General features: G+C 72.7%; 108 protein-coding genes and 1 pseudogene (1 of these 109 only partly in view). 52 read left to right on the top strand and 57 right to left on the bottom strand.

What is annotated here, in order from left to right; all coding sequences use genetic code 11:
* Nucleotides 1–31: 31 nt before the first annotated feature.
* The gene (locus ACZ6TV_RS26865; RefSeq protein ID WP_465300031.1) at nt 32–823 is read left to right on the top strand and encodes a maleylpyruvate isomerase family mycothiol-dependent enzyme; all 792 of its coding nucleotides are present in this window, start codon (nt 32–34) and stop codon (nt 821–823) included.
* A gap of 139 nt (nt 824–962) precedes the next feature.
* Here the strand turns inward: ACZ6TV_RS26865 and ACZ6TV_RS26860 are convergent, their stop codons facing one another.
* Entirely contained in the window at nt 963–1,295 is a 333-nt protein-coding gene (locus ACZ6TV_RS26860) for an LppU/SCO3897 family protein (RefSeq protein WP_465300030.1), read from the bottom strand.
* A 143-nt stretch (nt 1,296–1,438) separates the two neighbouring features.
* Nucleotides 1,439–3,661: a M4 family metallopeptidase gene (locus ACZ6TV_RS26855; RefSeq protein ID WP_465300029.1), complete on the bottom strand. Its 2,223-nt coding sequence runs from the start codon at nt 3,659–3,661 to the stop codon at nt 1,439–1,441.
* A gap of 195 nt (nt 3,662–3,856) precedes the next feature.
* Between ACZ6TV_RS26855 and ACZ6TV_RS26850 the strand changes: the two genes are divergently transcribed.
* From ACZ6TV_RS26850 to ACZ6TV_RS26825, 6 genes are all read left to right on the top strand, one after another.
* The gene (locus ACZ6TV_RS26850; protein ID WP_465300028.1) at nt 3,857–4,258 is read left to right on the top strand and encodes a hypothetical protein; all 402 of its coding nucleotides are present in this window, start codon (nt 3,857–3,859) and stop codon (nt 4,256–4,258) included.
* A gap of 81 nt (nt 4,259–4,339) precedes the next feature.
* A complete protein-coding gene (locus tag ACZ6TV_RS26845; RefSeq protein WP_465300129.1) occupies nt 4,340–5,407 on the top strand; it encodes a magnesium and cobalt transport protein CorA in 1,068 nt (355 codons plus the stop codon).
* A gap of 2 nt (nt 5,408–5,409) precedes the next feature.
* Nucleotides 5,410–5,961, top strand: coding sequence for a hypothetical protein (locus ACZ6TV_RS26840; protein ID WP_465300027.1), 552 nt, complete (start codon nt 5,410–5,412; stop codon nt 5,959–5,961).
* Nucleotides 5,962–5,971: 10 nt separating this feature from the next.
* Complete coding sequence (locus tag ACZ6TV_RS26835; protein ID WP_465300026.1) at nt 5,972–6,517, top strand: TetR/AcrR family transcriptional regulator; 546 nt, start codon at nt 5,972–5,974, stop codon at nt 6,515–6,517.
* Between the two features lie 72 nt (nt 6,518–6,589).
* Nucleotides 6,590–7,597, top strand: a complete 1,008-nt coding sequence (locus tag ACZ6TV_RS26830; protein WP_465300025.1) for an SDR family oxidoreductase — start codon at nt 6,590–6,592, stop codon at nt 7,595–7,597.
* A 23-nt stretch (nt 7,598–7,620) separates the two neighbouring features.
* Nucleotides 7,621–8,091, top strand: a complete 471-nt coding sequence (locus ACZ6TV_RS26825) for a hypothetical protein (protein ID WP_465300024.1) — start codon at nt 7,621–7,623, stop codon at nt 8,089–8,091.
* A 1,911-nt stretch (nt 8,092–10,002) separates the two neighbouring features.
* Here the strand turns inward: ACZ6TV_RS26825 and ACZ6TV_RS26820 are convergent.
* Nucleotides 10,003–12,489: a DNA gyrase/topoisomerase IV subunit A gene (locus tag ACZ6TV_RS26820; protein ID WP_465300023.1), complete on the bottom strand. Its 2,487-nt coding sequence runs from the start codon at nt 12,487–12,489 to the stop codon at nt 10,003–10,005.
* A 23-nt stretch (nt 12,490–12,512) separates the two neighbouring features.
* Nucleotides 12,513–14,570: a DNA gyrase/topoisomerase IV subunit B gene (locus tag ACZ6TV_RS26815; RefSeq protein WP_465300022.1), complete on the bottom strand. Its 2,058-nt coding sequence runs from the start codon at nt 14,568–14,570 to the stop codon at nt 12,513–12,515.
* Between the two features lie 196 nt (nt 14,571–14,766).
* Between ACZ6TV_RS26815 and ACZ6TV_RS26810 the strand changes: the two genes are divergently transcribed.
* Nucleotides 14,767–14,913 carry a hypothetical protein gene (locus ACZ6TV_RS26810; protein ID WP_465300021.1) on the top strand — a complete coding sequence of 49 codons (147 nt, stop codon included), beginning with the start codon at nt 14,767–14,769 and terminating at the stop codon, nt 14,911–14,913.
* Here ACZ6TV_RS26810 and ACZ6TV_RS26805 read toward each other — a convergent pair.
* Nucleotides 14,910–15,458 carry a hypothetical protein gene (locus ACZ6TV_RS26805; RefSeq protein ID WP_465300020.1) on the bottom strand — a complete coding sequence of 183 codons (549 nt, stop codon included), beginning with the start codon at nt 15,456–15,458 and terminating at the stop codon, nt 14,910–14,912. The genes ACZ6TV_RS26810 and ACZ6TV_RS26805 overlap by 4 nt on opposite strands.
* A gap of 83 nt (nt 15,459–15,541) precedes the next feature.
* On the opposite strand from ACZ6TV_RS26805, the gene ACZ6TV_RS26800 reads away from it, so the two are divergent.
* From ACZ6TV_RS26800 to ACZ6TV_RS26785, 4 genes are read left to right on the top strand one after another with little or no spacing between them, the layout of a single operon-like run.
* Entirely contained in the window at nt 15,542–16,507 is a 966-nt protein-coding gene (locus ACZ6TV_RS26800; protein WP_465300019.1) for a sulfite exporter TauE/SafE family protein, read from the top strand.
* A 27-nt stretch (nt 16,508–16,534) separates the two neighbouring features.
* On the top strand, nt 16,535–18,175 hold the full coding sequence (gene pgi / locus ACZ6TV_RS26795; protein WP_465300018.1) for a glucose-6-phosphate isomerase: 1,641 nt from the start codon (nt 16,535–16,537) through the stop codon (nt 18,173–18,175).
* Nucleotides 18,176–18,205: 30 nt separating this feature from the next.
* Nucleotides 18,206–18,718: a hypothetical protein gene (locus ACZ6TV_RS26790; protein ID WP_465300017.1), complete on the top strand. Its 513-nt coding sequence runs from the start codon at nt 18,206–18,208 to the stop codon at nt 18,716–18,718.
* 10 nt (nt 18,719–18,728) lie between these two features.
* Nucleotides 18,729–19,091, top strand: coding sequence for a VOC family protein (locus ACZ6TV_RS26785; protein ID WP_465300016.1), 363 nt, complete (start codon nt 18,729–18,731; stop codon nt 19,089–19,091).
* On the opposite strand, the gene ACZ6TV_RS26780 is transcribed toward ACZ6TV_RS26785, so the two are convergent.
* From ACZ6TV_RS26780 to ACZ6TV_RS26755, 6 genes are all read right to left on the bottom strand, one after another.
* Complete coding sequence (locus tag ACZ6TV_RS26780) at nt 19,081–19,929, bottom strand: NAD-dependent epimerase/dehydratase family protein (protein WP_465300015.1); 849 nt, start codon at nt 19,927–19,929, stop codon at nt 19,081–19,083. The genes ACZ6TV_RS26785 and ACZ6TV_RS26780 overlap by 11 nt on opposite strands.
* 119 nt (nt 19,930–20,048) lie before the next feature.
* Entirely contained in the window at nt 20,049–21,326 is a 1,278-nt protein-coding gene (locus tag ACZ6TV_RS26775) for an RNA polymerase sigma factor (protein WP_465300014.1), read from the bottom strand.
* Nucleotides 21,326–21,745 (bottom strand): YciI family protein, encoded by a 420-nt coding sequence (locus ACZ6TV_RS26770; protein WP_465300013.1) that lies wholly within the window; start codon nt 21,743–21,745, stop codon nt 21,326–21,328. The genes ACZ6TV_RS26775 and ACZ6TV_RS26770 overlap by 1 nt, the downstream gene beginning before the upstream one ends.
* A 117-nt stretch (nt 21,746–21,862) precedes the next feature.
* Nucleotides 21,863–22,597: a hypothetical protein gene (locus tag ACZ6TV_RS26765; protein WP_465300012.1), complete on the bottom strand. Its 735-nt coding sequence runs from the start codon at nt 22,595–22,597 to the stop codon at nt 21,863–21,865.
* Entirely contained in the window at nt 22,594–23,709 is a 1,116-nt protein-coding gene (locus ACZ6TV_RS26760; protein ID WP_465300011.1) for a lytic polysaccharide monooxygenase, read from the bottom strand. The genes ACZ6TV_RS26765 and ACZ6TV_RS26760 overlap by 4 nt, the downstream gene beginning before the upstream one ends.
* Nucleotides 23,710–23,829: 120 nt before the next feature.
* A complete protein-coding gene (locus ACZ6TV_RS26755; protein WP_465300010.1) occupies nt 23,830–25,023 on the bottom strand; it encodes a GAF domain-containing sensor histidine kinase in 1,194 nt (397 codons plus the stop codon).
* Between the two features lie 148 nt (nt 25,024–25,171).
* Here ACZ6TV_RS26755 and ACZ6TV_RS26750 point away from each other — a divergent pair, with 148 nt between their 5' ends.
* The 8 genes from ACZ6TV_RS26750 (at nt 25,172) to crcB (ACZ6TV_RS26715) (ending at nt 33,529) form a co-directional block, all read left to right on the top strand.
* The gene (locus tag ACZ6TV_RS26750) at nt 25,172–25,801 is read left to right on the top strand and encodes a TetR/AcrR family transcriptional regulator (RefSeq protein ID WP_465300009.1); all 630 of its coding nucleotides are present in this window, start codon (nt 25,172–25,174) and stop codon (nt 25,799–25,801) included.
* 2 nt (nt 25,802–25,803) lie between these two features.
* Complete coding sequence (locus ACZ6TV_RS26745; protein WP_465300008.1) at nt 25,804–27,540, top strand: ABC transporter ATP-binding protein; 1,737 nt, start codon at nt 25,804–25,806, stop codon at nt 27,538–27,540.
* Between the two features lie 82 nt (nt 27,541–27,622).
* On the top strand, nt 27,623–29,602 hold the full coding sequence (locus ACZ6TV_RS26740; RefSeq protein WP_465300007.1) for an ABC transporter ATP-binding protein: 1,980 nt from the start codon (nt 27,623–27,625) through the stop codon (nt 29,600–29,602).
* A gap of 78 nt (nt 29,603–29,680) precedes the next feature.
* Nucleotides 29,681–30,427, top strand: coding sequence for a class I SAM-dependent DNA methyltransferase (locus ACZ6TV_RS26735; protein ID WP_465300006.1), 747 nt, complete (start codon nt 29,681–29,683; stop codon nt 30,425–30,427).
* Nucleotides 30,428–30,458: 31 nt separating this feature from the next.
* A complete protein-coding gene (locus tag ACZ6TV_RS26730) occupies nt 30,459–31,085 on the top strand; it encodes a hypothetical protein (protein WP_465300005.1) in 627 nt (208 codons plus the stop codon).
* A gap of 69 nt (nt 31,086–31,154) precedes the next feature.
* Nucleotides 31,155–32,795 carry a hypothetical protein gene (locus ACZ6TV_RS26725; protein WP_465300004.1) on the top strand — a complete coding sequence of 547 codons (1,641 nt, stop codon included), beginning with the start codon at nt 31,155–31,157 and terminating at the stop codon, nt 32,793–32,795.
* Nucleotides 32,796–32,804: 9 nt separating this feature from the next.
* Nucleotides 32,805–33,191 (top strand): fluoride efflux transporter CrcB, encoded by a 387-nt coding sequence (gene crcB / locus ACZ6TV_RS26720; protein WP_465300003.1) that lies wholly within the window; start codon nt 32,805–32,807, stop codon nt 33,189–33,191.
* Nucleotides 33,188–33,529 carry a fluoride efflux transporter CrcB gene (gene crcB, locus ACZ6TV_RS26715; RefSeq protein WP_465300002.1) on the top strand — a complete coding sequence of 114 codons (342 nt, stop codon included), beginning with the start codon at nt 33,188–33,190 and terminating at the stop codon, nt 33,527–33,529. The genes crcB (ACZ6TV_RS26720) and crcB (ACZ6TV_RS26715) overlap by 4 nt, the downstream gene beginning before the upstream one ends.
* On the opposite strand, the gene erm is transcribed toward crcB (ACZ6TV_RS26715), so the two are convergent.
* The 5 genes from erm to ACZ6TV_RS26690 all read right to left on the bottom strand — a co-directional run bounded on the left by erm (nt 33,521) and on the right by ACZ6TV_RS26690 (nt 38,610).
* A complete protein-coding gene (erm, locus tag ACZ6TV_RS26710) occupies nt 33,521–34,303 on the bottom strand; it encodes an ErmE/ErmH/ErmO/ErmR family 23S rRNA (adenine(2058)-N(6))-methyltransferase (protein ID WP_465300001.1) in 783 nt (260 codons plus the stop codon). The two genes, crcB (ACZ6TV_RS26715) and erm, sit on opposite strands and share 9 nt — an antisense overlap.
* Before the next feature lie 266 nt (nt 34,304–34,569).
* A complete protein-coding gene (locus tag ACZ6TV_RS26705) occupies nt 34,570–35,313 on the bottom strand; it encodes an amino acid ABC transporter ATP-binding protein (RefSeq protein WP_465300000.1) in 744 nt (247 codons plus the stop codon).
* A complete protein-coding gene (locus ACZ6TV_RS26700; protein WP_465299999.1) occupies nt 35,310–36,155 on the bottom strand; it encodes an amino acid ABC transporter permease in 846 nt (281 codons plus the stop codon). Before ACZ6TV_RS26700 ends, ACZ6TV_RS26705 begins: the two co-directional genes overlap by 4 nt.
* Entirely contained in the window at nt 36,155–37,042 is an 888-nt protein-coding gene (locus tag ACZ6TV_RS26695) for an ABC transporter substrate-binding protein (RefSeq protein WP_465299998.1), read from the bottom strand. The genes ACZ6TV_RS26700 and ACZ6TV_RS26695 overlap by 1 nt, the downstream gene beginning before the upstream one ends.
* A gap of 53 nt (nt 37,043–37,095) precedes the next feature.
* Nucleotides 37,096–38,610 (bottom strand): MDR family MFS transporter, encoded by a 1,515-nt coding sequence (locus tag ACZ6TV_RS26690; protein ID WP_465299997.1) that lies wholly within the window; start codon nt 38,608–38,610, stop codon nt 37,096–37,098.
* A 169-nt stretch (nt 38,611–38,779) separates the two neighbouring features.
* Here ACZ6TV_RS26690 and ACZ6TV_RS26685 point away from each other — a divergent pair, with 169 nt between their 5' ends.
* Genes ACZ6TV_RS26685 through ACZ6TV_RS26670 form a run of 4 tightly spaced genes read left to right on the top strand, consistent with a single transcriptional unit; the run spans nt 38,780 to nt 42,087 of the window.
* Nucleotides 38,780–39,694, top strand: a complete 915-nt coding sequence (locus ACZ6TV_RS26685) for an NAD(P)/FAD-dependent oxidoreductase (RefSeq protein ID WP_465299996.1) — start codon at nt 38,780–38,782, stop codon at nt 39,692–39,694.
* 58 nt (nt 39,695–39,752) lie between these two features.
* Nucleotides 39,753–40,481, top strand: a complete 729-nt coding sequence (locus ACZ6TV_RS26680; protein WP_465299995.1) for a nucleotidyltransferase domain-containing protein — start codon at nt 39,753–39,755, stop codon at nt 40,479–40,481.
* A gap of 41 nt (nt 40,482–40,522) precedes the next feature.
* A complete protein-coding gene (locus ACZ6TV_RS26675; RefSeq protein WP_465299994.1) occupies nt 40,523–41,524 on the top strand; it encodes a DNA polymerase domain-containing protein in 1,002 nt (333 codons plus the stop codon).
* Nucleotides 41,524–42,087: a GrpB family protein gene (locus ACZ6TV_RS26670; RefSeq protein WP_465299993.1), complete on the top strand. Its 564-nt coding sequence runs from the start codon at nt 41,524–41,526 to the stop codon at nt 42,085–42,087. Before ACZ6TV_RS26675 ends, ACZ6TV_RS26670 begins: the two co-directional genes overlap by 1 nt.
* Here ACZ6TV_RS26670 and ACZ6TV_RS26665 read toward each other — a convergent pair.
* Complete coding sequence (locus tag ACZ6TV_RS26665) at nt 42,071–42,421, bottom strand: helix-turn-helix domain-containing protein (protein ID WP_465299992.1); 351 nt, start codon at nt 42,419–42,421, stop codon at nt 42,071–42,073. The two genes, ACZ6TV_RS26670 and ACZ6TV_RS26665, sit on opposite strands and share 17 nt — an antisense overlap.
* 217 nt (nt 42,422–42,638) lie before the next feature.
* Here ACZ6TV_RS26665 and ACZ6TV_RS26660 point away from each other — a divergent pair, with 217 nt between their 5' ends.
* Nucleotides 42,639–43,484, top strand: a complete 846-nt coding sequence (locus ACZ6TV_RS26660) for a polysaccharide deacetylase family protein (RefSeq protein ID WP_465299991.1) — start codon at nt 42,639–42,641, stop codon at nt 43,482–43,484.
* A gap of 16 nt (nt 43,485–43,500) precedes the next feature.
* Here ACZ6TV_RS26660 and ACZ6TV_RS26655 read toward each other — a convergent pair whose 3' ends face one another.
* From ACZ6TV_RS26655 to ACZ6TV_RS26645, 3 genes are all read right to left on the bottom strand, one after another.
* On the bottom strand, nt 43,501–43,998 hold the full coding sequence (locus ACZ6TV_RS26655) for a metallophosphoesterase family protein (protein WP_465299990.1): 498 nt from the start codon (nt 43,996–43,998) through the stop codon (nt 43,501–43,503).
* Nucleotides 43,999–44,062: 64 nt separating this feature from the next.
* Nucleotides 44,063–44,458: an RDD family protein gene (locus ACZ6TV_RS26650; protein WP_465299989.1), complete on the bottom strand. Its 396-nt coding sequence runs from the start codon at nt 44,456–44,458 to the stop codon at nt 44,063–44,065.
* Between the two features lie 48 nt (nt 44,459–44,506).
* Nucleotides 44,507–44,908 carry a DUF2752 domain-containing protein gene (locus tag ACZ6TV_RS26645; RefSeq protein WP_465299988.1) on the bottom strand — a complete coding sequence of 134 codons (402 nt, stop codon included), beginning with the start codon at nt 44,906–44,908 and terminating at the stop codon, nt 44,507–44,509.
* Between the two features lie 374 nt (nt 44,909–45,282).
* On the opposite strand from ACZ6TV_RS26645, the gene ACZ6TV_RS26640 reads away from it, so the two are divergent.
* The 4 genes from ACZ6TV_RS26640 to ACZ6TV_RS26625 all read left to right on the top strand — a co-directional run bounded on the left by ACZ6TV_RS26640 (nt 45,283) and on the right by ACZ6TV_RS26625 (nt 49,869).
* A complete protein-coding gene (locus ACZ6TV_RS26640; protein WP_465299987.1) occupies nt 45,283–46,176 on the top strand; it encodes an ABC transporter ATP-binding protein in 894 nt (297 codons plus the stop codon).
* Entirely contained in the window at nt 46,173–46,895 is a 723-nt protein-coding gene (locus ACZ6TV_RS26635) for an ABC transporter permease (protein ID WP_465299986.1), read from the top strand. Before ACZ6TV_RS26640 ends, ACZ6TV_RS26635 begins: the two co-directional genes overlap by 4 nt.
* Nucleotides 46,896–46,916: 21 nt before the next feature.
* Complete coding sequence (locus tag ACZ6TV_RS26630; protein ID WP_465299985.1) at nt 46,917–48,302, top strand: sensor histidine kinase; 1,386 nt, start codon at nt 46,917–46,919, stop codon at nt 48,300–48,302.
* Between the two features lie 289 nt (nt 48,303–48,591).
* Complete coding sequence (locus ACZ6TV_RS26625) at nt 48,592–49,869, top strand: aminoglycoside phosphotransferase family protein (RefSeq protein WP_465299984.1); 1,278 nt, start codon at nt 48,592–48,594, stop codon at nt 49,867–49,869.
* A 149-nt stretch (nt 49,870–50,018) separates the two neighbouring features.
* Here the strand turns inward: ACZ6TV_RS26625 and ACZ6TV_RS26620 are convergent, their stop codons facing one another.
* Nucleotides 50,019–51,140, bottom strand: coding sequence for an FAD-dependent monooxygenase (locus tag ACZ6TV_RS26620; protein ID WP_465299983.1), 1,122 nt, complete (start codon nt 51,138–51,140; stop codon nt 50,019–50,021).
* A 75-nt stretch (nt 51,141–51,215) separates the two neighbouring features.
* Here ACZ6TV_RS26620 and ACZ6TV_RS26615 point away from each other — a divergent pair, with 75 nt between their 5' ends.
* A complete protein-coding gene (locus ACZ6TV_RS26615) occupies nt 51,216–51,854 on the top strand; it encodes a TetR/AcrR family transcriptional regulator (protein ID WP_465299982.1) in 639 nt (212 codons plus the stop codon).
* Between the two features lie 514 nt (nt 51,855–52,368).
* The gene (locus ACZ6TV_RS26610) at nt 52,369–52,554 is read left to right on the top strand and encodes an antitoxin (protein WP_465299981.1); all 186 of its coding nucleotides are present in this window, start codon (nt 52,369–52,371) and stop codon (nt 52,552–52,554) included.
* A gap of 2 nt (nt 52,555–52,556) precedes the next feature.
* On the opposite strand, the gene ACZ6TV_RS26605 is transcribed toward ACZ6TV_RS26610, so the two are convergent.
* Nucleotides 52,557–53,063, bottom strand: a complete 507-nt coding sequence (locus ACZ6TV_RS26605; protein WP_465299980.1) for a DUF1360 domain-containing protein — start codon at nt 53,061–53,063, stop codon at nt 52,557–52,559.
* A 140-nt stretch (nt 53,064–53,203) separates the two neighbouring features.
* Here ACZ6TV_RS26605 and ACZ6TV_RS26600 point away from each other — a divergent pair, with 140 nt between their 5' ends.
* Nucleotides 53,204–55,081 carry a DEAD/DEAH box helicase gene (locus tag ACZ6TV_RS26600; protein WP_465299979.1) on the top strand — a complete coding sequence of 626 codons (1,878 nt, stop codon included), beginning with the start codon at nt 53,204–53,206 and terminating at the stop codon, nt 55,079–55,081.
* 196 nt (nt 55,082–55,277) lie between these two features.
* Here the strand turns inward: ACZ6TV_RS26600 and ACZ6TV_RS26595 are convergent, their stop codons facing one another.
* Entirely contained in the window at nt 55,278–55,679 is a 402-nt protein-coding gene (locus ACZ6TV_RS26595; RefSeq protein WP_465299978.1) for a hypothetical protein, read from the bottom strand.
* Between the two features lie 6 nt (nt 55,680–55,685).
* Nucleotides 55,686–56,090, bottom strand: coding sequence for a hypothetical protein (locus tag ACZ6TV_RS26590; RefSeq protein WP_465299977.1), 405 nt, complete (start codon nt 56,088–56,090; stop codon nt 55,686–55,688).
* 155 nt (nt 56,091–56,245) lie between these two features.
* Between ACZ6TV_RS26590 and ACZ6TV_RS26585 the strand changes: the two genes are divergently transcribed.
* A complete protein-coding gene (locus ACZ6TV_RS26585) occupies nt 56,246–57,493 on the top strand; it encodes a sensor domain-containing phosphodiesterase (RefSeq protein ID WP_465299976.1) in 1,248 nt (415 codons plus the stop codon).
* Here the strand turns inward: ACZ6TV_RS26585 and ACZ6TV_RS26580 are convergent.
* Together ACZ6TV_RS26580 and ACZ6TV_RS26575 are read right to left on the bottom strand one after the other, a co-directional pair.
* The gene (locus ACZ6TV_RS26580) at nt 57,415–58,221 is read right to left on the bottom strand and encodes a hypothetical protein (protein WP_465300128.1); all 807 of its coding nucleotides are present in this window, start codon (nt 58,219–58,221) and stop codon (nt 57,415–57,417) included. The genes ACZ6TV_RS26585 and ACZ6TV_RS26580 overlap by 79 nt on opposite strands.
* Nucleotides 58,201–59,274, bottom strand: a pseudogene (locus ACZ6TV_RS26575) (lytic polysaccharide monooxygenase auxiliary activity family 9 protein); the annotation flags it as partial. The gene ACZ6TV_RS26580 and the pseudogene ACZ6TV_RS26575, both read right to left, overlap by 21 nt.
* 191 nt (nt 59,275–59,465) lie before the next feature.
* On the opposite strand from ACZ6TV_RS26575, the gene ACZ6TV_RS26570 reads away from it, so the two are divergent.
* Nucleotides 59,466–61,952, top strand: a complete 2,487-nt coding sequence (locus ACZ6TV_RS26570) for a hypothetical protein (RefSeq protein WP_465299975.1) — start codon at nt 59,466–59,468, stop codon at nt 61,950–61,952.
* Between the two features lie 58 nt (nt 61,953–62,010).
* Nucleotides 62,011–62,388 (top strand): hypothetical protein, encoded by a 378-nt coding sequence (locus ACZ6TV_RS26565; RefSeq protein ID WP_465299974.1) that lies wholly within the window; start codon nt 62,011–62,013, stop codon nt 62,386–62,388.
* Between the two features lie 144 nt (nt 62,389–62,532).
* Here the strand turns inward: ACZ6TV_RS26565 and ACZ6TV_RS26560 are convergent, their stop codons facing one another.
* Together ACZ6TV_RS26560 and ACZ6TV_RS26555 are read right to left on the bottom strand one after the other, a co-directional pair.
* A complete protein-coding gene (locus ACZ6TV_RS26560; RefSeq protein WP_465299973.1) occupies nt 62,533–65,463 on the bottom strand; it encodes a glycosyl hydrolase in 2,931 nt (976 codons plus the stop codon).
* Between the two features lie 125 nt (nt 65,464–65,588).
* Complete coding sequence (locus ACZ6TV_RS26555) at nt 65,589–66,158, bottom strand: TetR/AcrR family transcriptional regulator (protein WP_465299972.1); 570 nt, start codon at nt 66,156–66,158, stop codon at nt 65,589–65,591.
* A 55-nt stretch (nt 66,159–66,213) separates the two neighbouring features.
* On the opposite strand from ACZ6TV_RS26555, the gene ACZ6TV_RS26550 reads away from it, so the two are divergent.
* Nucleotides 66,214–66,720, top strand: coding sequence for an FBP domain-containing protein (locus ACZ6TV_RS26550; protein ID WP_465299971.1), 507 nt, complete (start codon nt 66,214–66,216; stop codon nt 66,718–66,720).
* A gap of 1 nt (nt 66,721) precedes the next feature.
* On the opposite strand, the gene ACZ6TV_RS26545 is transcribed toward ACZ6TV_RS26550, so the two are convergent.
* From ACZ6TV_RS26545 to ACZ6TV_RS26500, 10 genes are all read right to left on the bottom strand, one after another.
* The gene (locus ACZ6TV_RS26545; protein ID WP_465299970.1) at nt 66,722–67,696 is read right to left on the bottom strand and encodes a magnesium transporter CorA family protein; all 975 of its coding nucleotides are present in this window, start codon (nt 67,694–67,696) and stop codon (nt 66,722–66,724) included.
* Between the two features lie 25 nt (nt 67,697–67,721).
* Nucleotides 67,722–68,888, bottom strand: coding sequence for a hypothetical protein (locus ACZ6TV_RS26540; RefSeq protein WP_465299969.1), 1,167 nt, complete (start codon nt 68,886–68,888; stop codon nt 67,722–67,724).
* The gene (locus ACZ6TV_RS26535) at nt 68,888–69,421 is read right to left on the bottom strand and encodes a SigE family RNA polymerase sigma factor (RefSeq protein ID WP_465299968.1); all 534 of its coding nucleotides are present in this window, start codon (nt 69,419–69,421) and stop codon (nt 68,888–68,890) included. The genes ACZ6TV_RS26540 and ACZ6TV_RS26535 overlap by 1 nt, the downstream gene beginning before the upstream one ends.
* 32 nt (nt 69,422–69,453) lie before the next feature.
* Entirely contained in the window at nt 69,454–71,376 is a 1,923-nt protein-coding gene (locus ACZ6TV_RS26530) for a response regulator (protein WP_465299967.1), read from the bottom strand.
* Complete coding sequence (gene cheB, locus ACZ6TV_RS26525; RefSeq protein ID WP_465299966.1) at nt 71,358–72,404, bottom strand: chemotaxis-specific protein-glutamate methyltransferase CheB; 1,047 nt, start codon at nt 72,402–72,404, stop codon at nt 71,358–71,360. The genes ACZ6TV_RS26530 and cheB overlap by 19 nt, the downstream gene beginning before the upstream one ends.
* A complete protein-coding gene (locus tag ACZ6TV_RS26520; protein ID WP_465299965.1) occupies nt 72,401–74,476 on the bottom strand; it encodes a hybrid sensor histidine kinase/response regulator in 2,076 nt (691 codons plus the stop codon). Before ACZ6TV_RS26520 ends, cheB begins: the two co-directional genes overlap by 4 nt.
* Entirely contained in the window at nt 74,473–75,948 is a 1,476-nt protein-coding gene (locus ACZ6TV_RS26515; protein WP_465299964.1) for a HAMP domain-containing methyl-accepting chemotaxis protein, read from the bottom strand. The genes ACZ6TV_RS26520 and ACZ6TV_RS26515 overlap by 4 nt, the downstream gene beginning before the upstream one ends.
* Before the next feature lie 175 nt (nt 75,949–76,123).
* Nucleotides 76,124–76,813, bottom strand: a complete 690-nt coding sequence (locus ACZ6TV_RS26510) for a chemotaxis protein CheW (RefSeq protein WP_465299963.1) — start codon at nt 76,811–76,813, stop codon at nt 76,124–76,126.
* Nucleotides 76,810–78,198: a CheR family methyltransferase gene (locus ACZ6TV_RS26505; protein ID WP_465299962.1), complete on the bottom strand. Its 1,389-nt coding sequence runs from the start codon at nt 78,196–78,198 to the stop codon at nt 76,810–76,812. The genes ACZ6TV_RS26510 and ACZ6TV_RS26505 overlap by 4 nt, the downstream gene beginning before the upstream one ends.
* Nucleotides 78,188–78,655, bottom strand: a complete 468-nt coding sequence (locus ACZ6TV_RS26500; RefSeq protein ID WP_465299961.1) for a chemotaxis protein CheW — start codon at nt 78,653–78,655, stop codon at nt 78,188–78,190. The genes ACZ6TV_RS26505 and ACZ6TV_RS26500 overlap by 11 nt, the downstream gene beginning before the upstream one ends.
* Nucleotides 78,656–78,759: 104 nt before the next feature.
* Here ACZ6TV_RS26500 and ACZ6TV_RS26495 point away from each other — a divergent pair, with 104 nt between their 5' ends.
* Entirely contained in the window at nt 78,760–79,884 is a 1,125-nt protein-coding gene (locus tag ACZ6TV_RS26495) for a DNA polymerase III subunit beta (protein WP_465299960.1), read from the top strand.
* Between the two features lie 801 nt (nt 79,885–80,685).
* Here the strand turns inward: ACZ6TV_RS26495 and ACZ6TV_RS26490 are convergent.
* Nucleotides 80,686–81,045: a hypothetical protein gene (locus ACZ6TV_RS26490; protein ID WP_465299959.1), complete on the bottom strand. Its 360-nt coding sequence runs from the start codon at nt 81,043–81,045 to the stop codon at nt 80,686–80,688.
* Nucleotides 81,046–81,338: 293 nt separating this feature from the next.
* Between ACZ6TV_RS26490 and ACZ6TV_RS26485 the strand changes: the two genes are divergently transcribed.
* Nucleotides 81,339–82,433, top strand: a complete 1,095-nt coding sequence (locus ACZ6TV_RS26485) for a S66 peptidase family protein (protein ID WP_465299958.1) — start codon at nt 81,339–81,341, stop codon at nt 82,431–82,433.
* Here the strand turns inward: ACZ6TV_RS26485 and ACZ6TV_RS26480 are convergent.
* Together ACZ6TV_RS26480 and ACZ6TV_RS26475 are read right to left on the bottom strand one after the other, a co-directional pair.
* Nucleotides 82,408–82,827: a CBS domain-containing protein gene (locus tag ACZ6TV_RS26480; RefSeq protein ID WP_465299957.1), complete on the bottom strand. Its 420-nt coding sequence runs from the start codon at nt 82,825–82,827 to the stop codon at nt 82,408–82,410. The genes ACZ6TV_RS26485 and ACZ6TV_RS26480 overlap by 26 nt on opposite strands.
* A gap of 113 nt (nt 82,828–82,940) precedes the next feature.
* Nucleotides 82,941–83,702 carry a D-Ala-D-Ala carboxypeptidase family metallohydrolase gene (locus ACZ6TV_RS26475; RefSeq protein ID WP_465299956.1) on the bottom strand — a complete coding sequence of 254 codons (762 nt, stop codon included), beginning with the start codon at nt 83,700–83,702 and terminating at the stop codon, nt 82,941–82,943.
* A gap of 46 nt (nt 83,703–83,748) precedes the next feature.
* On the opposite strand from ACZ6TV_RS26475, the gene ACZ6TV_RS26470 reads away from it, so the two are divergent.
* Together ACZ6TV_RS26470 and ACZ6TV_RS26465 are read left to right on the top strand one after the other, a co-directional pair.
* Nucleotides 83,749–84,288 (top strand): AAA family ATPase, encoded by a 540-nt coding sequence (locus tag ACZ6TV_RS26470; RefSeq protein ID WP_465299955.1) that lies wholly within the window; start codon nt 83,749–83,751, stop codon nt 84,286–84,288.
* On the top strand, nt 84,275–85,132 hold the full coding sequence (locus ACZ6TV_RS26465; protein WP_465299954.1) for an aminoglycoside phosphotransferase family protein: 858 nt from the start codon (nt 84,275–84,277) through the stop codon (nt 85,130–85,132). The genes ACZ6TV_RS26470 and ACZ6TV_RS26465 overlap by 14 nt, the downstream gene beginning before the upstream one ends.
* Before the next feature lie 3 nt (nt 85,133–85,135).
* On the opposite strand, the gene ACZ6TV_RS26460 is transcribed toward ACZ6TV_RS26465, so the two are convergent.
* Nucleotides 85,136–85,702, bottom strand: coding sequence for a GNAT family N-acetyltransferase (locus ACZ6TV_RS26460; protein WP_465299953.1), 567 nt, complete (start codon nt 85,700–85,702; stop codon nt 85,136–85,138).
* A 15-nt stretch (nt 85,703–85,717) separates the two neighbouring features.
* Nucleotides 85,718–86,224 carry a MarR family winged helix-turn-helix transcriptional regulator gene (locus tag ACZ6TV_RS26455; protein WP_465299952.1) on the bottom strand — a complete coding sequence of 169 codons (507 nt, stop codon included), beginning with the start codon at nt 86,222–86,224 and terminating at the stop codon, nt 85,718–85,720.
* 91 nt (nt 86,225–86,315) lie between these two features.
* On the opposite strand from ACZ6TV_RS26455, the gene ACZ6TV_RS26450 reads away from it, so the two are divergent.
* Nucleotides 86,316–86,762, top strand: a complete 447-nt coding sequence (locus ACZ6TV_RS26450) for a response regulator (protein ID WP_465299951.1) — start codon at nt 86,316–86,318, stop codon at nt 86,760–86,762.
* Here the strand turns inward: ACZ6TV_RS26450 and ACZ6TV_RS26445 are convergent.
* The 3 genes from ACZ6TV_RS26445 to ACZ6TV_RS26435 are packed head-to-tail and all read right to left on the bottom strand — an operon-like array spanning nt 86,749 to nt 89,326.
* A complete protein-coding gene (locus tag ACZ6TV_RS26445; protein ID WP_465299950.1) occupies nt 86,749–87,303 on the bottom strand; it encodes a GerMN domain-containing protein in 555 nt (184 codons plus the stop codon). The two genes, ACZ6TV_RS26450 and ACZ6TV_RS26445, sit on opposite strands and share 14 nt — an antisense overlap.
* On the bottom strand, nt 87,300–88,655 hold the full coding sequence (locus tag ACZ6TV_RS26440) for an ATP-binding protein (RefSeq protein WP_465299949.1): 1,356 nt from the start codon (nt 88,653–88,655) through the stop codon (nt 87,300–87,302). The genes ACZ6TV_RS26445 and ACZ6TV_RS26440 overlap by 4 nt, the downstream gene beginning before the upstream one ends.
* The gene (locus ACZ6TV_RS26435) at nt 88,652–89,326 is read right to left on the bottom strand and encodes a response regulator transcription factor (RefSeq protein ID WP_465299948.1); all 675 of its coding nucleotides are present in this window, start codon (nt 89,324–89,326) and stop codon (nt 88,652–88,654) included. Before ACZ6TV_RS26435 ends, ACZ6TV_RS26440 begins: the two co-directional genes overlap by 4 nt.
* Nucleotides 89,327–89,414: 88 nt before the next feature.
* Between ACZ6TV_RS26435 and ACZ6TV_RS26430 the strand changes: the two genes are divergently transcribed.
* The 3 genes from ACZ6TV_RS26430 to ACZ6TV_RS26420 all read left to right on the top strand — a co-directional run bounded on the left by ACZ6TV_RS26430 (nt 89,415) and on the right by ACZ6TV_RS26420 (nt 91,522).
* The gene (locus tag ACZ6TV_RS26430; protein ID WP_465299947.1) at nt 89,415–89,768 is read left to right on the top strand and encodes an STAS domain-containing protein; all 354 of its coding nucleotides are present in this window, start codon (nt 89,415–89,417) and stop codon (nt 89,766–89,768) included.
* A 36-nt stretch (nt 89,769–89,804) separates the two neighbouring features.
* The gene (locus ACZ6TV_RS26425) at nt 89,805–90,509 is read left to right on the top strand and encodes an STAS domain-containing protein (protein WP_465299946.1); all 705 of its coding nucleotides are present in this window, start codon (nt 89,805–89,807) and stop codon (nt 90,507–90,509) included.
* Nucleotides 90,510–90,586: 77 nt separating this feature from the next.
* Nucleotides 90,587–91,522 carry a sugar phosphate isomerase/epimerase family protein gene (locus ACZ6TV_RS26420; RefSeq protein ID WP_465299945.1) on the top strand — a complete coding sequence of 312 codons (936 nt, stop codon included), beginning with the start codon at nt 90,587–90,589 and terminating at the stop codon, nt 91,520–91,522.
* 1 nt (nt 91,523) lies between these two features.
* On the opposite strand, the gene ACZ6TV_RS26415 is transcribed toward ACZ6TV_RS26420, so the two are convergent.
* The gene (locus tag ACZ6TV_RS26415) at nt 91,524–92,264 is read right to left on the bottom strand and encodes a hypothetical protein (RefSeq protein ID WP_465299944.1); all 741 of its coding nucleotides are present in this window, start codon (nt 92,262–92,264) and stop codon (nt 91,524–91,526) included.
* Nucleotides 92,265–92,360: 96 nt separating this feature from the next.
* On the opposite strand from ACZ6TV_RS26415, the gene ACZ6TV_RS26410 reads away from it, so the two are divergent.
* Both ACZ6TV_RS26410 and ACZ6TV_RS26405 read left to right on the top strand, forming a co-directional pair.
* On the top strand, nt 92,361–92,687 hold the full coding sequence (locus ACZ6TV_RS26410; RefSeq protein WP_465299943.1) for a PadR family transcriptional regulator: 327 nt from the start codon (nt 92,361–92,363) through the stop codon (nt 92,685–92,687).
* A complete protein-coding gene (locus ACZ6TV_RS26405; RefSeq protein ID WP_465299942.1) occupies nt 92,684–94,792 on the top strand; it encodes a hypothetical protein in 2,109 nt (702 codons plus the stop codon). The genes ACZ6TV_RS26410 and ACZ6TV_RS26405 overlap by 4 nt, the downstream gene beginning before the upstream one ends.
* A gap of 739 nt (nt 94,793–95,531) precedes the next feature.
* Here the strand turns inward: ACZ6TV_RS26405 and ACZ6TV_RS26400 are convergent.
* Both ACZ6TV_RS26400 and ACZ6TV_RS26395 read right to left on the bottom strand, forming a co-directional pair.
* Complete coding sequence (locus ACZ6TV_RS26400; RefSeq protein WP_465300127.1) at nt 95,532–96,368, bottom strand: DUF4872 domain-containing protein; 837 nt, start codon at nt 96,366–96,368, stop codon at nt 95,532–95,534.
* Complete coding sequence (locus tag ACZ6TV_RS26395) at nt 96,316–96,813, bottom strand: BtrH N-terminal domain-containing protein (protein WP_465299941.1); 498 nt, start codon at nt 96,811–96,813, stop codon at nt 96,316–96,318. The genes ACZ6TV_RS26400 and ACZ6TV_RS26395 overlap by 53 nt, the downstream gene beginning before the upstream one ends.
* A 229-nt stretch (nt 96,814–97,042) precedes the next feature.
* Between ACZ6TV_RS26395 and ligD the strand changes: the two genes are divergently transcribed.
* Both ligD and ACZ6TV_RS26385 read left to right on the top strand, forming a co-directional pair.
* The gene (ligD, locus tag ACZ6TV_RS26390) at nt 97,043–98,251 is read left to right on the top strand and encodes a non-homologous end-joining DNA ligase LigD (protein WP_465299940.1); all 1,209 of its coding nucleotides are present in this window, start codon (nt 97,043–97,045) and stop codon (nt 98,249–98,251) included.
* A gap of 86 nt (nt 98,252–98,337) precedes the next feature.
* Nucleotides 98,338–98,862, top strand: coding sequence for an RICIN domain-containing protein (locus tag ACZ6TV_RS26385; protein ID WP_465299939.1), 525 nt, complete (start codon nt 98,338–98,340; stop codon nt 98,860–98,862).
* A 24-nt stretch (nt 98,863–98,886) separates the two neighbouring features.
* On the opposite strand, the gene ACZ6TV_RS26380 is transcribed toward ACZ6TV_RS26385, so the two are convergent.
* Nucleotides 98,887–100,527: an FAD-binding dehydrogenase gene (locus ACZ6TV_RS26380; protein WP_465299938.1), complete on the bottom strand. Its 1,641-nt coding sequence runs from the start codon at nt 100,525–100,527 to the stop codon at nt 98,887–98,889.
* 49 nt (nt 100,528–100,576) lie between these two features.
* Here ACZ6TV_RS26380 and ACZ6TV_RS26375 point away from each other — a divergent pair, with 49 nt between their 5' ends.
* From ACZ6TV_RS26375 to ACZ6TV_RS26365, 3 genes are all read left to right on the top strand, one after another.
* Nucleotides 100,577–101,800 (top strand): PucR family transcriptional regulator, encoded by a 1,224-nt coding sequence (locus ACZ6TV_RS26375; RefSeq protein ID WP_465300126.1) that lies wholly within the window; start codon nt 100,577–100,579, stop codon nt 101,798–101,800.
* 233 nt (nt 101,801–102,033) lie between these two features.
* Nucleotides 102,034–102,783: a hypothetical protein gene (locus tag ACZ6TV_RS26370; protein ID WP_465299937.1), complete on the top strand. Its 750-nt coding sequence runs from the start codon at nt 102,034–102,036 to the stop codon at nt 102,781–102,783.
* Nucleotides 102,780–103,277 (top strand): SigE family RNA polymerase sigma factor, encoded by a 498-nt coding sequence (locus ACZ6TV_RS26365; protein ID WP_465299936.1) that lies wholly within the window; start codon nt 102,780–102,782, stop codon nt 103,275–103,277. Before ACZ6TV_RS26370 ends, ACZ6TV_RS26365 begins: the two co-directional genes overlap by 4 nt.
* An 18-nt stretch (nt 103,278–103,295) precedes the next feature.
* On the opposite strand, the gene ACZ6TV_RS26360 is transcribed toward ACZ6TV_RS26365, so the two are convergent.
* The 6 genes from ACZ6TV_RS26360 to ACZ6TV_RS26335 form a co-directional block, all read right to left on the bottom strand.
* Nucleotides 103,296–103,562, bottom strand: a complete 267-nt coding sequence (locus ACZ6TV_RS26360; protein ID WP_465299935.1) for an acylphosphatase — start codon at nt 103,560–103,562, stop codon at nt 103,296–103,298.
* A gap of 14 nt (nt 103,563–103,576) precedes the next feature.
* Nucleotides 103,577–105,211 (bottom strand): cation:proton antiporter, encoded by a 1,635-nt coding sequence (locus ACZ6TV_RS26355; protein ID WP_465299934.1) that lies wholly within the window; start codon nt 105,209–105,211, stop codon nt 103,577–103,579.
* 17 nt (nt 105,212–105,228) lie between these two features.
* A complete protein-coding gene (locus ACZ6TV_RS26350) occupies nt 105,229–106,437 on the bottom strand; it encodes an LCP family protein (protein WP_465299933.1) in 1,209 nt (402 codons plus the stop codon).
* 160 nt (nt 106,438–106,597) lie between these two features.
* Nucleotides 106,598–107,614, bottom strand: coding sequence for an Acg family FMN-binding oxidoreductase (locus ACZ6TV_RS26345; protein WP_465299931.1), 1,017 nt, complete (start codon nt 107,612–107,614; stop codon nt 106,598–106,600).
* 163 nt (nt 107,615–107,777) lie between these two features.
* The gene (locus ACZ6TV_RS26340) at nt 107,778–108,755 is read right to left on the bottom strand and encodes a hypothetical protein (RefSeq protein WP_465299930.1); all 978 of its coding nucleotides are present in this window, start codon (nt 108,753–108,755) and stop codon (nt 107,778–107,780) included.
* A gap of 198 nt (nt 108,756–108,953) precedes the next feature.
* Nucleotides 108,954–109,616: a hypothetical protein gene (locus ACZ6TV_RS26335; RefSeq protein ID WP_465299929.1), complete on the bottom strand. Its 663-nt coding sequence runs from the start codon at nt 109,614–109,616 to the stop codon at nt 108,954–108,956.
* Between the two features lie 26 nt (nt 109,617–109,642).
* Here ACZ6TV_RS26335 and ACZ6TV_RS26330 point away from each other — a divergent pair, with 26 nt between their 5' ends.
* Nucleotides 109,643–110,413: an SDR family NAD(P)-dependent oxidoreductase gene (locus ACZ6TV_RS26330; protein ID WP_465299928.1), complete on the top strand. Its 771-nt coding sequence runs from the start codon at nt 109,643–109,645 to the stop codon at nt 110,411–110,413.
* A 41-nt stretch (nt 110,414–110,454) separates the two neighbouring features.
* On the opposite strand, the gene ACZ6TV_RS26325 is transcribed toward ACZ6TV_RS26330, so the two are convergent.
* Nucleotides 110,455–111,403, bottom strand: the 3' portion of a protein-coding gene (locus tag ACZ6TV_RS26325; RefSeq protein ID WP_465299927.1) for a hypothetical protein. 161 nt of this gene lie beyond the right edge of the window; 949 of the gene's 1,110 nt are visible here — the last part of the coding sequence; its start codon lies beyond the right edge, outside the window; it ends in the stop codon at nt 110,455–110,457.

Genomic DNA, 111,403 nt, shown 5'->3' with positions numbered 1-111,403 from the left:
CAGTTCGACATCCAAGGGTTGAGGGAGCACGATGACCAGCCGAGCCGACCAGGCGATCGCCGCCCTGCGCAAGGGCCACGAGGACCTCACCGCTGTCGTCCGCGGGCTCACGCCCGAGCAGCTCACCGGCCCTTCAGCGGCCAGTGACTGGGACATCTCCCAGGTGATCAGCCACCTGGGCAGCGGGGCCGAGATCAACCTCGAGGCGGTGCGCGCGTCCCTGGAAGGGCGCCCCGCGCCGGAGTTCGAGTTCAACAAGGGCGTGTGGGCCCGGTGGGACGGCATGAGCCCCGCCGAGCGCGCTGTCGAGTTCCCGGTTGCGAACGCGCGGCTCGTCGAGGCCTATGAGGCCTTCGACGCCACGCAGCGCGCCGAGCACCGCATCGACCTGGGCTGGATGCCCGAGCCCGTCGACGTGGCGACGTCCGCCGTGCTGCGGCTGACCGAGTTCGGCTACCACGACTGGGACGTCCGGGTCGCCCTCGACCCGGCGGCCACCCTGGCCCCGGAGGCCGCGGTCCTCATCGACGAGCGGGTCGAGGGGCTGTTCGGCTGGATCGCCAAGCCGGCGTATCTGGACGGCCGCACCGCCGACCTGCTCGTCTCGATCACCGACCTGGGCGAGCAGCGCGGGCTGCGCCTCGCCGACCCGGTGACCCTCGGCGCCGCGCCGGCGTCGCCCGACGGCGAGCTGAGCCTGACCCTGGACGCGTTCCTGCGCCTCGCGGCCGGGCGGTTGGGCCCGCAGTACACCCCGGCCGACGTGAAGATCACGGGCCCGATCACCCTGGACGACCTCCGCGCCGTCTTCCCCGGCTACTGAGCCACCGCACGAAGCAACCCCGGCACCCGTGAAGGGTGCCGGGGTTGCGTGGTTTCCGGGGGTGGGCGGGGGTCTAGGTGGTGCCGGGCGCGGCGGCGCTGTCGTGCCGGACGTTGCCGCCGCCCCGATCAGCCGGGGATCAGGCCTTGAGGTCCTTCAGGCAGAGCACGTCGCCGGCCTTGCCGGACTCGCCCCACCAGTACAGGCTGGTGGTCTCCGGGAAGGCCTCGCAGACCTTGCCGTCGTCCGACATCGCGTCGGACTCCTTCTTGTCGGCGACCTTGCCGATGACGCTGAAGTCGGCGTCGGCGACGTCACACTTGACGATCTTCAGCTCGTTGGCCGAGACCTGGTGCATGCAGTCGCCGACGTTCGCGCGCTCGGCGGAGTCGCGGTTGAGGTACCAACCGATGCCGGCGAGGACGGCGAGGACGGCAAGAGAGCCGACGAACTTAATAACACGGGAGGACATGCGGAAGTTTTTACCGGTCACGCAGAGTTCCCGCTGCCCCCCGATCGTATCGTTTGCGTCACAGCTGACCTGCACGGAAGCGGGCGGGGAGGCCTGACGCCCCCCCGCCCGCACCGGTGGTGATGGTTACGCTACGTTGAGCGCTACAGCGTCAACGTCCAGGTGTCGATCCGGCCGGTGTCGAGGCTCGCGGCGTCGCGGACCCGCAGGGTCCAGGTGCCGTTCGCGGCCTCGGTCGACAGGTTGACGGAGAAGTTCTGGATGATGTTGTCGGCGCTGCCGCCGCTGCGGTTGGACAGGTTGTAGACCGAGCCGTCCGGGGCGACGAGGTCGACGACCAGGTCACCGCGGTAGGTGTGGTAGATCGCGATGTTCGCCGAGCTGGTGGCCGAGGCGTTGCGGTTGCAGCCGCTGATCGTGATCGTGCTGGTCACCGTCGTGTTGTCCGGGATCGCCACGTCGTTGCCGTTGGTCCCGGTGCAGCCCGGCGCGCCGTTGACGGTCAGGCTGAACGTGGTGGTCCGGGTCGAGCTGGGGCCCGTGCCCGTGATGGTCACCGCGTACGTGCCGGCCGGCGTCGACGCGGAGGTCGCGATCGTCAGCAGGGACTGGCCGTTGGCCGAGCTGATCGACGTCGGGTTGAAGCTGGCGGTGGCACCCGACGGCAGGCCGGAGGTGGTGAGCGCCACGGTCTGCGCCGAGCCGTTGGTGACCGCCGCGGAGATCGTGCTGGTGACCGAGCTGCCCGGGTTGACCGAGCCGCTCGCCGGCGCGGCGGTGAGGGCGAAGTCGTTGCCGGTCGGGCAGGCGGCGTCGCTGCCGGCCACGTTGACCGCGGTCCATGCGGCCTGGACGGCCTTGTACTCGGCCGAGCAGAGGCCGTACAGGTCGGTCGCCGCGCGCAGCGTGTACGCCCGGGCGGTGTTGGCCGGGTTGCTGGTGTTCACGTACGACGTGTTGGAGGTGAAGTACACGTCGAGCGCGCGGTACCAGATCTTCTCGGCCTTGGCGCGGCCGATGCCGACGACCGCGGGAGCGGAGCCGCAGACCGGCGAGGTGCCGAAGGAGGTGGCGCCGGTGCCCTCGGCGAGGTTGAAGTAGAAGTGGTTCGCCACGCCGGAGCTGTAGTGCACGTCGACGTTCTTGGTGCTGGTCGACCAGCAGCCGTGCGACGAGCCGTCCAGCGTCGGGTTGTACATGTAGCGCAACGGCGTGTTGTTGCCGTTGATGTTGATCTTCTCACCGATCTGGTAGTCGCCCGGGTCGCTGGTGGTGTTGGCGTAGAACTCCACCATCGAGCCGAAGATGTCACTGGTGGCCTCGTTCAGGCCGCCGGACTCACCGCTGTACACCAGACCCGCGAGCGCCTCGGTGACGCCGTGGCTCATCTCGTGGCCGGCGACGTCGAGCGCGACGAGCGGCCGGGCGTTACCGGAGCCGTCGCCGTAGGTCATCTGCGCGCCGTCCCAGAACGCGTTGACGTACGCGTTGCCGTAGTGCACGCGCGAGGGCACGCCGGCGCCGTTGCCGAAGATGCCGTTACGGCCGTGCACGTTCTTGTAGTAGTCGAACGTCTTCGCCGCGCCGAAGTGCGCGTCGACGCCCGCGGACTGGCGGTTGGAGTTGGCGCCGGTGCCCCACACGTTGTCCGCGTCCGTGAACGTCGTGCAGGTGCTGGTGCCGTTGTTCATGTCGCAGGTGCGGCCGTTGCCGTGCGACGGGTCGATCATCTGGTAGGTCGAGCCCGACAGCGTGGTGTCGATGGTGACCGCGCCGGAGTAGATGCTGTTGCCGGTGCCGTTGACGGTCTCGATCTCGTCGAACGAGCCGCGGACCGCGTTGGTGGTGGCGTCCGTGATGACGTGCAGCTTCGACGGGGTCTGCCCGTCCGCCCGCCAGCCGCTGATCACGGTCTCGTAGGACAGCACGCCGGTGCCGTCGCTGGCGTCGATGAACAGCTCGGGGCTGCCGACCGCGGTGATCGAACCCTGGAAGGCGGACTTCGCCTTGGCCGCGCCGGCCGTCTTCGACACCGTGGCGGTGGTGGCGGCGGTCAGCGGCGCGTGCAGGCCGACGGAGGTGCCGGCGAACGTGCCGTCCGGGGCGGTGTGCACGACGAAGTCCCCGCCGTAGACCCGCAGGCCGTGATAGGTGCGGGCGTACTTGGTATGCGACGCGCCGTTGGCGTCCTTCTTGCTGCTGGTGACGGTGTACGCCTCGCTGTCGGCGGCGCGGATGTCGGCCCGGTGCGCCTGCAGCGACGAGGGCACTGGCGTACTGGGCGACGCGCTAGCTGGTGACGCGACGGCGGCCAGTATGCCGCCGGTGAGCAGCAATGCACTGGCGGCGGCGATCGATCGTTTCACTCGGCCTCCCTGGCAGCGGAACAGTCGTGACGGTAGCCACGCATGTACATATAGCAATGGCTGCCGACGGCCCACCTCATACCACTTCGTCCATATCACCGGGGGCGTCACCCGTTGGGGACGGGCGCGCGGCGACCGTTCACAACGCCATCGACGGGTCTTGAAGCCTGAGCTACCGGAGAGTAACTTGACCGGATGCGAATGGTGGCGCTGCTGGTCGCGGCGATCGGGATCATCGTCGAGGGCGTGGTCGTCGGCGCCGCGCTGTTCGTCGTCGGCGGGGTGATCGGCGCCTATTCGATGTCACTCAACGGCGCAGACCCCGGCCACGCGCAGACCGGGATCCGGGTCGCCGCCGTCGTCCTCGGCGCGCTGCTGGTCACCCTCGGCGGGTGGCTGCTGGCCTCGGCGCTGCGGCACCGCGAGGCCCGCCGCTGGACGATGGTCGCGCTGGTGGTGCAGTGCGTGGTCGTCACCGTCGCCGGGATCGCGCTGGGCTGGGAGGTCTTCGCCGGCACCCTGCTCGTGCTCGGCACCCTGCTCTACGTCCAGCTCGACGAGAGCCCCGCACTACCCCGCGCGGCCGATACCCGCTGACGATCAACGCGGTAGCGTGGCGCTACCGCGTGAAGGGGGTCAGGGGTGCAGCAGGTCAAGGTCGGCCGCCGGGTCGGCAGGATGATCGGCCGGATGATGCGGCACCTGCAACCCGCCGAGCCGCTGCCGCACCTGCTCGCCGACCCCTCGCAGGACGCGGTCGTCGACTGCGCGCTCTATGTGCGCGGCGTGCGCCAGCCCGGCGGGCACTCGTTCCAGGATGCTTACGCGGCGGCCCGCCGGCGGCGCAACGGCTTCGTGTGGCTGGGGCTCTTCGAGCCGACGTGGGCGCAGTTCACGGCCGTCGCCGAGGAGCTCGGCCTCGACGACCTCACCGTCGAGAAGTCCCTCGCGGTGGAGCGCCGGCCCGCCGTCGAGCGGCGCGGCGACGTGACGATGCTCGTGGTCCGCACCGCCCGCTACGTCGAGCACGCCGAGCTGACCGCCACCTCCGAGGTCGTCGACACGGGCGCCGTCACGCTGCTCATCGGGCCGCACTTCGTCGTGTCCGTCCGGCACGGCGGCGCCGGCGCGCTCGCGGACGTCCGCCAGTACCTCGAGCAGCGCCCCGCCATGCTCGGCAACGGCCCGTGGGCGGTCGCCTATGCGGTGTGCGACCGGATGGTCGAGGTCTACCACGACGTCGCCACGCACGTGGAGCAGGACGTGGAGCAGCTGGAGCAGACCGCGTTCCTGCGCGTCGGCGGCTGTGACGTGCAGCAGATCTACCAGCTGAAGCGGGAGCTGGTCGAGTTCAAGCGGGCCGTGGTGCCGCTGCAGGCGCCGCTGCGGCGGATGAACGACCCCGCGGTGGTGGAGCTGCCGCCGCAGCTGCGGCAGTACTTCGCCGACCTGCTCGGCCGGCTCACCCAGGTGGTGGAGCGGGTCGGCTCCGACAACGAGCTGCTCGACTCGATCCTGCAGGCGCGGCTCGCCCAGGTCGGCCTGGACCAGAACAACGACATGCGCAAGATCGCGTCGTGGGCCGCCATCGCCGCGCTGCAGACCGCCATCGCGGGGATCTACGGGATGAACTTCGAACACATCCCCGGCCTGCAGTGGCAGTACGGCTTCTACGCGACCCTGCTGGTCATGGCCGCCGGGTCGGTGGTCCTGCACCGGCTCTTCCGCCGCTCTGGTTGGCTGTAGCCGTGTCGTACACCTTCATCACGGCGGCCCGGATCGCCATGCCCGCGAAGTCCTTCGACGAGTGGCTCGACACCCCGGTGCCCGACGCCGCGATCATCGAGAACCCGGCGGAGATGTTCACCGGCTGGTGGTGGTCCGACCGCACCCCGGACGGCCCGTTCCCCGCGCCCGACGCGTCCGTGACGCCCCGCTCGCTCGTCGCGGACCTCGACTCCGACGGCATCACCGTGCTGCGCCACCATGACGGCGTACTGGAGGCGTACCTCTGGACGCCCGGCCGGTCGGGTTCCTGGGAGGCCCCGGCCCGGCAGCTGCTGCTGATGGTGGCCGGCGCGGCCGCCTTCAAGGAGGACGACGCCGAGGACCACGTCCTGTTCTGGGAGGACGCGGCGGGCGCCCTGCCGACCGGCGACGGGGACGCCCTGATCGCCCTGCTGACCGTCGGCCGCGGCTACGCCCGCTTCACCGGCAGGCGGCCCGTCGCCGAGCTGCTCGCCGCGCTGCGGCCGGTCGAGGCGGCCTTCGCCGAGCTGGCCGAGTCCTACGACGACTAGACTCCCCCGGATGGTGCGCGCAGACGCCCGCGAGAATCGGGCCCGCATCCTCGCCGCCGCCCGTCAGGCGTTCGCCGAGGACGGCAACACCTCGATGAACCAGATCGCGCAGCGGGCCGGCGTCGGCCCCGGCACCCTGTACCGCAACTACCCGTCCCGCGAGGCGCTCATCCTGGACATCTACCGGGACGAGGTCGACCACCTCACCGGCTCGGCGACCGGCCTGCTCGCCACGCTGACACCGGTGGAGGCGCTGCGGCGCTGGACGACCGACCTGGTGGACGCCATGCGCACGAAGCACGCCCTCGGCGCCGCCCTCAGCCCGGACGCGCACGCGTCGATCACGGCGCAGACCTACGGCCCGGCGATCGCCGCGATCACCGGCCTGCTCGACGCCGGCAAGCGCGACGGCAGCATCCGCGCCGACGCCGAGCCCGGCGACTTCCTGCAGCTCACGGGAGCCCTCTGGCGCTCCGCACCGGACCGGACGCAACCCATGCTGACCCTGATCCTCGACGGCCTCGGCACCCACCCTTCTGGAGATATCTCCACTTAACCGTTGACCAAGTGGAGAGGTCTCCATTACCTTGGGGTTTCCGTTGTACGGACACCCTGGGGGGAGCAAACCGTGGCTGACGTTCTGGTGACCGGCGGTTCGGGCTACATCGGCAGCCGGTGCGCGCTGACGCTGCTCGAAGCCGGGCACTCGGTGCGCACGACCGTGCGCGACCTGGCCCGCGAGCCGCAGGTCCGCGCGATGCTGCGGCACGACGGCCTCAGTGTGGTCCGCGCCGACCTGAGCGCCGACGAAGGCTGGCGCGAGGCGGCGACCGGCTGCGACTTCGTGCTGCACGTCGCGTCGCCCACCCTGACCAGCGTGCCGCGCAACGACGACGAGATGGTCCGCCCGGCCGTCGACGGCACGCTGCGGGTCCTGCGCGCGGCCCGCGACGCCGGCGTACGGCGCGTCGTCATGACCTCCGCGATCGGCGCCGTCGCCTACGGTCACCCGCCGCGCCACACCCCGTTCACCGAGCACGACTGGACGGACGTGACCGCCGGCATCGCGCCGTACCAGCGATCCAAGACCCTCGCGGAACGTGCCGCCTGGGACTTCGTGGCCACCGAGGGCCGCGGGCTCGAACTGGCGACGGTCAACCCGACGGCCGTGCTCGGCCCGGTGCTCGGCCCGGACTACTCACCGTCGCTCAACCTCATCGCCCGCATGCTGGACGGCTCGATGCCCGCGCTGCTGAAGTTCGCCTCCGGTTACGTCGACGTACGCGACGTGGCCTCCCTGCACGTGCTGGCGATGACCGAGCCCGCCGCCGCGGGCGAACGCTTCATCGCCACCGCCGGCCCCAGCCTCTGGCAGCGTGACATCGCCGCCGTCCTGCGCGAACGCCTCGGCGACCGCGCCGCGAAGGTGCCGACCCGGGAGATGCCACTGCTGATCGCGCGCGGCCTCGCCCTGGTCAACCCACAGCTGCGAGCCCTGCGCGCGCTGCTGGGCCGCAACCTCGCCGCGACGTCCGCGAAGGCCGAACGCGTGCTCGGCTGGAAACCACGCCCGGTCGAGGACACCATCGCCGAGACGGCCGAGAGCCTGCTCGCCCTGCCTTTGGGAACGCGATGAGCCGTTCGCGACTCGGGCCTGACGTGAGACTTTCGTTCCCCTCCTGGCTGCCGCTGGCGGTCGCGGTGCTGCTCTGCGCCGCCTGCACCGGCGACGCCACGTCACCGCCCACCGCCCACCGGACCGGCTGCGGCTCCCCCGTCGAGACCGGCCCCCTGCCCGAATGGGCCCGCGCCGGCTTCACCGGCGACTCGAGCATGCCCCACGTCCTTGGCGACAAGGGCGAGATCGTGGCCGCCATGTTCGGCCACCCTCTGGCCGTGACCAGACCGGACGGCTCCTCCAACAAGATCCTCTGGGTGGCCTCGGTCCCCACCCAGCCCGGCGACCTGCTGATCGAAGCCACCTGGACGGCACCGCCACCCCCGTGCAACGCCACGTCACCGGCGGCCCGGGACCCGTCCATCATCGACCTGCCCCAGCCCGGCTGCTGGCACCTCACCCTCACCTGGCCGGCCCACACCGACACCATGGACCTCGTCTACGCCCCCTGACGCGCAGCACACCCGGCCCGCTCCAGGCTTCTTCGGCTCGGCCTTGGACCTGCATGCCACTGGCCACAGCCGGCTCAAACATCGCTCGGGCGCGGACATCCAGCCTTCGGCCTTTCCCAGGCCCGCGACCGACCGAGCCCGGCGACACCAACCCAGCCACCCGGGCACGACCACCCGACCCGGCACGGCGAACATAGCCGGCCCGCCCTCGCAGCCGCCGCCCACGCCGCTACGGCCGGCGGCGAAGAAGCGCCCGAGGCGAGGCCGACAACGGCGCCCCCGCAGTCACCGGAATGCCCGCCGCCACCGACGACCCGCACCGCCACCGACCTGAGCCGCGCCATGCGACGCCGCATCGTCACCAATCTGAGCCCCGCCATGCGACACCGGACCGGTGCCGCATCGCAGTCCGCCGCAGCCGACACACAACGTCGCCCACCGATCCACGCCCCGGCCCCCTGCAGGCCGACCCGAACCCCGCAGGACCACCGTGCGAAGACGGCGGCGATTGGACGCCCGAGGCGAGGCCGAAAACGGCGCCCCACAGTCCCCGGGAAAACGCCGCCGCCCGCAGCTCGCCGCCCGTCACCGTCACCGTCACCGGCCTGAGCCTCACCATCCGGCGCCGGACCTGTGCCGCATCGCAGGCCGCTGCAGCTGACGCCCGCGACAGGGCCCACCGATCCACCACAGCCCGGCCCGCTGCAGACCGAACCGGGCCGGTGTCCTGACCGAGGTCGGCGAACCAGTCGAACCGCGTGCGGAGACGGCCGCGGAATGGCGCCCGAGACGAGGCCGAGAACGGCACCCGCTCAGTCAACCGGGAACTCAAGAACGGCGATCCGCACCGCCACCGGCTGGGCCGTGCTCGGCGACCCCGGACCGTTGCCTGCCGCGACCGATGCCCGCCCGCGTTGCCGGCCGATGCACAACCCCGGCCCGCTACAGACCGAAACCGGACCAGGGTACGGAGGGGTGGAAGGGCGGTGGACGCAGCCGCCGAACCCGAGAGGGATGAACGGCCCAGGCGAAGGCCAGTCGCGTTCGACGAGACCGAACCGGCCCACGAGGCGGACGCAGAAGGAGCGGGGCGGTTCGAAGCGCGGTGGGCCGGGCCGCCGATCCGAGAGGGATGGACCGCCCGAGGCGAGGGCCAACCGCGTCCAACCAGACCGAACCGGCGTGTAAGGCGGCCACAGAAAAGAGCGGGATGGGTGGAAGGGCAACGGACCGGGCCGCCGATCCCGGGAGGGATGGGCGGCCCGGGCGGGGTCAGCCGCGTTCGACGAGGTGGCCGACGAATTCCGGGGCTCGGAATTGGGTGACTGAGCCGTCGCGGCGCTGGCCGGGGGCTGGCAGGGCGATCCTCACAACCACCGGCCTGGGCCGCGCCCGGCGACGCCGGACCGTTGCCTGCCGCGACCGATGCCGCCCGCGTTGCCGGCCGATGCACAAACCCGGCCCGCTGCAGACCGAACCGGACCAACCGGACCAGGATGCGGAAGTAGCGGGAGGGGTGGAAGGGCGGTGGGCGCAGCCGCCGAACCCGGGAGGGATGAACGGCCCGAGGCGAGGGGCAGCCGCGTTCAACCAGACCGAACCGGCCCGTGAGGCGGCCGCAGAAGGAGCGGGACGGGTGAAAGGGCAACGGACCGGGCCGCCGAACTGCGAGGGACGCACCGCCCGGGGCGAGGGCCGACCGCACTCGACGAGACCAAACCACGTGTGAGGCGGCCACAGAAAAGAGCGGGGCGGGTGAAAGAACAGTAGGCCGGACCGCCCGAGGCGAGGGCCGGCCGCGTTCAACCGGACCGAACCGGCCCGTGAGGCGGCCGCGGAAAGAGCGGGACGGATGGAAGCGCAACGGACCGGGCCGCCGATCCCGGGAGGGATGGGCGGCCCGGGCGGGGGTCAGCCGCGTTCGACGAGGTGGCCGACGATTTCCGGGGCTCGGAGCTGGGCGCCTGAGCCGTCGCGGCGCTGGTCGGGGGCTGGCAGGTCGCGGGGTTCGCCCTTGGCGGATGAGGCGGCGGGGCGGGGGCCGACCCAGGCGAGGACCAGCCGGGTCTCGCCCTTGAGGAAGCGCTGGGCGCGGACGCCGCCGGTGGCGCGGCCCTTGGCCGGGTAGAGGCGGAGCGGGGTCATCTTGGCGTTGCCGATGGTGGCGGTGACGACCATGGGCTCGCCGTGCTGGGGGTCCTGGGTGTTGACGGCGGCGAAGAAGAGGACCTGGGCGCCGTCGGGGAGGGCGATGCCGGCCATGCCGCCGCCCTTGAGGCCCTGGGGGCGGACGAGCTTGGCCGGGAAGCGGAGCAGGGACGCGTCGGAGGAGACGAAGGCGAGGGTCTCCGTGCCGTCGGCGAGCCAGGTGGCGCCGACGACCTCGTCGCCGTCGCGGAGGCCGATGACCTCGAACTCGTCGGCGCGGACGGGCCACTCGGGGGCGCAGATCTTGACCATGCCGTTGCGGGTGCCGAGGGCGAGGCCCGGTGAGCCTTCGGCGCCGGGGCCGCCGAGCGGGGCCAGGGCGACGACGGTCTCGCCGGCCTGGAGGGAGACGAGCTCGGCGGTGGACATGCCGCCGCGCAGGGAGACGGTGCCGGTCTGCTCGGGCAGGACGGGCAGGGGCAGGACGTCGACCTTGAAGGCGCGGCCGAGGCTGGTGACGAGCAGGACCTGGCCGCGGGCCGTGGTGTGCACGACGGCGCGGACGGTGTCGTGCTTGTCGCGGCCGGCCTTGCGGCTGCCCTCGGGGGCCTCCTCCGACTCGGCGGCGGTGCGGGCGACGAGGCCGGTCGCGGAGAGCAGGACCTGGCACGGGTCGTCGGACACCTCGAGCGGGCCGGCGGGGATGGACGCGGCGAGGACCTCCTTGAGGTCGCCGTCGATGAGGGTGGTGCGGCGCGGCTGGGCGAACTCCTTGACCACGGCGGCGAGCTCGTCGGAGACGACCTTCTTGAGGACCTTCTCGTCGTCGAGGATCTGGCTGAGGGCGGCGATCTCCTCGTTGAGCCGGGCCTGCTCGGCTTCGAGCTCGATGCGGTCGTAGCGGGTGAGGCGGCGCAGCGGGGTGTCGAGGATGTAGGTGGCCTGGATGTCGGTGAGGCCGAACTCGCTCATCAAGGACGCCTTGGCGGCCGCGGCGTTCTCGCTGGCGCGGATGAGGGCGACGACGCGGTCGATGTCGAGCAGCGCGATGAGCAGGCCGTCGACGAGGTGCAGCCGGTCCTGGCGCTTCTTGCGGCGGAACTCGGTGCGCCGGGTCACGACCTCGTAGCGGTGCGCGAGGAAGACCTCCAGCAGCGGCTTGAGGCCCAGGGTCTGCGGCTGGCCGTCGACGAGGACGAGGTTGTTGACGCCGAAGGACTGCTCCAGGGGGGTCAGCCTGTACAGATCGGCGAGCAGCGCCTGCGGGTTGACGCCGACCTTGCACTCGATGACGAGGCGGGTCCCGTTTTCCCGGTCGGTGAGGTCCTTGACGTCGGCGATGCCCTGCAGGCGCTTGGTCTTGTTGACCTCGTCGGTGATCTTCTCGATGACCTTCTCGGCGCCGATGCCGTAGGGCAGCTCGGTGACGGTGATCGCCTGGCGGCCGCGGCTGCCTTCGAGCAGGCCGATCTCGACCCGGCCGCGCATGCGCACGACGCCGCGGCCGGTCTCGTAGGCGCGGCGGACCTCGTCGAGGCCGAGCAGCAGGCCGCCGGTGGGCAGGTCGGGGCCGGGGACGAACTCCATGAGCTTGTCCAGGGTGGCGGCCGGGTGGTTGATCAGCCAGCGCGCGGCGGCGACGACCTCGCCGAGGTTGTGCGGGATCATGTTGGTCGCCATGCCGACGGCGATGCCGGACGAGCCGTTGACCAGCAGGTTGGGGAACGCGGCCGGCAGCACCGAGGGCTCTTCGAGGGAGCCGTCGTAGTTGGGCCGGAAGTCGACGGTGCCCTCGTCGAGCTCACCGACGAGCAGCATCGCCTCCCGCGACATCCTCGCTTCGGTATACCGCGAGGCGGCCGGGCCGTCGTCGGGCGAGCCGAAGTTGCCGTGGCCGTCGATGAGCGGCACGTTGAGCGAGAAGTCCTGCGCCATGCGGACCATCGCGTCATAGATCGCGCTGTCGCCGTGGGGGTGATACTTGCCCATGACGTCACCGACGACGCGGGACGACTTGACGTGGCCGCGGTCGGGGCGGTGCCCCTGCTCGCTCATCGAGAACAGGATGCGGCGGTGCACCGGCTTGAGGCCGTCGCGCGCGTCGGGCAGCGCGCGGGAGTGGATGACCGAATACGCATACTCCAGGTAGGAGTCCTCGACCTCGGTGATCAGCGGGTTGTTGAGGACCCGCGCACCCGCCTGGTCGAAGGCGGACAGGTCGGCCTTCATTGGTGTGGCCTTGCGTGCCATGTCGGCGAACTACCCTTCCTGACTCAGGCGTCGATGTTCTCTTGGTCGACCCGCGGCGCGGCCTCGATGAGCCAGTTGCGCCGGGGCTCGACCCGCTCACCCATGAGCAGCTCGAGGACCTCTTCGGCCTTGTCGACGTCCTCCAGGGTGATGCGCCGCACGGCCCTGGTCGCCGGATTCATCGTGGTGTCCCACAGCTCGTCGGCGTCCATCTCGCCCAGACCCTTGAACCGCGGGATCGGCGTGACGACCTGCTTGCCGGCCTTCTCCAGCCGGGTGACGGTGCTGACCATCTCCTGCTGCGTGTAGGTGTAGATCGTCTCGGGGTTGCGGCCCTTGGTGACGATCTTGTGCAACGGCGGGACGGCGGCATAGAGCCGGCCGTCGGCGATCGCCGGGCGCATGTATTTGGCGAAGAGCGTGATGAGCAGGGTGCGGATGTGCGAGCCGTCGACATCGGCGTCGGCCATGATCAGGATCCGGCCGTAGCGCATCGACTCCAGGTCGAACGTGCGGCCGGACCCGGCGCCGAGCACCTGCACGATCGCGGAGCACTCGGCATTGTCCAGGACCTGCTGGATGTTGGCCTTCTGCACATTGAGGATCTTGCCGCGGATCGGCAGCAGCGCCTGATATTCCGAGGAGCGGGCCATGCGGGCGGTGCCGAGGGCGCTGTCACCCTCGACGATGAACAGCTCGCTGCGCTGCACGCCGGTGGAGCGGCAGTCGACGAGCTTCGCCGGCATCGACGCGCCCTCCAGCGCCGTCTTGCGGCGGGCGGCGTCCTTCTGCTGCTTCTGCGTGAGGCGGACCCGCGCCGCGTCGACGATCTTCTGCAGGACCGTGCGCGCCTCGACCTTGGTCTTGCGGGCCTCGATCCACGCCTTGATCTGCTGCTCGACGATCCCCTGCACGACCCGGGTCACCGGCGCAGTGGACAGCTCGTCCTTGGTCTGCGAGGTGAACTGCGGCTCGGGGATGCGCACGTGGATGACGGCCGTCATGCCTTCGAGGACGTCGTCGAGGGTCGGCAGGTCCTCCTTCGGGCGCAGCAGGCCGCGGGTGTTGCGGATCGCGTCGGCGAGGGCGCGCAGCGCACCGCGCTCGAAGCCGCGGCGGTGCGTGCCGCCGTGCACGTTGCGGATCGTGTTGGTGAAGGACTCGACGATCCGCTCATAGCCGGTGCCCCAGCGCAGCGCGATCTCGACCTCGGCGCGGCGCTCGACATTGGCCTTCATGACGCCGTTCTCGTCGGCGGCATTCTCCTTGTAGGTGCCCTCGCCGGTGATGTGCAGCAGCCCGCAGACCGCGCGGTCGCCGGACGGCGCCAGGAACTCCACCATGTCGGCGAGCCCGTTGGGATAGTGGAACGTCTCGGTCGAGATCTGCCCGCCGGTCGCGTCCTTGAGCACATAGGTCACGCCGGGGACGAGGAAGGCCGTGTTGCGCAGCTTGGCGCGGACCGCCTCGACGTCGAGCGCGGCACCGGTCTCGAAGTAGCGCGAGTCGTGCCAATAGCGGATCGAGGTGCCGGTGGACTGGCCCCGCTTCATCCGCCCCGTGACATTGAGCCCGGAGCGGCGGGTGAACGGCGCGCTCGGGCCGGCACCGTCGAAGTCGCCGGGGACGCCGTGCTGGAAGGCCATGTGGTGGACCTTGCCGCTGTGCCGCACGGTGACGTCGAAGCGGTGCGACAGCGCATTGACCGCGGAGGCGCCGACGCCGTGCAGACCACCGGAGGTCTTGTAGCCGGAGCCGCCGAACTTGCCGCCGGCGTGCAGCCGGGTCAGCACGAGCTCGACGCCGGACATGCCCGACTTCGCGTGGACGCCGACGGGGATGCCGCGGCCGTCGTCGTCGACCTGGACGGAACCGTCGGCGTGCAGGGTCACCTCGACGCGGGTCGCGTGGCCCGCGATGCCCTCGTCGGTGGAGTTGTCGACGATCTCGTTGAACAGGTGAGCGACGCCCCGGCTGTCGGTCGAGCCGATATACATGCCGGGCCGTTTGCGGACAGCGTCCAGCCCTTCGAGGAGCGTGAGGTCGTCAGCTCCATACAAGGTCTCGGGTTGTGCGGTCAACTCGATGCTCTCCAATGATCTGGTGCGCTGCTGCCCGCGAGCGTAGCCGCAGGGTCTGACATTTCCGTGGCACCCTCGCCGGATGTGGCGCCCGACGCCGCAAATCGCGGGGGAACGACAGACTTTCCGCGTGCCCGCACGGGCCGTCGCGAAAACCCGGACGCCCGCGTGGGCAACGTCGATGCGCCGGTGAGAAATGGTCCACGCCGACGACAGGATCGTCGACGTGTCGATCGGCGCCTACCGTTCAGTGAAGCACGGCGACGGCGCCGGCGACCGGGGACGGTCCACCGCCACGACGGACGAGACGCGCCGCGACGCCGGTCAGGCCGCGACCAACTAGGCGCTGGTCCGGTCGATCCAGGAGCGGTAGCTGTCGCCGGTGCCGTGCCCTTCCATGTAGTACTCGCGCAGGTCGCCGCGGACGAGGAAGCCGGCGACGAAGAACAGCAGGCCCGCCGCGATGAGCCCGGCGACGCCGTGCACCCACAGGTACCACTCCGGCACGGCCCGGGCGTACTCCTGCCGCAGCAGCTCCGGCTCCTCGCCCGTCGGCGCGACCGCCCACTCGGGGCCGCCGACGAGCCCGCACAGCAGCGCGAGGCCGAGCAGCGGGCCGATCACCCAGAGCACCGCCCTGATCTTGGGGCTGCGCCGCCGAACGACGAGGGTCAGCGCCGCGAGCAGGACCGTGCCGACCGCCGCGACCAGCAGGTTGTTGTGGTAGTCCGCCTCGACCTGGCGCAGCGAGCTGGGCGACATGAGCACGGTGTGCAGCACCGCGAGGTCGCGGGTGACGACGGCCGTCACGAACGTGTCGACGGCCAGCAGCGCGGCCGCCGCCGCGACGGACCAGAACACCAGCCTGACCTCGTTGCCAACCTGCATCGGCACACGCTATCGGCGTGACCTGCGCCGCGCAGCCCCGTTCGGTACCGACAAAGTCCACCGGCATAGTGCACAATTCGCCGGTGGATCCTGTGATGGCCCTGGCTGGGCTCGGCGTCGGCATCGTCGTCGGGCTGACCGGCATGGGCGGCGGCGCGCTGATGACCCCGATCCTGGTGCTGTTCTTCGGGGTCCCTCCCCTGGCGGCGGTCTCCAGCGACCTGGCGGCGAGCGCGGTGATGAAGCCGTTCGGCGGCTGGGTGCACGCCCGCCGCGGCACCGTCAACTGGGCGCTCGTGCGCTGGTTGTGCCTGGGCAGCGTGCCGTCGGCGTTCGCCGGGGTGCTGCTCATGCGGGCGCTCGGCGACGGCGAGGAGGTCCAGGACATCGTCCGGGTGGCGCTCGGCGTGGCACTGCTGCTCGCCGTCGTCGGGCTGTTGCTCAAGTCGTACAAGAGCAGCAAAGGCGAAAAGTCGGACAAACCGCTGGTCGTCAGGCCCGTGCCGACCGTCCTGCTCGGCGCGCTCGGCGGGCTCGTCGTCGGGATGACGTCCGTCGGGTCCGGCTCGCTGATCATTGTGATCCTTCTCGCGCTGTACCCGATGCTGCGCCCCAACGACCTCGTCGGCACCGACCTGGTGCAGGCCATCCCGCTGGTCGCCGCGGCGGCGCTGGGCCACGCGTTCTTCGGCGACCTCAAGCTCGACCTCGCCGCCGCGGTCCTCGTCGGCTCGATCCCCGGCGTGCTCATCGGCGCCCGCCTGTCCTCGCGCGCCCCCGCCGGCGTGGTGCGGGCCGCGCTGGTCATCGTGCTGATCGCGAGCGCGCTGAAGCTGTTCGAGGTGCCGACGGCCACGGTCGGCGCCGTCGTCGCGGTCACCACGGTCGCCGCGGTCCTGATCGGCCTGCGCCGGCGGTCCACCGCTGCCGCGACGGTGCCCGAGGCGGCGCCCGACGGCCCGGCGGCGGCTCTCGTCACCGGGCGGGACCAACCGCAAGATCGGCGCACGGAGGACGAGACGCACCCGAAAGGGGCACAATCCCAGTGAGAGTGTGACCTCGCTGAAGGAGTACTGATGGCTCACGGCCGACTCAACCAACTGCCCGAATGGGCCGCGCTGGCGAAACACCGCGCCGAGCTGGGTGAGGTGCACCTGCGGGACCTGTTCGCGGAGGACCCGGGCCGCGGCGAGAAGTACTCCCTGCAGGTCGGCGACCTGTACCTCGACTACGGCAAGCAGCTGGTCACCGACGAGACCCTCGGCCTGCTGCGCGACCTCGCCGCCGCCTGCAACGTCGCCGAGCTGCGCGACGCCATGTTCCGCGGTGACAGGATCAACTTCACCGAGCACCGGGCGGTCCTGCACACCGCGCTGCGCGCCCCGCGCGACGCGGTCGTCGAGGTCGACGGCGAGAACGTCGTGCCGAAGGTGCACGCGGTGCTGGACCGGATGGCGGCGTTCGCCGAGCGGGTCCGCTCCGGCGCCTGGACCGGGCACACCGGCGAGCGGATCAGCACGATCGTCAACATCGGCATCGGCGGCTCCGACCTCGGCCCCGCGATGGCCTACGAGGTGCTGCGCGGCTACACCGACCGCAACCTGGAGATGCACTTCGTCTCCAACGTCGACGGCGCCGACCTCTACGAGGCGGTCCGCGCGGCGGACCCGGCGAGGACGCTGTTCATCGTGTCGTCGAAGACGTTCACCACGATCGAGACGATCACCAACGCGACCGCCGCCCGGCAGTGGCTGCTCGACGCGTTCGGCGGCGACGAGTCCGCGGTCGCGAAGCACTTCGTCGCCGTGTCGACCAACGCCGGCGAGGTCGCGAAGTTCGGCATCGACACGACCAACATGTTCGAGTTCTGGGACTGGGTCGGCGGGCGCTACTCCTACGACAGCGCGATCGGCCTCTCGCTCATGATCGCGCTCGGCCCGGACGGCTTCCGGGAGATGCTCGACGGGTTCCACGCCATGGACGAGCACTTCCGGACCGCTCCCCCGGAGTCCAACGCGCCGCTGCTGCTGGGGCTGCTCGGCGTCTGGTACCGCAACTTCCACGACGCGCAGACGCACGCGGTGCTGCCCTACAGCCACTACCTGTCCCGCTTCACCGCCTACCTGCAGCAGCTGGACATGGAGTCCAACGGCAAGTCGGTGGACCACGAGGGTCACCCGGTCGAGTGGCAGACCGGCCCGGTCGTGTGGGGCACCCCCGGCACCAACGGCCAGCACGCCTACTACCAGCTCATCCACCAGGGCACGATGCTCATCCCGGCGGACCTGATCGGCTTCGCGCAGCCGGCGCCCGGCCTCGGCGTCTTCGCCGGGCAGCACGACCTGCTGATGGCCAACCTGTTCGCGCAGGGCCAGGCCCTCGCGTTCGGCAAGACGTCCGAGGAGGTCGCCGCGGAGGGGGTCGCCGCCGAGGAGGTGCCGCACCGCACGTTCCGCGGCAACCGGCCCACCACGACGATCCTCGCCGACAAGCTGACCCCGTCGGTGCTCGGGCAGCTCATCGCCCTGTACGAGCACAAGGTCTTCGTCCAGGGCGCCGTCTGGGACATCGACTCCTTCGACCAGTGGGGCGTGGAGCTCGGCAAGGTCCTCGCCAAGCGGATCGAGCCGGCCCTCACCGGCGGCGGCGACACGTCGGCGCTGGACCCGTCGACCGCCGCCCTGGTCAAGCGGTACCGGGCCCAGCGCGGCCGCTGAGTGCCGATCACCGAAGACGAGCTCACTCGGATGTCCCCGTCCGAGCGGGCCGACCTGGCCCGGCGTCTCAGCCGCCTCGTCCCGGCGCCGCACACCGACAGGCAGGCGCGGCGCCGGTTCGTCATCGTGGTCGCCACCGCCAGCCTCGTCATGATCCCGTGGGTGGCGGCGCTGGCGTGGACGCTGCCGCCGCGGTACCTCGCCGGGCACTGGCGGGCCACCTGGATCGGCTTCGACCTGGTCCTCGCCGCCGCCCTCGCCCTCACGGCGTGGGCGGCGGTGCGGCGCCGGCAGATCGTCGTGCTGGCGGCGGTCGTCAGCGGCACCCTGCTCATGTGCGACGCCTGGTTCGACATCATGACGGCCGCGGGTCCGGACCGCTGGATCAGCCTCGCCACCGCACTGCTGGCCGAGCTGCCTCTCGCGGGCTGGCTGTTCTACGTCGCCCGCCACCTGACCCTGCGGATGCGCACGCTCCTGGGTGAAGCCGACCTTCCGTTGTGGCGGATGCCGTTGCTCGGCGTGCCGGCCCACCGCCGGTAGGCTCATCGCCATGGCGACCCGCTGGACGCTCGGCTGCGACGCGGCCGACCCGCACGCCCTCGCCGCATTCTGGGCGGCCGCCCTCGGTTACGTGTCCGAGCCCGGCTACGACGAGCCGGACGGCGCGTCGATCGTCGACCCGGACGGCGCCGGCCCGGCGATCGGCTTCCTGCGCGTGCCGGAGCGCAAGACCGCCAAGAACCGGATGCACATCGACGTCCGGGTGGCCGGGCCGCACCTGATCCGCCAGAAGGCGGCCGCGCTGGCCGCCGCGGGCGCCACGCACGTGCGTGAGGAGTCCTACGGCGGGCAGCTCGGCCACATCGTCATGCTCGACCCGGAGGGCAACGAGTTCTGCGTCGCTAGCGGCTGAGCTCCTCCAGCAGCGTCGGCCGGGTCGGCGTCCAGCCCAGCGAGCGGGCCTTCGCGCCGGTGGCCCGCTGGTCCAGCAGCAGCGCGTCGGCGAACAGGGCGCCGAAGCGGGCCCGGGAGTCATCGGCGGTCTCCGGTGCCACCCCGGCGCCGCCGGATGCCGCCTCGGCGACCTCGCGCACCGTCGGGTTGGCCCCGGACACGGCGAGCACGTGGCCCAGCCGCTCGCCGCGCTCGGCCACGGCGACGTACAGCGCGGCCGCGTCCTCCACGTGCACGGTCGTCCAGTGCTGCGTGCCGTCGCCGACGAGCTTGACCCGTCCGGCCTCGTCCCGGCCCGGTGCGAGGACCCCCGCCGGGATGCCGCCGCCGTGGCCGTACACGATGCCGGGCGTGACGATCGTGGCCACCAGGTCCGCGTCGAGCACCTGCCGCTCGACCGCCGTCCGCCACGCGGTCAGGGCCGGCGGCGCGAACGGCGAGTCCTCGGTGATGTCGGCGTTGTCGCCGTAGAGCCACACGCCGCTGGTGTGCACGTAGGGCTTGCCGGTGCCGGACAGCGCCTCGACCGCCGCCGCCACGATCGCCCGGTCGAACTGCTCGCTGGTCGCGTCGCCGGGCGCCGCGGTGTGCACCACGGCGTCGGCGGCCGAGAACAGCCGCGCCGTCCACGCGGTGTCGTAGACGTCGCCGACGGCGGCCTCCGCGCCCGCCTTGCGGACCTTCGCCGCCGCCTCGTCGCTGCGCACCAGCGCCGTGACGGCGTGGCCCGCCGCGATGAGCTGCTCCAGCACCACGGAGCCGATGTAGCCGGTCCCACCGGTCAATGCGATCTTCATGTGCTGACGGTAGGACCGCACCGCCCTGCGGCGCAGCGTGACGCACAAGTCGTGCCGGCCGGGAATTCGCCCCTGACGAGGCTATTCCCTCCCCCGGCGGTGACGTGCACGGCAAAGCGTCAGGACAGGGCTTCCGCCTTGCGCAGCAGCACCGCCCGCTCCGGGGCGTTGCGGCACAGGCGGGCGGCGAGCTCCAGCTCCGCCCGCGCCTCGGCGGTGCGGCCGAGGCGGATAAGCAGCTCGCCGCGGACCCCGGGCAGCAGGTGCGAGCCGGGCAGCCGGTCGGTGGCGACGAGGTCGTCGACGATCTCGAGGGCCCGCTGCGGGCCGCTCGCCATGGCCACGGCGACGGCCCGGTTGAGCTCGACGACCGGGGACGGCGCGACCCGCCCCAGCGCCTCGTAGAGCAGCACGATGCGGTCCCAGTCGGTCTCGGCGACCGACGGTGCCGCCGCGTGGCACGCCGCGATCCCGGCCTGCAGCCCGTACGGGCCGAGGCCCTTCTTCGCCGCGGCGCCGAAAGCGGCCAGCCCCCGGCGGATCGCGGACCGGTCCCACAGCCGCCGGTCCTGGTCCTCCAGCAGCACGGCCTGGCCGTCCGGGCCGGTCCGCGCCGGGAAGCGCGCGGCGGTCAGCTCGAACAGGGCGAGCAGCCCGTGCACCTCCGGCTCGCCGGGCAGCATCGCCGACAGCATCCGGGCCAGCCGGATCGCCTCCTGCGCGAGATCCGTGCGCAGCAGGTTGTCGCCGGCCGTCGCCGTCGAGCCCTCCGTGAAGATCACGTAGAGGACGCTGAGGACGCCGCCGAGCCGGCCCTTGCGGTCCTGCGCGGGCGGCAGCTCGAACGGCACCCGGGCCGCGGCGATCGTCTTCTTCGCCCGGGTGATCCTCGCCTGGATCGTCGGCACCGGCACCAGGAACGCCCGGGCGATCTCCTCGCTGGACAGGCCGCCGACGGTGCGCAGGGTCAGGGCGACCCTGGCCTCCGGCGCGAGCACCGGATGGCACGCCACGAACATGAGCGCGAGGATGTCGTCGTCGATGCGGTCCGGGTCCCAGGGCAGCTCCTCCTGCGGCTGCGGGGCGGCCGCGCCGGCGGCCGCCGCCCCCTCGGTGAGCTGCCCGGCGAGCGCCGCGTAGCGGTCGTCGCGGGTGGATCTGCGCCGGAAGCTGTCGATCGCGCGGCGCCGGGCGGTGGACAGCAGCCAGCCGACCGGGTTGTCCGGCGCGCCGTCACGTGCCCAGCTCACCAGCGCCTCGGCGACCGCCTCCTGCGCGACGTCCTCGGCGAGCTCGAAGTCGCCGGTGTACCGGGTGAGCGCCGAGACGATGCGCGCCGACTCGATCCGCCACACCGCCTCGACCGCCCGCCGCGCCGACTCCGTGCCCGTGGACATCAGACCTGACCGGTCCGCTCGCGCCACGCCCGCTCCTTGGCGATCCACTCGTTGTCCTGCGGGAACTCCTCGATGCTGGGCACCCGGCGGATCTCGGTCTTCGAGCCGGCGACGGCGGGCATGCGCTTGGCCCACTCGACCGCCTCCTCCTTCGAGGCGACCTCGAGGATGTAGAAGCCGCCGAACAGCTCCTTCGTCTCCCCGTAGGGGCCGTCGGTGACGACCGGGACCTCCCCGTCGTGGCTCACCACGACGCCCTGCGACGGGTCCTCGAGCCCCTCGGCCGCGACGAGCACGCCGGCCTTGATCAGCTCCTCGTTGAACCGGCCCACCATGTCGAGCATCTCCTCGAACGGGGTCTCCATCATCGTCGCGTTCGTCTCGTCGGTGCCGCGCATGATCAGCATGTACTTCGCCATCGTTGTCGCTCCTTGCCTCGGGGATCGCGTCTCGACCCTCTCACCCCAAGGTCGAACGGCGCAGGCGACGATCGACAGGCCCCCGAAAGAATTTCCGGGGGCCTGTCGAAGGGCTGTTCACCTGCGGTCGAGCAGCACCTCCGCGGCGCCGCCGTCGACGTGCAGGGTGTACCGGTCGGCCGCCTGCTGCCAGCCGGGCAGCGCCAGGACGGTGCCGCCGGCGAGGTTCTGCTTCGCCGACGCGTCCAGGGTGGCCTTGCCGACGGTGCTGCCCGCGCCGAGCGTCAGCTGGGCCGGCGGGCCGGCCGGCGCGTGCACCAGCAGCTTGCCGACGCCGCCGACCCGGATCGGCAGCTCGCCCTCCGGTTTCGGGACGGTGACCTCGAGCTCCTGCACGCCGGCGACCACGTCGACCGCGGCGAGGCGGCCGGAGGCGAAGTCGACGACCTGCCGCAGCCCGCCGCCGGCGAGCCGGAGCTGCCAGCGGACGGTCGAGTTGAGATACACGTGGACGGTGGCCTGCCCGGCGACCTCCGTGCCGTTCAGGCTGAGCCGGACCACGTCGCCGTCGACCGCGGCGGCCGGTTCGACCCGGCTGCCGGGCAGCGTCGATGCGCGGTACAGGTACCCCTCCATCGGCTCGCTGTGGATGATCACCGACTCCGCGCCGGTGACCACCTCCAGGGTGGCCGCCTGCCGTCCGTCGAGGGTGCCGGTGACGGTGTGCACCGGTTCCCGTTCGGGCGGCGCGTCCGGCTTGCTGGTCCGGGTCGTGGCGATCACGAGCCCCACCAGTACCAGGGCGATCGCCGCCACCCCGGTCAGCAGCCGCAGCAAGGGTGATTTGATCATGGGCTGGTGCAGCTCAGTGCCGGGGCGGTCGCCGGGGCGGTGCCGGTGGCGTTGAAGCCGAAGGACGTGGTGGCGCCGGCGGCGAGGACCTTGTTCCAGTCGACGTTGCTCACCGCGACGTTCGGCGGTTGGCTGACCAGCGTGCCGTTCCAGGGTGCCCCTTCGAAGCCCTGGCCGCCCTGGTACGCCCACCGCACGGTCCACCCGTTGAGGCTGCCGGACCCGTTGTTGCGGACGGTGACCTCGGCCTGGAAGTGGCCGGCCCACGAGCTGGGCACGATCCGCCAGGTCGCGGTGCACGCGCCGGTCCCGCCGGACGGTGCCGGTGACGACGACGCGGAGCGCGACGGGGACGGCGAGACCGACCGCGACGCCGACGGGGACGGCGACACGGACCTGGACGGCGACACGGACGCCGACGGGGACGTGGGCGGCTGGTTGCCGATGCCGGTGACCTCGCCGTGCCCGCCGTCGAAGACGATGTCGGAGCAGCTGAAGAAGTTCTCCTGGCTGTCGGAGCGCACCCACTGGATGAACAGCATGTGCCGGCCGGTCTTCGCCGACGGCAGGGTGGTGTTGAAGTAGTAGTAGTTGAGCGCGCCGGGCGGTCCGGACTGCGGCGGGTCGGTGCTGCTCCAGAACGGCTCGAGGTCGCCCCAGGCCAGCGGGGTCGTCGGCGACCAGCCGTCGCGGGTGACGTAGAGGTGGAACGTGCCGGGGTGCGCGGCCCAGTTGCTGTAGCGCAGCTGGATCGTCGAGCCGGCGGTCAGGTGGGTGACGGGCCAGTCGGCGCGGGCGGCGTTGTACGCGGCGTACTTCGTCGTGCCCGCCCCGCAGATCTGCCCGTCTGGGATGTAGCCGGTGGTGCGGCCGCCGGCGTCGGAGCGCAGCACGCCGAACCAGTCGTACAGCGGCTGCTGCCCGCCCTGCGCGACGGCGTCGGCGCAGGCGGGGTTCGTGGGGATGATCTGCCCGTTGGCGCGCAGACCGTCCACGTAGCACAGGTAGGTGCGGCTGCCGGGGACCATCGCGACACCGTGCGCGCTCGCCGGGGCGGGCACCACGAGGACCGCGACAGCGCCGACGGCGAGGGCCGCGACGACACTCCACAATGGGCGCAATGTGCTCCTCCTCACATGAGGTGAGCGCAGTGTTCCCACGGCCTCCAGCCATTGGCAAGCATCGACGCCGCCCGTACGGCGGGACTAGGGCGGCCCGGTGAAAGTTCCATGTCAGCCGGTGATGGACAGCCTCGCCGTGGTGCCTTTTCCGGCGGAGGTGAGGGTCACGGTGCCGCCGTGGGCGATCGCGGCCTGGCGGGCGATGTGCAGGCCCAGCCCGACGCCGGGGACGGCCTCCTGGCGGGCGTGCCGGCCGCGGTAGAAGCGCTGGAAGACGTAGGGCAGCTCGTCGGCGGGCACCCCGACGCCGGTGTCGGCGACCTCGACGGCCGGGGCGGGCCCGCCGGTGACGGACACGGTGACGTCGCCGCCGGCGGGGGTGAAGAGCACCGCGTTGCGCACGAGCTGCTGCACGGCGTGGGTCAGCTGGGTGATGTCGGCCCGGACCATGACCCGCTCCGGCGACGGCACCGCGGCCAGCGCGACCCCGCGCTGCTCGGCGAGGGCGACGCAGGCCCGCCAGGCGGCCTCGACGACCATGTCCAGGTCGACCTGGGTGCGGTGCGGGTCGCCGGGGGCGTTCGCCGGCCGGGTGCCGGCCAGCAGGTGGTCGACCATGCGGATGAGCCGCTCGCCGTTGCGCTGGATCGGCTCGACGAGCCGGGTGTACGCGGCGAGCTCCTCCTCGTCGGCGAGCAGCTCCAGGTAGCCCTGGATCGCGGCGACGGGGGTGCGCAGCTCGTGCGAGACCGTCGCGATCAGGTCCTCCTCGCGCTGGGTGGCGCGGGCCAGCTCGTCGCCGAGATCGGCGAGCAGGATCCGGTTGCGCAGCAGCGACAGGTGGCCGACGGCCTGCGCGGCGAGGGTGTCCAGGGCCTCGCGCTGGCGCGGCCCGATGTCGCCCGGGCGGTCGTCGACGACGCACAGGGCGCCGAGGGCGTGACCGTCCTCGTCGACCAGCGGGGAGCCCGCGTAGAACCGGATGTGCGGTTCCCCGGTGACGTTGCTGTACGTGTGGAAGTGCGGGTGGACGCTGGCGTCGGGCACGACGAGCTGGCGGCGGCCGGCGGCGGTGTGCGCGCAGAAGGAGATGTCGAGGGGGGTCTCGGCGACGGGGACGCCGGTGCCGCCCGCGAACCACTGCCGGTCGCGGTCGATGAGGGCTACCGCCGACACCGGGGTGTCGAAGATGGAGGACGCGAGGCGGGTGAGATCGTCGAGGGCGCGGGGCCGGGGTCCGTCGAGGACCCCGTAGCTGTGCAGCGCGGCGAGGCGGGCTTCCTCGTCGTGCGTGTGTGCCGTCATCTCGGTCCCCCAGCCTCGTCTGTGCCCCCTCAGGGTCGCCGACGGCGGGGTGTCCGCGTCATCGTGTTCGGTTGCCGTGCGGGTGCGAACTTCCGCCCACGGAGAAATCCGGTTGTACGAGTGAGTGCTCGCTCATTAAGGTGTCGGCGTGAACCAACAGCCCGTGCAGAGCCGCCGCCGGCGCGTTCCCGCGTTGTCGCCGGACGAGCGGCGGGCGGCGATCATCGCCGCGACCATCCCGCTGCTGCGCACCCATGGCGCGGCGGTCACGACGAAGCAGATCGCCGAGGCCGCGGGCGTCGCCGAGGGCACCATCTTCGGTGTCTTCCCCGACAAGGCCTCACTGATCCTCGCCGCCCTCGGCACCGCCTTCGACCAGGAGACGGTGCTGTGTGAGCTCAGCGCGATCGACCCGCGGGCGCCCCTGCGGCAGCGCATGAGCGACGCGGCCGCGATCCTGATGCGCCGCTTCGAGGCCAACGTCCAGCTCATGATGGTGGCCCGCACGCTGCCCATGGAGACCGGGCGGCGGCAGGTCGAGGAGCTGATGGAGGGCCGCCGGCGGCTGACCGGGGCGGTCGAGGCCATCATCGAGCCCGACCGTGCACTGCTGCGACGCAGCCCGGCCGCCACCGCCGGGATGCTCGTGCTCCTCGTGATCGCGTCGGTCCGGCCGGAGCTGGCCGAGCCCGACGCGCTCGACGCCGACGGCGTGGTCGCCGTCCTGCTGGACGGCCTGCTGGTCCGCCCGACCGACATCTCCGGGGGAGACGCCTGACGATGCTCATCCAACTGCTGAAGACCTATCTGGGACCGTATCGCAGGACGATCTGGCTGATCGTGCTGCTGCAGCTGGTGCAGACCACTGCGACGCTCTACCTGCCGACGCTCAACGCCGACATCATCGACGGCGGCGTCGTCAAGGGCGACACCGGTTACATCATGCGCATCGGCGGCTGGATGCTCGCCGTCACGCTCGTGCAGATCGTCTGCTCCGCCGCCGCGGTCTACTACGGCGCCCGCACCGCGATGGCGCTCGGCCGCGACGTGCGCGCCGGCATCTTCGCCCACGTGCAGGTGCTGTCCGCGCGGGAGGTCGGGCAGTTCGGCGCGCCGTCGCTGATCACCCGGACCACCAACGACATCCAGCAGGTCCAGATGCTGGTGCTGATGACCTTCACGCTGATGGTGTCGGCGCCGATCATGTGCGTCGGCGGCATCATCCTCGCGCTCGTGCAGGACGTGCCGCTCTCGGCGCTGCTGCTGGTCGTGGTGCCGATCCTGATCGGGATCATCGCCGTCATCGTGGTGCGGATGCGCCCGCTGTTCCGCACCATGCAGGAGCGCATCGACCTGGTCAACCGGGTCATCCGCGAGCAGATCTCCGGCATCCGGGTCATCCGCGCGTTCGTCCGCGACGAGCACGAGCGGGTCCGGTTCGCCAAGACCAACGGCGACCTGCGCGACGTGTCCCTCGCCGTCGGCCGGCTGATGTCGCTGATGTTCCCGACCGTGATGCTGGTCGTCAACGCCTCCAGCGTCCTCGTGCTCTGGTTCGGCGCGCACCGCATCGACAGCGGCGGCATGCAGGTGGGGGCGCTGACCGCGTTCCTGAGCTACCTGATGCAGATCCTCATGGCGGTCATGATGGCGACGTTCATGTTCGTCATGATCCCGCGGGCCGAGGTGTGCGCCGAGCGCATCCAGGAGGTCCTGACCACCGAGTCGAGCGTCGTGGTGCCGGCGAAGGCGGTCACCACCCTCCCCCGCCAGGGCGAGCTGGAGCTGCGCGGTGTCGAGTTCCGCTATCCGGGCGCGGAGTCGCCGGTGCTCAGCGGCATCGACCTCGCCGCCCGCCCCGGGCAGACCACGGCGATCATCGGCAGCACCGGCGCCGGCAAGACCACGCTGCTCAACCTGGTCCCCCGGCTCATGGACGCGACCGGCGGCACCGTCCTCGTCGACGGCGTCGACGTGCGCGACATCGACCCGGCGCTGCTGTCGGCGACGGTGAGCATGGTGCCGCAGAAGCCCTACCTGTTCTCCGGCACCGTCGCGTCCAACCTGCGCTACGGCCGGCCCGACGCGACCGACGACGAGCTGTGGCGGGCCCTGGAGGTGGCGCAGGCCGCCGACTTCGTGCGGGCGATGCCCGAGGCCCTCGACGCGCCGATCGCGCAGGGCGGCACCAACGTCTCCGGCGGGCAGCGGCAGCGGCTCGCCATCGCCCGGACCCTGGTCGCCCGGCCCGAGGTCTACCTCTTCGACGACTCGTTCTCCGCCCTGGACTACGCGACGGACGCGGCGTTGCGCGAGGCGTTGCGCGCCGAGATCGCCGACGCGACGGTCGTCATCGTCGCGCAGCGGGTCAGCACGATCCGCGACGCACAGACCATCGTCGTGCTCGACGAGGGCCGCGTGGTCGGCACGGGCACCCATTCCGAGCTGATGGACGACAACGCGACCTACCGCGAGATCGTCCTGTCCCAGCTCACCGAGCAGGAGGCGGCGGCATGAGCGGCCAGCGGAGCGGCTCGGGCCGCTCATCATGTGACAGTTCTGGCTCAGGCCGGCGCCGGAGCGAAGCGGAGGTGACGGCATGACCGGACCTGGACGTCCCGCTGGTGGTGCTTCCCGGCCCTCGCCGCCCGCGTTCGGGCCCGGGCGGATGATGATGGGCGCCGGTGGGCCGCCGGCGAAGCTGGAGGATTTCAAGGGCTCCAGCAAGCGGCTGCTGCGCATGCTGGCCCCCGACCGGTTGCTGATCGCGGCGGTGCTGGTCTTCGGCATCGGCAGCGTCGTGCTGTCGGTCATCGGGCCGCGGCTGCTCGGCCACGCCACCGACGTCATCTTCGAGGGCATCGTCAGCCGCTCGCTGCCGGAAGGGGTCACCCAGGCCCAGGCGGTCGAAGGGGCGCGGCAGCGCGGCGAGGACCGCTTCGCCGACCTGCTCGCCGCCATGGACCACGTGGTGCCCGGCCAGGGCATCGACTTCGGCCGGTTGGAGCGGGTCCTGCTCTGGGTCGCCGTCGTCTATCTCGGCGCCTGGATCCTCGGCCTGCTGCAGGCCCGGCTGACCACGGTCGTCGTGCAGCGCACCGTGTACCGGCTGCGCGAGCAGGTCTCGGCGAAGCTGTCCCGGCTGCCGCTGAGTTACTTCGACCAGCAGCCGCGCGGTGAGGTCCTCAGCCGCGCCACCAACGACACCGACAACATCGCGATGACGTTGCAGCAGTCGCTGAGCATGCTGCTCACGTCCCTGCTGACCATCGTCGGGGTCCTCGGCATGATGTTCTGGATCTCGCCGCTGCTCGCGATCATCGCCCTGGTGACGGTACCGGTCTCGGTGCTGGTCACGATGCGCATCGGCAAGCGGTCGCAGCCGCAGTTCGTCCGGCAGTGGGCGAGCACCGGCAAGCTCAACGGGCACATCGAGGAGATGTTCACCGGCCACTCCGTGGTGAAGATCTTCGGCCGGCAGGCGGAGGCCTCGTCGACGTTCGAGGAGCACAACGAGGCGCTGTACACCGCGTCGTTCAGGGCCCAGTTCATCTCCGGGCTCATCCAGCCGGCGATGATGTTCATCGGCAACCTCAACTACGTGCTCGTCGCCGTCGTCGGCGGCCTGCGGGTCGCGTCCGGGTCGCTGTCGCTGGGCGACGTGCAGGCGTTCATCCAGTACTCGCGCCAGTTCAGCCAGCCGCTGACCCAGGTCGCGAGCATGGCCAACCTGGTCCAGTCCGGGGTGGCCTCGGCCGAGCGGGTGTTCCAGCTGCTCGACGCGGCCGAGCAGTCGCCCGATCCGGTCAAGCCGTCGCGGCCCGCCCAGGTGCGCGGCAAGGTGACCTTCGAGGGCGTCTCGTTCCGGTACAACCCGGACGAACCGCTCATCGAGGACCTCACCCTCACGGTCGAGCCCGGCCAGACGGTCGCGATCGTCGGCCCCACCGGCGCCGGCAAGACCACGCTGGTCAACCTCGTGATGCGCTTCTACGACCTCACGGCCGGCCGCATCCTGCTCGACGACGTCGACATCGCCACGATGACCCGCGACGACCTGCGCGAGCAGATCGGCATGGTCCTGCAGGACACCTGGCTCTTCCAGGGCACCATCGCGGAGAACCTCGCCTACGGCGCCGACCACCCGACCCAGGACAAGATCGTCGCCGCGGCCGAGACCGCCCACGCGGACCGCTTCGTCCGCACCCTCCCCGACGGCTACGACACCGTCATCGACGAGGAGGGCGCCGGCGTCTCGGCGGGCGAGAAGCAGCTCATCACGATCGCCCGGGCGTTCCTGGCCGAGCCGACGATCCTCATCCTCGACGAGGCCACCAGTTCCGTCGACACCCGCACCGAGGTCCTGATCCAGCGCGCGATGAGCACCCTGCGGGCCGGCCGGACCAGCTTCGTCATCGCGCACCGCCTGTCCACCATCCGCGACGCCGACCTCATCCTCGTGATGGAGCACGGCACGATCGTCGAGCAGGGCACCCACGCGTCGCTGCTCGCGTCCGGCGGCGCCTACGCCCGCCTCTACTCCGCCCAGTTCGCCGCGGCGGCGGTCGAGGTCGACTGACCGCGCGGGGCCGTGCCGGACAAAACGCCGGCACGGCCCCGCACATGGCGAAACCGGGCGGCACGATAGGGTCCGGCGGTGATCGACGAAGACGGCTACTTTGGCGAGAAGGTCGCGGCGCGGTACGACGAGTCGTCGAGGGACATGGCGGACCCGGAGGTCGTGCAGCCGGCCGTCGACACCCTCGTGCAGCTCGCCGACGGCGGGCGGGCCCTCGAGCTGGGCATCGGCACCGGCCGCATCGCGCTGCCGCTGGCCGCGCGCGGTGTGCCGGTGCACGGCATCGACATGTCCCGGGCGATGGTGGCGAGGCTGCGGGAGAAGCCCGGCGGCGAAGCGATCGGCGTGACGATCGGGGACTTCGCCACGGCCCGGGTCGACGCGTCGTTCTCCGTGGCGTATCTGGTCTTCAACACCATCATGAACCTGACGACGCAGGCGGCGCAGGTCGCGTGCTTCCGCAACGTCGCCGCGCACCTGCAGCCGGGTGGCCGGTTCGCCGTCGAGGTCATGATGCCCGACCTGCGCCGGCTCCCGCCGGGGCAGGACGTGGTGCCGTTCATGGTCGGCGAGACCCGCTGGGCCTACGACCTGTACGACGTCGCCACCCAGTCGATGAGCTCCAACTACGTCGAGATCTCCGGCGGGCGCGGCGGCTTCCGGTCGATCCCGTTCCGCTACGTCTGGCCCGCCGAGCTCGACCTGATGGCGCAGATGGCCGGCCTGTACCCGAAGGCCCGCTGGGCCAACTGGCAGCAGGAGCCCTTCACCAGCGAGAGCGCCCAGCACGTCTCGGTGTGGGAGAAGCCACTGCTGCAGGACTGACACGGCGGGTGCGCGCCAGCAAAATGTGCTGATGCGCAACCGGCGGGTGAGCCTGCTCGACATCGGGTTGGACCAGTCGTTCGACGCCTCGATGGCGTTCGTGCAGTCGACGCTGCAGAGCATCAACGCGGGTCTGCCGGACCCGATCGTGGACATCGACTTCGTGCGCACCCGCGACCCCGACACGATCTTCGCCGCGTTCACCGCCGCCTGCGACGTGCTGCACGTGATGGCGCACGGTGACCACGCCGAGACGCCGACCTTCAGCAGCAGCGACGGCAAGACCATGCTCGCCCTGCAGGAGCTCGGGGACTACTCCGCCGAGCGCGGGCACGGGCTCAACGCCAGCACGGTGCTCGCCGACGGCTGCAAGACGGGCATCGGCGCCTGGCAGAAGGCGATCCGCGACTGCCTGCACGGCGAGATCGTCTACATCGGCACGTCGACGCGGGTCGGCTGGCACGAGGGCACGGTGTTCTGCTCGGCGTTCTACGGCGCGCTGTTCCGCAACAAGGGCAAGGGCCAGACGCCCCTCGCGCAGGCGCTGGACGCCGCCGAGCGCGCGGTCAAGGCCTACGAGGCGATCACCGACCGGGCCTGCCCGTACAAGGTCATGGTCCTGGAGCCGAGCCGCCAGGCCCGCCTCGCCTTCCGCTGACGGGCCCGTCGGCTCGGCCTCGCCAGCACAAACCGCATAAAGCCGGATTTGTCGGGTAGGTGCCGCGCCGTGCTGACGAACCTTGCGCATCTGGACTCGTTGCGGGTCCGTGTCACCCCGCCGCCGCAGCCGGGGCACACGACGTACCGGCTGGCCGAGGAGCCCGCCGTCGAGGTCGTGTGGACCTACGCGGAGCGGCTCCCGGACGGCAGCTACCTCCCCGTCGGCGGCGGGCCCGCCGACCCCGACACCGGCCACTACACCCAGGGCGCGTTCAACGCCGACGACATCGCCCGCGCCGCCGTCGTCTACCTGCGGCACTGGCGCGCGACCGGCGCCGGCGCCAGCCGCGACGCGGCCCGGCAGCTGCTGCGCGGCCTGTGCTTCCTGCAGACGGTGCACGACGACGACCCCGACGACCCGGCGCACGGCAACGTGGTCCTGTGGCAGCAGCCGGACGGCACCCTCAACCGCAGCGGCGTCCCCGCGGAGAGCCCCGACCCGTCCGACAGCGGCGAGTCGGCGTGGCTGGCCCGCACGGTGTGGGCACTGGGTGAGGGCTACGCGGCGTTCCACACCGACGAGCAGGGTGACCCGGACTTCGCGGCGTTCCTGCGGCGGCGCCTCCGGTTGGCGATGAGCGCCATCCGCCGTCAGGTGCTGCCACGGTACGGCCAGTGGCGCGTCGTGGAGGAGTCCGCCACGCCCGCCTGGCTGATCGGCGACGGTGCCGACCTCACCGGCGAGGCGTTGCTCGGGCTGTGCGCGTACACCGGCTGTAGCGGCGACGACGACGCGCGGAAGCTCCTGGAGCAGCTCGCGGAGGGTGTCACGGCGATGCGGACGGGCACCCCGTGGACGTGGCCGTTCGGGGCGGTGCTGCCGTGCGCCCTGTCCCGCAGCGCCTGGCACGCGTGGGCCGGGCTGGCGCCCGCCGGGCTGGCCCGCGTCTACGAGGTCGCCGGTGACCTGGCGGCCCGGGACGCGGCCTTGGCCGACGCGGCGTCGTTCACCCCGCACCTGCTGGTGGAGGGCGGCCCGGACAACCTGCGGGTCGCGGTGCCCGGCTCGCGGGAGGCGCTCACGATCGACGGGGTGCAGCTGTCGTACGGCGCGCAGTCCCGTGTCGAGTCGCTGCTCACGACGGCGAGGGTGACGGGCCGTCCGGCGCTGTCGACCCTGGCCGGCGTCGCCGGATCGTGGTTCTTCGGCAACAACCCGGCCGGGGCGCCCATGTACGACCCGGCGACCGGCCGCACCTACGACGGCGTGGACATCGTCGACGGCTCGCCGCGGCAGCTCGGCCGGCGCGGCGTCGTGCACCGCGACGCGGGCGCGGAGTCCACGATCCACGGGCTCCTGGCGATGCTCGCCCTGGACGCCGACCCGCACGCGGCGGCGGTCGCGCGGATCACCGAGACCGACCCCGACACCGCCGCGGCCGCCGGGAGCTGCCGCGACGACGCCGAGGTGCGCTGCCGGACGCTGCGCGACCCGCGGACCGACGCCCGGGTGACGCTCCTGCGCAGCGTCGCGACGAGCACCAGGATCTGCGACGTCGACATGCCCGGGGACGGCACCGCCACCGTGACCGTCAACGACCCCGCCGGCGAGGAACTGGAGCACTACACGACGACGGCCGGCCGGATCCGGGCGCTCGTCCCGGCCGGCGGGTTCACGATCATCACCCGGATACCCGAGGGGGGCTAATCTTGGCGGGTGCGTGATCATTCCGTCGGCGTCCTCACCGCGGTCGCCGTCGGTGGGTCCGCGGGAAGCGCCGCCCGTTACGGGGTGGCGCTGCTGCTGCCGCACGACGCCGGCACGGGTGTGCCGTGGTCGACCCTGGCCGTCAACGCGCTCGGGTGCCTGCTCATCGGGAGCCTCTCGGTCGTCGTCGAGGGGCGGCACCCGCTGCTGCGGCCGCTGCTCGGGGTCGGCGTGCTGGGCGGGTTCACGACGTTCTCCACCTACACGGTCGACACGGTCGTCCTCGTCTCGCGGGGTGCGGTGTGGACCGCCGCCGCGTACGTGGCCGGCACGCTGGTCACCGCCCTGGCGGCCGTGTCGCTCGGGGTCTGGTCGGCGCGGCGGGTGCGGCGATGACCCTGCTGCTGGTGCTGCTCGGCGGCGCGGTCGGAGCGCCCGCCCGGTATCTCACCGAACGGGCGCTGAAGGGCCGCTCGCCGCTGGGGACCCTGGTGGTCAACGTCTTCGGCAGCGCGCTGCTGGGCGCGCTGATCGGCGCCGGCGACGCGCTGCCCGCCACCGTGAAGACGCTGGTGGGCACCGGGTTCTGCGGCGCGCTGACCACCTACAGCACGTTCAGTCTGGAGACGCTGCGCCTCGTCGAGGAGGGCCGGCCCCGCCGCGCGGTCGCCTACGTGGCGGCGAGCCTGGTGCTCGGCCTGGCCGCCGCCACGATCGGCTACGCCCTAGCGTGACCGCGCGTGCAGCAGGCGGAACAGGGTCAGCCACTGCTCGGGCCAGACCAGTCCGACAGGGGTGCCGGGGTCGAGCCGTGACGCGCGGAACGCCGCCGAGACGCGGCGCGGGTCGTACCGGCGGCACAGCGACGCGTGCAGCGAGCCGCCGACACCGCTGAACCCGAGCTCCACGAACGCCGCATATCCCCCCGGCGGGGCGAGCGGCCGGGGCCGGCGGGTCAGCCGCAGGATGCCGCCGTCGACGCGGGGCACCGGCCGGAACGCCTCCCGCGACACCCGCCCGGCGAGGTCCCACTGCCACGACGGCCAGGTCGCGATCGTGAGACGGCTCCAGCGGCCGTAGTCGCCGGTGCGCTTGCGGGCGTATTCGAGCTGGGTCAGCAGCGTCGCCCCGGTCAGCCCCGGCGCGTGCAGGCACCAGTCGACGACGGCGGACGTCAGCGCGTACGGGATGTTGCCGACGACGGTGAACGGCTCCGCCGGCGGCCGCGCCGCGAGGAAGTCCGTGACCCGGACGGTGACACCGTCGCGGGCGGGCAGCGCCGCGGCGAGCACTGGATCGACCTCGTAGGCGATGACCCGCCGGCACCGGCCGGCCAGCGCGGCGGTGAGGTGCCCGCGCCCGGCGCCGACCTCGACGACGACGTCGCCGGGGCCGATCCCGGCGGCGTCGACCACCCGCCGGACCGCACCGGGCGCGGTGAGCAGGTTCTGGCCGTACACCCGGCGGCTTCTGGACTGTGCGTTGGCTTTTCGAACGGATGGCGCCATGACCGTGGTCCCGTCTGCCGCCCGACGCGGGCGGCGAACACGGACAGGCGGCATCGCGGCCCGTCCGTTTCCGAAGATGGACTCGGAGGGCCCTGGCGCGCTACGGCACTCTTACTGCGGCGTCACCAGGGCGCGACGCCGGGTGCGCAGCCTTCTGGCCGGCACGCACGACGTCGCCGCCGTCGTGATGAGGGCATGCGTCGTCGTGGTCATGACCGCACCGTAACCGACCGCGCCCCGCCCGGCAGCCGAATATCGGGGCGGTGTCACAGCCGGCCGGCCTCGGTGATGCGCTGCAGGAACTGGCGGGTGCGGGGCTCGCGCGGGGCGCCGAACACCTGCTCCGGCGGGCCCTGCTCGACGATCGTGCCGCCGTCGAGGAAGCAGACGCGGTCGGCGACCTGCCGGGCGAAGCTCATCTCGTGGGTGGCGAGGATCATCGTGACACCGTCGCCCTTCAGGTCCCGGATGAGGGCGAGGACCTCACCGACGAGCTCCGGGTCGAGGGCGGAGGTGACCTCGTCGAGCAGCAGCAGGCGCGGCTCGTTGACCAGCGCGCGGACGATCGCGACCCGCTGCTGCTGCCCGCCGGACAGCCGGTCGGGGTAGGCGCCGGCCCGGTCCGCCAGCCCGACCCGGTCCAGCAGGGCGAGCGCCTTCTCCCGGGCCTTGCCGGCGGGCAGGCCGTGCACGTGCCGAGGGGCGAGGGTCACGTTGTCCAGGACACTCAGGTGCGGGAACAGGTTGAACGCCTGGAAGACGATGCCGATGCGGCGGCGGACCTTGTCGGGGTCGGCGCGCGGGTCGGTGATGTCGACGCCGTCGAGGTGGATGGTGCCGTCGTCGACCTGCTCGAGGAGGTTGACGCAGCGCAGCAGCGTCGACTTGCCGGAGCCGGACGCGCCGATGAGGGCGACGACCTCGTGCTCGTCGACGTCGAGGGAGACGCCACGCAGCACCGGATGGCCGTTGAACAACTTGTACACGCCGTCGAGGCGCAGGACGGTCACAGCCGGTTGTCTCCTGACTGGCGGCGGGCGGCGCGCAGCGTGACCCAGTCGGTGACGGCGACGACCGGCACCGCCAGCAGCACGAATAGGACCCCCGCGACGACGTACGGGGTGTAGTTGTAGGACCCGGCGGTCTCGATCTGCGCGGCGCGGATCGCGTCGATCGGCCCGGCGAGGGAGATGAGCCCGACGTCCTTCTGCATCGCGACGAGGTCGTTGAGCAGCGGCGGCGCGACCCGCCGGACCGCCTGCGGCAGCACCACGTGGCGCATCGTCTGCCGGTACGTGAGCCCCAGCGACCGCGCGGCGGCCCGCTGCGACGGGTGGACGGACTCGATGCCCGCGCGGAACACCTCGGCGATGTAGCCGGCGTAGGTGAGCGTGATCGCGATCCCGCCGAGCACCAGCACCGACGGGGTCCCGCTCAGGCGCAGCCCCGGCACACCGAACGCGAACAGGTACAGGGTCACGATCAGCGGCAGGCCGCGGAAGGTGTACGTGTAGCCGGCGGCGAGCGCCCGCAGCGGGAAGAACACCGCCGGCCGGATGGTGCGCAGCGTGGCGATCGCGAGGCCGAGCAGGACCGCCGCACCGGCACAGACGACGAGGAGCCTGACGTTGAGCCAGAGCCCACGCAGGACCGCGGGCAGCGATTCGACGGCGGCCTCAGGGGACAGGAAGCTGGCGCGGAAACGGTCCCAGCCGGGCGCGCCGGTGACGGCCGCGTAGAGCAGGACCCCGACGACGAGCGTGGACACGGCCGCGACCGCCACCGACAGGATCGTCTGCCGGCGGCGGTACGCGTCACGTTCCAGCTGCAGCGGGCTGGGCTTGAACGTCATCAGCTGAGCGTCGGGGCACCCTGGACCGACGACAACCACTTGTCGGTCAGGGTCTTGAGGGTGCCGTCGGTGCGCAGCGCGTCGACTGCCTGGCTGACGCAGCCGGTCAGCGCGGATCCCTTGTCCAGCACCAGGCCGAACTGCTCCGGGGTGCCGGTCGGCTGCGGCAGCTGCCCGACGATCTGCGCGTCGGTGATCTCGGCGCCGGTGATGTAGAACGCGGTCGGCAGGTCCACGACGAGCCCGTCGATCTGCCCGTTCTGCAGGGCCTTCTTGGCGTCGTCGTTGTTGTTGTACACCTGCGGCTGCGCCGTCGGCTTGACCACCTCGGTGATCGAGCGGTAGCTGGTGGTGCCGACCTGCGCGCCGAGCTTCGCGCCCTTGAGGTCGGCGACGCTCTTCGCGCCGGCGATCTTCGACGTCTTCAGTGCGATGACCGTCTGCGTGACGTCGTAGTACGGGGTGGAGAAGTCGACGGCCTGCTTGCGCTCGTCGGTGATGGAGAACTCGTTGACGTCGAGGTCGAACGTCTTCTTGCCGGGGGCGATCGCGTTGTTGAACGTGACCCGGGTCCAGACGACCTGGTCCTTGCTGTAGCCGAGCTTGGTGGCCACCGCGTAGGCGACGGCGGACTCGAAGCCCTCGCCGGACTCGGGCTTGTTGTCCTTGAACCACGGCTCGTAGACGGGCTCGTCGGTGGCGATGGTGAGCTTGCCGGCGGCGACCGTCTTCAGGTTCGCCGGGTCGCAGGCCGCCGTGCCGGGCGAGGCGGTGGCGCCGCCCGAGGCGGCCGGGGTGGTGGTGTCTTCGTCGGCCGGCGCGCAGCCGGCGGCGGTGGCGAGCGCCGCCGTCAGACCGGCGGCGACGAGGAGGGTCCTGGAGCGCATGGCGGCGATCTTACCCACCGCACCGGTAGGAAATGGATCTCCAGTGTGTCGGATCACGGCAGCGGCGCGGTGCGCCGGGGCATGAGCAGCAGCGCGCCGACGCACAGGACCGCGACGCAGGCCACGGCGATGAACACGTGGTGGGTGGCCGCGTACAGGCTGCCGCGGGCGTAGTCGAGGACGGCCGGCGGGGTGCCCTTCGCCTTGAGCACCACGTCGGTCGCGTCGGCGCCCTTGCCGAGCTGCTCCCGCATCCCGGGCGGCGCGGCCGCGAACCGCCGGTCCAGGGTCGTGTTGGCGATCGCGCCGAACACGGCGGCGCCGATCGCGCTGCCGATCGACCGGAAGAACATGTTGATGCCGGTGACCACGCCGCGGCGGTCCCAGCCGACGACCGACTGCACGGCGACGAGGCTCGGGCTCGACACGAACCCGAGCCCGATCCCCACGACGAAACACGCGACCGCGACCACGGGGATCCCGACGTGCCGGCCGAGCACGGCGCACATGACGGCGCCGGCGATGACGGCGACGCTGCCCGCCAGGGACGTGTCGCGGAAGCCGAGGCGCAGGTAGACACGGCCGGACAGGGTCGCGGCGATCGGCCAGCCCAGTGACATCGCGGCGACGACGAACCCGGCGACGACGGCGCTGGCGCCCAGGACACCCTGGGCGAAGCTCGGCACGAAGGAGGTGAGCCCGATGAGCAGCGCGCCGACGGTGAGCGCGACGAGGTTGCCGCCGATGAGCACGCGGTGCCGGAACACCCACAGCGGCAGGACCGGCTCCGCCGCGCGGCGCTCCACGAACCAGAACGCGACCATCAGCACCGCGCCGGCGGCGAAGACGGCGATGCTCGGCGCCGACGTCCACGCCCAGGTGTTGCCGCCTTCGAGGGTGCCGAGGATCAGCAGGCTGCAGCCGGCGACGAGCAGCGTCGCGCCGGCGTAGTCGACGCGGTGCTCGCGCCGCTCGATCTTCTCCTTCAGGTTGCGGGCGAGCATCCACGCGGCGAGAACGCACAGCGGGACGTTGACGAAGAAGATCCACCGCCACGACAGGTAGTCGGCGAAGACGCCGCCGAGCGCCGGGCCGATCACCGAGGAGACGCCCCACACCCCGGCGACATAGCCCTGGACCCTGGCGCGCTCCTCGACCGTGTACAGGTCGCCGATGATCGTCATGTTCATCGGCTGGATCGCGCCGGCGCCGATGCCCTGCACGGCCCGGCAGACGATCAGGGTCACCATGCTCCACGCGAACCCGCACAGGATCGACCCGACCAGGAACGCGGCGATCCCGGCGAACATCACGGGCCGCCGGCCGAAGACGTCGGCGAGCTTGCCATACAGCGGCGTCGTCACCGCCTGGGTCAGCAGATACACGGAGAACAGCCACGGGAAGTGCGAGAAGCCGCCGAGGTCACGGACGACCGACGGCACCGCGGTCGCGATGATCGTGCTGTCGAGCGCGACGAGCGCGGTCGTCAGCATCACCGACGCGAGGACGGGTCCGCGCTCCGACCGCAGCCCCACCGCCTTCCGGGGAGTGAAAGTGGCGTTGCCCATGAGGTGACCTTACGGCTTCACCCGATTCCGGCGTCGTGGACGTCCGTCTATCCGACTGGTTTCCGCGCATCGGGGAGCAGGAGCGTCGGGCACCCGCGCCACCCTCCTCCGGTTTGCCATTTCGGCAAGATGACTTGCCGTTCGCGCCAGGGCGACGGACGCTCGACGCATGGACAACGCATACGACGTAGCGATCATCGGCGGCGGCGCGGCCGGCCTCAGTGCGGCGCTGACCCTGTCCCGGGCCCGCCGCCGGGTGCTGGTCATCGACGCCGGCGAGCCTCGCAACGCTCCCGCGGGGCACGTGCACAACTACCTCGGCAGGGAGAACACGCCGCCCGGGGAGCTGCTGTCGGCCGGCCGGGCGGAGGTCAGGTCGTACGGTGGCGAAATCCGCGACGGCGTCGTCACCGCCGTCACCGGTGCGGTGCCGCATTTCACGCTTTCGCTGGCCGGCGGCGACCCCGTCTCGGCGCGGCGGGTGCTGGTCACCACGGGTCTCGTCGACGAGCTGCCGGACATCCCGGGCGTCGCCGAGCGCTGGGGCAGGACGGTGCTGCACTGCCCGTACTGCCACGGATGGGAGGTCCGGGACCGGCCCGTGGCGGTCCTCGCCACGACCACGATGGCGGCGCACCAGGCGCTGCTGTGGCGGCAGTGGACGCCCGACGTCACGCTGCTGCTGCACACCGCGCCCCCGCCGGCCGCCGAGGAGCTCGCGCGGCTGGAGCGACGCGGGATCAAGCTCGTGTCCGGTGAGGTCGTCGCGTACGGGGAATCCGGCGCGACACTCGCGGACGGCACCCTCGTGCCGGTCGACGCGCTGGTGCTGATGGGCCGGATCGCGGCGCGCGTCGCGGCGCTCGAGCCGCTGGGGCTCTCCCCCGTCCCGTTCGAGGCCAACGGCATTCCTCTCGGCACCCACGTCCCGTCCGGCATGGGCGGCGCGACGTCGGTGCCGGGCGTCTTCGTGGCGGGCAACGTCACCGACCCGATGGCCACGGTCATCGCCGCGGCCGCCGCCGGGGTCGGTGCCGGCGGCTTCATCAACATGGACCTGGTGCTCGAGGAGGCCGCCGGGTGAGCCGCGGCACAATCCGTGGAGTTTCCTAGGACACTAGGTTTCGGGTACCGTCGCGGACATGCAGGCCGCGCAGCAGCTCGCCGACCGGGTCGCCGACGTGCTCCAGGACGTCCTGCGCGCGGTGATCCTGCACGGCTCGCTCGCGACCGGCGACTTCCTGGCCGGTCGCAGCGACATCGACCTGCTCGTGGTGGTCACGGCCCTGCACCACGAGCGGGTCCCGCTGCTGGAGCGACTCGCCCTCGAGGCCGACCTCGGCGACGCCGCCGGCATCGACCTGCATGTGGTGACGGCGGCCGCGGCGGCGCTTCCGGAGCGGGCGCCGCCGGTGGAGCTGCACGTCGGTCGCTACGCCGGGGGTGCCGGGCAGGTGGAGATCACGCACCGGGTCCCCGCCGATCCCGACATGGCGGTCGAGCTGGCGATGGCGCGCGCCGGAGGCAGGGCGTTGCACGGGCCACCGCCCACCGAGGTGATCGGTGAAGTGCCGGCACGGTGGCTGCGCGACCGTGGACGCCACTGGCTGACGACATGGCAGGGCCTGACCGGCGACGACGAGCACGCCGCGCACATGGTGCTGACGGCGTGCAGGATGTGGCGGTTCGCGGCCGAGGGCGTCCACAGCGGCAAGGTCGACGCCGCGACGTGGGCCGCCGGCCGGGATCCGAGCCTGACGGCGGTCGCGCCGGCGATCCGCCGGTACACCAGCGGCGGCCACGACCGGATCGAGCCGGCGGCGATCGGTCACCTGCTCGCCACGGTGCTGAGCGAGACCGCCGAAGCGTAGGAGGGCGACCGGCGCCGGGCGTCGTGGACGGTGTGTGGGCCATGCGCGGGCGGGGTGCGCGATACGGTGTGACGGTGACCGCAGCGAATGAGGAGCGCGACGGGGTCGCGTTGACGAACCTCGACCAGCCGCTGTTCGACGACGCCGGGGCGACCAAGCGCGACCTGGTCGACTACCTCGACGCCGTCCGCGACCGGATCATCCCGGCGCTGCGGGGCAGGCCGCTGTCGGTGATGCGGATGCTGCGCGGGCAGCAGCCGTTCATGCAGAAGAACCTGCCGAAATACACGCCGGACTGGGTGCCGCGGGTGACCGTCTGGGCGGAGTCGTCGAAGCGGGACGTCACCTACGGGCTGTGCGAGGACCGGCGGACGCTGCTGTGGTTCGCCAACCAGCGGTCGATCGAGTTCCACCCGCTGCTGTCGAAGGCGCCGGACTTCGCGCACACCACCCACATGATCCTCGACCTCGACCCGCCGTCGCCGGACGCGTTCGACCTCGCGGTCGGCGCGGCCAGGCTGATCCGGCAGGTGCTCACCGACCTCGGCATGGACAGCGCGGTGAAGACGAGCGGGGCCAAGGGGCTGCACGTGTTCGTGCCCATCGACGCGCACGCGCCGATGGAGGACATCGCCGCCGCGACGCGGGCCGTCGCGGCCAGGGCCGCGAAGCTCGACCCGGCGATCGCCACGACCGCGTTCATCCGCGAGGACCGCGAGGGCAAGGTGTTCCTCGACCCGACGAGGGTCGGCGGGGCGACCGTCGTCGCCGCGTACAGCCCGCGGCTGCGGCCGGGGACACCCGTGTCGTTCCCGCTGTCGTGGGACGACCTCGCCGACGTGAAGCCGGCCGACTTCACGATCCACACCGTGCCCGCGCTCCTCGGCGACAGCGACCCGTGGGCGGACAGCATGCCTGCCCCGCAACGGCTCGACGCCGACCTGATCGCGGAGGGACACACGATCCCCGTGCCGCGTGTCCAGGCGATGCATGAAGGGAAACGCCGGGCCAAGGCCAGACGCGACGCCGAGGCGGACGGCTGATGGCGATCGTCGTCGACGCGCCGAGGGAGGAGTGGGCGGCCCGCGGCCTGGCGCTCGCCGCGCGGATCCGGCAGGACCTGGCACCGCACGCGCTCGCCGTCGAGCACATCGGCAGCACGGCCGTCCCGGGGATGCCCGCCAAGCCGATCTTCGATCTGCAGGTCAGCGTCGCCGACCTCGACGCGCCGCTGGACGGCCCGCTCGAGCGGCTCGGCCTGTCGCGGCGGCCGCACGTGCACGACCACGTCCCCGCCGGACTGACCGACGACCCCGGCAGGTGGGTCAAGCGGATGTGGGCCGGCGAGGGCGTCAACCTGCACGTCCGCCTCGCCGGCTCACCGAACGAGCGGCTGGCGCTGCTCTTCCGTGACTGGTTCCGCGCGCACCCCGCGGCCGTCCCCGCCTACGGCGCCTTCAAGGCCGCCCTCGCCAGGGCACTGGCCGGGGTCCCCGACGGCATCGGCGAATACAGCGACGTCAAGGACCCCGTCGTCGACCTGGTGATCGTCGTGGCCGAGGAATGGGCCGCCGCGACCGGCTGGTCCGTCACCCGGACCCCGTGAACGCCGGCGTCCGGCAGCGGTCCCGGTAGGCGGTCGGGCTCTCCCCCACGATCGCGGTGAAGCGGGACGAGAACGAGCCGAGGCTGCTGAAGCCGACCGTCATGCAGATCTCGGTGACGGTCAGGTCGGCCGAGCGCAGCAGGTCCTGGGCGCGCTCGATGCGCCGGCGGGTCAGATACCGCATAGGTGGCTCGCCGAACGCCGACTCGAAGCTGCGCGCGAAGTGGAACTTCGAGACCCGCGCGACGGCGGCGACCGCGTCGAGGTCGAGCGGCTCGCGATAGTGCCGGTCGACGTGGTCGCGGGCGCGTCGCAGATGAACCAGGAGCTGCACAGGCACCACCCTCGGCATCCCAGAACTGTACCGCCGCCTCACACGAACGTCACCTGTTGTATTCACCTCCGTGCACAGTGCGACGGGGGATGTGAAAGGTGCCCGGATTCGGCTAGGTTGGCCGGGCATTGCGTTTTGTCGTTCGCTGCAAGTCGCTCGGTGAGGGGTGCTCATGGTGTGTCGGCGCAAGGCCATGGTCACGGTGATGGTCGCCTCGATGCTTGCCCTCACGGCGTGCGGCACGGACAAGAAGAAGGACCATTCGGCCGGCCTGCCCGCCACCGGCGCGCCCACCGCGTCGGCGTCCGCGGACCCGTCACCGACGGCCGCCGCGTCGCCGTCGGCGGGGCCGTCCGCGTCGAAGTCGCCGACCGGGAAGCCGACGCCGAAGCCGAGCGCGTCGACGGTGAAGGGCCCCGAGGGCACGTTCGTGATCCGCCCGCCGGGCACCGGTCACGGCGCCGCGGGCTCGCAGAGCCGCACCGGGTCGACCACGGTCGCGCTGACGTTCGACGACGGGCCCGACCCCGTCAACACCCCGAAGATCCTCGATCTGCTGCGCGACAACGGCGTGAAGGCCACCTTCTGCCTCGTCGGCTTCCGCGCCCGGGACAACCCGGCCCTGGTCAAGCGGATCGTGGCCGAGGGGCACACCCTGTGCAACCACTCCTGGCAGCACCTGACGGACCTGGCGAAGAAGGAGCCGGGGTATATCGACTGGGACCTCAAGCGCACGAACGAGGCCATCCGCACCGCGGCCGGCGCCAACGTCCCGATCAAGTACTTCCGGGCACCCGGCGGCAACTTCACCCCCGGCCTGATCGCGAAGGCGAAGGACATGGGCATGGCGTCGATCTACTGGGACGCCGACCCCGCGGACTGGAACCATTCGAAGGACGCCAATGACGCCGCCCACATCAAGCGGGTCATCGCCGAGGTGAAGAAGCAGGTCCGGCAGGGCTCGATCGTGCTGTCGCACGACAACAAGCAACCCGACACGATCGTCGCCTACCAGACGTTGCTGCCGTTCCTGAAGCAGTACTTCACGCTCGTCGCCCTCTGACGCGCCGACCGGCCGCTCACCGCGGCACCTGGTGCAGCACGGTCTCGGTGAGCGCGCCGCCGGCCACGGTCGCCGTCATGTAGGTCGCGAAGGGCTGGCTCCTGCGGTCCGTCGGCGACCCCGGGTTGAGCAGCCGCAGTCCGGCGGGCGTGACGGTGTCCCACGGGATGTGGGAGTGGCCGAAGACGAGCAGGTCCCGGCCCGGGAAGCGGTCCTGGCAGCGCAGCTCCCGGCCGGTCGCCGGACCGGTCTCGTGCACGACCGACACCCGGAGCCCGTCGAGGTCGGCGTCGGCGATCTCGGGCAGCCGCGCCCGCAACGCCGGGCCGTCGTTGTTGCCGTACACGCCGATGAGCCGCGACGAACGGGCCTCGAGGCGATCCAGGAACGGCTCGTCGACCCAGTCACCCGCGTGGATGACGACGTCGGCGGCTTCGACCGCCGCCCAGACCGCCACCGGCAGGTCCCGGGCCCGCTTCGGTATATGGGTGTCGGCGACGAGCAGGAGCCTCATCCGGCTGACGGTACCCGGACATGGAGAAGCACCCCGGAGAACCGGGGTGCTTCTCCCGGCAGGCTTACGCCTTGGTGACGACCGTGCCGACGATCTTGTCGCTCAGGGTCTGCTTCTTCTGGTCCCACAGCGGGAACAGGTAGCCGATGCAGCAGATGCCGTCGACCACGTGCGCGAGGTCACGGACGAACGCCATGCCGGCGCCGATCGGCTGGCCGGTCTGCTCCTTGACGAGGTACAGGCCGAGCGCCTTCTTGCCGAGGCTCTGGCCCTGACCGCCGAGGTACCAGCGGTTGTAGCCGAGGTACGCGATGCCGATCAGCAGGAACACGAAGTAGATCGGGCTGAGCGTGCCGTCGTCGTTGCGGCCGATGGCGGCACCGATGCCGACGATCACCGCGTACGGGAGCAGGTCGATGATGTAGGCACCGACGCGCACGGGCCAGGATGCGAGGTTCATGGAACTCCTTGGACGTGAACAACTGGGGGTATTGCGAAACGTTCCGGCTCAGGCGAACCCGAACCGGTGCAACTGGAAGGCCCAGCTCACGGCTGCGGCCACGAGCATCGCCCGGCCCATCCGCGACCGGGCCCGGTCCGACCACGGCACCGGAGCGCCGATCAGGCCGAACTGCCGCAACATGATCAGTGGGAGGGTCACGACCGTCACCGCCGCCAGACCGAAGATGCCGGGGTTCGCCGCAGCGGCGGCGCCGACGTGTCCGTGCACGAGCGCCACAGCGGCGGTGGTCAGGCCGCAGCCCGGGCACGGGATACCGGTGAACGTGAACAGCAGGCACGGGGCACCGAGACCGGTGGACGCCGTGAACATCGGCCAGAACGCGGCGGCGACTGCCGCGGCGGCACCGAAGCCACCGAGACGTTCCGGGACGGAGAACTGCTTACGCACGTGACCTGCTCGATCGACGGTATGGGATCGCGATCGTATGGCACAGGGTCAGTCGATCACCACCCCGTTAGGTCATCCGAACGCACAGCATCCGCGCCGAACGCGGTGACGGAATCGTACGCATACCGGTGCACACGCGGACGCAACGGGCGTGAGCGCGACAAAATCGATACGAAAATTCGCGCGGTAGACGCCCGGCGTGCACCCTAACCTGCCCGGCTGCGCCGGCGCAGGTGGGGCTCAGCCGCCGCTCAGGTGGGGCTCCGCCCGGTGGCTCGGGACGTCTCGCACCGGGCGCCGCATGACATCCGTCATGGGGTCGCGGGTGACGCCACACAGATCCGCCGGAGTGGATGCCCGGCGATGCTTCTGGCATGACGAACGCAGCAGTCCAGTTGACCGGCCTGACGAAACGGTTCGGTGCGCTCACCGCCGTGGACGGGCTGGACCTCACGATCCGCCGGGGCGAGGTCGTCGCGCTCCTCGGCCCGAACGGCGCCGGCAAGTCCACCACGATCGACATGCTCCTCGGCCTGCTGCGCCCCGACGAGGGCACGGTCCTGCTCGACGGTCAGCCACCGGCGAAGGCGATCGCGAAGGGCACCGTCGGCGCGCTGCTGCAGAGCGGCGGCCTGCTGCCGGACCTGACCGCGGGCGAGACGGTCCGCCTCACCGCCGCCCTGCAGCAGCGGTCGCGGCCGGTGCCGGAGGTCCTCGAACGCGCCGGCGTCGCCGAGTTCGCCGACCAGCGGGTCGGCGGCCTCTCCGGCGGGCAGCAGCAGCGGATCCGTTTCGCGATGGCCCTCGTCGCCGACCCTGACCTGCTGGTGCTCGACGAACCGACGACCGGCATGGACGTCGAGACCCGCCGCGGCTTCTGGACCACGATGCGGCAGGAGACCGCGCAGGGCCGCACCGTCCTGTTCGCCACGCACTACCTCGACGAGGCCGACGCGTACGCGGACCGGATCGTCCTGCTGCGCTCCGGCCAGGTCATCGCCGACGGCACCGCCGCCCAGATCAAGGCCGCCGTCACCGGCCGCACCATCCGCGCCACCCTCCCCGGCGCCGACCTCGTCGGCCTCGCCGCACTGCCGGGCGTCGACCGCGTCGAGACCCGCGGCGACGTCGTCATGCTGCACTGCGAGGACTCGGACACCGCCCTGCGGGCCCTGCTCGGCTCCACCGACGCGCGAGACGTCGAAGTCACCGCGCGCAACCTCGAAGACGCCTTCATCGCCCTCACCGCCGCCGGGAGCGCCAAGTGAACACGACCTACCTCCGCATGGAGATCGTCCGCCTCGTCCGCAACAAGCGCGTCGTCATCTTCTCCATGCTCATGCCCGCCCTGCTCCTGCTCATCATCGGCGGCGTCTCCGTCGGCGGCGACCCGGACGCCAAGAAGTACGTCATGGTCAGCATGGCCCTCTTCGGCGCGATGACCGCCGCGCTCACCAGCGGCAGCACCATCGCCGTCGAGCGTGGCCTCGGCTGGAACCGCACCCTGCGGCTCACACCCCTCTCCCCCGGCGGCTACGTCGTCAACAAGGTCGTCGTCGCACTCCTCGTCGCCGTCCCGCCGGCCCTCGTCACGTTCCTCGTCGGCGCCTTCGGCCTGCACATCCGCCTCACCCTCACCGAATGGGTGCTGTGCTTCGTCGGTGCCTGGCTGTCGGCGCTGCCCTTCGCCGCGCTCGGCGTCGTCATCGGCTACCTCGCCAAGCCCGACGGCGTCCAGCAGGTGACGGCGCTGCTCAACCTGACCCTCGCCGCGTTCGGCGGGCTCTGGGTGCCGGTCTCGCTGATGCCGGGCTTCATGCAGCAGATCGCGAAGCTCACGCCCTCCTACTGGACCGGTCAGGTCGCCCGCAGCCCCCTCGACCACGGCCACATCGACGTCCAGGCCATCCTCGTCCTCGGCGGCTGGACCGTCGCGCTGGCGCTCGTCGCGCTGCGCCGGTTCCGCGTCGACACCGCTCGCGCCTGAGCCGTCGGTACCGTGTCCGTCATGAGTGACCCGACCGGCCGCCGGCCCGCATCCAGATTCTTCTGGGTGTGGGCGGCGGTCTGGCTGTTCTACATGGCCAACCCCGTCGGGGCGGCATGGCAACGCCCCGAGGTCTGGGAGCGCGTGGTCGGCATCACGGCGGCGCTCGCGTTCTGCGTCGTCTACCTGATGTCGTTCGTCGCGGCCCGCACCGCCATGCACCGCACCGGCGCGCCGATCAAGGTGACCTCCGCCCTGACCCGGCTGGGGATCATGGCCGCCCTGGCCTCCCTCCTCACCGTCGTCGTGGGCGAATCGGGCCTGACCTCGCTGGTCTACATCGGCGTCATGGCCATCTTCACCCTCGGCCCGCGGCTCGCCTGGACCGTGGTGCTCCTCGCCGCCGCGACGGCCGCCGCCCTGCCGAAGCTCGTGCCCGGCTGGGACGGCGGCATCGACCTCACCTTCGCCGTCCTCGTCGCCGCCCTCGCCGTCTGGGGCGTGATCCGCGTCTTCCAGCGCAACGCCCAGCTCGCCGAGGCCCGCGAGGAGATCACCCAGCTGGCCGTCGCCGCCGAACGCAACCGCTTCGCCCGCGACCTCCACGACCTCCTCGGCCACTCCCTCACCGTCGTGTCCGTGAAGAGCGAGCTCGCCGCCCGCCTGGTCCGCCTCGCCCCGGACCGCGCCGAGGCGGAGCTCGCCGACATCCAGCGCCTGGTCCGCGAGGCCCTCGTCGACGTCCGCGCCGCCGTCTCCGGCTACCGCGACATGTCCCTGGCTGCCGAGCTCGCCTCCGCCCGCAGCGCCCTGGACGCCGCCGGCATCGAGGCCGAGGTGCCGCTCACCGCCGAGGCCGCCGACCCCGCCCGGCAGCAGCTCTTCGCCTGGGTCGTCCGCGAGGGCGTCACCAACGTGATCCGCCACAGCGAAGCGAAGCACTGCTGGATCCGCCTCGAACACAACGCCGTCGAGATCAGCGACGACGGCCGTGGCCCAGCCGGTCGCTCTGCCAGCCTTGGCGGCTCTGGCAGCCCTGGTCGCTCTGGTCGCTCTGGTCGCTCTGGTCGCTCTGGTCGCTCTGGCGGTCCTGGCGGCCCTGACAGTCCTGGTCGCCCTGACAGTCCTGGTCGCCCTGACAGTTCTGGCGGCTCTGACAGTCCTGGTGGCTCTGGCAAGTCTGGTCGCCTTGGCAGTTTTGGTGACGTCCCGGCCGGTCACCGGGACGCAGTCTCGACTTCCGCCGGCGAATCGTCCACGGGCCGGCCCCCTGCCGCCGGCTCTGCCGACCCGGACGCCGCCGGCCACGGTCTGGCGGGCCTCCGCGAACGCGTCGACTCCGCCGGCGGCACCCTGACCATCGGCAACCGCGACGGCGGCGGCTTCGTCCTGCGCGCCACGGTCTGACCGGCCCTCCTGCCCTCGACCCACGCCGGCGACCGTTTGCCGCCGTTCGACAGGCCCTAAAGCAGTTGTCAGCGACCAGACCGCCGGGCAGGCTCCAGCTGGTGGACACACCTCCGATCCGGACGGATCCCTCTCGCTCTGAGCCGCCCTCGGTGCCGTCCACTCCCGCCGGCCTTGGATTCGGCAACCGGCCGGCAGCGCCCCTGCGAACCCGCCGACCGCACACGAGCCCGCCTCCAGCAACACAGGCGGCGCCGGTGGCACGGGCACATCGAACGGAGCACGCAGCATGAGCAGCCCGGCCGAGCCTGACCGCATCAGCGGGGCAGCCGCCTCGAACACGACGATCGCCACAGGCACGACCGGCGCCGCAATCACCACGAGCGGCGCGGACACGACCGGCGCCACAATCACCACGAGCGGCGCGGACACGACCGGCGCCACGGACACGACCGGCGTCACGGACAGGGCCGGCGTCACGGACAGGGCCGGCGTCACTGGCAACACGAGCGGCGCGAGCACGACCGGCGCAGTGAACGCGACGGACGCCACTGGCACGACCGGCGCCGTGAGCACCACGAGCTGCGCGGGCACGGCCGGTGCCTCGAACGCGGCGGGCGCTGCGGGACCTGCGGCGGACGTGGTCGATCGGGTCGTCGCGACGGTCGACGCGGCGCTGCCGGCGACGGTGCGGGCGAAGGCCGAGGCCGCAGGTGCGCACGACTGGCTGCGCCGACTGCCTGAGCTCGTCGCCGGGATCGAAGAGGACTGGGCGGTGCGCGTCGGGCGGGTGTACAGCGACGCCACCGAGGCCTTCGTCGCCGACGTGACCATGGCCGACGGCACCCCGGCGGTGCTGAAGCTGATCGTGCCGCGCGCGGGCGACGCGACCGCGAACGAGATCACGGTCCTGCGGCTCGCCGGCGGCGACGGTTGTGCGCGGCTGCTTCGGCACGACGTGGCGAGGGATGCGCTGCTGCTGGAGAAGCTCGGCCCGAGCCTGTTCGAACTGGGCCTGCCCATCACTCGCCGGCACGAGATCCTGTGCGACGTGGCAAGCCGGGTGTGGCGGCCCGCGCCGGACGCCGGACTGCCGACGGGGGCGGCGAAGGGCAAGTGGCTCGCCGCCTTCGTCACAGATCTGTGGGAGCGGCTGGACCGGCCGTGCGCCGAGCGGACCGTCGCGCACGCCCTCGCCTGCGCCGAACGCCGGACCTCCGCCCACGACGACGAACGCGCCGTCCTCGTCCACGGCGACGTCCACGAGTGGAACACGCTGCGCGCCGCCGACGGCTTCCGCCTCGTCGACCCCGACGGACTGCTCGCGGAAGCGGAATACGACCTCGGCGTCATCATGCGCGAGGACCCGGTCGAACTCATGGCCGCCGACCCCCGTGACCGGTCACGCTGGCTCGCGGCCCGCACGGGCCTCGACGAGACAGCGATCTGGGAGTGGGGCGTCATCGAGCGTGTCTCGACCGGCCTCGTCCTCGCCCAGGTCGGCCTCCAGCCCCTGGCCGCCCAGATGCTCGCCGCCGCCGACACCATCGCCGCGACGCGCACCTGACACCTCCTCGTCTCTCACCAGGCCGGCCAGCAACCGCCAGAGCGTCGTCGCCGGCCAGCGCATCGTTTGCCGGACCGCCCGGCCTCAGCGGCGGCTCCGTCACGTCCGTCAGCGACCCGGCAGGCGGGCGTCAGGGTGCTCGCCGGGCGTCATGCGTGCGAGAGGAGGACGCGGGCGGCGACGTTGCGGGTGGCGATGCCGAGGCGCGTCTTCGGGATCAGCATCGTCGTGGCGAGGCCGGCGGAACGCTGCTTGGCGTCCGTGCGGGTGCGGTGGGACGACTCGTACGCCATGAAGGCCGCAGCATGGTCGGACGGGTTTGCCGCCAGGGCGGTGGCCAGGGTGTGCGCGCCGGCCATGGCCAGGCTGGAGCCGTCGCCGAACAGGGACACGCATGACGCCGCGTCGCCGAGCAGCGTCACCCGGCCACGCGACCAGGACGGCAGGCGGACCTGGCTGACGGAGTCGAAATACAGGTCGGGTGTGGTCCGCAGCCGGGCGAGCAGCTCCGGGACCCGCCAGCCGCCACCCGCATAGGCGTCCGTGACGATGCGCTTGTGCTGGGCCGTGTCGCGGTGGTCGAAGCCCTCGACCATCGGGCCGCGGAAGATGAACGCGACCATCGCCCTGCCTGTCGACGGGTGGATCGACACCAGCTTGCCGGGCGTGTTGTGCATGAGGACGTCGTGGGGATATTCGGCCGGGCCGTCCAGCGGCATCGTGGCCACCCAGACGCCCATGTGCCGCACGAACTCCTGCTCAGGACCGAAGACGAGCCGACGGACCGCGGAGTGCAGGCCGTCGGCGCCGACGAGGAGGTCGAAACGGCGTGGAGCTGCGCGCTCGAACACGACGTCGACGCCGCCGCCGTCCTGGGTCACCGAGGTGATGGTGTCGTCCCACAGCAGCTCGGCGTCACCGCGGGCGGCCTCCTGCAGGATCGCGGCCAGGTCGCCTCGGGGCAGCTCGACCTCGCGGTTGCCCGCCGCGCTCTGTGCGGTCGGCATCGGCACGCGGCCGGACGGGCGGCCCTTGGCGTCGATGACGAGCATCGACGTGGCGTGGGTGGCGGCGGCGCGCAGCTGGGGCATGATGCCCAGCTCCTCGGCGACGGGCAGGGCCGGGCCGCGCACGTCGACAGGGTTGCCGCTGGAGCGCGGTGCACCCGCGCGCTCAACGACCGTGGGGCGGAACCCGTGGCGGGCCAGGAAGTGCGCGAGGGTCGGCCCGGCCACGCCGGCGCCGGAGATGAGGACCGTGGGAGGAGTCATGCCCGAGACGATAACTGCATCCAGTGCGAAAATGCAATGAGTGCAAGTCGACACTGGGTGCGGTACGATGGCCGCATGAGCCTCCGTGACCGCAAACGCGCCCGCATCCGGCAGTCGCTCGTCGATGCCGCGACGGAGCTGTTCGAGCGGGACGGCTATGAGCGCACGACGGTCGCTGACATCGCCGCGGCGGCGGACATCGGCACACGCACGTTCTTCAGCTATTTCGCCAGCAAGGAGGAGTTGCTGTTCCCCGAGAGCGACTACCGGGTGCAGGCGACCGTCGACGCGATCGCGGCCCGTGATCCCCAGGACACCCCAGTCGAGGTGCTGGTCCGCGCCCTGCATCTGACCGGCGCCGAAAGCGACGACCTGACCGATCGCTTGGCGGCGTTGCGGCTGCGGCTGATCCGGGAGGTGCCGGCGGTGCGGGGGCGGGCGCTGCAGATCCAGCTGGACGCGCAGCAGCAGATCGCGGCGCACCTGGCTGAGGCGTTCCCGGAGCAGCTGGACCGGGTCAAGGCCGGCGCGCTGGTCGGGGCGTTCGTCGGCGCCGTGACCGGGGCGGTGCAGGTGGTGATGGAGGACATGCCTGCGCACCACGACCCGAAGGAGCTGCGATCGGCGGTTGAGGAGGCGACAAGCGTTGCGCTGCGACCGTGGATGACCAACCCGGAGCCGCCAGGACGTTCCGCCAGCGACATCCGCTCGTAGGGCGGGGCCGGGCAAAGAGGGTCAGGCCGGGCGGCGCGCTGTGCTGAGTGAGGCGGGACGCCGCTGACAGGCTCGCTGCATGTGTCGGCACGGTCCGAGGCGCGCCAAGCAGCACCGGGCAGGGCCGGTAGACCGGGCAGGACCGGGCAGGACCGGCAGGACCGGTAGACCGGCAGACCGGCAGACCGGGCTCAAGGCCAGGTGACTCCAGACCAGGGCCAGGTGACGCCGCATCGGACCAGACCAGGTAAGGCACGCCCGGCCAGCCCCTTCCACGCCAGAATTGGCCACGTCAGACCCCAGACCACGCCAGACCCAGGCCACACCAGGCAAGGCAAGCGGAAGTCGCGCCGGGCAGGGTGAGGTCAGGTGGGCTTAGGAGTGTTGCCCCAAGGAGTGGGGACCCCACCGGTCGGGTGACCCGCGGCGAAGAGTCGGGCATGATCGTGGCAAGGTGGCAAGCGCGGACCACCGCGCGGCACCACAGCGCGGAAACGGACAAGGAGGACGAACAATGAGCTTCTTCGACCGGGTGAAGGACCTCGCGGACCAGCACGACGACAAGGTCGACGCGGCGTTGGAGAAGGTCGGCGACATCGTCGACGACAAGACCGGCGGCAAGCACACGGAGCACATCGAGAAGGCCGTCGACGCCGCGCAGCAGCACACGGGTGCCGGGGACAGCACGAAGCAGCAGTAGGGCTAGGCGGCGGCCTTCTTGGCCGCGGCGTAGGCCAGGTGCAGGAAGTCGGCGCCGGCGATCGCGGTCGCAACGCCCATGCCGAAGCGGGTCAGCCGCGGGGCGAACACGAGGCCGGCGCCGAGGCCCGACGCGACCCAGACCGCGGTGCAGAAGGGGCAGGTCAGCAGCTCTCCGAGGGCGTGCTGGACGCCGTGGCCGCGGGGGCTCTCGTTGACCTCCGCGGAGCCTGCGGCGCTCTCGAACTGGGTGACGGGGGCGCGCAGCGGGCTGGTGATCGTGTCCTTGGTGATGAGCCTGGACAGCTTGTGGGTGGACACGGCGAGCAGCGCCACGTCCGCCGCCGCGGGGCGCTCCGGGAGCCCCTTTCCGGTGAGTTTGGCAACACCCGCGGCCGCGGCGACGGCGGCGCCGAAGACGGCCATGACCGCCGCGTAGCCGCGCAGCGGACGCTCATCGGGGGCCTTGCGCGCGTAGGCGTCCGCGGCGCGAACATCGATGCCTGCCATAGGGGCCCGGCTACCCGAACCGTGCGAGCGGCAAACCAGGTGATCGCCTCGGGTACGATGGGTCCGCACCGTCGACCCCCGCGCCGCGACCACCACCGTCAGCGCCGGGCAGGACGACCCCTCAGACGTTCGGAGACTTCATGGCGGTCCGCCGCCTCATCCCTTCCTCTTCGCCGGCGACCTTCGCCGATCTCGGCGTGCCCGCGCCGCTCGTCGCGGTGCTCGCCGCCAACGGCGTGTCCGAGCCGTTCCCGATCCAGACGGCCACGCTGCCCGATGCGATCGCCGGCCGTGACGTGCTCGGTCGGGGCCGCACCGGCTCCGGCAAGACGTATGCGTTCGTGCTGCCGGTGCTGATCCGGCTCGCCGCGAGCCGGGCGACCAACCCGCGCCGTCCCGGCCGGCCGCGGGCGCTGGTGCTGGTGCCGACCCGTGAGCTCGCGACGCAGGTCGAGGCCGCGATGGCCCCGCTGGCGCAGGCGCTGTCGCTGCGCACCCAGGTCGTGTTCGGTGGCGTCGGGGCCAACCCGCAGATCGCCGCCCTGCGTGCCGGTGTCGACGTGCTCGTCGCCTGCCCCGGCCGGCTCGACGACCACGTCCGGTCCGGTCACGCCCGCCTCGACGACATCGAGGTCACGGTCCTGGACGAGGCCGACCACATGGCCGACCTGGGCTTCCTGCCGGTGGTCCGCCGGCTGCTCGACGCGACGCCCGCCGACGCGCAGCGGCTGCTGTTCTCCGCGACGCTCGACGCGGGTGTCGACGTGCTCGTCCGCCGGTTCCTGACCGACCCGGTGACGCACAGTGTCGACCCGGTCTCCGCGCCGCCGGTCGACATGACCCACCACGTGCTGCACCTGCGGGACGAGGACCGTTTCCCCGTGCTGGTCGAGCTGACCGCGGCGCCGGGACGCACCGTCGTGTTCACCCGCACCAAGCGGGGCGCGAAGACGCTTGCCCGCAAGTTGGTCGCCGCTGGTGTGCCGGCCGTCGAACTGCACGGCAACCTGGCGCAGAACGCGCGTGACCGGAACCTGACCGCGTTCTCCGACGGCAGTGCCCGCACGCTGGTCGCGACCGACATCGCCGCCCGCGGCATCCACGTCGACGACGTGGCGCTGGTCATCCACGCCGACCCGCCGGCGGAGCACAAGGCGTATCTGCACCGCTCGGGCCGCACCGCCCGGGCCGGCGCCAGTGGCACCGTGGTCACGCTGATGACCGACAAGCAGACCGGCGACGTGCGGCAGCTGGCCCGCGAGGCCGGGATCAAGCCGACGATCACCCGGACGCGGCCAGGCGACTCGCTGCTGACGGAGCTGGCCCCGGGCGAGCGCACGTTCCACGAGCCGCCCGCCGAGCCGGTGGCCGTCCCCCGCCAGCAGGGCCGGGGCCGGGCCAGGGCCGACGACGACACCGACGCGCCGCGCACCGCGGGACGCCGCTCCGGCCGCCGCCGCGGCGGTGCCGGGGTGAGCGCGGAGCACGTCACGAGCACCGGCGGCCGCGGCACGGCGGCGGCACAGGACACCTCGTCCCGCCGCGGCCCCGCGTCGGCGACGGGAGCCACCCGCGGCACCACGGCGACCGGGGAAGCCCGGAGCGCCCGCGGCGGCCAGCAGGCGGGCACCAGACGCGCCGCGGACCAGAGCACCCCACGACGCGCCGCGGAGCAGGGCACCACGAAGCGCACCGCGGAGCAGGGCACCACAAGGCGTGCCGCGGAGCAGGGCACCACGAGGCGCGCCGCGGATCACGGCACGGCGCGCCAGGCCACGAGCGAAACCGGTGAGGCCGGCGGTGGTGGACGCCGTCGCGGGCGCCGGCCGTCCAACCAGCGGGAAGGTCAGCGTCAGTCGTCCTCGACGACCGGCGCCGGGACCACCGGCGGGGGCACGGCGAAGGCGACCGGCACGGCGTCCACCGCCAGGCCGGCGGGCGCGGCGTCGACCGGCAGACCGACCGGCGCCGCGGCGTTCTCGTCCCAGACCAGAGTCGGCCGCCGCAGCGGACGCTGACAAAAGGGGCGCCGACAAAAGCGCTGATAAAAAGCGCTGGCAAAGCAGCGCTGGCAAAGCAGCGCCGGCAAAGCAGCGCCGACAACGGAAGCACTGGCAAAGCAGCCGGCGCCGACAACGTGGCGGGCGTAAGAACGGGCAACAGGCAGTGGGTGGGATCGGTGACCGATCCCACCCACTGTCGCGTAATGGAGCGTCAGACGGGCAGACCCCACCGGACCAGCACCCGGTCCGCGCGGAACGGGTCGACCTTGACCGACACCCGCTGCCCGATCCCCGCCTGCGCCGAAGCGTGCAGCGGCAGCATCGACTCGACGGTGACCGGATAGGGCGGCTTCCCGTCGTGCTCGACCAGCAGGTTCAGGCGCACCAGCGGCACCATGTTGATCCGCGTGCCGGTGTCCACCAGCCCGATGATCGTCGCCGCGCCGGGTGCACCGGTCCGCTCCAGCTCCAGATCGGCGGTCTGCGCCTGCATGCTGAGCTGTGCCTGCCGCATCTGCGCCATGCCGGAGCGCAGCTGCGCCGCCGGGTCGTGGGTGGCGTCGATCGCCCGTGCCTGCTGGTTCAGCCGGCGGAGGTCACCGAAGAGACCCATCCGGGGTCAGACCTGACCGAACAGGTTGCCGTAGTGCACCGCGAGCTGCGTGTCGCCGCGCATGCGGGCCGGCCAGCCGGACGCGGCCTCGGTCCACGCGGCGGCGGGCACGCCGAAGGACTGCGCCTTCAGCAGCAGGCCGTCGGCGTTGAGGCCTTCCTGCGACGCGGCCTTGGAGATCCGCGCGTACATGGTGAGGTCCACGCCCGCGATCGGGGCGAGCCGCGGGTCGTCGGCGGCGAGCCCCATCGCGGCGGCCCCACCCGTCGCGTAATTCTGCATCCCGTACGCAGCCTGCTGCTGCGCGGAGTAGGCCTGCGCGGCGGCGCTGGTCTGCTGGGCCTGGGCGATCATGTCCGGGGCGGCGGCGACGACGTTGCGCATATCTTTGAACTGCTTGAAAAGTCCCATGGTGTCCCTCATCTATGTGGTGTCGGGCAAGACGGTAGGGATCCGGTTCAGCACACGGCGTCAGGAAAGCGATCGACGCACTGTCACCAACCCGCACCGTGCGCTGCACCACAAAAGCACTCAGGAGACGGCCGGCGCCGCCGACGTTGCAGGGCATGGCACGTGCCCGCACCGAGTCCGCCCGGCAGATCGCCGAGCTGCTCAAGACCGCCCGTGGGGCGCTCGGGCTGAGCCTGGCGTTCATGACCCGGCTGGACGAGACGACCCAGCACCTGGAGGTCGTGGAGTCGGCGCTGCCGATGCTCTTCCGCGACGGCACGAAGCGCCCGCGGGCCGGCTCGTTCTGCCAGTCCATCATGGACGGCGAACTGCCCGCGGTGATCCCGGACGTCACGCGCTTCCCGGCGGCGATGCGGCTGCCCGCGGCGAGGATGCCGCGCATCCGCAGCTACGTGTCGGTGCCGGTGGTGCTCAGCGACGGCACCGTCTACGGCACGTTCTGCGCCGCCGGGTTCGGCGCCGACAAGGAGCTCAGCCAGCGCGACAAGGCGCTGATGGAGGTGCTGTCGCAGGCCGCCGCGCTGATCGTCGAGCCGGACTTCCGCCGGCGGGAGCTGCACGCGCGGATCGGCGACCGGATCGTCCCGGTCATCGACGCCGGCGGGCCGCGCGTCGTGCTGCAGCCGATCGTCGACATGGCGTCCGGACGGCGGATCGGGGCGGAGGCGTTGAGCCGGTTCCCGCGGGAGTGGGACCGGGCGCCGGACGTGTGCTTCGCCGAGGCGCACGAGATCGGCGTCGGCGACCATCTGGAGATCCTCGCCCTGCGGAAGGCGGCGGAGCATCTGCCGCGCGTCGGCGGGTACATCGCCATGAACATCTCGCCATCGACGCTGCTCACGCGGGAGTGCCTGGACCTGCTGGGCGGCCTGCCGCTGGACCGGATCGTGCTGGAGCTGTCGGAGCACCAGCGGGTCGAGGACTACGACCGGCTGCAGGGGGTGCTGGCGCCGCTGCGCGGCGGCGGGATGCGGCTGGCGGTCGACGACGTCGGCGCCGGGTTCTCCTCGCTGCGGCACATCGTGCTGACCCAGCCGGACGTCATCAAGCTCGACCGCAGCATCGTGACCGGCGTCGGCACCGACCACGTGCTGCGCGTCCTCACGAGGTCGCTCGTGGACCTGGCCGGGGCGTGCGGTGCCACGGTCGTCGCGGAGGGGGTGGAGACCGAGGCCGACCGGCTCGCGCTCGCCGGCCTCGGTGTCCATCACGGTCAGGGCTGGTTCTTCGGGCGCCCCGGTGCCCCGTCGGCGCTGCGGCCCAGTTATGAGCTCAGGCAGCCGATCCTGGACGCGCCGACGGCCACGTCGTCGAACCAGAGGGTGTCGTCGCCGACGCCGTAGCTCTCCCAGCCCAGCCGCAGGTCCGCCGGCCGCGGCTGCCACACCCGCGACATCCACTGCTGGTCGATGTCGGCGGTCGCCACCCCGTCGGCCTGCAGGCCCGGCACGGCGGTGCCGTTGAGCCACGTCGAGAGCAGCCCGCGGCCGTCCACCATGAACTCCACGCAGTTCCACTGGTTGGTCGGCAGCGGGCGGCTCTGCGCGACGCCGGCCGGGCTCTGCGCCGGCAGGGTCGCGTCGTCGGACTCACGGTTCCACTGCAGGGCGCTGTTCTGCCCGCCGAGGCGCAGGTCCTTGCCGTCCGCGTTGTCCTTCAGCGCCGCGAACGCGACGTGCGCCGCCGGCAGGGCCGTCGAGTGACGGACGTACATCCGTCCGTACCAGACGGAACCCAGACCGCTGAGGTCCTTGGTGGGCTTCACGTAGACGTGGTTGCAGTAGCCCGCCTTGCCGTCGATGCGGACGGACTTCCCGCCGCTGTGCGCGACGGCGCTGTCCACTGTGGCCGTGCCGGTGCCGGAGCAGTTGGCGTTGGAGACGGTCCACGCGCCGGACACCCCGCCGCTGGTCTGGCTCTCGAAGCCGTCGCAGAAGGCCGCGCCCGTGCAGCCCGCGGGCGGCGGGCCCGAGGACGTGCCGCCGGACGGCGAGGCCGACGCCGATGACGGCGGCGGCGATGACGGCGGCGGGGACTGCCCGTCGGCGGCGCAAGAGAGCTGCGGCGTCACGCCGGCCCCGTTGGCCAGGAGGCCGAAGGTGGTGCTGCCGGCCGGCGGGATCGTGCCGTTCCAGGTCGCGTTGACCGCGGTGACCGCGGCGCCGCTCTGCGTCAGCACCGCGTTCCAGCCCTGGTTCACCTGCTGGCCGCCCGGCCAGCTCCACCCGACGCGCCAGCCGTTGACCGCCGCGGTGCCGGGGTTGGCGACCTTCACCTCGGCCTGGAAGCCGCCCTGCCAGCTGTTGGTGATCTGGTACGTGGCGGTGCAGCCCGCGTTTCCGGTCGGCGGCTTCGGGCTCGACGACTGCGACGCGGACGGGGTCACCGACGCCGAGGTGGACGGGCCGGGGCCGGTGGTGCCGACGCCGGTCACCTCGCCGTTGCCGCCGTCGAACATGACGTCGGAGCAGCCGTAGAACGTCTCGGTGCTGTCCGAGCGGGACCACACCGAGTAGATGATGTGCCGGCCCGACTTGCCCGACGGCAGGCGCCCGGTCCAGTAGTAGTGCCCGTCGTTGGTGCCGGGCGAGCCGACCTGCGGCGGGTTCGTCGCCTGCAGGAACGGCGTGGACTCCAGGTCCGACCACTTGAACTGGCTGGTCGGGTTGAAGCCGTCCTTCGTCACGTACAACGAGAACGTGCCCGGGTGCGCAGCCCAGTTACTGTAGTCGAACTCCATTGTGGAGCCTGACGTGAGGTGGGTTACCGGCCAGTCGGACCGGTTCAGGTCGAATCCGGAGAAGTCGTAGACGGTCGCGCCGCCGCTGCAGAGCTTCCCGTCCGGGATGAAACCGGACGTCCGCCCGGCGCCGTCGGAGCGCAGCATCGCGAACCAGTTGTAGAGCGAGTTCGGCCCGCTCTGCGCGACCGCGGCGGCGCACGCCGGGTTCTTCGGCTGGATCGCGCCGGTGGCCGTGAGGCCGTCCTTCCAGCACAGATACGTCCGGCTGCCGGGCACCATCATCGCGCCGTGGGCGGCCGCCGGGTCCGCCGCGATGACCACCGTGCCCGCTCCGACGGTCGCCGCAACGAGCCACAGCGCCAGTCTTCGTCGTCGATTCATCGAACCTCACTCCTGAAGGACATCTACCGACCTGGATTGCACGGGGTGTGACCGTCCCGTGGCAACGAACCGGCGGCGGGACCGTGCATCGACGCTGGAGGGCCGTGAAACATTCACCGAATGGTCGGATATTTCGATACTTCAGGTGAACCGCTCGCGCGAGACACGTGCGACCCTCGATGCTTACGGCCATGTCGAGCACTGGACCGTCGGCGGTCCTCGAAGCGGCGGAGCTCTGCGCTGCGGCAGGCGATCACGCCGATGCCGCCCTTCTCCTGGCGGAGGCCCTGATCACGGGCCCTTCGGACGCCGATCTGCTGCGCGCGCTCGCCGAGGCGCAGTTCGCGGTCGGCTGGGACGGCTGCGCGCTCGCCCTACTCGCCGAGGCTCACCGCACCGCCCCCGACGACGAGGCGGTGATCACCGTCCGTAACGTCTCGCTGCGGGAGCACGGCCGGTTCGTCGAGGCGCTCGCCGTGCTCGGCACCACCCCGCACCGGGCCCTGCGCGCCGGCACGTACGCGGACATGGGCCTGCCCGTCCTCGCCGTGGAGACCGACCCGGCCGGCCGGCGGGCGCTGTGGTGGCGCACCGGCGGGCCGCTGCCGTTCCTGCGCGCGGGCCGCCGGCGCGAGGAGGACCGGATCCTCACCCGTCTCGTCGAGGCGGCCGGGCCCACCAGCCGGACCCCCGTCGACATGCTGGCGCTGCTCACCCGGATCGTCAACGGCACCGACCAGGACCGCGACGCGCTCGCCGCCTGCCGTGCCTCGACCGGGCACCTGGACGCCGGCCGCCCCGCCGAGGCCGCCGCGGTCCTCGCCGACGCGCTGCGCCGTGACTCCACCCATCCGCTGCTGCTGCGCCGGGCCGCCCGGGTCGCCGAGCAGCTCGACCGTCTCGCTCCGGCCCTGGCGCTGTACCGGCGGATCACCGTCGACCCGAGCCCGGTCGCCGCGCTGGTCCGGCAGGGCACGCTGCTGATCCGGATGCACCGCCTGCCCGAGGCGGTCCGGTTCGTCGAAGGCCTCCCCGCGGAGACCGCCCGCGCCCTCCCCCTGCGCCGCGTCGTGGCGGCGGCCCACGACGCCGCCGGGCGGCCGGACCAGCGGACGATGGCCGCCTGGCCTCCGCTGCCCGTCGAGGACCTGCTCGGCGCGCTCGCGACCGGGCCCGCCGCGGACCTCATGGACGCCACCGCCCGCGCGGCCGGCACCCTGCACCGCGCCCGCCGCGCCGACGAGCAGGGCGACGAGCAGGCCGCGCTTGACGTCCTCACCGCGGCCACCGGCGACGGGGATCCGCAGATCCTCAAGGAGCTGTGGGGCCGGTTGTCCCGGGCCGGCCGGGAGGAGGAGGCCCTCGCCCGGGCCGGCGAGCTGACCGCGACGGACCCGAACGACGTCGACGGGGTCACCGAGCAGATCATGACGCTGCACTGGCTGGGCCGCACGAGGGAGGCGCTCGACCTTATCGGGGCGCAGCCGGCGGCCGTCCTCGCCGCGCCCTGCGTCCGGGAGCCACGGTCGTACCTCTACGAACGGCACCGGCTCCCGGCGCTCGCGCTGGACGCGATCGGCGCGGGCCCGACCGCGTCCACCTGGCAGCGCGGCCGGCGCCGGCTGCTCTGGTGGGTCACCGGCGGTCCACTGTGGATGATCCGGCGGCGGATGCGGGACGCCGATCGTGCGGCACTGGCGTCCTGGCAGGCCGACGCGCTGCCGCTGCTGTCCACACTGGACGCCACCGTCCCGTCGGCCACCGCGGCCATGCGGGCGGTCGTCGACCGTCAGGTGCTCGACCGGACGACGCGGACCCTGTACTGGAGACGCGTCACCGTCGTCGCCGTCGCGGCGGTGCCGCTGCTCGCCGGTCTCTCGCTCGTCGCGGCCGGCCCCACGTCGCCGGCGGTCGCCGGCCATATCCCGGTCATCGTCCTGCTCGTCGTCGCCGCCCAGATCCTCGCCGCCGTCCTCGGCCGGGTCGCGCGGGCCTGGGCGATCCGGCGGGCGAGACGGGCCGAGCCGCGGGCCGTCGCGCTCACCGAGACCCTCGCCCTCCTCGGCGAGCTGCGGCAGGTCGGGCGGCGCAACGAGCTGCGGTGGCGGCGGTTCTGGCTGGAGCGGCTGGAGCGGATCGCGTCCGCGGTCGAGGACGACCTGCCCGCGGTGTTCGGCCTCGTCGACGCCGACACGCACCGGCGGCTCGCCGAGGGCGGGCAGGGGGCGGCGCGGGCGGTGCGGCAGTTGAAGTTCCTGGTCGCCGCGCCCTCGTCGGCCGACGCGTGGCGGCGGGTGGAGGAGGTGCTGCGGCACAACGCGGGGGCCCTCGCCACCGGGGAGCTGGGCCGGTTGCGGCGGGCCGCGGCGGTCGCGGTGCCGGCCCCGCTGCGGCGCAGCCGCCGTGCGGTCGCGGTGGCGGTCCTGCGCATGGCCCTGTTCGCGGGGCTGCCGCTGGTCGCCGTGTACATGGCGCAGCCGTGGCTCAAGTTCTCCGGGACGGTGCACGACTGGGCGAAGGTGGTCGGGCTGGCGTGGGCGCTGCTGTACGTGCTGCTGCACCTCGACCCGACGCTGCGGGAGAAGCTCGGCACCGTCCTGGCCGCCCTCAGCCCCGGTGAGCAGCGACCCGACGCGGTGGCACGTATCCGGGATTCGGGCAGGTCAACGGCTCCGTAATGTTCTGTGCATCGCAAGGAACACACCGCGAACCACACACATACAAGGGGCCACGAACATGAGCGAGTACGGCGAGATCGAGACCGGCCAGGAGCACGCCGAGGTCGAGCAGCTGCACCAGGTCGACGCGAGCGAGCAGGACTACCAGTCGCAGTTCGGCGTCTACGAGCAGGACCACGCGTCCGCCGAGTCGACGTCCTTCGACCAGGGCCGCCACGTCGAGTACACGGACCCGAGCGGCGCGCACTACGAGGAGTCGGAGTTCACCTCGTACGACCACAGCGCCGCCGAGACGGACCACGTCTTCGCCGCCGAGGGCTCCGAGTCCTACAGCGCCGGCGAGTTCCACCAGCTCGACACGCTGCGCGCGCAGCTGGACTCCGCGTTCGCCCAGGCGACCGTGGTCCAGGACGGCCCGGCGATCGCCGCCTCGTAAACGACACACCCAGCAGCGGTGCCGGTCAGCCTGAGAATATGGCGGGCCGGCACTGACTCGTGCGCGAGCGGTTCACCGCACACGCACCGGAAACGACGGGCGGGCCTCCGGAGCACCGGAGACCCGCCCTTCCTCACAGCTGCGTCAGACGTTGTACGGGATCCGCAGCGTCGACTGGTTGCCGTTGGCGGCGGACGCGTCGATGCGCACGGTGGTGGCCGCGTTGCCGATGGCGTTCCAGACCTCCAGGCGGACACAGCCGTTGCTCATCGCACCGAGGCTGCCGGTGGAGGAGGACAGACCCACCGCCTGCGTGTACGCCTCGGTCCCCGGCACCGGGTCGGTGGCGAAGTACCGGTACGTCTCCACTCGCTCGTAGCTGCCGTTGTTGGTGAGGTCGTACGACACCCGGGCCTGGAGGCCCTGACCGACGGTGTTCCCGGCGTCGACGTGCAGCGTGAACGCCGTCGCGTTGCCGTTCGTGCTGCCGGTGATGCCGCACTTGGTGTAGGTGACCGGGTTGTGCGGCGTGCCGTCCCAGTTGCCGTTGGCGGCGCTGACCGTCTGGGTGCCCGCGGCCGTCCCGGCGGTCGTGTTGAGCGCCGGTCCGCTGCGCAGGTAGAACAGGTTCGAGCCGACCGGGGGCTGCGACGACGGGGGCTGCGACGAGGGCGGCTGCGACGACGGCGGGTTCGACGTCGGCGGCTGTGACGTCGGCGGGTTGCTGGTCCCGCCGCCGCCGACCCAGGTGTACGCGCCGGTCGTGGCGGTCTTGCCGGCGGGCACGGTCAGCGTCCGGCCGTCGGAGAACGTCACGGTGAGCGGCGAGCCCGTCAGGTTGGACGCCACGTAGGTCTTCGCGCCGTTCTTGGTGAACACCGCGTACAGCGGGGTGTTCGCGGTGACCGACGTGTCGACCGTGCCGAGCGCGGCGAGGTTGCGCAGCCAGTGGAACGTGTGCGCCTTGCTCTCGCCCTCCTCCGGGGTGTAGCCGGAGTTGTTGCGGAAGTTGGCCAGGGCGGTGTCGCCGTTGCCGAGGCCCTGGAAGGACCACAGGACGTCCTGCCAGACGGTCGGCGGGCCGCCGTTGTTGGTGACCATCTCGTTCCAGTTGACGCTGTTGTAGGCCGGCTTGTAGCCCATGTACAGCGAGCCACCGGTGATCGGCAGCATGTTGATGCCCTGGATCATCTCCGGCTCGGCGGAGAACCAGGTGGCGTACGCGCCGCCGTCGCCCCAGACCATGCCGACCGTGTTGTGCGCGAACGTCGTCGGGAAGTTCTGGTTGGACGAGTCGAACCAGTACTCCTGGATCGCCTGCGCCTGGGTGGTGTAGATGTACAGGCCGGCGTCGCGGACCGCGGTGTTGCCGGTCGCCTGGCCCCACTGGATGAGGGCGTTGGCGAAGTTCATGCCCTCCGACGAGGACTCCTGGTTGTTGCCGGCGCCGAAGGCACCGTGCCCGGAGGCCCAGTCGTGACCGGCGTAGATGTCGAAGTCCCGCATGAACGGGAACATCGTGTCGTTGCGGTCGGGGTTGTTGGCGTCGCGGATGAGCAGGTTGACCATGCTGCCGTAGGCGTTGCTGGCGGCCCACGCCGAGTCGAACTTCGCCAGGGTCGCGGCCGCGGCGATGTAGTACCCGTAGTGGAAGTGGTGGTCGTTGAGCTCGCTGTCCGAGCCGTACGACGCCGGGTAGCCGATCAGGGTGCCCCAGTTGGCGTCGTAGACGAACAGCCGGGTCGCCTCGCCGGGGCTGGCGGTGAACCAGTTGGTGAGCCGGGTCCGGATCGCGTTGAGCAGGTTGTCGCGCTGCGTCGTGCGGCCGAGCTGGTCGGCGATCTCCGCCAGGCGCGCGGCGCGGCCGAGGCCCTTGCCGGTCCAGTAGGTGTCGTCGCCGAAGCCGGCCAGGGGGTCACCGGACGCGGCCTGGTCGAGGTACCCGGTGAGGGTGGCCAGGTCGGCGCCGCTGCTGTCGGCGACCGCGGGGATCTCCGGCAGGACACCCTGGTACTTCGTGCCGGTGGTGAACGACGAGACGCCGGTGAGGTTCTTCATCGGTCCCCGCGCGGAGACGTAGGTCTGCGCGATCGGGGTGGCGCCGGTGAGGTTCTTCCACTGGTGCGGGTAGAGCGACACGACGGTGCCGCTGCCGCTGCCCTCGCGGGCCGTGGTGGTGAACGCGTAGGTCGCGTTGACCGTGCTGGTGCCGGCGTTGTACGCCCAGCTGACCTTGGTGCCGGTCACGTGGTTGTGCGCGTACGTGCCGTACGTGTTGGCCAGGGCGGTCCGGTCGGCGGCGGAGGTGGACGGCGTCGTCGGCAGCAGCGCCACCGAGTAGTAGTCCTTGCCCGCCAGGGTCGAGGTGATGTTGTTGCCGCTGACGGTCCAGGTGGCCCCGGTCGGCGCGTAGGCGACGTAGTCGTGGCCGCGGACGGTGAAGCCGATCCGGGCGCCGCTGTTGCTCCACACGGCGGGCGCGCCGCCGAAGCTGAGCTGCGCGTTGCCGCCGCTGGTGCGGGCGTAGACGAACGGCAGGCCGTGGCCGATGGTGGCGCGCAGGGTGCGGGCGCCGTCGGACCAGTAGGGCGTCACCGTCCAGTCGGTCCAGCCGTCGACCTTGGTGTCCGGGGAGTTGAGGCCCGAGACGCCGAGGGTGAACTCCGTCGTGTACGGGTAGTGGTACTCCCCCACGCCGGTGGCGGTGCCGGAGATGGCGGCCTCGGTCGTGTAGCTGACGCCGAGCCCGTTGTTGGCCGGCTTGAACGCCATCGGGTGCGCGTTGAGCGGCTCTGAGTAGCTGCAGTTGAACTTCTTGAACAGCAGCGAGGACCACCAGTCGTTGGTGGGCACCGCGCCGGTGGGAGCGTTGGCGGTGACCCACTGCCGGGGGTTGGTGCCGATCGAGCCGCAGCCGGCCGGTGGGGCCTGGCCCGCGGGGCGGGTGGTGGCGTAGCTGCCGGAGCCGAGCGTTGCCGCGTCGGCGCTCTGCAGTGCGAGGAAGGTGACCGCGGTGCTGACGAGCGCGAGCGCTGCGGCACCGGCGAACCAGGGTCGGCCTCGGGTAAGGCGCATCGGGTGGGACTCCGATCAGAAGTGGGCGGCTTCTTGGGGTCCCTGGTGATTTTGGGCAACGCCTCTGACCATTGTCAATGGTCAACTTCAGAGAGCGCTCTCAGATACCGTCTTGAGCTGCGGTTTTATGCTGAGAGCGCTTCCCGCCAGTGAGTCAGCGCGAGGTGCAGGGCGGCAACCGCGCGGCGCCAGGACACCTCGACGTCGCGCGGGTCGTTGAAGCCGCCGCGGGCCTCCAGGTCGACGAAGCCGTGCAGCGTGCTGCGCAGCAGCCGCACGGCGTCGGTCGCGTCGGGCTCCCGCAGCCCGTAGCCGCGCAGCATCCCGTACGTGAGGTCGACGCCCTTCGAGGATCCGGCGGCCACCGGCTCCCCGACCGGCTCCTGCATCGCCGCATACCGCCCCGGGTGCGCCCTGGCGTAGTCGCGGTAGGCGTCGGCGAACGCGACGAGGGCGTCCCGGCCGGCCCGCCCGGCGACCGCCGGGCCGAGGAGGCCGGCGAACTCCGTGGCGGCCAGGACCGCGATCCGCTGCCGCAGGTCCCGCAGCCCCTTCACGTGCGAGTAGAGGCTGGCGTCCTTGACCCCGAAGTGCCGCGCGACCGCCGACACGGTCACGCCGGCCAGGCCGACCTCGTCGGCGAGGTCCGCGGCGGCCCGGGTGACGAGCTCGGCCGTGAGTCCCACACGTTTCACCCTAGCCACAATAGTCAGTTGCCTAGGGTCATTAGGCATCGGTACCGTCGGCGACGTGAGACCACTGAGCGAGCCCGACATCCGCGCGTCCTTCGTCAACTGCTCCAAGGGCGAGGCGAAACGCATCGCACTGCCCCGCGACCTGGCCGACCGGCCGTGGGACGACCTCGACTTCCTCGGCTGGCGCGACGCCGGCGCCCCGGACCGCGCCTATCTCGTGGCCCCCGAGGGCGACGCCCTGGTCGGGATCACGCTGCGGATCGCGGCCGCCCAGCGCGGGTTCCTGCGCCGCAGTATGTGCTCGCTGTGCCTGACCACCCACCCCGGCAACGGCGTGTCGCTGATGACCGGCCGCCGCGCGGGCGAGGCCGGCCGGCGAGGCGACTCCGTCGGGTCCTACATCTGCACGGATCTGGCCTGCTCGCTGTACATCCGCGGGCTGCGCACCCCGGAGGCCGGCGGCGGGCCGAAGGAGACGCTGAGCGTGGCCGAGAAGGTCGAGCGGACCCGCGGCAAGCTGGACGCGTTCCTGGCCCGGATCACCGAGGTCAGGGCCGGGTAAGTCAGAACCAGCCCTGCCGCTTGGCCCAGGCGAGCAGGGTGCCGGACATGACGGCCATGACCACGACGACCGCGATCAGGTGCGGCCACTTCGTGTGGTCGCTGACGATGAGGTTCATGCCGAGCACCGACGACAGCGCGGTGATCGGCAGGGTCACGGCGGCGATCACCGCGAGCCGCTCCGCGGCGATCGTCATCTTCGTCTCGGTCCGCGCCTGGTAGAACTCGATCACGCCCTGCAGGTACTCGCGCTCGCCGTCGGCGACGGACCGGACCCGGGCGAACTGGTCGATGACGTCGGCGATGTGGTGCTCGTCCCGCGGGTTGCGCGACAGGGTCGCCATCCGGCCGTAGATCTCGCCGCCGAGCGCGGCCATGGTGCGCACCGCGAGCAGCCCGTGCCGGGCCTGGAAGAGCTCCTCCAGGAACTGCTCGGGGTTGCCCAGGTGCCCGGCGGTGACCCGCTGCTCCAGCCGCCACACGTCGGCGGTCATGTCCTCCACGAGGGTCTCCTGCCGGCGGCTGATCGCCGACACGATCGCGTAGGACAGCTCGAACGGGGTGGCCGGCGCGAGCTTGCCGGCCTCGATGCGGCGCAGCACGTCGCGGGTCTGCCGCATCGGCACGTCCGGCGGGACCGCCGGGTTCGTCGGGCCGTGCACGGTGACCAGGAAGCGCCGGCCGATGAACTGGTCCAGCTCCACGTAGTGCACGTGCCCGCGGGCCCCGAGGTGCGGCGCGTGCAGCACGACGAAGACGTGGTCCTGGTACGGGTGGATCTTCGGCACCCGGTTGCGCTGCCCGGCGTCGCGCAGGGCGAGGGGGTGGAAACCGAACACCTCGCCCAGCACGCGCGCCGCGGCCGCGTCGCAGACCCGCACGTCGACCCACAGCAGCCCGTCACCGTCGAGGAGCCCCGGCAGCTCCTCGACGGTGTGCGTGCTCACCGCTCCTGACCGGATGACCCGGACGTCCATGCGGCCACGATCGCACACCCCGGCGTCAGCGGCCCTCGCCGGTGTCGATGACCGCACCCGCCTGATCGACGGCGACGCCGGTGACCGCTGAGGTGTCCTTCGCCGGTACTCCGGCGATCCAGGCGATGCGCAGCTCAGGGTGGGCGCTCCAGCGGACCGAGCCGTGGCCGGTCGACGTGGGCGCGGACAGGATGACCTCCTTGGCCGGGCCGACGTAGGTGAACAGCACGACCTTGGTGCCGCCGGGCTGGTCGAACTCCTGGCGGCCGAGGTAGAAGCCGATGGCGAACGGTGGGCGGGCGTAGCGGCCCAGGTCGCGCACCTCGGTGAGCGTGCCGGTGCCGTGATCGGTGCTGGCGACGAGGCTCGTGCCGCGGTCGTCGCCGTTGAACCACAGGACGAGCCTGCCGCCGTCGGCGAGGATCACGCCGGTCGGCATCGGGTCGCCGATCTGCACGGAGGTGTCGGCGATGACGATCTGCCCGTCGGTGCGTTGGACGTAGCCACCGGTCGCGACGACCTTCCCGCCGGCGTCGCGGGCGGTGAAGGCGAGGTCCGGAGTGGGGCCACCGACGGCGCTGGTCGGCCCGATCGCGATCCCGCCGCGGCGGGCCCAGAACACCGTCGTCCCGGGCAGGCCGGGCAGCTCGGTGGTGGTCGCGTCGACGCGCTGCCCGTCGGCGGTGACCTCGACGCGGAGGCCGGCCCCGTGCACGGCACCGTAGTCGACGATGCCGCCGTGGCCGTCCTCGAACTCCATGATCGTGGAGAACGTGCCGGGCTGTGGGGTCATGAGGCCGCCCTCGAGCCGGCGGAACCGCCCCGTCGCGGCGTTGAAGAAGCCTGCGGGCACGCCGTTCATGTCGTCGCCGGTGGCGGTGATGAAGAACTCCTCGTCTGTGCCGTAGGCGATCCCGGTCCGCACGGCGTCGTAGAGATCGACCTGCGGCTGGGAGGTCATGATGGGCGCGGCGTCCGACGGTGGCGGCGGGAGCGGGGACGGCCCGCCCGGCCCGGCGGCGAGGACGGTCATCGTCGCGCCGATCGGGACCAGTACCGACGCCGCAATCGTGAACAGCCCGCTCAGGCGGCGCCGCCGGGCCCGCTGCCGCACCTGCGCGAACGTCACCCGTGGCGCGAGGCCGGCGGTCTCGTCCCGCATCGCCTGCCGGAGCTCTTCGATGCTGCGCATCACCGCGCCTCCTTCGTCTCGCGGGCCGGGGTCTCGGCCGCCGGAACCAGATGCGGGTCGATCCGCAGCTTCCGCAGTGCGCGGGCGTTGGTGCTCTTGACCGTGCCGACGGCGACGCCGAGCTCGTCGGCGGTCTCCTGCTCGGTGAGGTCCAGGAAGTAGCGGCAGACGACGACGGAGCGTTCCCGCCGGGTCAGCCGTCGCAGGGCACGCGCGACGCCCTCCCGGGCGGCGACGCCGTCGGCGTGGTCACGCTCGGCCCGGGCCGGCTCCGGCACGTCCGCGACCGGCCGCTCGCGCAGGAACCGCCTGCGCCACCAGTCGTTGTGCAGGTTCACCAGGATCCGCCGGGCGTAACCGTAGGCGTCGCCGCCGTCGATGCGGGCCCAGGCGGTGTACGTGCGCACCAGCGCCTGCTGGGTCAGCTCCTCCGCCTGCGCCGCGTCCCCCGCGAGCAGGTACGCCACCCGGTACAGCCGGGCCGCGGCGGCATGCATGAAGCTGACGAACTGTTCGTCGCCGTTCTCGGGCATGCTCTCCATACTCGCCGGCGGGCGAAAAGGTTCTACCCGTCCGGGAGCGTGAAGGAGAACGTGGCGCCGTGGCCCGGCTCGCTCTGCGCCCAGACCCGGCCGCCGTGCCGGTCGACGATGCGCTGCACGGTGGTCAGCCCGATGCCGGTGCCGGGGAACTCGCTGCTGGAGTGCAGCCTGCCGAACGGGCGGAAGAGCTGGTCGGCGCGGTCCGCGGGGAACCCGGCGCCGTTGTCGCGGATGTAGAACGCCGGCGGCGAGCAGCCGATCTCGATCCGCGCCCGCGGGGTCCGGCCGGTGAACTTCCACGCGTTGCCGACGAGGTTCATCAGGACCGCGCGGACCAGCTCACCGTCGCAGGACGCCTGCATCCTGGGCTGGATGCTGACCTCCACGTCGCGCTCCGGGTCGCGCTGGCGCAACTCCTCCACGACGTCGCCGGCGACAGCCGACAGGTCCACGTCGCTGCGCTGGATCTGGCCCCGGTTGGCGCCCGCCAGCTGCAGCAGCGCGTCGATGAGCGCGTTCATCCGCCGGGCCGCCTTGTGGATGCGCAGCGCCAGGTCGCCGGGCTCGTTGCCGGTCTGCTCCTCCATCAGCAGCTCGCTGAAGCTGAGGATCGTCTGCAGCGGCGAGCGCAGGTCGTGCGAGACGGAGCCGCTGAACGCCTCCAGCTCCCGGTTGCGCCACTCGAGCTCCTCGACGAGCTCGGCGCGGGTCTCGGCGACCTGCCGGGCGGCGCGCTCCTCGGCGGCCTCCAGCTCCCGGCGCACCAGCTCGTCACGGATCCGCCGGTTCTGCTCGTGCAGCTGCTGCCGGCGGATGTGGGCCCGGATGTGCGCGCGCAGCGTGCTCACGCCGTCGTCGCGGCGCACGTAGTCGTCGGCGCCGGCGGCGAGGCAGTCCAGCAGCCGGTCGCCGCCGCCGAGCCCGATGACCGGCATGTCCCGCAGGCCCGGCACCGACCGGATGCGGGAGCACAGCTCGAGCCCGCCGGTGTCGTCGACGGCCAGCACGACACAGCCGGCGGGCTGCACGGCGAGCATCGCGAGGGCGTCGTCGGCGTCGGGCGCGGCGACCGGCTCGTAGCCCTCCTCCCGCAGCTGGTCCGCGGCCCGGTCCAGGAACCCCCGGTCGGGGTCGACGAGGAGCACCTTGACCTGGCCGTGGAAGGGGCCGGCGGCGGCCGGCAGCGGGGTGGCGGTGCTCTTGCGCAGCACCGCGGCCAGCTTCGCCAGGACCACCTCGAGGTTCTCCTGCTTGCGCACGAACGCGTCCGCGCCGGCGTCGAGGATCTGCAGCTCGGTCGCGTAGTCGTCGGCGGCGGTCAGCAGCAGGCACGGCACGTTGCGCAGGGTCGCGTCGAGCCGGACCCGGCGGATGACGGTCGCGCCGTCGATGCCGGGCAGGACCCCGTCGACGATGATCGCGCTGGGCGGGCGGGCCGCGGCGGCCCGCAGCCCCTCCTCGCCGCTGGCCGCGAGCACGACCTCGTAGCCGGCACCGGTGAGCAGGTCGCGCAGCTCCTCGCGGAAGGTGAGGCTGTCGTCGATGACCAGCACCGAGCGTTCGGCGGGCGCGTCGGTGCCGCGCTGCAGCAGCTCCCGGCTGCGGGCGACGACGGCGTGCGCGTCGTAGGGCTTGCCGACGTAGTCGTCGGCGCCGTGCCGCAGCCCGCGCAGCCGGTCGCTGACCTCGGCCTCGCTGGACAGCAGCAGCGCGATCACCCCGGTGTGGCGGGGGTGGGCGCGCAGCCCGCGCAGCAGCTCGACCCCGTCGGCGTCGGGCAGCAGCACGTCGAAGAGCGCGACGTCGAACTGTTCGGCGTCGAACGCGGCGAGCGCGTCGGCGCCGGTCGCGCACAGCACCGTGCGGAAGCCGCCCTCCTCGAATGCCTCGTGGAGGTCCATCCGGACGGTCAGGCTGTCGTCGACGATCAGGACCGTGTTCGCCATCCGACCTTCTCCGTCAGGCTCGCAGCGATCTGGTCCGGTGGCAGGATCTCCACCGCCGCGTTCAGGGCCACGGCCTCCTTCGGCATCCCGTAGACGACGCAGCTGCCCTGGTCCTGCGCGTACGTGTGGGCGCCGGCGCGGCGCATCGCGAGCAGGCCCTCGGCACCGTCGCGGCCCATGCCGGTCAGCAGGGCGCCGGTGGCGCCGGAGCCGACCTCCGCGGCGATCGACTCGAACAGCACGTCGACCGACGGCCGGCAGGAGTGCCGCGGCGGCCCGGAGCTCAGGTGCAGGTGCCCGCCGCGGACGGTCAGGTGCCGGTCCGGCGGCGCCATCACCACCTGCCCGGCGATCGACTGCAGGCTCTCCCCGCCGCGGGCGTAGCGCACCGTGTGACCCGTCTGCTCGGCGAGCCAGCCGGTGAACGCCTGCGCGAAGTTCTCGTTGGCGGCGAGGTGCTGCACGTACAGCAGCGGCACCGTGAAGCCCTGCGGGACGCCGCGCAGCAACGTGACGATGGCACCGGGCCCGCCCGTCGAGGCGCCGATCGCGACCAGTCGTCTCGGGATCTGGTGGGTACGCGCGGCGCCCTTGACCGCGGTGGCGGCGGCGCCGGCCGGGCGGTGCCGGGTCACGACCCGGATCCGGGAGACGACCTTGACCGCGGTGCGCAGCCGCGCGCCCCACGTGTCGTCGGAGGCGTCGCCGCGCGGCTTCTCCAGCACGTCGACCGCGCCCGCGGCGAGCGCGTCGTAGGTCGTGAACAGCTCCTGGCGCGACGTGGAGCTCACGACGAGGATCGGCGTCGGCTGGCTCGACATGATCCGCTCGGTGGCGACGAGGCCGCTCATGACCGGCAGGACCACGTCCATGGTGATGACGTCCGGTCTCAGCCGCCGGCACAGGTCGACGGCCTGGGCGCCGTCGACGGCCTCGCCGACGATGTCGAAGCCGTGCCGTGCCGTGAGCGCCTCGCGCAGGCACTGCCGTACCGTCGCGGAATCCTCGACCACCAGAACCTTGATCACGGGGCGCCCACCAGCTCCCGGATGTGACCGAGCAGTTCCTCCTGGTTGAACTCCGACTTCACCATGTAGGCGCTGGCGCCGGCGTCGGCGCCACGACGGCGGTCCTCCGCCGACGACCGTGAGCTGACGAGGATCGCGGGCGTCTCGCGCAGCACCGGGTCCTCGCGGGTCTGCGCGACGAACGTGAACCCGTCGATGCCCGGCATGTCGATGTCGACGAGGAACAGCGCGTAGCGGCGCACCTTGGCCCGCTCCAGGGCCTCCTCGGCGGAGGCGGCGAGCTCCACCTCGTAGCCCGCGGACTCGAGGATGCTGCGCTCCAGCATCCTGGTGGTGAGCGAGTCGTCGACGACGAGGATCGGGTCCCGGCCCGTCGCGGTGCTGGGCTCGCCGGTCACCGGGTCCGCGGCGGGCGCCTTCCCGGCGGCCGCCGCGGCGAGTCCGTGCGGGTCCAGCACGATCCGCGGGTTGCCCTCCGCGTCGATGGACAGGCCGTTGATGACGGCGCTGGCCGGGGCGAGCTCCGGCAGCGGCCGCACGACGAGGGCCGACGTGCCCAGCAGCCGGTCGACGCCGACGGCCACGACGCGGTCGCCGGCGGTGAGGATGACCGCGACGGCGCCGCCCGCCGGTTGCTGCGCCGCGGGGACCAGCGCCGTCGCCAGGGGCAGGAACGCGATGACGTGCCCGTCGTGCGCCATCGCGCCGGCCGCGGCGGCCGCGGCGACCTCGACTGCGCCGAGCAGGACGCAGGTGCGCACGGCGTCCAGGGGCAGCGACACGAGGGTCCCCGCGGCCTCGACGACGAGCCCCGACAGCGACACCAGCGACAGGGGGACCACCAGCTCGACGGTCGTGCCGCGGCCCGGCTCGGTGCTGACGTTGACCTCGCCGCCGAGCTGCTCGGCGACGTCCCGGACCGCGTCGAGGCCGATGCCGCGGCCGGAGATGCCGGTGACCTCGCCGGCGGTGCTGATCCCGCCGTGCATGAGCAGGCGCATCAGCTCCCGGACGTCGGCCTCGGCGCCGGACGGGACGAACCCCTGCGCCTCCGCCTCGCGGCGCACCGCGCCGAGGTCGAAGCCGCGGCCGTCGTCGCGGCACCGGAACGCGGCGTTCGTGCCGCGCCGGTGGACCTCCACGGTGACGTGCCCGGCGGCGGGCTTGCCGGCGGCGAGCCGCTCCTGCTCGCTCTCCACCCCGTGCGACACGGCGTTGCGGACCACGTGCAGCAGCGCGCCCGACGCGAGGCTCAGCACGTGCGGGTCGAGGCGCAGGTCCCCGCCGCGGCTGTCGAAGACGACCTTCTTGCCCTCGCTGCCGGCGGCGTCGTACGCGGCGCGGTGCAGCGTGGTGAGGACCGTGGCGACCGGCACCAGGCGGAGCCGTTCGGCGCGGCCGCGGATGTCGTCGAGCTCGCGTTCGACCTGCTCGACGGTCTCGGTCAGCTGCCGGCCGAGCGCGGTGAGGTCGGCGGCGAGACGGGTCGCCATCGCGCCGGTGCGGCCGTCGGCGCCGTCGGACTGCGCGGCGCGGATCCGCAGCTGCTCGGTGATCGCCTCGGCCGCCCGGCGGGCCCGCTCCACCGTCGCCACCTGGCGCCTGAGCGGGGCGAACCGGGCGTGCGCCTCGCCGACCGCGTCGAGCAGCTCGTCGATGTCGGCGCTGTCGCTGCGTACCGGAGCAACCGCCGGTGGGGTCTCCTGCGGTTTCTCGGGCGTCTTGTCGGTCTCCGGGGTCTTTTCGAGCGCTCTTGCGAGGGCCGTCATCCGGTCGGTGAGGGTCAGCAGGGCACCGACCGTCTCCGGCGGCACCGGCTCGGCCCCGTCCCGGAATGGCACCAGCAGCTCTTCCAGGGTGTGCGCGGCGTCGGCGATGTCGGTCTGCCGGACCACCCTGGCGGCGCCCTTGAGCGTGTGCGCGTGCCGCAGCAGCCGGGCCACGGGCTCGCGGTCCGCGCCGTCGCGGGTCAGGTCGAGGACGCCCTGGGCGAGCTGGTCGACCAGCTCGCCGGCCTCGATCCTGAAATACCGCAGCGGGTCCTTGGCCGCCGCGGGCGCCGGGGCGCTCAATGCTCGGAGCCGGCGGCGACCAGCCTGAGCAGCTCGTTGGAGAGCCCGGCGAGGTGGGTCGCGGTCTGCCTGGTCTGCACGGCGCTGGACTCGCTCTCCTGGGTGACCCGGGCGGTGTCGGTCACCGCGACGTTGACCTGCTCGACCGCGGTCGTCTGCTGCTTGGTGGACAGCTCGATCTCCCGCGCCGACTCGGTGGTCGTCGCGACGAGGTCGGCGATCTGCTGGAACGACGCGGTGACGGCGCCGAACTGCCGGGTGCCGGCGTCGACGGCCTTCGCACCGGTCTCGGTGGCCATGACGGTGGTGTTCACCGCGCCGCGCACGTCGTCGATGAGCGCCCTGATCTCCTTGGCGGATCCGGCGGTACGGTCGGCGAGCTTGCGGATCTCGTCGGCGACGACGGCGAAGCGGCGGCCCCACTCCCCCGCCCCGGACGCCTCGATCGTCGCGTTGATGGCCAGGATGTTGGTCTGCTCGGCGAGCTCGGACACCAGGTCGACGACGCCGCCGATCTGCTGGCTGCGCTGCCCGAGCTCCAGCATGTGCTGCACGATCAGGTCGACCTGGCGGCGGATCGCGGTGATCGACTCGCGGGCCTGCTCGATGGTCGCGTCGCCGGAGTTGGCCGCGAGGGCGGTCTCCTCGGCGATCTTCGCCACCCGCTGCGAGCCCTCGGAGATCTGCCGCGAGGTGATCAGCAGTTCCTCGATCGTCGTGTTGATCTCGCTCATCGCGGTCGCCTGCTCGCGGGCGCCGGTCGCCTGCTGGCTGGCGGCGGCCTCCAGCTGCGCCGAGGAGCTCTGGATGTGCCCGACCGCACCGGCGACCTGCCGGCCCAGCGCCCGGATCAGCAGCATCGCGATGACCACGCCGAGCAGCACGGCGACGATCGCGATGGCGATCACCGCGATGGTCGCGGTCCGCGCCGTGCCCGACGAGTCGTCGCGCTGCGCCGTCAGGTCCTGGCGCAGCAGCGCGCCGAGCTCCTCGATCTGCTGGTTGAGCGCCGCCCGCCGCGGCACGACCGTCTCCTCGAACGCGTCGGCGACCCGCTGCGCCGACGTGGCGGGATCCTTCCGCAGCGCCATGACCGCCTCCAGCGCGGTCTGGTGCGCCTGCTCGGCCTGGACGGCGCCGTTGAGCAGGTCCCGTTCGCGCTGCGAGCCGGTGACCTCGCGCAGCCGCTGGACCGTCTGGCTGAACTCGGCGCGGGCGGCGACGATCGCGGCCTGGAAGCTCTCGTCGCCGGTCAGCAGGAACCCGCGGGACGCGCTGCTCTTCTCCTCGACCGCGACCCGCAGCTGCTGCGCCTCGACGAGGCCCTGCACGCCGATGTCGATCACCTGGTCCTTGCCGGTGACCACGGTGCTGAGCGCGCCGACGGTGACGCCGCCGGTGAGCAGGGTCAGCAGCACGACGACCGCGAAGCCCGCGGCGAGCCGGCGGCCGAACGTCCATTGTCGGTTCATCGTTCCCCGTTCCTTGCCTTTCCCGCTGTTCCGGTCAGTCCCTCGATCGCGCGCTTTCCGGTCAGTGCCTCGCCGCTCTTCCGGTCAGTGCCTCGCCGCTCTTCCGGTCAGTGCCTCGCCGCTCTTCCGGTCAGTGCCTCGCCGCTCTTCCGGTCGGTGCCTCGCGCTTTTCCGGTCAGGGCCTCGCCGCTTTTCCGGTCAGTGCCTCGATCGCGGCCCGGACCGCCGGTACGTCCACGATCGGGCGGGCGCCGCCGTCCAGCGGCACGATGCCGCGCAGGCAGCCGCGCGGGCCGTGGCCCGTCGACTCCTCGACGATGAGCTCCCGCGGTATGCGCAGGTGACCGTCGAGCTCCTCGAAGGCGAGGGCGACCAGCGGCTCGCCGGCGACCAGGACCAACCAGCGGGCGGCGTTCGACCCCTTGCCCGCGGCCCCTGCCGCCGGGTGGCCGAACACCGCGGCGAGGTCGTAGACGGGGACGATGGAGCCGCGGAAGCTGGCGACGCCGAGCAGGGAGGGCAGCGGGCCGGGCAGGCGGGTCACCGGGCGGTCCGGGAAGAGGCCCGCGGCCTGGGTGAGGCGCAGCGCGTACCGGTGGCCGCCGACCCTGATGGCGAGGAGGTCGTCGAAGCCCGCGACCTGCTCGCGGTGCGGTTCGGCGAACGAGCCGTCGAAGGACTCGCGCAGCTCCGCCAGGCGCCGCCGCATCTCCCCGCCGGCGTCGCTGCCGTGTTCGATCCCGTGGTCGCTGTCGTAGTAGCTGTCGTGGTCGCTGTTGTAGCCGCTTTCGTAGCCGCTGTCGTGGTCGCTCTCGTAGTCGCTCTCGTGGTCGCCGTCCAGGGCGGCGTGCCGGGCGGTGGTCATCGGGCGGCGGCCAGCTCGGCGTGGCAGAGCGCGATCAGCGCGCCGCGGCCGAACCCGCCGCCGAACAGCAGGATGCGCTCGTCGCTCTCGTGCCGCAGCAGGGTCACGGCACGGTCGAGCTCGCGTTCGGCGGTCCGCAGGTCGCCGCGGCGGCGGGCGAGCAGCCCCAGCCGCAGCCGGGGCATCGCGAACGCGGCGTCGAGGTGCGCGGCCATCCGGTGGTGCTCCTGCGCCGCGTTCTTGTCGCCGTCGCCTTCGCGGCACTCGGCGAGCAGGTGGTGGGCGTCGGGGTTGAGCGCGTCACGGTCCAGCAGCCGGTTGCACACGGCCGCGGCCCGGCCGGTGTGCCCGAGGTGGGCCAGGACGGCGCCGCGCACGAGCATCACGTCGGGGCGGTCCGCCTCGGCCGAGTCGATGGCGTCGAGCACGGCGAGCGCGTCCGTGAAGCGCTCCTCCTGCACCAGCTGCATCGCCCGGTCCCGCTCCCGCTCCCGGCCCGGGTTCGACCGGACCGGCCTGGCGGGCGCGGCCTTCCTGACCGGGGCGGGCGACGGCTCCGGTTTCGGGGCGGCGGCGGCCGTCTTCTGGTAGTAGAACGTGCCGTGGGAGTGCTGCACCGCCAGGGCGGTCGGCCGGCTGCCGAGCGAGTCGGTGTGCCCCAGGAACAGGTAGCCGCCGGGCGAGAGCGCCCGCGTGATCCGGGCGACCGCGGCCGCGACCGTCGGCGGCGTCAGGTACATCAGCAGGTTGCGGCAGAAGATGACGTCGTAGGTGTCGGGGCCGAACAGCATCGGGTCGTCGTTGGCGATGTTGTACTCCAGGAACCGCACCCGCCCGCGGAGCCGCTCGTCGATCTCGACGCCCTCGGCGGTGGTCCGGAACCAGCGCTGCTGCGCGGCGGCCGGGGTCTCGCGCAGCGACCAGCGGGAGTACCGCCCGGCGGCGGCGACCCGCAGCGCGGCCCGGTTGACGTCGAGACCGACGATCGACACGTCCCAGGACGGCTCGACGCGCTCGGCGGCGACCATCGCCAGGGTGTAGGCCTCCTCGCCCGTGGAGCAGCCGACCGACAGCAGCCGGAGCCTGCGCTCCGCGGCCCGGGCGCGGACCCGCTCCGGCAGCGCCAGGTCGGCCAGGACGTTGAACTGCTCGATGTTGCGGAAGAAGTACGTCTCGTTGATGGTCACCGCCTCCGCAAGCGCGGCGAGCTCGTTGTTCCAGGCGGTGCCGAGGCGGTCGAGGTACCCGCGACCGGTCAGGCCGTGTTGCGTCGCGCGTACGCGCAACACCTCGGCGAGCTGAGGATCGCGTTTGTCGTCGAAGGTCATCCCGAGGCGCCGCGACAGCAGCTCGCGCAGCCGGACGACGTCATCGCTACGCGCCATCGGACGCCTCCGGCCACTCGACATCCGACATCAGCCAGTCACCGCGCAGGAACAGCAGCGGCCTGGAGTCCAGGACACCGACGGCCGCCACGAGCCGGGTCGCGGCCGAGGCGAGCATCGGCGGCGGCGGGCGGCTGTGGTCCGGCTCGACGGGCAGGACGCCGACAATGGGCCCGGTGGCGTACGCGAGCGGACCCCACGCGGTGCGCGTCGTCACGAACCGGCAGGGCCGGTCCACCCGCGCGCCGAGCAGTCCCGCCGTGTCCACGACCGGCACCGCGAGACCGCGGATGACGCTGACCCCGAGCAGGATGTCGGCACTGCCCGCCAGGGGCTGCACCGGCAGCGGCCGGATCGTCTCCACCACGTCGCGCAGGGCCAGCGCACACAACAGGTCGCCGACGCCGAAGACCAGCGACAGTCCCGGCGGCGCTTCTGTGACAGCTGTGATCGCCACGTGATCATGATATGTGGCATTGGTCGGTTTTTTACCACTATCGGGTGAGGCCTGGGTTTCTCGGGCGCCCGTTTCTGTCGTACCCCTCGGATACCTTGCCGAGCATGGACGTGACCGCACCCGCCGCCCGCCTCGCCGCCGCCGCGGCCTTCATGCTCCGCCTGCTGACCGGCCGGTCCCTCCAGCCGTCGCACGCGGGCGCCCTGCTGCGCGCCGACGACACGGGCCTGCACCTCACCGCCACCGACGGCGAGGTCACCGTGCACCTGCACGCCCCGGCGACCGTCCACACCCCCGGCGAGGTCGTCGTGCCGCGCCGATCGCTCGCCGACACGCTGACCGCCCTCGACGCGGCCGACGCACGTCTCACCGTGCAGCGCGGCCGGCTCGCCATCCGCGTGCCGGGCGCCAGGTTCGCCCTGCCCAGCCTCCCCGACGCCACCCCGCCCGCCGCCGCCCTGCCACCGGCGCTCGGCTCGGTCAGCGGCGAGGACCTGCGCACCGCGGCCGTGCCCGTGGCCGGCGCCGCGTCCCGCGAGCACGCCCTGCCGATGTTCACCGGCGTGCGTCTCCGCACCCACGACGCCGTGCTGACCCTGCTCGCCACGGACCGCTTCCGGCTCGCCAGCGCCTCCATCCCGTGGCACCGCGCCACGCCCGACCCGACGCCGGGCGGCGCCCCGGTCGAGGCCCTCGTGCCGGCGACCGTCCTGACCCGCGCCGCGCAGCAGCTGAGCCGCGTCCCGACGGTCCACGTCCACGCGGGCGACGACCTGTTCGCCCTGTCCTGGGACGGCGGCAGCATCACCACCGCCACCCTCGGCGGCGGCTATCCGGACACCCAGCTCGCCCGCCTGCTCGACGTCACCCCCGCCTGCACCGTCGAGGTCGACGCCGACACCCTCGCCCAGGCGGTAGACCGCGCCGCCGCATATGGCGGCCCCCACGGCCGCGTCACCCTCCAGACCATCGACGGCGCCCTCCTCGTCCGCGCCGACGACCCCCTCACCGGCGAGTCCGAGCAGACCGTCAAGGCCACCGTCGACGGCGGCCACACCGTCCGCTCGTTCCAGGCCCGCCTGCTGACCGACGCCCTGCGCGCCTTCCCGCACCACGACGTGCGGCTGCGGATCCAGGAAGGCATGCGCGCGACCGCCTTCACCGCCCCGCTGCCCACCGCCACCCTCGACTACCTGGTCGTCCCCCTCCGCACCCCACCCGCGGCCTGACCCACACCCTGACCTGAAGCCCTGACCCGCAGCGCAGCCTCGACCCGCGCCCGCCTGCTGACCGACGCCCTGCGCGCCCTCCCCCACCACGACGTGCGGCTGCGGATCCAGGAAGGCATGCGCGCGACCGCCTTCACCGCCCCGCTGCCCACCGCCACCCTCGACTATCAGGGGCCTGCGGGCTTCGGGAGGATGTCCAGCATCGTGGAGCGCACGGGCAAGCGGCGGCCTCGGCCTCGCCGTGCGTTCACGGCGGAGTTCAAGGCCGAGATCGTGGCGTTGTGCCAGCGCGGGGATCGTTCGATCGGGCAAGTGTCGCGATCTCGATCTGGCCGAGACCGCGGTGCGTGACTGGATCAAGCAAACCGAGACCGAAGCCCATGCCGGTGCGGACTCGCCGGGCAGCCCGGCCATGGACGGGCCGGCCACGAACGGGCCAGCCACGAACGGACCGGCCACGGACGGGTTCAGCTCGGATGAGCGGGCTGAGCCGGCGCGGTTGCGGCGGGAGAACCGCCGGCAGCAGGACGACGTCGACAACCTGCAGCGGTCGACCGCCTTCTTCGCGCTATTGCCAAGATGGTCAACGTCCGGTGCGGTTCGCCCGCTTCTTCGCTGCCCTGGCGAGCGGCTGGCGGCTTGTCCCCTGATTTGCGGTTCTGCCGTACGTCCGCGCCCCGAACCGGGAGTGCCTTGACAGGAGCCTGCTCGCGCTCAAATACGGCAAGCCCCTGATCTGGGTCGCGGTCAACCGACCATCACGGCGAAGGAAGGTGACATGCTCACAGCCGGCGTCGATGCTCATAACGAACGCACACCCTGGTCGCAGTCGACGACGTGGGCCGCGAGCTGGGCGAACGGACCGTCGATGCAACCGGTGAGGGGCACCTCGACGCGGTGCGGTGGGCCATGCCGTGGACCGGCGTGCGGTTCGTAGTCGAAGACTGCCGGCATCTGACCCGCCGTCCGGAAGGCGACCTTCACGACTTGGCCGAAGCGCTCGACCGACTCGATCGCACCGTTGGATGGTCCTGGGCGAAGCTGCCGGCGCTTCAGGTCCAAGCACGCCTTCGCGAGATTCAACGGCACGACACCAGTTCCCGTGTGCTCGGCCAGCAAGGTGCGGGTCCGTCTCAACCGTGGCAGGACGCGAATCGTCACACCGCTCTGCCTCGGGCGTACTACCGCTGCCAGGACTGGCCGACCTGCCCGCACCGAACAGGATCTGATCGTGCGGGCTCATCGCGATCCACAACGCGTCGACCGGCTCACGCGCGGCGCGGGCTGCCGTGGCAAGACCCACCGCCATTGGCGGTCAGCACAGAGCCGGACCCGACCGTCCCACAACGCCCGGGACCTGATCGGCAGGGGGCTTCGCGCCGGATCTGACAGTGGGAAGGCGAGTCGGGCAAGGAAATCCGCCGCTGCCCTGAAACGCCGCGTCGCTCGCGAATGTGTGGACCAGCCGGGACCGGGTGCAAGGAAATGTTTCGCGTGTTGTGGGGGCGTGTGCGGATACTGCGTCGGTGACCGGTTCTGCGTTGCCTCGGTTGCTTCGGCCTCGGGCGCTGAGGCCCGGCGATCTCGTCGTCGTCGCTTCGCTGTCCGGGTCGTTGCCCGCGGCGTACGAGGGCAACGTCGAGCGGGCGGTCGTCGTGTTCGAGCGGATGGGGTTCCGGGTGCGGCGGGCGCCGCTGCTGGAAGTCGGGCGGCGCCGGTGGTGGAGTGCGGCGACGCCGGCGGAGATCGCCGCGGAGTTCAACGGTCTTCTTCGTGATCCTGAGGTACGGGCGATCGTCGCGAGTGACGGTGGCCAGACGGCGTTCGGGTACCTCGACCTGATCGACATCGAGGCGGTCAGGGCAGACCCGAAGCCGATCCTCGGCTACAGCGACATCTCCCTGCTGCACCTGGTGCTCTACGCCCGCGCGGGGCTGGTCGGGTTCCATGCCGACATGGCCGTTCCCGGCTTCGGCGGCAGCTGGCAGGCGGTGCCCGCGGCGCGCCGGGCGGAGCTCGAGCAGCTGTACGCGAGGCTGCTGACCGGCACCGCGGCGATCGGTCCGCTGCCCGCGAGTCCGTCGTGGGAGTGCTGGCGCGCCGGGCAGGTGCAAGGCCGGCTGATCGGTGGGGTGATCAATCGCGTCGCGCTGGTGCAGGCGACGCGGTTCGCGGTGCCGCTGGAGTGGTTCGACGGTGCCGTGTTGTTCTGGGAGGAGATGGGCGGGCAGGCGTCGTACGTGTGGAGCTATCTGCAGGTGCTGCGGCACGCCGGCATTCTCGACCGGATCGCCGGCATGGTCGTGGGGGTGCCGCGCGACATCGACGGGCTCGACTCGACCGGGGGGTCCCCGGCGTTGTCCGAGATCGTCCTTGACGTGCTCGGTGACCGGGACATCCCGGTGCTGGGCAATGTCGATCTCGGACATGCCGGGCCGAATCTGCCGATGCCGGTCGGTGTCCGCGTCGGTCTCGATGCGCGGCGGCGGACGTTGTCGTTGCTCGAACCGGCGGTCCGGGGCGTCAGGGGGTCGGGGCCTGGGCGCTGATGTCGGCGAGGGCCGAGGAGGCGTCGCGTTCGATGGCGAGGTCGCCGAGGGAGACGATGCCGACGAGGTGTTCGCCGACGAGGACCGGGAGGCGGCGCAGGGCGTTGGTCCGCATCAGTTCGACCGCGACGGCCAGGTCGTCGGAGGGCGAGACGGCGACGAGGTCGGGGGCGACGATGTCGCCGACGGCGGTGGTGGCCGGGTCGCTGCCGGCGGCGACGACGCGCACGGTGATGTCCCGGTCGGTCATGATGCCGCGGACGCCGCTGCTGTCGGTGACGACGAGCGCGCCGACGCCGGCCTCGCGCATCTGTTCGGCGGCGGCGACGACGGACTCGCCGACGTCGATCGTGAGCGGCGCGTTGGTCATGATGTCCTTCACCTGTCGGCTCATACGGTGAGGGCTACCCAGCGGCCGGCGATGCAACCAGGCGGGTCCGGAAGCGGTGACCGCCCGCCGGCACGAGCAACGCCGGCGGGCGGTCATCGGCGGACGGGGGGCCGCGGTCAGTTGTCGTTCAGCGGGTCCAGGCTGCCGGTGAGGCTGGCGACGCCGCAGTTCGGGGCGGACCAGAAGCGGCTCGGGCGGCCGTCGACGTGGGTGTGGTCGTTGTGGTCGGGGTAGCCGGGGCCGAGGATGCCGGCGAAGCCGTGGTTGCGCGCGGTCTGGGCGAGCTTGCACAGCGAGTGCGGCCCGGCGCCGAGGTCGGCCGCGTCGCCGTACAGGTGCCTGCTGGTCGACGCGCCGCCCACGGCGTTGTTGCACGAGACGCTGCGGAAGCCGCTGGTCACGCGGATCGGCTGGTCGCCGAGGGCGTGCCGGAGTGCCTGCAGCTTCCACATCGTGACCAGGGCGTTGGCCTTGGCGGTCGCGGCGGAGACGTTGCCGCCGGCCCAGGTGCTGTTGCAGTTGTTGAGCTCGGCGTAGCTGAAGTTGACCGGGGTGCAGTCGTCGTCCTGGAGGGCGTAGAGCTTCGCGAAGGTGGCCGCCCCCGCGACACCGTCGGCGGCGAGGCCGTATGCTGCTTGGAACCGGGCGACCGCTGATTTTGTCGCGGGCCCGAACTGGCCGTCGATGCCGAGGACCGCGCCCGAGCCGGGATAACCGGCGACGCGGATCTGCAGCTGCCGGACCCCCTCTCCCGACGATCCCTGGGCCAGGACCCCGCTCCACGTGTAGCAGGCGTCCGCGTGTGCCGGTGCGGCGGTGACGGCGAGTGTGCCCGCCGTCGCGCCGATCATGAGCAGCGCCGCACTGAGCAGGCGCATCAATCTCTGCATAGACGCATATAAGTGTACGAATGGAGTGAAGTCAATGGATGTTCGTCGCTACATTCTGACCGGGACGCCGGGTGCCGGGAAGACCACGATCGCACTGGCGCTGCGGGCCAAGGGGCACCACGTCGTCGAGGAGGCGGCGACCGACGTCATCGCCGGGTCACCCTACGAGCGGCCGTCGGATCGGGACGACTTCGTCGACCTGGTCGTACACCTGCAGCGGCAACGACAGCAGGCGGCCGGTGCCGTGCCGGTCCAGCTCTTCGACCGCTCCCCGCTGTGCACCCTCGCGCTCGCGCGCTACTGCGGCCGGGAGCCCTCCCCCGCGCTCGTCGCGGAGCTGGAGCGGGTGCGGCGGGAGCGGGTGTACCAGCGGCTGGTGTTCCTGGTCCAGCCGATCGGCTTCGTCACCCCGACCAGGGCCCGGCGCATCACCTACCCGCAGTCGCTGGAGTTCGCCGCGATCCACGAGGAGGTGTACCGCGAGCACGGATACGATCTGTTCGAGATCCCGCCCGCCCCGGTGCACGAGCGGGTCGAGATGATCGAGGAGCGACTCACGCATGCGCGAGGGTGAGGCGGCCACGTCCGAGGACCTGGTGCGGCGCCTCGTCGCCGGGCAGTTTCCACAGTGGATGGACCGGCCGGTGACGCCGGTGCGAAACCCGGGCACCGACAACGCGATGTACCGTCTCGGCGACGACCTCGTCGTGCGGCTGCCGCGGCTGCCGGGCGGCGCCGAGCAGATCGAGCGGGACGCGCGCTGGCTGCCGGTCCTCGCCCCGCGGCTGCCGCTCGCCGTCCCCGCACCGGTGGCGACCGGCCGCCCCGCGCACGGCTACCCCTTCCCGTGGACCGTCGGGCGGTGGCTGCCGGGCGACACCGTCGAGGCGTTCACGGACCGCGACTCGGCGCTCGACCTGGCCGCGTTCGTCACGGCCCTGCGCGCCGTCGACCCGGCGGGAGCGCCGGCCGGATATCGCCGCGGTGCGCTCGCCACCCGTGACGCGTCGGTACGGGACGCGATCGCCCAGCTGGACGGGGAGCTCGACACGGCCGCCGCCACCGCCGCCTGGGAACGGGCCGTGGCCGCGCCGGGGTGGGACGGCCCGCCGGTGTGGACCCACGGCGACCTGCACGCCGGCAACGTCCTGGCGCACGACGGCAGGGTCAGCGCCGTCATCGACTTCGGCTGCGCCGGCGTCGGCGACCCGGCCTGCGACGTCATGCCCGCGTGGACGCTGCTCGGCGCCGGGCACCGCGACGCGTTCCGGGCGGCGGTCGGCGCCGACGACGCGACGTGGGAGCGGGCCCGCGGCTGGGTGCTGTGCATGGGCCTGGTCGCCCTGCCGTACTACCGCGACCGCAACCCGCCCTTCGCCGCCATCGCCCGGCGCATGCTGGAGCAGGCCCTGCCGTGACCGTCAGGTCAGGTCGGACGGGATCAGGCTGTACACGACGAGGTCGTGCCGGCCGGAGCGGGAGACGGCCACGTTGCGCAGCACGCCTTCGAACTTGAAGCCGGCCCGCTCCGCGACGTGCCGGGAGGCGGTGTTGGCGGGGGCGGCCTGCAGGGCGATGCGGGCGAAGCCCTGCTCCGTCAGCGCCCACCTGGCGACGGCCGCGGCCGCCTCGGCGGCGACGCCCCGGCCGCGGGCCCACGGCGCGGTCCAGTAGTGCATCTCCGCGGTCATCGCGATCCAGTCGGCGCCGAACAGCGACACGTGCCCGAGGAGGCGGCCGCCGTCGCGGGCCGTGACGGCGAAGCCGATGCCCTTGCCGGTGCGGCGCCGGTCCTCGATGCCGGACGCGCACCAGCCGAGGGCCACGTCGAAGGCGGCGCCGGCGTACGCGTACCCGAGCGGCGCCGAGTCGATGAACCTGGGGTCCTGCCAGACGGCGTGGACGTCCGCGGCGTCGCCGGGCACGAAGGGGCGCAGCAGCAGCCGGTGCGTGGTCAACGTGACCGGCGGCAGCACGGGGTCAGACATCGGGAGGCGCTCCGCTCAGGGCAGGGTCACGCTGTCGACCGGGTCGGCGCAGATCTCCCACCGCTCCCACCACAGCTGGTCGGGCAGCTCGCCGGACGCCTCGACGATGCGGCCCAGCAGGTCCAGGCTCTCCTCGGACGCGTCGACCTTCGCCTCGTCGACGATCATCGACAGCTCCCGCAGCCGCTCCCGCATGACGACGCCGACCAGGTCGCGGCCGGCGGGGGTCAGCGCCAGCCAGGTCGAGCGGCGGTCGTTGTCGCGCTGGAAGCGCCGCACCAGGTGCTTGCGCTGCAGCCGGTCGCACATGCGGGTCAGCGTCGACGGCGCCACGTCCAGCTCCTTGGCCACCTCCGCGCTGCGGCGCGGGCCGCTGGTCGCCAGCAGCACCAGCGTGCGGTACTGCGCCAGCGTCACGTCCGCGTCCAGCGCCGCCAGGTTCCGGGCTGCCAGCGCGACCATGCTGCGACTGACCGCCAGCAGCGCATGAACCAGCGCCTCGTTTCCCCCCGGGGTGGTCATCCGGACATCGTTGCATGATGGATACGTCGTTCCGTGTGCACTATCGTGTCAATCGACCATTGCAGTAGTGCAACATTCTTGAAGGAGACAAATGAACGGGGACGGCACGCCGGAGCTGGCCCGCATCCTCCTCGTCGAGGACGACGCCGCCGACGTCGCGTTCACCCTCGAGGAGTTCCGCGAACACCGCCTCCGCAACGAGGTCACGGTGATCGGCAACGGCCTGGAGGCGATCGACCACCTCGAGCGCCGCGGCGCTCACGCGGACGCGCCGACACCGGACATCGTCCTGCTCGACCTCAACCTGCCGGGCGTCGACGGCCGGGTCGTGCTCGACCGGATCCTCGGCAACCCCCGCCTCGCCGACCTGACCGTCGTGGTCCTCACCGGCTCGCCCTTCGAGGAGCAGATGCTGCGCGACTTCGGCGTCCCGTCGGAGCACTTCTTCCGCAAGCCGGTCGACTTCGCCCAGCTGGCGAAGCTCATCAACGGCATCGACCGCTACTACCTGGTGATCGACCGGCTCACCGGTCGGTGATCAGCGGGCGGTAGTCGGCGGTCGTCAGCGGCAGCTCGGTGAGCATGCCGTCCGCGCGGGGCACCTTCAGCACCTGGTCGTCCAGGAAGAAGCGGACGGTGTCGACGTCGGTGCGCGAGTCCAGGGTGCACACGATCTGCCCGATCGCGAGGATGTCGTCGGTGCGGCCGCCCTCCTGCGCCCTGAAGGACACCTCGGCGGTCGCGTCGACCAGCCGCACGCCCCTGATCAGGTCCGTGCCGGTCAGCGCGCTGGTCAGGCCCTCGTCGAGCTCGTCGTCCGTCGGGCCGGCGGCGAGGTGCCCGAGCAGCACCGACACGTCCCCGGTCGAGCCGACCCGCCGGTCGACGGCGACCAGCTGCTCGCCGCGCACGAGGTACAGGCGCTCGATCACCGGACCCGCGGTGTTCTCGGGGGCCTGCCGCGGTGGGCTGCCGATCACCAGCGGCGACTCGAGCGGGCGCGGCGCGTGCTCGTCGGGCACCCCGCACCCCTGCAGGGCCGCCACGAGCAGCCCGGCCAGCACGAGACGGCGCCTCACGGCACGACCCCCGGCAGCTCGACCCTGAAGCGCGCGCCGCCGCCGGGGCGGTCGAGGACCACGACCTTGCCGCCGTGCGCGGTCGCGTGCTGCGCGACCAGGGACAGGCCGAGGCCGGTGCCGTCGCCGCCGCCGCGGGCACCCGCCGACCGGCCGCGGACGAACCGGTCGAAGATCACCTCGCGGTCGGCGGGGCGGACGCCCGGCCCCTCGTCGTCGACCTCGACCCGGCCCGTCCCGGCGACGCAGGTGAGCCGGACCGCGACGGGCCCGCCGCCGTGCCGGACCGCGTTGTCGAGCAGGTTGGCCAGGATCTGCTCGAGCCGGCGCCGGTCGACCAGCCACCGGGAGGCGTCGTCGCCGGGCGGCTCGACGAGCCCGGCCCGCAGGCCCTGCGCCTCGACGACCCGCCGGGCGAGGTCGTGCGGGTCGACCGGGGCGCGCCGGGCCGGCTGGTCGCTGCGGGCCAGCTCGAGCAGGTCGTCGACGAGCGACTGGAAGCGTTCGATCTCCTCGACGACGAGCCCGGCGGCGAGCGCGGTCCGCTCGTCGAGGTGCTCCTTGCGCCGGTGCAGGACGCTCGCCGACGCGGCCAGGGTCTGCAGCGGCGAGCGCAGCTCGTGGCTGACGTCGGCGGCGAAGCGGCGGTCCCGCTCGTGCCGGCGGGCGAGCTGGTCGACCATGCCGTTGAACGACGTGGTGAGCCGCGCCAGGTCCGGCTCGGCGGCCGGGTCGAGCCGGGCGCTGAGGTCGCCGTCGGTGATGCCCTGCGCGGCGTCGGCGACGGAGCGCAGCGGGCGCAGCACGTACCTGGTCGCGTACCAGCCGAGTCCGGCACCGGCCGCCGCGACCGCGGCCGCGACGAGGCCCAGCACCCAGGCGAGGGTCCGCAGCGTCTGGTCGAGCTCCCGCAGGTAGTCGATCTCGTAGAGGGCGGTCCCCGGCGACAGCGGCACCCCGATGACGAGGGCGGGGACGCCGTCGACGCGGATCCACTGCGCGCCCTGCCCGCCCTGCTCGACGAGCTCCCGCAGCCCGGCGGGCACCGCGTCGGACCCTCCGGTGTCGGCGTTGCGGGTGTACCAGTACCCGTCACGGTGCAGCAGCGTGCGCCGGTTGCCACCGGTGTCCAGCGACTTGAGGATGGCCACGACGTCGGGGCGCTCCCCGTCGAGGCTCGCGGTGATGATCCGCGCGTCGTAGGCCGTGGCCCGGACCGTGGCCCGCTCCCGCCCGGCGAGCAGGGCGCCGCGGGTGAACTCGTAGGACACGAACGCCATCGAGGCGGACAGCGCCAGCGCCCCCGCGGCGAACCCCGCGATGACCCGTGTGCGCAGCCCGGCCTTCTTCATCGGTGCAGCTTGTAGCCCATGCCACGGACGGTCAGCAGGCGGCGGGGCGCCCGCGAGTCGTCCTCGATCTTCTGCCGCAGCCGCCCGACGTGGACGTCGACCAGTCGCTCGTCGCCGACGTCGTACTCCCACACGCGCTGCAGCAGCTGCTGGCGGCTCAGGACCAGGCCGGGGTGCTCGGCGAGCTCGCACAGCAGCCGGAACTCGGTGCGGGTCAGCGCGACCGGCTCGCCCGCGACCCGGACCTCGCCCGCCTCGGGCAGGATCTCCAGGTCGCCGAAGACGAGCGTCGACACCGTGGACAGCACCGCGCGGCCGCGCCGGCGCAGGGCCCGCAGCCGCGCCGACAGCTCCTTCACCGCGACCGGCTTCACCAGGTAGTCGTCGGCGCCGGCCTCGAGGGCCGCGACGATGTCGTGGGTGTCGTCGCGGGCGCTGACGACCACGATCGGCACGTCGTCGTCGCGGCGCAGCTGGCGGATGCACTCGAAGCCGTCGACGCCGGGCAGCATCAGGTCGACCAGGACGGTGTCGGCCGGCTCGGCACGCTGCGCGACGAGGCCGTCCTCGGCGGTGGACACGCCACGCACCGAGTAGCCTTCGTCCTCCAGCGCCAGCATCAGCGACAGCCGGATCCGATCGTCGTCCTCGATGACCAGTACGCCCGCCACCACTGCATCATGCCAGGCCGGAGGCGTTGTCATCGAACTGTCATACTTCCGCGGAACGGCCGCCACATGCACGGCGGAGGCTCGCTGCATGTACACCGGCATCGACGCCCGCCCCATCGCCCGGACCCCGCTCGTCGAGATCATGGTCACCGAGGAGCTCGACGCCGCCACCGAGCCACGCATCCGCGCGCTGCTCGAGGACGCGCTGACCATGCATCCGGAGCAGCTCGTCGTCGACCTGGCCGGCTGTCCCTTCATCGACGCGACCGCGATCGGCATGCTCCTGGACATCCACCGGCAGGTCTGGACGTCCGGCGGCAGACTCACTTTGCGGGCGCCGTCACCCCGCGTCAGGAGAACGTTGCAAATCGCGCACGTAAATCACGTGTTACGAATGGTCCCGGAGGACGACGGACACGACATGATGACGAAGACCCAGTGACCTGATCGACTCAGCTCAGTGAGAGGAGCGGCGACCGTGACCGCGGCGACGACACCTGACGGCACCGACTTCACGTTGATCTGCGACGCCTGCGGCCAGAGCGTGACCGGGCTCGGCGCGACCATGCACAACTGGGACCTCGTCTGGAGCCTGTTCCGCCGGCACGGCTGGACCGGCGCCCGGCTGGCGACCGGCCCGCACAGCTGCGGGCGCTGCTCCCGGGTGCCGCTCGCCTCCGCCGACCCGGACCCGGTCGGCTGGCTCGCCGGTGACACGCCACCGGCCAGCGTCGCCGAGGACGTCGCCGGCGACGCCGTCGAAGCGCCCGCCGGGCCGGTGGCCGCGCTCGACCCGCGCGTCGAGGCGGCGGTCGTCGAGGAGGCGCTGGTCGTGTCGCTGAGCGGCGACCTGGACATCGAGGTCGGGCCGGCGCTGCGCGCCGCGCTGTCGCCCGCCGGCTACCGCCCCGGCCACCTGGTCCTCGACCTGAGCCGGGTCGCCACCCTCGACTCGTCGGTGCTGGGGCTGCTCGTCGCCGCCCGGCACCGCGCCGCGCAGGCCGGCGGCCACACCTGCCTGGTCGGGCTCGCCCCGTTCATGCGGCGGATGATGCACACCCTGTGCCTGCTGCACCTGTTCGTCGTCCTGCCGGACCGGGCCACCGCGATCGGCTGGCTGCGCGGCGACGACGCGGACCTGCCCCGCCAGCGTGACCTGCGTGGTGAGACGACGCCCGCCTGATCGTGACAAACGCTGCATCGAACTATAGAAATGTCAGGATGAACGGAAGTTCCTGACATCTCGGAGGGAAGTGCAGCATGCCCAGCTCCCCCGCCAGCTCGTCCACCGGCTCGTCCGTCAGCCGGCGCAGCCTGCTCGGAGCGGCCGCCATCGCCGGCGCCGCTCCGGCACTGCTCAGCACCGAAGCCGCGAGCGCCGCACCCGCGCACCGCCAGTCGCGGGTGCCGCTCGACCGGATCAGCGTCCAGCTCTACACGCTGCGCGACCAGCTCAGCGCCGACCTCGCCGCGAGCCTCGCCCAGCTGCGCACGATCGGCTACACCAGGGTCGAGCACGCCGGGTTCGTCGGGCGGACCGCCGCCCAGTTCCGTGGCTTCCTCGACGCCGCCGGGCTGAAGGCCACGTCGGGCCACGTCGCGATCCCGCAGCCGTGGGACGCGTCCGCGTGGCAGCGCGCCCTGGACGACGCGAACATCGTCGGCAACCGCTTCATCGTGCACCCGTTCTTCGGCGTCGACGCCACCGGCCAGCCGATCCGCGACGGCGCCAGGTATCACGCCCTGGCCCGCGACCTGAACCGCGCGGGCGCCCTGGCCCGGCGCGCCGGGCTCGACTTCGGCTACCACAACCATCAGCTGGAGTTCGTCCGGCAGGACGGCGGGTCGCGCACCGGGTACGACATCCTCACCGCGGAGACCGACCCCGACCTCGTGCACCTCGAGGTCGACCTCTTCTGGGCGTGGCGGGGCGCCGCCGACCCGGTCGACCTCGTCCAGCGCCACCGCGGGCGGATCCGGCAGGTCCACGTGAAGGACATGGACACCGCGGCGGCGTTCACCGACCCCGGCGCCGGGCTCATCGACTTCGGCCGGATCTTCGAGCACTCGCGCGAGGCCGGCCTGGTGGAGTACATCGTGGAGCGCGACGACGCGGGAACGCCGCCACGCACTCCGGCCGACGCGCTGACCACGGCGCGCAACGGCTACCGGTTCCTGTCGGACCTGCGGTTCTAGCTCACCATTCGTGCGGCAGGCTGTAGCGCCAGGTCGCCGCCAGGAACGCGCCCGCCGGGGTCCGGTAGTACGGCCACACGCGCTCACCGGACCTCGGCAGGTCGCGGCGCACCCGGCGGGCCTTGGTGCCGCTGAGCTTCGCCTCCTTGTAGAGCCGGTCCTCGCTCACGGCGGGCACCGGCACCGACGAGGGCCACCTCGCGCACTCGCCGGGCTCGAAGTCGAGGTGCACGGCGACGAGCAGCACCGCGTCCACGCCCCACGGCTCGCCGCCGGCGCGCACCCGCTCGCGGATGACGCCGACGTGGTCGTACAACTCGTGCAGCGCGGCCGGGAAGTTGCCGGACTCGTCGCCGTCGCCCCACCCGTCGAGGTGCACGGTCAGATACTCGCCGTCGGGGGTGCGGACGCGGACCCGGTCGGACGGGGCGTCGCGCGGCGGCTCGCTGCGGGGATCCCGGCGGACGCCGGCCCGCCTGCGCAGGACCTGCACGGCGTGGGCCTGCAGCGCCTTCGCGTCCTTGGCCGGCAGATATTCGTGGGCGATGGCGTCGGCGTAGGCCTCGCCGTCGCCGTAGACCGCCAGGGGCGGCGGCTGCATGATCCCCTGGCCGGGGAAGAAGAATCCGCGCTGCTTCTCCCACTCGAACATCGGCCACTGCACGGCCGCGTGGGCGGCCCCACCGCCCAGCAACGACCCGGCGAACACCCCACCGGCGACCAGGACCGCTCTGCGCTTCACCTGGACGACCCTAGTCCCTTTTTCCGCTTATGTACCGATATATGCGCAGTTCTGGGCTATGTAGAAAAACTGCTGAGCCCTATGTAGAGTGGGCGCGTGGCGGCAGGCGTGCGCATGACGGCGGCGGTGGCGAAGGTGTTGTCTGCCTTCCTCACCGATCCGGCCGTGGACCGATATGGCCTCGATCTCATGCGGGTGACCGGCCACCCCAGCGGCACCCTCTATCCGATCCTGCTGCGCCTGCAGCGGGCCGGCTGGGTCGACGCGCACTGGGAGGACATCGACCCGGTGGCCGCCGGCCGCCCCGCCCGCCGCTATTACCGGCTGACCGCCGACGGCGTGGTCGCCGCCCGCACCGGCGTGGCGGAGCTCTATGGACAGCTGTCCGCCGGCACCCCCCGCACCACGCCGGGGCTGGCATGACGGCGGCGGACCGGCTGGCGGAGGCGCTGCTGCGCGTCGCGGTGCGGCGATGGCCCGCGTCCGTCCGCGAGGAGCAGTCCAGGGAGTGGTCCGCCGAGCTGCACGCGCTGCGCACCGAGCCCGGCGCCGGGGCCGGCCGGCGCGCGTTCGGCCAGCTGCGGTTCGCGTTCAGCCTCGCCGCCGCCTCACCGCTCGACGACGAGGACGGCGTGCCCCGCGGCTGGCGGGAAGGCCTGCCCGAGGCCGGCCGGGCGCTGCAACCCCTCGCGGCGCTGACGGTCTTCGGGGTGCTCGCGGCGGGCCCCGCCGCCGGCATCCTCCGCACGGTCAGCGAATGGCTCCTGGGCCTCGCCGGCGTGCCGATCCGCTGGCCGCTGGGCACCACCGTCACCCTGGCCACGTCACTGCCGGCGCTGCTGATCCTCACCGCCGCCGCGTGGTGGCTCGGCCGCCGCCTGCCCATCCGGCGCCGCCGCGGCCTCGCACCCGCCCCGGCGCTGGCACTCGCGGTGGCGTTCGCCGTGCTCGTGGTGGGCACGGTGACCGCCATCGGCCCCGCCGAGAGCGGCGCGCTCTCCATCAGCCTCGCCGTCGGCGCACCGGTCTGGGCGCTGCTCACGGCCGCGCTGACCCTGGCGGTCGTGCGGCTCGCGGCGCGCCCCCGCCGCTGGGTGCCGGCCGCCGTGCTGGCCCTGGCCGGCATCCCGCTCGTGGTGGAGCTGGCGGTCACCGCCGCGGTGCTGCCGTGGGTCCTCACCTCAGGCGCCGACCTGTCGACGGCACTGACCTGGGCTCCCTCGCTGCTGTCCGGCGCCGCCATCACCGGCGACGCCGGCACGTGGCACCAGTCCGCGGAAGCGATCGCCCTGTCCAACGCGACCAACACCTACCCGTCGCACCTGCTCGTCCTCACCGGGCTCGCCATCGGCCACGGGCTCGGTGCGGCCCGCCCGCGCCCGGCCCGCCGCCCCGCGCCGCAGCCCGTCCACGCCCCGGCCCCGCTGCGCCTGTCCCCGACCACCTCGACCGCCGGCGTGGTGACGCTGCTCGCCGGGCTGTTCGCCTGGGCGTACACCCTCGCGGTCCTCACCCCGGCGATGCCCCTGGTCGGCCGGACGGCCCCGATGCCGGGCGGCGACGGCGAGCTCTACATGTGGGTCGCCGAGCTGCGCTGGGGCGGCATCACGCTCGCCGCCCTCGGCCTCCTGCTCGCCGCCGCCGACCGCCGCGCCGCCCCACTCGCCGCCGCCGCGCAGACCGTCGCCCTGCTGATCGCCGACGGCGTCCTCGCCCGCGCCGGCACCACCGACCTGCGCACCGCCCTGACCGTCGCCGCGATCACCGCCGCCGTGTCGTGGCTCATCGCCGGCACCGGCCCCACCGCACCCGCCGCGGACGGCCTGCTGACCCGGCGCCGGCTCGCCTGGACCGCGGTCATCGCCGCCTGCTGCGGACCCATCCTGTTCGGCCAGGGCACCCCCGAGGTCAACCACCCCTTCCTGCCCCCGGGACTCGCCGGCGTGACCGCCCTCCTCGCCGCGGCCCTCGCCGCCGTCGCCACCCAGGCCGCCACGGCCGCCCGCCCCACCCGCCTGCGCCCGGCCTGGTCAGTCACCGTGACCGCCGTCCCCGTCCTGCTGCTGGGCGGGCTCGGCCTCGCCACCGGCGCCGGCGTCTCCAACGCCGTCACCGGCGCCGGCCTCCTCCTCACCGTCCCGATGATCCTGCTGGTCGTCGCCACCATGCGCGCCCACCGCCCCAGCCAGGGCTGGGCCAGACCGACCCTCTGGGTCGTCCTGTCCCTGAGCAGCCCGGCCCTGAGCATCGCGATCATCGCCGCCTCGCTGATGCTGTCCATGGTCACGGCCAACGTCCTGTTCGCCGTGGCCGGCAGCAGCTGGGCCGCCGACGGCCTGTCCTTCCTCCCGGGCGCGGTGGTGCTCGCCGTGGCCATCGGCGTCGCCGTCTCCCGCAGGGTCATCCGCCCCGCCGGTCCTGCCACCGACCAGCCCGCCCCGCCCGGTGTCCCGCCCGCTCCCAGCCGACCCAGGCCGCTGACGTCGGTGCCGCCCCGGCCGCTGACGCTGCGCCGGGCCCGGAAGTGACGGCCCACCACCCGACCCGACCAGCCACCGCCCGCCCGTAGCCCACCACCAGCCCTTTTGCAGCGACCGTGGAAGCGGCGCTGCGGCTGATCCCGCCCGCGCCGGCCACCACCCGAACCGCACACCCTCGGCCAGGCCGCTGACCTCACCCCTGCCCCAGCCGGGCACGATCGTGCCCGCCGTAGCCATCGACATCCACCGCCGACACACCACAGGGCCCGGAAGTGACGGCTCACCACCCGACCCGACCAGCCACCGCCCGCCCGTAGCCCACCACCAGCCCTTTTGTCGCGACCGTGGAAGCGGCGCTGCGGCTGAATCCGCCCGCGCCGGCCACCGCCCAAACCACAAGCCCCACAGCCCACCCCCGAGACGAAGGCCGGCGGAACTGGCCGGTTCGCGGCCGGGCACCGCACGTGCGGCAGAGTCCGCTGCTGAATCCGCCCACGCCGGCCACCGCCCAAACCACAAGCCCCACAGCCCACCCCCGAGACGAAGGCCGGCGGAACTGGCCGGCTCGCGGCCGGGCACCGCACGTGCGGCAGAGTCCGCTGCCGGGTGGGCGGTCGGAGGTGCGTCGGGGTCAGGGTGCTGGAAGCGGCGCTGCGTCAGAATCCGCCCACGCCGACCATCGCCCGAACCACCGCCCCACAGCCACCCCCGGGAGGCGAAGGCCGGCGGAGCTGGCCGGTTCGCGGCCGGGGGTGTCGGCACGGGAAGCGGGAGCCGGGTGCCGGGGTCAGGGGTGGAGGAGGTGGACGGTCGATGCCTCGATGGTGCGGGCCTCGTCCAGGAGGTCGGCCAGGGTGGCGAAGACCGTGGCGGGCTCGGCGTCGTGGGACTCGCGGGCGGTGGTGGCCATCGCCGACCAGATGGTGGCCGAGGCGCGCAACGCGGTGGCCGCCGTGGTGAGCTCGGGGCGGCGGAGGGTGGCGGCCTCGTCCAGGAACGCGGCGTAGATCGGACGGGTGGCGCCCGGGGCGGTGTTCTGCTCTTCGAGACACTCGTGCACGCGGCGCAGAGCGGACGCGAAGGCGGGCGGGCTCGCGAAGCGGCGGGTGAAGCCTGACTTCGTCGTCGTGTCGCGGAGCTGGGCCGCGAGGCGGGTCATGCCGGCGAAGCCGAAGTTGGCGTCGAAGGCGTTGCCGAGGACCGGGCCGGTGAGGTGGGCGACCGTCGACGCGAGGGCCGAGCCGATGGCGGCGCCAAGATCGGCAGGCCGCCCACCGGCACCGGGCGCCCAGCCACCACGGCCAGAGCCATCACCGCCGAAGCCACCACCACCGGCAGCACCAACGCCAGCAAGGCCTCCGCCGCCAGAGCCACCACCGGCAGCACCACCACCAGCAAGGCCACCGCCGCCAGAGCCACCACCGGCAGTGCCACCACCGGCAGCACCATCACCGGCGATGACCGGCGCGACGGTGAGGCGGTGGTGGCGGCCCTTGCGGTGGGCGGACCAGGCATGCGTGAACGTGTCCACCGGCAGGCTGCGCGGGGCGCCGTCGTGGACCGTGAAGCCGTCAGCGGACTCGCCGGTCACGAGGATGCCGTACGGGTCCGAGTCGACCGCCATCACGGGCGTGGGGTGCCACGGGAGCCGGGCGGCCGAGACCGTGCAGTACACGGGGCGAGCGGCGGCAAGGGAGGCTCTCAACGCCTTCAGAGCGGCCCCCGCGGTGGTGCTGTGGGCCTCGGTGAACGAGTATCCCGAGGCGGGTCAGGACGGTGGGGGCCCAGGGGGCGGGGTGGTGCTGGGCGACGATGGTCAGGACCGGTGGCATGCCGCGGTAGTCGAAGACGGCGGACATGAAGCCGATGCCGCCGCCCAGGCCGCAGATCATCGGCTCGGTCAGGGTGAGCCCGGCGGCGCGCAGCAGCTCGCGCACGACACCGCTCGGCTGGTGGTGCAGCGAAGCGGGGCGCGCGGCAAGGATGTGCCTGCGGGCGGTGGTGTACGACTCGCCGGTGCGGGCACTGCGCTCCCGGACGAGACGCTTCAGGTGCTTGTGGTCGGTCATCGCGAACTGCCTCACCGACGGTCGGGCCGCATCGCCTGCCCACGCGAGCGGGACGGCGACCGTCGTGCGGAGGGTCGGTGGACCGGCCGGGTGCACAGGGGACCGTCCGCGATGGCAGGGACCACCTTCTCCCCCGCGCGGCCGGCGGGCGTGGGCCACCGGTCAAGGGGTACGGCGCACGGCGGCGCCACCCGGCAGCATACCCCCGACCTGTGCTTCACTGGGTTTCGTGGCTGGTGAGCGGCGGTTCGTGGTGCAGCGGCACCGGGCCAGCCGGCTGCACTACGACTTCCGGCTGGAGATCGACGGGGTCCTGGTCAGCTGGGCGGTGCCGAAGGGGCCGACGCTCGACCCGAAGGTGCGGCGGGCCGCGTTCCACGTCGAGGACCACCCGATGGACTACGTCGACTTCGAGGGCGTCATTCCCGCCGGTGGGTACGGGGGCGGCGACGTCATCGTGTGGGACGCCGGGACGTGGGAGCCGTACAAGGACCCGGATCCGGGTGCCGCGGTCGCCGCCGGGGAGCTGCACGCGCGGCTGCACGGTGAGAAGCTGCGGGGCGCCTTCGTCCTGGTGAAGACCAAGCAGGGCAAGGACGACTGGCTGCTGCTGCACAAGCGTGACGAGCACGCCGTGGACGGCTGGGATCCCGAGGAGCATCCGCGGTCCGTCCTCAGTGGACGCACGAGCGAGGAGGTGCTCGCCGACCCCGACCGGCTCTGGGACCCGCACACCGGCGCCCGGCCGCTGAAGGCGAGCGGCGACGAGCTCGAAGCGCTCGACAGGGTGCGTGACGGCGACACGTGGCGGGTCTACGGGCGGGACCTGAGCATCGAGGACCCCGACGGGGTCGTGCGCGGGCAGGCGCCGGTGACGAGGCGGGAGCTGCTGCGGTACGCCACCGTCATGACGCCGACCGTGCTGCCGTACATGCGTGCGGTCACCGCCGATCCCGCCACGCTCGTCGAGACGGCTGACTGGCGGGTGCCGGTCACGGGGATGGCGGTGATCGACCTGGGCGGCGGGAACCCCTGGGCGGACCAGGTGGTCCTCGCGCAGTTGTACCGGACGGCGTTCGAGCACCTGAGGATCCGGGCCGGCATCAAGGTCGGGCCGGGCGTCGAGCTGTGGGTGCCCGCGACCGGCGACCCGGCCGGCTGGATCCGGTCACTCGCGAGGTCGATGGCGGCGGTCATGCCCGAGCTCGCCCATCACGGCGCGCCGGCCGGGCCGACGGTGCTCGCGCCGTACAGCCCGATCGCCGCGCCCGGCGCGCCGGTGTCGACGCCGATCGGGTGGGACGAGCTCGACGACCCGGGGCTGGACCCGGGCGCCTTCACCATCCTGACGGTCCCGGGGCGCCGGGACGAGCGCGGCGACCTGTTCGCCGCCGTCCTGGAGCCGCCCCGGGACCTGCCGGCGCTGGATCAGGTGTAGCCGCACGGCACCACCGGCCGGTGAACCGATCCGGCGCCGGGCCCGTAGTTGCGTGTGCATACAACTACGGCACCTTGGAGCCACCGATGTCCAGAGTCCTCCGCACCTTCGCCGCCCTGCTGATCGGGGCGGTCGCCGCGGTCACCGTGGCCGCCGCGCCGGCGCACGCGGCCGCCATCACCGTCAACGGCAACCGCCAGATCGTCAACGACCTCAGCGGCTTCGCCCTGCAGCAGGAGCCCGGCGTGCCCAGGCCGCGGCTGCAGCAGCGCCCGTACGACCGGGGTCAGGTCCTGCAGTGGTGGACGATCGCCGGCAGCAACGGCATCCATACGGTCCGCCAGTACGGCACCGACAGGTGCCTGGACCTGCCCAGCGACCAGCCCCGCTCCGAGCAGCTGGAGCAGGCCAGCCTCGTGCTGCGCCCCTGCGACGGCACCACCAGCCAGCAGTGGCGCATCTACCCGACGTCGGTCGGGCGGGTGGAGTTCGAGAACGTGCTCAGCCTCAAGCTGATGGACATCCAGAAGGGCCAGGGCACCCAGCTGAACGCCTTCGCGATCCAGAGCTCGGCACTCTCACCCTTCATGGACTTCCGCCTGACCGACTGAAAACCTGACCGACCGAGTCCTTGGTCACCCGACCCCTGCGGCGGCTGCCCTGCCGGCGACCCTGCCGGAGAACAGGCAGCCGCCCAGGAAGGTGCCTTCCAGGGAGTTGTACCCGTGCATCCCGCCGCCGCCGAAGCCTGCCGCCTCGCCCGCCGCGTACACCCCGGGCAGCGGCGTGCCGTCGGCCCGCAGGACCCGTGCGGAGAGGTCGGTGTGCAGGCCGCCGAGGGTCTTGCGGGTCAGGATGTTGAGGCGCACCGCGATGAGCGGGCCCGCCTTCGGGTCCAGCAGGCGGTGCGGGGTCGCGACGCGGATGAGTTTGTCGCCACGGTACGCCCGGGCGCCGCGGATCGCGGTGATCTGCGCGTCCTTGTTGAACGGGTTGGTGAGCTGCCGGTCGCGGGCCTCGATGACGGCCTTCACCTCGGGCGCGGACAGCAGCGACGAGCCGGCGAGGGTGTTCATGCCGGCGACGAGCTCCTCGACGGTCGGCGCGACCACGAAGTCGGCGCCCTTGCGCTTGAAGGCCTCGACCGGGGCGGGCGCGCCGGGGCGGACGCGCTGCAGCACCTGCTTGACGCTGCGGTTCGTCAGGTCCGGGTTCTGCTCGGACCCGGACAGCGCGAACTCCTTCTCGATGATCTTCTGGGTGAGGACGAACCAGCTGTAGTCGTATCCGGTCGCCATGAGGTGCTTGAGGGTGCCGAGGGTGTCGAAGCCCGGATACAGGGGCGCCGGCAGGCGCTTGCCGGTCGCGTCGAGCCACAGCGACGACGGGCCGGGCAGGATGCGGATGCCGTGGTTGGGCCAGACTGGGTCCCAGTTCTGCAGGCCCTCGGTGTAGTGCCACATCCGGTCGGGGTTGATGATCTGCCCGCCGGCGGCCTCGGCGATGCCGAGCATCCGGCCGTCGACGTGGGCGGGGACGCCGGCGACCATCCGTTGCGGCGGGCTGCCGAGCCGGGCCGGCCACGCCTTGCGGACCAGGTCGTGGTCGCCGCCTATGCCGCCGGACGTGACGATGACGGCCTGCGCGGTCAGCTCGAACGCGCCGGTGACGTCGCGGGAGCTGGTCTGTCCACGGTGGACGTCGCTGGGCGCGAGCACGGAGCCGCTGACGCCGGTGACGACGCCGCCGGTCTGCACGAGGCCGTCGACGCGGTGCCGGAAGCGGATCTCGACCAGGGGGCTCGCCTCGACCCGCTTGGCGAACGGCTCGACGACGCCCGGGCCGGTGCCCCAGGTGATGTGGAAGCGGGGCACGGAGTTGCCGTGGCCGTCGGCGGGGCCGCCGCCGCGCTCGGCCCACCCGACGACGGGGAACACGCGGTGCCCCATGGCGCGCAGCCAGGAACGCTTCTCACCGGCGGCGAACTGCACGTAAGCCTCGGCCCAGCGGCGCGGCCACAGGTCCTCGTCCCGGTCGAACGCGGCGCTGCCGAGCCAGTCCTGCCAGGCGAGGTCCACGGAGTCCTTGATCCCCATCCGGCGCTGCTCCGGCGAGTCGACCAGGAACAGGCCGCCGAACGACCACCACGCCTGCCCGCCGAGGCTCTGCGGCGGCTCCTGCTCCAGCAGGATCACCCGCTTGCCCGCGTCGGCGACCTCGGCGGCCGCGACCAGCCCGGCGAGTCCTGCCCCGACCACGATCACATCTGCATCCACATCCTCAGACTAGGCACCGGCGTGCGAGAATCGTGGCGCCGGGAGCAGAATCTCGGCGTCGCTTTGTCATCCTGGTGACAATTCCGGGAGGTGCGCGGTCGACCTCAGCGCAACCGTCCGGGACCGCCTCCGCGGGCTGCGCGAGCGCCTGCACGAGCACACCCTGGCGACGGTGAGTGCGGCGATGCTCGCCCAGGGCCGGTCGCTGACCGGTGGGCAGGGCCGCGGGCTGACGATGGGCGTCGAGACGGCCGTCGACGCGTTCGTGGACACGTTCGTGGCCGGCGGCGACCTGACCCGCACCCGCGCGGTGTTCCACGAGCTGGGCCGCACGGAATATCGCGAGGGCCACCGCATCGACGCGCTGCGCTCGGTGCTGACCGTCGGCGGGCGGGCGATCTGGTCCACGGTCAGCGATCCGGCGGCCGGGCTCGACCGCGGTGACCTGTCCGCCGTGGCGCACGCGCTGTTCGGCTACGTCGACGTGCTCGCCGGTGCCGCCGCCGAGGGGTATCTGGACGAGCAGCAGGACGCGGCGCACGACTGGGCGCTGGTCCGGCGGCGGCTGATCACGCTGCTGGTGCAGCCCGACCCGCCCGGCGACGCCGCCCTGCACGCGGCCGCGGAGGCGGCCCGGTGGCCGCTGCCGGCGGCGGTGACCGTGGTCAGCGTCGAGGGCACCGACGCCGAGCACCTCGCCCGGGCCGTCGGCGGCGGCGCGATCGCCACCGTCATCGACGGTGCCACCAGCCTCGTCGTCCCCGCCCGCGGCGGCACCCCCGAGACGGCCGGCGCACCGGCGGGCGCGGGCCATCCGGGCGGCACGGTCGTCCGGGGTCTCACGGGGCGGCGGGCGGCGGTCGGGCCCGAGGTGGAGCTGCGCCGGGCCCGGATCTCGCACCGGCTGTCCCGGCGGGCGCTGCAGCTGCAGCAGGCCGGTCTGCTGCCCGACGGCGTAGCCGGCTGCGACGAGCACCTCGTGACCCTGCTCTGCGTGTGGGAGCCGGGTGTCGCGGACCGGCTCGCCGCCCGCGCCCTCGCACCCCTGGCGGCGGCGACCCCGGCGGCGCGGGAGGTGCTCGCGGAGACGCTCCTGCAGTGGCTGCGCTGCCAGGGCCAGGTCATCCCGACCGCGGCGGCGCTGCACACCCATCCGCAGACCGTCCGCTACCGGCTCCGCAAGCTCCGGGAGGCGTACGGCGCCCGCCTCGACGACCCCGATGAGCGCCTCGCGCTGCAGCTCGGCCTGCGGCACCACCTCGGCGCACGGTAGCGGCCCCGGCCGGCGGTCCCGGCACACCGGCCGGGCGGGATCCGCGGCAGCGGACCGCAGGCGTCCACTGTGGACGCTGCGAGCGCCGGGGCCTCCCGTGGCGTCCGGCAGGCGTTCGCGCAACGGCGCCCCGCACCGGTCGCAGCGACCGGCATCGACACGGTTGTGACGCAGGCCACAGTGACCCACGCGGCGTTCCACCCCGTCAAAGGAGTGAGCGGAGGAGGACACGGGTGGAGCTGGAGCTACGGTCGCGGCTGACCGACGAGCTGTCCGCCGGGCCGGAGCCGCCGATCGGGGACCTGGTCGCGGCGTCGATGCGGCAGGGCCGGCGGCTGCGGGTGGCGCGGCGGCTGCGGATGGGCGGGATCGCCCTGCTGGCCGTGATCCTCGCGGCGGGCCTGGCCGGCGGGGCCGTCCTGCTGCGACCGGCGGCGCCGCAGGTCGTCACGCCCGCCATGGGGACGGATCCGCTGGTGCCGGCGACGCCGGCCGGGCTGCTGGTGCTGCTGGAGTCGCTGCTGCCGGAGGGCGCGACCAGCGGCTACGCCGCCGCCCCCGACGGCCTGATGGTGCAGGTGTATCTGGACACCGGCCACGGCCCGGGCATGCTGCGGGTCGCGGTCGGCAAGGACGCCGCCGGTCCGGCCGGCACGGGCAGCCGGGCCGTCATGGACGGCGGGGGCGCCGTCACCGGCCCGGTGCGGCGCGCGGACGGCGCCGAGGTGACCGTCGTCTTCCTGCCGGACAACTGCGTGCAGCGCACGGTGGTGCTGCTCGACCGCCCCGACGGGATCGTCGTGCAGGTCAGCATCGCCGCCTGCCTCGCCTGGGACGGCACCGGCAACCTTCCGGGGCCGCAGGTGCTGACCGCCGTGCAGGCCGAGGCCGTGGCCGCCGACCCGCGCTGGGGCGTGCTGATCCCCCGGTCCCTCGCCGACGAGGGCGCGGCCAGGCACCCGACCCTGCCGGGGCTGACATGACCGGCGCCGACGCGGACTTCGTGGAATACGCGCGGGCGGCGGCGCCGAGGTTGCGGCGCACCGCCTACCTGCTGTGCCACGACTGGCACCTGGCGCAGGACTTCACCCAGACGACCCTGGCCAAGCTGTTCGTGAGCTGGCGGCGGATCCAGCGGCGCGACTCCCCCGACGCGTACGCGCGGAAGGTCCTGCTGCGGGTGTTCCTCGACCACCAGCGGCGCAGCAGCAGCCGGGAGCTGGTCGTGGCGCACATCGCCGAGGCGGAGGCGCCGGCGGACCAGCCGGAGCTGCGGCTGACGCTGCTGGAGGCGATGGGCCACATCTCGGCGCGGGACCGGGCGATCCTGGTGCTGCGGTACTGGGAGGACCAGAGCGTCGACACCGTCGCGGACCTGCTCGGCATCTCCGCCGGCACGGTGAAGTCGCAGAGCGCCCGCGGCCTGGCCAGGCTGCGCCGCCTGCTCGGCACCACCGAACTGGCCCTGCGCGACTGAGCCCGGGCCGCCCGGACCTCAGCGGATCGCGAAGACGGCCAGGCCCTCCGGGGGCTCCTCGTGCACCTCGACGAGGGTGACCGACGCCTCGGCCGGGCCGTGCCGGGTCCACGCGACGAGCCGCTCGACCGCCTCCAGGGGCCCCTCGAAGACCGCCTCGACCCGGCCGTCGTCGAGGTTGCGGACCCATCCGCCGAGCCCGGCGCCGGAGGCGACCCGCCGGCAGGTGTCGCGGTAATACACGCCCTGGACCCGTCCCGACACCAGCACCCGCCTGCGTTCCATGCTGCGACGGTACGTCAGGGGGACGGCCGGTCGGGCAGCAGGCGCTCCTCGTGGTCGAGCTCCCGCTCCAGGACCCGCAGGCCCTCGTCGGGGAGGGTGCCGGCATCGCGCCAGCGCAGCAGCTCCTCGCGCTGGGCGTCCATCGCCGCCCGCCGGATGCGCAGCGCCGCCTCGTACCGTGGCGACACCGGCATCTCCGGGGACTCGGCGTTCTGCAGCAGGTCGAGGCGACCCTGATAGCGGGCCAGCCGCTGGCCGAGCAGCCCTCGCATGACCTGGATCGCCTCGGCCTCGGCGGCGGCCTCCTCCGGGTCGCGGTGCGCGGCGTCGTCCGGCTCCTCGAGGTCGTCGAGGCGTTCGAGGGCGGCGCGGACGGACGCCGAGCGGGCCTCGTTGCGCAGGCGGGCCTCGTCGACGGCGTCGGCGCGCAGGCCGAGGCGGCGCACCAGCGGCCCGAACGTGAGCCCCTGCCCGACCAGCGTCACCAGCACGACGACCAGCGTGCAGAAGAGCAGCAGGTCCCGGTCGGGCGTGATCCTCGGCAGCGTGAACACGGCGGCCAGGCTGATCACCCCGCGGGTCCCGGCCCAGCTCAGCGCCGTCACCTCGCGGCCGGTGAGCTTGTCGGAGTGCTGCCCGGTGCCCAGCCGCGAGTGCAGCGACCTGGGCAGCGACTGGGTCAGCAGCAGCCACAGCGGCCGGATGAGCAGCACCGCCCCGACCGACACGGAGACCGCGATGGCGATGGTGGACAGCTCGTACTCCTGCAGCCCCCGGATCACCTCGGGCAGCTGCTGGCCGATGAGCAGGAACACGAAGCCTTCGAGCAGGAAGTCGACGAGCCGCCAGACGGCGCTGGTCTGCAGGCGGCTGGCGCCGGAGCCGGCGCGGGGCGCGTGGTGGCCGACGACGAGCCCGGCGACGACGACGGCCAGGACGCCGGAGACGTGCAGGTGCTCGCCGAGCAGGTACGCGGCGAACGGCGTGGCGAGCGAGACCGCGTTCGCGGACATCGGGTCGCGGGTCAGCGGGCGCAGCAGCCGGACGACGTAGGCGATGGCGGCGCCCGCGGCGGCCCCGCCGGCGGCCGCGACCACGAACTTCCAGACGGCCGCGGTCGCGGAGAAGGAGCCGCCGACGACCGCCGCCGACGCGAAGCTCAGGATGGTGAGGGCGGTGGCGTCGTTGAGCAGGCCCTCGCCCTGGATGATGGTGACGAGCCGCTGGGGCAGCCCGACCTTGCGCCCGACGGCGAGGGCGGCGACCGGGTCGGGCGGGGCGGCGGCGGCGCCGACCGCGATCCCGGCGGCGAGGGTCGCCCCGGCCACCCAGTGGTGGAAGCCGTATCCGATGGCCAGGGCGGTGATGAGCACCAGGATCACCGACAGGCTGACCACGATCCGGACGTTGCGCCGGATGGCCAGCAGCGACGAGTCGAGGGCGGCGCTGTACAGCAGCGGCGGCAGCACGAAGGTCAGCACGATGTCCGGCTCGAGCACCACGTTGGGGCCCGGCAGCAGGGCGTAGGTGATGCCGACGACGGGCAGCAGCGCCGCGGCGGGCAGTCCGGTGCGCCCGGCGAACCAGCGCACCACGACCACGACGGCTACCGCGGCGAGGACGAACAGCAGCAGCGTCTCGGCATCCACCACCCCATTGTCAGGGTTTACCGGGTGGATGCCTTCACGGACGGCGACTTCGTCGGGGTCGCACCCGGGGCGACGGCGGCCTGGTCGGCGTTGTTGTTGACCATCTCGGGGTGGGCGGCGACGAACGGGCCGACCTCGTCACGGATGATCGCGGTCAGGAGCTCCTTCGCGGTGTCGTCGAGGATCTCGTAGGACTGCCCGCCGATCGTCTCGGAGTGGTAGTCGCCGTTGTTGACCTTCAGCGTCACCATCTGGTCGGGTTTGATGCCCTTGAGGGTGAAGATCCAGTCGGTGAGCTGGATGCCGTTGTTGTAGAAGGAGACCGCGTTGCCCATCTTGTTGAGCATCTCGGTGACCTTGAGCGGGTTGAGGATGACCCCGGTGCTGGTCGCCTTCTTCACCATCGCCTTGATGAACTGCTGCTGGTGGCGCTGCCGGCCGTAGTCGCCGTCGTTGTTGGCGAGCTTGTCCCGCTGCCGCACGTAGTCCAGGGCCTCCCAGGCCTCCATGTCGTAGCAGCCGACCTCGTAGGTCTGGGCGCGCATGTTGGGCTTGAGGGTGGTGGGGAGGTCGTTGACGAAGTTGTAGGGCACCCCCTCCTTGCCCGTCTTGGTGTTCCAGCCGGTGTGGATGGAGATGACCCGCTCGTCGACGCACATGTGCACGCCGCCCATCGCGTCGACCAGGCCCTTGAAGCCGTCGAAGTTGACGATCGCGGCGCCGTTGAACTTCAGGCTGCCGCCGGCCAGGTTGCTGACGGTGGTGGCGAGCAGCTCGAGGCCGCCGTCGCGGCCGCCGCCGTTCTCCGAGCCCGCCGCGAACGCGGCATTGATCTTGGCGGTGCCGCCGGTGTACTTCGTCTTCGCGAACGCCGGGATCCTGACCCTGGTGTCGCGGGGGATCGACGTCAGGTAGACGGCGTCGTGGCTGGCGGGGATGTGGGCGATGATGATCGAGTCGGCGCGGGAGCCCATCTCGGCGTTGTCGGGGCGCTCGTCGACGCCGACGAGCAGCAGGTTGATCGGCCCGTTGATGGTGTTGCCCTCCGCGGCGGCCTCACCGAGCCCGCCGGTGTGGGTGATCTCGTCGCTGTAGTGATCCAGCAGCAGCTTGCCGCCGATCAGCCCGCCGCCGCTGGCCACTAGCAGCAACGCGCCCAGCACGAGCAGCAACTTCGCCCACAACGGGTCTTTGCGCTTCTTCGCCTCGCCGCGCTTCTTCGCCACCGCACGCCCTTCCGACCGTCGAACTCAACCTGAAGACGGAACCGGGGCGTGCAACGTTGCGTCTCGCTTCTCGGGTCGGCCGTCTCCGACGATAGCGCCGCCGAGTTTCCACTGGTCGCCCGGTGTTCACCTGCCGGACCTTCACGCAGTGTGGCGCTGGTCACCCGTCGGCGCGGTCCACGACCTCACCGGAGGGGCGGCGGGGGGACGCGGGAGCGGCGCCCGCGCGGCCGGGGACGCCGACGCGGACGACCATCGCCGGGTGGCCGACGTCACCGAGCATCCGGCGCAGGACGGTCCGGGCCGGCTCGACCTCGATCAGGTCGCTCATCGGCGAGGCGGCCAGCCCGTCGCCGGTCGCGGTGAGCAGCACCGCCGACAGCGCCTCGCCCGCCGCGATCCAGTCCCGGGGCAGGTCGCCGCGGGTGACGAGGACCGCGTAGCGGGCGTGCCGGTCGGCGACCTCACCGCCGGTGTAGACGCTGGGCCGCTCGGCGGTGCCGGTGAAGTCGCGGATCGGCACGGTGCGCGGCCCGGACCCGGCGGCGGTCGCCGGGGGCACCCCGTCGGCGTCGCCGTCGCGGACCCACGCCGCGAGCTCCGCGCGGTACGCCGGGTCGCCCTCCTCGACGTCGGCGGCGTGCCCGGCGGCGACCATGACCCCGACGAGGTCCTGCGGGCGGACCAGGTGCAGGTCGGCGCCGGCGGCTGCGGCGGCCTCGCGGAGCCGGTCGAGGGCCGCGTCCGGCACGTCCTGGTCGGCGAACGGCCGCCGGTCCGTGCGCCGGATGCCCATCGCCCGGCGCAGCCGCTGCGGCCCGGGGGCCCGGTCGGCGGGGCCGGTGTGCCGCAGCGTGGCGAGCAGGTCGGGGTCGTCGGCGTCCGGCAGGTACGCCACCTCGCCGCCGATCCCCTCGGCGGCGAGCGCGACCCGGGCGTGGTGCAGCGCGGCGCCGCAGCTGAGGGTCAGCAGCCGGCCGTCGGGGTCGATCACCGGCAGCTGCCGGGTCCGGTCGGCGCGCAGCTGCGCGGTGTCGCCGTCGATGCGCCAGCGCCACGGCTGGGTGTTGAGGATCGACGGCGCGTCGAGCGCGGCGAGGACGGCGTCGGTCAGCGCCCGGCCGGCCGGAGTGACCCGCACGGCGGTGCCGCGGTCGGTGTACTGGATGGCGGCCATGACGGGCTCCTTCGAGGTGTTCGGATTGTCGGCACCTCCACCGTCGCGCCTCGGGCGGGCGGCGGGCAGTGCACAGGTGCCCGGATCGGGCGGGACTTTCGGCCCCTGCTGTCCGGGCCGGGGAGACTGCGGTGCACGGGCGGCCGGGTGGCCGCTGCACGCCTTAGGCGGCGACGGCCGGCTGCGGGGCGGGGGTGCGGCGCGGGCGGGGCAGCCAGCGGACGGCGTCCGCGGTGCGCGGGTCCGAGCCGTAGGCGAGCAGGGTCAGGAACACGCCGTAGACGGGCAGGTGGCCGAGCAGCTCCGGGGCGCCGAAGATGAGCAGCGTCGCGTTGAACGGGACCGCCGCGACCAGCATCGCCAGCTGCGGCATCGCGCCGGACAGCACCAGCAGGCCGAACAGCAGCTCGGTGGCGCCCGCCACCAGGATGAACGTGTCGGCGGGGACGTGCAGCCCGAGGTAGGCGAAGACGTCCAGCTGCGGGTAGTGCTCGAGCGTCGCGCGGGCCATCGCCGGGTTGGCGAGCTTCTCCGAGAACGCGAGGGTCACCAGGGCGGTGGCGACGCCGACCCGCAGCGCGAGCAGCGCCCGGCGCAGGACCCGCGGGTCGGCGGTGACGGCGCCGTGCCGGTCGCCCGACGGCGGCAGGAACGCGAGGAACCCGGCGATGCCGAGCAGGTCGGCGGCCTCCAGGAGGCTGACCGGTCCGGTCGCGGCGAGCGCGACGGGCCCCACGACGACGAGGAGCAGGGCGGCGGGTCGCAGCCGGTACCCGGTGATGAACCAGACGCCGAGCGCGCCCTCGACGACCGCGAGCAGCGCCGGTGCGGGCAGCCGCGTCAGCTCCAGGTCGGCGGCGAGGAAGTAGCCGCGGGCGGCGAGCGTGAGCAGGCTGACGCCGAGGTGGATGGCGAGCAGCCGCGGCAGGTAGGGCGTGATCCGGCCGATCGGGCGCAGGATGGTCAGCTCCGGGGTGCCGACCCGCCGCCCGGCGGCCCGCCACGCGACGGTGACCGCGATGACGAGCGCGAGCGCGGCGAGCGTCCCGGGCCGGGTCGCGAACGACCAGTCCGGCGTGTACGCCGACGGGTCCTTCAGGAACCACTTCTCGTGCGCCAGCACCGTGTCGTCGAGTTGCATCGGGTCGCCTCCTGCGTCCGCCGTTCGTCCTTGCCGCATTCAGCATCGGCAACGACGGGGGCACGGCTCAGGGCCGAAGGTCCCGTCCCGCGCGGGACGTCGGCCACCTGGCCGTCCGCTCCTGGGACGCCCGGGGAGTGGGGCGGCGCGTGGGCAGGGTGGTGCGGGCCGGGGCTCAGCCGCCCGCCGGACGGCGGCTCAGCCGTCCACCGCGATCCAGGTCGCGCCGGACAGGGCGAGGACCGCGCCGTCGGGCCCGTACAGGGTGGACAGCACCGTCGCCTTGCGCCCCTCGGATCCGACGTGCCTGCCGACGACGACGCACTCGGCGCCCGGCGCCGGGACCGCGTCCACGACCGTGGTGATGCGGCCCAGCACGTACGGGCGGCCCAGCGTGAGCACGGACCACCCGCCGGGGCAGTCGAGGGCGGCCCACACCATGACCTGCGACACGTCCTGCGGGACGCGCCACGGGGTCGCGGTGCGGCCGTCCTGGAGGGGGCCGGGGAACAGGGCGAGGCCGTCGGTGCGGTCGGGCCCGCAGACGTAACAGGTCGGGAAGGGGTGCGCGGTGAACCCCGGGTAGTGCCGCGACGCCTCGACCGCCGCCTCGAACGGGACGGCCTCGACCGGGTCGGGCCTGCCGAGCTGCCCCGACCGGGCGGACGCGACCAGCGCCCCGCCGTCGTGCACCTGCGCCGTGTCTCCGCTGGTGCTGACGGTGAGCTCGGTGTCCAGCGGCGGCGGCCGCCGCAGCGTGACCTCGACGTGCGGTCCCTGCAGGTGCGCCGCGACCAGCCCGGCCGTGTAGCCGCCGTTGCCGGAGCCGGGTGGGCCGTTGAACCGCGCCGGGATGATCATGTTGCCCCTTCACGTACGCTGCCCGCATGGACGGCTTTCCGCGTTTCGACGTGCCGGGGCAGGTGGCCCTGGTGACCGGGGCCGCGCGGGGCCTCGGCCGCGCGATCGCCCTCACCCTCGCACACGCGGGCGCCGACGTCGCGCTCGGGCTGCGTGACCGCTCCGCCGACGCGGGCCTCGCCGACGCGGTCGCGGCGCTGGGCCGCCGGGTCCTGCCGCTGCAGATGGACGTCACCGACGTGACGCAGGTCCGGGCCGCCGTCGACGCGACGGTCGAGCACTTCGGCCGGCTCGACATCCTCGTCAACAACGCCGGCATCGCCCCCGAGAACCCCGCCTCCGACGTGACCGAGGCCGACTTCGACCGCACCCTCGACGTCAACCTCAAGGGCACCTTCTTCGCCAGCCAGGCCGCCGGCCGGGTCATGATCGGCCAGGGCTACGGCCGCATCGTCAACATCGGCTCCCAGGCGGGCGCCGTCGCCCTCCCCGGCGAGTCCGTGTACTGCATGACGAAGGCCGCCATCTCGCACCTGACCCGCTGCCTCGCCGTCGAGTGGGGCCCGCACGGCATCACGGTGAACGCGGTCGCCCCCACGTTCATCCACACGCCGGGCACGGAGGAGTACCTCGCCGATCCCGCCCACCGCGGCGACGTCGTCGAGCGCATCGCCGCCCTGCACCGCATCGGCGAGCCCGTGGAGGTCTCCGGCGCCGTCCTCTTCCTCGTCTCCCCCGCCGCCTCCCTCATCACCGGCGAGACCCTCCTCATCGACGGCGGCTGGACCGCCCGCTGACCTCGTGGAGGCAGCACCGGCGGGCCCGGACCGCGGCGCGGTCAGGATCCGGCGACCGGCAAGGGCGGGTCTGACGGCACGGTGGTCAGGGCGCGTGCGCGGCGGCGGGAGACGGACCAGGCGCGGACGGCCACGATCGGCACGACGAGCGCCGGGGTGACGATGGGCAGGAAGGCGCCGGCGCTGCCGCCCCGGGTGACGGCCACCGTGTAGCCGTCCTCGGCGAGCCGCCGGCCGACGCCGGACTCCAGGACGTCGTAGGCGATGAACACGGCGAGCCCGATCCAGGCGGGGGCCAGCGCCGCGGCGAAGGTGGCGACGCCGCGGTACCAGCGCGGCAGGAACGGGATCGCCACGACGAGGGCGGCCAGCAGGACGATGACGGCGGGCCAGGCGAGCGCGGCGCCGCCGAGCTCGAACGCCGAGTAGGTGACGCGCTCCGCCGTGCCGTCGCGCAGGCCCCAGTAGCCGGCGCCGATGTCGGGGGCGGTCAGCAGCGTGATCCCGGCGACGACGGCGACGAGCACCTCGACGTCGTGGGGGCGGGCGACCAGCAGCGCGAGGATCAGCGTGAGCAGCGCCACGCCGAGGACGCCCAGGACCCAGCCGCCCATCGCGTACGCGCCGACGGCACCGTCGCTGACCTCCGGCGTCGGGGTGACCGCGGGCAGGTTCGCCAGCGCCAGCCGCTCGTCCAGCCGGTGGATCTTCAGTCGCAGCGCGACCATCAGAGCGGTCATGAGCACGGCGGTGAGCGCCGCGGGCGGGCCGACGACCGGGCGCAGCGTGGCGGGCGACTTCAGCAGCGCGCCGACCAGGGCGACGAGCAGACCACCGCCGAGGAGGTAGGCCATCCAGTACACCGGTGTCTGCGGGCCGTGCAGGCCGGCCAGGGTCCACGAGCGGCCCGGGTGGGTGTCGACGAACGCGATCCGGCCGCCGAAGAACAGCAGCACCGTCGCGACGATCGACAGGAACGTCAGCCCCAGG

The sequence above is a fragment of the Dactylosporangium sp. NPDC051087 genome, from assembly GCF_055586325.1.
The sequence above is the reverse complement of the archived record's forward strand: the minus strand, read 5'-3'. Positions and strand labels throughout refer to the sequence as shown.

Bases quoted from the DNA above. Each gene is read 5' to 3' on its own strand.
- ACZ6TV_RS26450 (WP_465299951.1), top strand. From the start codon at position 86,316: ATGAACGGGGACGGCACGCCGGAGCTGGCCCGCATCCTCCTCGTCGAG.
- ACZ6TV_RS26615 (WP_465299982.1), top strand. From the start codon at position 51,216: ATGAGCCTCCGTGACCGCAAACGCGCCCGCATCCGGCAGTCGCTCGTC.
- ACZ6TV_RS26395 (WP_465299941.1), bottom strand. From the start codon at position 96,813: ATGACCGACCACAAGCACCTGAAGCGTCTCGTCCGGGAGCGCAGTGCC.
- ACZ6TV_RS26845 (WP_465300129.1), top strand. From the start codon at position 4,340: ATGATCGGCCGGATGATGCGGCACCTGCAACCCGCCGAGCCGCTGCCG.
- ACZ6TV_RS26470 (WP_465299955.1), top strand. From the start codon at position 83,749: ATGGATGTTCGTCGCTACATTCTGACCGGGACGCCGGGTGCCGGGAAG.
- ACZ6TV_RS26670 (WP_465299993.1), top strand. From the start codon at position 41,524: ATGGCGATCGTCGTCGACGCGCCGAGGGAGGAGTGGGCGGCCCGCGGC.
- ACZ6TV_RS26785 (WP_465300016.1), top strand. From the start codon at position 18,729: ATGGCGACCCGCTGGACGCTCGGCTGCGACGCGGCCGACCCGCACGCC.
- ACZ6TV_RS26860 (WP_465300030.1), bottom strand. From the start codon at position 1,295: ATGTCCTCCCGTGTTATTAAGTTCGTCGGCTCTCTTGCCGTCCTCGCC.
- ACZ6TV_RS26585 (WP_465299976.1), top strand. From the start codon at position 56,246: ATGGCACGTGCCCGCACCGAGTCCGCCCGGCAGATCGCCGAGCTGCTC.
- ACZ6TV_RS26850 (WP_465300028.1), top strand. From the start codon at position 3,857: ATGCGAATGGTGGCGCTGCTGGTCGCGGCGATCGGGATCATCGTCGAG.
- ACZ6TV_RS26780 (WP_465300015.1), bottom strand. From the start codon at position 19,929: ATGAAGATCGCATTGACCGGTGGGACCGGCTACATCGGCTCCGTGGTG.
- ACZ6TV_RS26335 (WP_465299929.1), bottom strand. From the start codon at position 109,616: ATGATCATCCCGGCGCGGTTCAACGGCCCACCCGGCTCCGGCAACGGC.
- pgi (WP_465300018.1), top strand. From the start codon at position 16,535: ATGGCTCACGGCCGACTCAACCAACTGCCCGAATGGGCCGCGCTGGCG.
- ACZ6TV_RS26570 (WP_465299975.1), top strand. From the start codon at position 59,466: ATGTCGAGCACTGGACCGTCGGCGGTCCTCGAAGCGGCGGAGCTCTGC.
- ACZ6TV_RS26820 (WP_465300023.1), bottom strand. From the start codon at position 12,489: ATGGCACGCAAGGCCACACCAATGAAGGCCGACCTGTCCGCCTTCGAC.
- erm (WP_465300001.1), bottom strand. From the start codon at position 34,303: ATGGCGCCATCCGTTCGAAAAGCCAACGCACAGTCCAGAAGCCGCCGG.
- ACZ6TV_RS26505 (WP_465299962.1), bottom strand. From the start codon at position 78,198: ATGGCGCGTAGCGATGACGTCGTCCGGCTGCGCGAGCTGCTGTCGCGG.
- ACZ6TV_RS26360 (WP_465299935.1), bottom strand. From the start codon at position 103,562: ATGGAACGCAGGCGGGTGCTGGTGTCGGGACGGGTCCAGGGCGTGTAT.
- ACZ6TV_RS26420 (WP_465299945.1), top strand. From the start codon at position 90,587: ATGCCCAGCTCCCCCGCCAGCTCGTCCACCGGCTCGTCCGTCAGCCGG.
- ACZ6TV_RS26430 (WP_465299947.1), top strand. From the start codon at position 89,415: ATGTACACCGGCATCGACGCCCGCCCCATCGCCCGGACCCCGCTCGTC.
- ACZ6TV_RS26695 (WP_465299998.1), bottom strand. From the start codon at position 37,042: ATGCGCTCCAGGACCCTCCTCGTCGCCGCCGGTCTGACGGCGGCGCTC.
- ACZ6TV_RS26515 (WP_465299964.1), bottom strand. From the start codon at position 75,948: ATGAACCGACAATGGACGTTCGGCCGCCGGCTCGCCGCGGGCTTCGCG.
- ACZ6TV_RS26340 (WP_465299930.1), bottom strand. From the start codon at position 108,755: ATGCAACTCGACGACACGGTGCTGGCGCACGAGAAGTGGTTCCTGAAG.
- ACZ6TV_RS26770 (WP_465300013.1), bottom strand. From the start codon at position 21,745: ATGGCGAAGTACATGCTGATCATGCGCGGCACCGACGAGACGAACGCG.
- ACZ6TV_RS26660 (WP_465299991.1), top strand. From the start codon at position 42,639: ATGCTTGCCCTCACGGCGTGCGGCACGGACAAGAAGAAGGACCATTCG.
- ACZ6TV_RS26685 (WP_465299996.1), top strand. From the start codon at position 38,780: ATGGACAACGCATACGACGTAGCGATCATCGGCGGCGGCGCGGCCGGC.
- ACZ6TV_RS26620 (WP_465299983.1), bottom strand. From the start codon at position 51,140: ATGACTCCTCCCACGGTCCTCATCTCCGGCGCCGGCGTGGCCGGGCCG.
- ACZ6TV_RS26790 (WP_465300017.1), top strand. From the start codon at position 18,206: ATGTCCCCGTCCGAGCGGGCCGACCTGGCCCGGCGTCTCAGCCGCCTC.
- ACZ6TV_RS26675 (WP_465299994.1), top strand. From the start codon at position 40,523: ATGCGCGGGCGGGGTGCGCGATACGGTGTGACGGTGACCGCAGCGAAT.
- ACZ6TV_RS26400 (WP_465300127.1), bottom strand. From the start codon at position 96,368: ATGGCGGTCGACTCGGACCCGTACGGCATCCTCGTGACCGGCGAGTCC.
- ACZ6TV_RS26775 (WP_465300014.1), bottom strand. From the start codon at position 21,326: ATGTCCACGGGCACGGAGTCGGCGCGGCGGGCGGTCGAGGCGGTGTGG.
- ACZ6TV_RS26365 (WP_465299936.1), top strand. From the start codon at position 102,780: ATGACCGGCGCCGACGCGGACTTCGTGGAATACGCGCGGGCGGCGGCG.
- ACZ6TV_RS26600 (WP_465299979.1), top strand. From the start codon at position 53,204: ATGGCGGTCCGCCGCCTCATCCCTTCCTCTTCGCCGGCGACCTTCGCC.
- ACZ6TV_RS26590 (WP_465299977.1), bottom strand. From the start codon at position 56,090: ATGGGACTTTTCAAGCAGTTCAAAGATATGCGCAACGTCGTCGCCGCC.
- ACZ6TV_RS26740 (WP_465300007.1), top strand. From the start codon at position 27,623: ATGACCGGACCTGGACGTCCCGCTGGTGGTGCTTCCCGGCCCTCGCCG.
- ACZ6TV_RS26480 (WP_465299957.1), bottom strand. From the start codon at position 82,827: ATGAGCCGACAGGTGAAGGACATCATGACCAACGCGCCGCTCACGATC.
- ACZ6TV_RS26865 (WP_465300031.1), top strand. From the start codon at position 32: ATGACCAGCCGAGCCGACCAGGCGATCGCCGCCCTGCGCAAGGGCCAC.
- ACZ6TV_RS26625 (WP_465299984.1), top strand. From the start codon at position 48,592: ATGAGCAGCCCGGCCGAGCCTGACCGCATCAGCGGGGCAGCCGCCTCG.
- ACZ6TV_RS26765 (WP_465300012.1), bottom strand. From the start codon at position 22,597: ATGATCAAATCACCCTTGCTGCGGCTGCTGACCGGGGTGGCGGCGATC.
- ACZ6TV_RS26530 (WP_465299967.1), bottom strand. From the start codon at position 71,376: ATGGCGAACACGGTCCTGATCGTCGACGACAGCCTGACCGTCCGGATG.
- ACZ6TV_RS26680 (WP_465299995.1), top strand. From the start codon at position 39,753: ATGCAGGCCGCGCAGCAGCTCGCCGACCGGGTCGCCGACGTGCTCCAG.
- ACZ6TV_RS26755 (WP_465300010.1), bottom strand. From the start codon at position 25,023: ATGACGGCACACACGCACGACGAGGAAGCCCGCCTCGCCGCGCTGCAC.
- ACZ6TV_RS26700 (WP_465299999.1), bottom strand. From the start codon at position 36,155: ATGACGTTCAAGCCCAGCCCGCTGCAGCTGGAACGTGACGCGTACCGC.
- ACZ6TV_RS26405 (WP_465299942.1), top strand. From the start codon at position 92,684: ATGACGGCGGCGGACCGGCTGGCGGAGGCGCTGCTGCGCGTCGCGGTG.
- ACZ6TV_RS26545 (WP_465299970.1), bottom strand. From the start codon at position 67,696: ATGGACGTCCGGGTCATCCGGTCAGGAGCGGTGAGCACGCACACCGTC.
- ACZ6TV_RS26560 (WP_465299973.1), bottom strand. From the start codon at position 65,463: ATGCGCCTTACCCGAGGCCGACCCTGGTTCGCCGGTGCCGCAGCGCTC.
- ACZ6TV_RS26330 (WP_465299928.1), top strand. From the start codon at position 109,643: ATGGACGGCTTTCCGCGTTTCGACGTGCCGGGGCAGGTGGCCCTGGTG.
- crcB (WP_465300002.1), top strand. From the start codon at position 33,188: ATGACCCTGCTGCTGGTGCTGCTCGGCGGCGCGGTCGGAGCGCCCGCC.
- ACZ6TV_RS26805 (WP_465300020.1), bottom strand. From the start codon at position 15,458: ATGCAGGTTGGCAACGAGGTCAGGCTGGTGTTCTGGTCCGTCGCGGCG.
- ACZ6TV_RS26730 (WP_465300005.1), top strand. From the start codon at position 30,459: ATGCGCAACCGGCGGGTGAGCCTGCTCGACATCGGGTTGGACCAGTCG.
- ACZ6TV_RS26605 (WP_465299980.1), bottom strand. From the start codon at position 53,063: ATGGCAGGCATCGATGTTCGCGCCGCGGACGCCTACGCGCGCAAGGCC.
- ACZ6TV_RS26650 (WP_465299989.1), bottom strand. From the start codon at position 44,458: ATGAACCTCGCATCCTGGCCCGTGCGCGTCGGTGCCTACATCATCGAC.
- ACZ6TV_RS26745 (WP_465300008.1), top strand. From the start codon at position 25,804: ATGCTCATCCAACTGCTGAAGACCTATCTGGGACCGTATCGCAGGACG.
- ACZ6TV_RS26495 (WP_465299960.1), top strand. From the start codon at position 78,760: ATGGACGTGACCGCACCCGCCGCCCGCCTCGCCGCCGCCGCGGCCTTC.
- ACZ6TV_RS26630 (WP_465299985.1), top strand. From the start codon at position 46,917: ATGAGTGACCCGACCGGCCGCCGGCCCGCATCCAGATTCTTCTGGGTG.
- ACZ6TV_RS26535 (WP_465299968.1), bottom strand. From the start codon at position 69,421: ATGCCCGAGAACGGCGACGAACAGTTCGTCAGCTTCATGCATGCCGCC.
- ACZ6TV_RS26810 (WP_465300021.1), top strand. From the start codon at position 14,767: ATGGTCCACGCCGACGACAGGATCGTCGACGTGTCGATCGGCGCCTAC.
- ACZ6TV_RS26690 (WP_465299997.1), bottom strand. From the start codon at position 38,610: ATGGGCAACGCCACTTTCACTCCCCGGAAGGCGGTGGGGCTGCGGTCG.
- ACZ6TV_RS26565 (WP_465299974.1), top strand. From the start codon at position 62,011: ATGAGCGAGTACGGCGAGATCGAGACCGGCCAGGAGCACGCCGAGGTC.
- ACZ6TV_RS26595 (WP_465299978.1), bottom strand. From the start codon at position 55,679: ATGGGTCTCTTCGGTGACCTCCGCCGGCTGAACCAGCAGGCACGGGCG.
- ACZ6TV_RS26460 (WP_465299953.1), bottom strand. From the start codon at position 85,702: ATGTCTGACCCCGTGCTGCCGCCGGTCACGTTGACCACGCACCGGCTG.
- ACZ6TV_RS26655 (WP_465299990.1), bottom strand. From the start codon at position 43,998: ATGAGGCTCCTGCTCGTCGCCGACACCCATATACCGAAGCGGGCCCGG.
- ACZ6TV_RS26640 (WP_465299987.1), top strand. From the start codon at position 45,283: ATGACGAACGCAGCAGTCCAGTTGACCGGCCTGACGAAACGGTTCGGT.
- ACZ6TV_RS26835 (WP_465300026.1), top strand. From the start codon at position 5,972: ATGGTGCGCGCAGACGCCCGCGAGAATCGGGCCCGCATCCTCGCCGCC.
- ACZ6TV_RS26455 (WP_465299952.1), bottom strand. From the start codon at position 86,224: ATGACCACCCCGGGGGGAAACGAGGCGCTGGTTCATGCGCTGCTGGCG.
- ACZ6TV_RS26385 (WP_465299939.1), top strand. From the start codon at position 98,338: ATGTCCAGAGTCCTCCGCACCTTCGCCGCCCTGCTGATCGGGGCGGTC.
- ACZ6TV_RS26440 (WP_465299949.1), bottom strand. From the start codon at position 88,655: ATGAAGAAGGCCGGGCTGCGCACACGGGTCATCGCGGGGTTCGCCGCG.
- ACZ6TV_RS26475 (WP_465299956.1), bottom strand. From the start codon at position 83,702: ATGCGCCTGCTCAGTGCGGCGCTGCTCATGATCGGCGCGACGGCGGGC.
- ACZ6TV_RS26345 (WP_465299931.1), bottom strand. From the start codon at position 107,614: ATGGCCGCCATCCAGTACACCGACCGCGGCACCGCCGTGCGGGTCACT.
- ACZ6TV_RS26540 (WP_465299969.1), bottom strand. From the start codon at position 68,888: ATGCGCAGCATCGAAGAGCTCCGGCAGGCGATGCGGGACGAGACCGCC.
- ACZ6TV_RS26465 (WP_465299954.1), top strand. From the start codon at position 84,275: ATGCGCGAGGGTGAGGCGGCCACGTCCGAGGACCTGGTGCGGCGCCTC.
- ACZ6TV_RS26510 (WP_465299963.1), bottom strand. From the start codon at position 76,813: ATGACCACCGCCCGGCACGCCGCCCTGGACGGCGACCACGAGAGCGAC.
- ACZ6TV_RS26610 (WP_465299981.1), top strand. From the start codon at position 52,369: ATGAGCTTCTTCGACCGGGTGAAGGACCTCGCGGACCAGCACGACGAC.